The following is an 86,655-nucleotide window of genomic DNA, read 5'->3' as shown; positions in this document are numbered from 1 at the left end:
CGGTCAATCCGAGCCGACCAAGAGACCGATCCTCCCTCAATCAGATGGCCTTCATATATGAATAACTTTCCCCGGACAGTCCTGCGCAAGGGGGGAGATCGGCCGTCACCACGACTTTCGCAAATCTTTCAACGTTGCAAGAATGGCGGTTCGTCAAAGCTGCCAATCTCCCTCCTTGCGGGGGAGATGGCCGGCAGGCCAGAGGGGGGGTGCTGTCCCGCAGGCATCGAGTTTGCACCGCCGATCCCTCTGCGTTGGCCCATGGCCGGATCAGCATATTCCCTGCAAAATGGCCACCCTCAATCCTGCGAGGACACCATGCGAAAACTGATCTCCACCGGCTCGCCGTTCGAAAAGACCGCCGGCTATTCGCGCGCGGTGGTGCAGGGCGACTGGTGTTTCGTGTCGGGGACGACCGGTTACGACTATGCGACGATGACGATGCCGGAGACGGTGGAAGCGCAGACGCGCAATTGCCTGGCGACGATCGGCAAGGCTCTCCAGGACGGCGGCTTCGAGATGGCCGATGTGGTGCGGGCGCATTACTACATCACCGACCAGGCCTTCGTGGATGTCGTCTTCCCGATCCTCGGCGAGACGTTCGGCGACGTCAGGCCGGCGGCGACGATGATCGTCTGCCAGCTCAACAGACCGGAAATGAAGATCGAGATCGAGGTGACGGCGCTGCGGCGCACGGCGTGAAAGGCGGGCAGATGAAAGTCCGGCGTATCGTTGCCAACATTGAGACACCTGATATCGCTGCGGCACAGCGCTTCTACCAGGACGTGCTCGGCCTCGATGTGCTGATGGATCTTGGCTGGATCGCGACCTACGGTTCCGATCAAGAGATGCAGGTGCAGGTCAGTTTCATGGCGCAAGGCGGCTCCGGTACGCCGGTGCCGGATCTCTCGATCGAGGTCGACGATGTCGATGCGGCGCTCGATGCCATGAGTGCCGCCGGCTTCGCCATCGAATACGGGCCGGCCGACGAGCCTTGGGGCGTACGGCGCTTCTACGTGCGCGATCCGTTCGGCCGGCTGGTCAACATTCTCTCGCACAGGTGATGGTTAGCTCGGGTTTCCTCGCCCCCACGTGAGTGGGGGAGAGGTGGCTCGGCGAAGCCGAGACGGAGAGGGGGACTGGCGCTACGGTAGCCAGACCAGCGATTGCCGCGTGCTAAGCCAGCGCCCTACGAAAGCCCCCTCTCCGGCCGCTTCGCGGCCACCTCCCCCCCGCCTTTGGCGGGGGCGAGGAACCCAGGTTCTGAGAGGCCTGGCGCGGCGGCATAGCTGCACCTGTTCTGCACCGCAGTGTTCTTCCTCCCTTGCGCGCCAAGCGCTTGGCGTTTAGCAAGGCCGCAAATCGCAACGCATTCTTTCTGGGACGGTTCTCCATGGCAACGAAGCATCTTTTCCTGCTCGCCGGCGACGGCATCGGTCCAGAGGCCATGGCCGAGGTCAAGAAACTGATTGCTGTCATGAACGACAAGCTTGGCAGCGATTTTTCCACTGACGAAGGTCTGGTCGGCGGCTGCGCCTATGATGCGCATGGCGCGGCGATTTCCGATGCCGACATGGAAAAGGCGATGGCGGCGGATGCGGTGCTGTTCGGCGCCGTTGGCGGTCCGAAATGGGATGCAGTGCCCTATGAGGTGCGCCCCGAAGCCGGCCTGCTGCGCCTGCGCAAGGACATGGAGCTGTTCGCCAACCTGCGCCCGGCCATCTGCTACCCAGCACTTGCGGCGTCCTCCTCGCTCAAGCAGGAAGTGGTCGAAGGCCTCGACATCCTGATCGTGCGCGAGCTGACCGGCGGCGTCTACTTCGGCGAGCCGAAGCAGATCATCGATCTGGGCAATGGCCAGAAGCGTGGCATCGACACCCAGGTCTACGACACGTTCGAGATCGAGCGCATTTCTGGCGTCGCCTTCGAACTCGCACGCACGCGCAAGAACCATGTCACTTCGATGGAAAAGCGCAATGTGATGAAGTCGGGCGTGCTGTGGAACGAGGTCGTTACCCAAACGCACAAGGCGCGCTATTCAGACGTCAAGCTCGACCACATGCTGGCCGATGCCGGCGGCATGCAGCTGGTGCGCTGGCCAAAGCAGTTCGACGTCATCGTCACCGACAATCTGTTCGGCGACATGCTGTCCGACATCGCCGCCATGCTGACCGGCTCGATCGGCATGCTGCCGTCGGCCTCGCTCGGCGCGCCTGACGTGAAGACCAAGAAGCGCAAGGCGCTCTACGAGCCGGTTCACGGCTCGGCGCCGGATATTGCCGGCAAGGGTATTGCCAACCCGATCGCCATGATCGCCTCCTTCGCCATGTGCCTGCGCTATTCCTTCGGCATGGTTGCTGAAGCCGACCGTGTCGAAAGCGCGATCGCCGCCGTGCTCGACGCAGGCCTGCGGACAAAGGATATTATGTCCGATGGCATGACCGAGGTCGGCACCGTTGAGATGGGCGACGCGATCATCGCCAGGTTCCTCGGCTGATCTCCATGGCGGTCGATGTCCGCTGGGCGACGATCGAGGACGCGGCGGCACTGGCGGCCATACTGTGCGAGATGGCGGAGCATTACCGGCAGCCGCGCCTAGATGCCGACCGGGCCCTGTCTGCCGCACGCAAATGGCTTGGCGAGGAAAGTCCGGCCTATCCGCATTTCGCGCTCGCCTTCGTTGACGGCGAGGTCAGCGGCCTGGCGTCGGTGGCAATCGCGCATCCGGGTATCGATCTTGAGCGGCTGCTGTTCCTCAAGGACCTGTTCGTGCGCGACAACATCCGCAACGCCAGCGTCGGCGGGGCGCTGATCGGCTTTCTCGCCGATCATTGCCTTAGCCACGGCATCGGCCGCATCGACCTGACCTCCGAAGACTGGAACGAGGGCGCGCTGCGTTTCTACGCGAGGCTCGGCGCCGAACGCCACGGTCAGAAGGTCTTCCTCAGGATTTCAGGCGACGCCTTGAAGGCGGTTAAACCCTGACGCCTGCCGGCACCGGCCCCCACTGGTTTTCCCGTGCCTGCGTCGGGATCAGCGCGAAGACCAGGATGATCAGGCTGCCGATGGTCGGGATGAGCACCACCAGATAGAGCCAGCCCGACAGGCCGATGTCATGGATGCGGCGAACGGTCATGCCGAGGCTTGGCAGCAGGGTCGCTAGCACGAAGGTGACGCAAAGGCCAACGGTTACCGCCTCAGATACGCTGCTGTTGAAATTGCCCATTTCGTTGTCGGCGAAAAGGCCGATGCCGCCGATGATCAGCAGCGAGACTACCCAGAACAGGAAATAGCCCCAATATTCCTTGCGGCGGGCCCGGCCGGCGAAATTGAAATAGTTCTGCGTCACGCCGCGCCAGAAATAGTCCCATAGGCCGGTGCGCTCGACGGGCTCGGATGAGCGGCCGAAATGCTGGGCATGGACAGCGGAAGCTGCCGTTGCGTTGCCAGTTTCAATCGGTGAGATGTTGGTTCCGGCGTCAGCGTCCGGGGCCTCGATGGCGGTCTGGACACCAATCGAAAAGACGTCGCGTGCCTGACCGCCGCCCGGCTGGAACTCGACGACGGTGCCCCTGGGCATGGCGCTTTCTCGGCGCAGGTTCTCGCGGGTGAAGGTGTAACGATTGCCATCGGCTCCGGTCATGAAGCCAAAACCCTGGTCATCGTCATAATGAAGCACTTCGCCGCGCATAGGCCACCCCTCTCGCCACGTCCCGATCAAGATGTGGCACAGGGCCGAGCCGATGGGCAAGCGGCACCATGAAGTGCCTGCCGTCGCTGCCGGAAAATGAAGCTGCTTGCGATCTTATGAAGGCCGCTTCTTCGCCTTCTTGTGCTTGGGCGCGCCGGTGTTTTCGAACTTCGGCTTACCCGGCTTCTTCGCCCAAGGCTTTGTCTCGTGCGCGGCTGCCGGGCGCTGATCGGCTGAAGCCGGTGCGCGCTTCTCGAACTTGCGCTTCGGCGCGTTGGGATCGAACGGTGCCTTGCCGCGATGCGGTTTCTTGTCGGGGCTTGGCGCCTGGTAGCCGGCACGCGACAGGTCGGGCGTGCCGTCCAACCGCTTCACCATTATGTTGTTTTGCAGTTTGCGGTCGGGACCGATCGCCGCCAGGAAGCGGTCGGCCCAGTCCGCCGCGATCTGCACGAAGGTTTCATCCGGTTGCATCTTGATGGCGCCGATCTCGCGCTTGCTGATGCTGCCGGTGCGGCACAGCATCGGGATCAGCCAGCGCGGTTCGGCATTCTGCCGGCGCCCGATCGACAGCGAGAACCAGACGCTGGCACCGAAATCGTCGCGGCGGCTGGGTGCTTCGTCGCGACGTGCGAAACCTTCGCCCGCCTGTCTTTCACGCAATGGCGTGAACGGCGCGATTTCGATGAGGTCCTCGGGCGCCGATCGGCTGGCGCGGCACTGGCGCACGAAAGCGGCGGCCACCTGTTCGGCGCCATGTTTGGCGAGCAGCGCGTCGATGAAACCGCGCTCGTCCTCCTTCACCGGTTCATCGAAGACCGGATCGGCAATGATGCGTTCGTCGTCGCGCCGGATCACGTCGTCGGCCGAGGGTGGGCTCGCCCATGTCGCCTTGAGGCCGGCGTTCTGCAACAGCCGTTCGGTGCGCTTGCGGGCACTGTTGGGCACGATCAGCGCGCTGACGCCCTTGCGCCCGGCGCGGCCGGTGCGGCCGCTGCGGTGCAGCAGCGTTTCCGGATTGGTCGGCAGGTCGGCATGGACGACCAATTCGAGGTTGGGCAGGTCGATGCCGCGCGCCGCGACGTCGGTGGCGATGCAGACCTTGGCGCGGCCGTCGCGCATTGCCTGCAAGGCGTGGCTACGTTCGTTCTGGCTGAGCTCGCCCGACAGCGCCACGACCGAAAAATTGCGGTTGTTGAAGCGCGCGGTAAGATGGTTGACGGCGGCGCGCGTGTTGCAAAACACCAGCGCGTTCTTCGCCTCGTAGAAACGCAGCACGTTGATGATGGCGTTTTCCCGGTCGGGCTGGGCGACGCTCAGCGCCCGGTATTCGATGTCGAGATGCTGCTTTTCCTCACCGGCTGCTGAAATGCGCACGGCATCGCGCTGATATCCTTGCGCGAGCGTGGCAATGGAGCGCGGCACGGTGGCCGAGAACATCAGCGTGCGGCGCTCGGCCGGTGCGGCGTCGAGGATGAATTCGAGGTCCTCGCGAAACCCGAGATCGAGCATCTCGTCGGCCTCGTCGAGCACCACCGCCCTGAGCGCCGACATGTCGAGCGAGTGCCGCGTGATGTGGTCGCGCAGCCGGCCGGGCGTGCCGACGACGATATGGGCGCCGCGCTCCAGCACACGCCGCTCCGAGCGCATGTCCATGCCGCCGACGCAGGACGCCACCGTGGCGCCGGTCAGCTCGTAGAGCCACTCAAGCTCGCGCGTCACCTGCAGCGCCAGTTCGCGCGTCGGCGCCACGGCCAGCGCCAGCGGTGCCGCGGCGTGGCCAAAGCGCTCCGCGCCGTCAAGCAAGGTCGGCGCCAGGGCAAGGCCGAAGGCCACCGTCTTGCCGGAGCCGGTCTGCGCGGAAACCAGCGCATCGGCCTGGCCGAGTTCGGGGGCAACAACCGCCTTCTGTACCGGGGTCAGCTCGGAATAGCCGCGTTTTTCCAGCGCCCTGGCAAGCGCTGGGACAAGTGCTACGAAATTGGACATCTCACTCTTTCGGAATTTAGGGTCTGCGCTCATCATGGAGCACATGCCGGGGCCGACCAAGCGCCAGCCAAAACAATCTTGGCCGTTCGTACTTCGCGCAGCCGCGATTGTACAGGGCGCGCGCATAACCGGGTGTCGCTCGGCAATTGACTCTTGACGCAAACCGCGTAAAAGCCGGCACCGAACAGGACAGTTTCGATGCGCGGCCTTTTGATGGCGTTTCTTGCATTCGACCTCCCTGGCCGCAATGCACATCATTGGGCCGGGCGCGTCGGCGCGTCTTCCCGTTCTAGCAAAACTATGGCCAAAACCACCACCAAAACGGTGTGACTCCCTTGGCCTAACCACCCTCTCCCGGGTCCGGCCCGGGGGACGGAACCCGCATCGGCCAGCGGGTTTCTCCAAAAACCAAGCGGAGAGGGACAGGAGATTTCTAATGAGTTTCAAGGTAGCGATCGTCGGCGCCACGGGCAATGTGGGCCGGGAAATGCTCAACATACTGGAAGAGCGCGGCTTTCCGGTAAGCGAAGTCGTGGCGCTGGCCTCGCGGCGCAGCCAGGGCACCGAAGTGTCGTTCGGCGACCGCACGCTGAAGGTCAAGTCGCTCGACCAGTATGATTTTTCAGACACCGACATCTGCATCATGTCGGCCGGCGGCAACGTCTCCAAGGAATGGTCGCCGAAGATCGGCAAGCAGGGCTGCGTCGTCATCGATAATTCATCGGCCTTCCGCTACGATCAGGACGTGCCGCTCATCGTGCCGGAAGTGAACCCGGACGCGATCTCGCTGTTCACGCGCAAGAACATCATCGCCAACCCGAACTGCTCGACAGCGCAGCTCGTCGTGGCGCTGAAGCCGCTGCACGACTTCGCTATCATCAGGCGCGTTGTCGTCGCCACCTACCAGTCGGTGTCGGGCGCCGGCAAGGAAGGCATGGACGAGCTGTTCACGCAGACGCGCGCCGTGTTCGTCGCCGACACCGTCGACGTCAAGAAGTTCACCAAGCGCATCGCCTTCAACGTCATCCCGCATATCGACGTCTTCCTCGACGATGGTTTCACCAAGGAAGAGTGGAAGATGGTGGCCGAGACCAAGAAGATGCTCGACCCCAAGATCAAGCTGACAGCGACCTGCGTGCGCGTGCCGGTGTTCATCGGCCATTCGGAAGCGGTCAACATCGAGTTCGAAAAGCCGATCACCGCCGACGAGGCGCGGGATATTCTTCGAGAGGCCCCGGGCTGCCAGGTCTTGGACAAGCGCGAAGACGGCGGCTACATCACGCCGCTGGAATCGGCCGGCGAGGACGCCACCTTCATCTCGCGCATCCGCGAGGATTCGACCATCGACAACGGCCTGTCGATGTGGATCGTCTCCGACAATCTGCGTAAGGGTGCAGCGCTCAACGCCGTGCAGATTGCCGAGCTTTTGGTCGAGCGCGGCCTGATCCAGCCGAAGAAGAAGGCTGCCTGACGGTCATCAGTTTCGCTCACGGGCCGTATCGCCGCTGCCGCGGCGGGCCCTCCGCGGGGGCGCCGGACGACCGGCGGCCCGCGGTCGCGGGCTCGGCCTTTGGCCGTTAGCCACTTCTCTCCGTTCACGGGGAGAAGGTCCCGGCAGGGGGATGAGGGGCAGCACCGGCCTCAGATTCGATTTTCCCCCGCCAGCTCTACCAACAGCTCCAGCGCTTCCTCCGCCCGGTCGGCGGGGACGAACAGATGGTCGTGGTAGAAGGCTGAGACAGGATTGACGCCTATGCCGGCGGCGGCCAGGCGGGTGGTGACGGCGGCGAGGAAGCCGACGGCTTCCAGCGACGAATGGATGTTCAGTGTCATCATCCGGCAGCGGAACGAAGCGGTCAGGCCGGCTGCGCTGGCCGCCTCCTCGGTCACGATCAGCGTCGTTCCCTCGCGCTCGCGGAACACCATCACCGGGTCGAGGCCTCGCGGCTGCGCGACGCCGGGCGCGAGCGTGGCGAAGACATAGGTGCCGGCGAGCAGTTCCGGCGTCATCGATCCCAGCAGTGTCTTCAGATCGGTTTCGCCGGTCATTCTTTCCTCTCGATGGATACGGGCCGCGACGTCCCTCAATATCCCGCGAAGGGTGACGATAGCCGCTTCGAATCTGCGCGACCCCGGGGTGCGCGCTGATCCGGCTTAGCCGATAAGCGATATCCCGCATGGCGTCTACATTGGAAGGCTGGCCGCAATCGAAGCTCCGCTGCCTGCTGGAAAGCTAGCCCTTCGCCGGCAATCTCCTTTGGATCAAATCGGCCAGTTGCGAGTTAGGTATTTGCTCGGCGGAGGAGGCGGCTCCTACCTGGAGAGGAACGACAATGAAGAAAACGATGCTTTTGATGGCCTTGCTGGTGCCGCTCGCCGCTTGTTCACAAACGGAGAAAGGCGCGGCTGTCGGCGGATTGGGTGGTGCTGCCGTCGGTGCGGCGGTCGCCAACAATCCGGTTCAGGGCGCGGTGGTCGGCGGCGCTGTCGGCGCTGTTGCCGGTGCGTTGATCGGCCGGGCGAGCGAACGGGGCGAATGCCGCTACCGCGATCGTTATGGCCGCGTCTACATCGACCGCTGCCCACGCGGATATTGATAGGCCGCGTTCGCAAAGTGATGTCGACATAGCAAAACGGCGGGCCTGAGGCCCGCCGTTTTCCTGGATGCGATAGTAATGGCTATTCGGCGGTAGCGGCTTCGGCCTCGGCCGGTGCAGCAGTGGCGGCCGCGGCAGCGGCTGCCGCGTCTTCCTGCGCCTTCTTCAGAAGGGCAGCGCGTTCCTGCGCCTTCTTGCCCGGCTCGGCCTTCTTCGGATTGGCGCGGGCTTCGCGCTTGACGAGTCCGGCCTCGTCGAGGAAGCGCAGCACGCGATCGGTCGGCTGGGCGCCATGCGCCAGCCAATGCTTGACGCGTTCGGCGTCGACCTTGACGCGTTCGCCATCCTTGGGCAGCAGCGGGTTCCACGAGCCGATCGACTCGATGAACCGGCCGTCACGCGGCGAACGGGCGTCGGCGATGACGACATGGTAGTAAGGACGCTTCTTTGAGCCAGCGCGGGCCAGTCGGATCTTCAAGGGCATTTCTATTCTCCTAAAAATTCTCAGTTCGTTGATCGGGTTTCAGTTGGTTTTCGTCACGCCGTTGGCAGCGAGGTCTTTGTTTCGCCACCGTTCGAAGCGGCGATCTGTTCGTGGTGGCGGATCACTTCGCGGACGACGAAGTTGAGGAATTTTTCCGCGAAATCCGGGTCGAGATGGGCATCCTTCGCCAGCTGGCGAAGCCGGGCGATCTGCTGCTGCTCGCGCGCCGGGTCGGCCGGCGGCAGGCCATGCGTCGCCTTGAGTACGCCGACCGCCTTGGTGCAGCGGAAGCGCTCGGCCAGCATGTGGATGAGTGCCGCGTCGATGTTGTCGATCGAGGCGCGATAGTCGGCCAGGATGGTGCGTGCGTCGGCCATGTCCTTTTCTTCGTTCATGACGTCCTCACTTCTTCTTGCCCAGGCCAGGCAACCCGCCGCCCATTCCGGGCAGACCGGGAAGTTTCATGCCGCCGGGCAGCCCGGGCAGACCACCACCACCGGGAAGCCCTTTCATGCCGCCAAGACCGGATGCCTGCGCTTGCTTCTGCAAGGCCTCGAGCTGCTTGGGGTCCATCTTCGACAGGTCCGGCATGCCGCCGCCCATCATGCCGCCCATGCCGCCCGGCATCATGCCGCCGAGGCCCATTTTGGAGGCGAGGCCACCCATCATGCCGCGCATCAGGCCGCCGCCTTTGCCCTTGCCGCCCATCGCCTTCATCATGTCGGCCATGCCGCGGTGCATTTTGAGCAGCTTGTTGATTTCGGCCGCGTCGGTGCCGGAACCGGCGGCGATGCGCTTCTTGCGCGAATGCTTGAGCAAATCGGGGTTGGCGCGCTCGGCCTTGGTCATCGACGAGATGATGGCGAGCTGGCGGCCGAACATCTTGTCGTCGAGACCGGCGGCAGCCATCTGGTCCTTCATCTTGCCCATGCCGGGCATCATGCCCATGATGCCGCCCATGCCACCCATCTTCGACATCTGCTGAAGCTGGCTGGCGAGGTCGTTCAGGTCGAACTTGCCCGACTGCATCTTCTTGGCCATCGCCGCAGCCTGTTCGGCGTCGATGTTTTCGGCGGCCTTCTCGACGAGCGAGACAATGTCGCCCATGCCGAGAATGCGGTCGGCTATGCGCTTGGGGTGGAATTCCTCCAGCCCGTCCATCTTTTCGCCGGTGCCGATCAGCTTGATCGGCTTGCCGGTGACGGCGCGCATCGAAAGTGCCGCGCCGCCGCGACCGTCGCCATCCATGCGGGTCAGCACCAGGCCGGTAATGCCGACACGTTCGTCGAAGCTCTTGGCCAGATTGACGGCGTCCTGGCCGGTCAGCGAGTCGGCGACCAGCAGGATCTCGTGCGGGCTCGACACCTTCTTGATGTCGGCCATCTCGACCATCAGCGGCTCGTCGATATGGGTACGGCCGGCAGTGTCGAGGATGACGACGTCGTGGCCGCCGAGCTTGGCCGCCTGCACGGCGCGGCGCGCGATGTCGACCGGCGACTGGCCGTCGATGATCGGCAGCGTGGCGACCTTGACCTGTTCGCCGAGCTGGCGAAGCTGCTCCTGCGCGGCAGGACGCCGCGTGTCGAGCGAGGCCATCAGGACTTTCTTGTTCTGACGCTCGGAAAGGCGCTTGGCGATCTTGGCCGAAGTGGTCGTTTTGCCGGAACCCTGCAGGCCGACCATCATGATGACGACCGGTGCCGGTGCATTGAGATCGACGGCGACGCCCTCGGCGCCGAGCATGTCGACCAGCTCGTCATGGACGATCTTGACGACCATTTGGCCGGGCTTGATCGATTTGACAACGGCGGCGCCGACGGCCTTCTCGCGCACCTTGTCGGTGAACGAGCGCACCACTTCCAGCGCCACGTCTGCCTCGAGCAGCGCACGGCGCACTTCGCGCAGTGCTGCCGAGACATCCGCCTCGGACAGGGCACCGCGGCCGGTGAGGCCGTTCAGGATGGAGCCAAGACGCTCCTGAAGCGATTCAAACATTCTTTTTCCTTTTCCCAGGCAAGCCGTGCCCGAGAGGTAATGCGTTCGCGCCAAGTGTCCAAGTCTCGTGGCGAGCAAAAGCCAAAACCAAAACGCACCCGGGGGCGCTCAGCGCTGCCGGGTGTTGGCCTCCAGGATCGATTTACAGCACTTCACCTCGAAGAGGTTTCGGCGTCCTGGTCGGCTTGCTCGGAGGGATACTCGTCGCGGAATTCGGGGGTGTAGACAGGAAATCGGCGCCAGAGTCAAGACAAGCGCAGTTTCGCGTTGTACCCCGGGCTGCAATCAGGCCGAGCTTGCTCTATCCGGAAGCTCGGCGGCAACCCTGAGCGGCGAGCGCGGATGCAAAAGCAGCACGATCGTCAGCAGGCTGCAGCCGATTCCGATGAAGGCGATGAGCACTGCATCAGCTGTCGTCCAGCCCGGCCCTTCGAGCGGCTTGGCGTTGAACAGGGCGAAGGAATTGTAGCTCTCCTGATGCGAGATCAGCAGGAAGCCGGTCAGATTGTTGCCGAGATGAGCACCGAGGGCGGCGCCGAGATTGCCGGTGGCATAGACGACAACGGTCAGCAGCAGCGCGAAAGCGGCGATCGAGGCGAGAACGCAGGCGTTGATGGCGGCGGATGAGCTGGGGCTCCAATGCAGCGCGGTGAACAGCAGGGCCGGCAGCAGCGCCCAGATGTACGGGCTGCTGAACCGGTTGGCCAGGCCCCGCAGCAGATAGCCGCGGAACAGCATCTCTTCCGAAGATGTCTGCAGCCAGGTGAGCGCGACGATCGGCATTGCAAACAGCAGCCAGGATGACAGGCTGATCGGACCGCGCGCGATCTCGGGCTGCAAGAGATAGAGCAGGATCTCGGAGACAAGAGAGGTGATCAGCACCGCAATCAACCCCTTGAGAAAGTCCGATCGCGACACGCGGCGGCTGACGCCGAGCAGCGCCGAGAGCTTCTCGCGGTGGACCCAGCGCATGGCGATCCACAGGCCGATCCAGATGCCGGCAAACGACGCAAGCGCGGTGAGGATGCCGAGGGGCGAGGAGAGAAACCCATGCACGCCGGATGGCGTCGCCGCACCGGCCTGCCAGGCAAAGAACGCATAGATGCCGCCGAACAGCACGGCCATCGTCGTTGCGGCCCAGAACAGGATGATTATCGCGGTTCCCAGGAACAGGCGCGGCAAGGTCGTCCTGGTGTTGGGTGAGCGCCGATAGCGTTCGAAGGCGGCCGAATCGATCGTCACGCTGGTTCCTTGCCGAATTCATTGCCTGTTGATCTAGAGCATTTCACCGTTTCACGAAAACGGCGAACCGCTCTAACTCTATGTTTTGACGCAATTCCGGACGGAAAACCGCGTCACGCTTTTCCTTGAATTGCTCTAGCCGGGGGCCGAGAAAATCGGAATCGATTTCGCAAGGGAGCATTCGCGTCTAGGAGATCGCAACACGTCCATCGATGGCCCGCGTGGCAGCACGGCTCTGCCTGGCAGTCAGGCGGTCGCTGAGATTGCGGCCGCCTTATGCAATTCTCTGTCAGCGTACCACGTACATGATGCGCCGCGTCTGCGGGTCGATCAGCGCCCGCTGGCCGTTCACGTAGACATAGCGATAGTCGTAGTTCGGGATTTCGCGCAGCTCGACGGTGTCCGGCAAGATCGCGCCGGTCACCACCTCGCCGTCAAGATAGACTGGATCGAGGCGATGCGTGTCGACATAGGTCCGGACCTCAGCGGGAGGCGGGGGAAATTCATCCACGACCGGATCGCTGGTGATGATCGCGCCGGTGTAGTCGGTCGAATAGTCGCCAATGTCGTCCGGGGGCGAGACGACGGCAACGCTGGAACGGCGTTGCGTCAGCACCACCCGGCTGCCGCCGGAACTAGTCGTCACATAGTCGGAATAGACCCAGCCCTGGCCGCCCGCCTCGGCGATGGTGCACCATTTGCTGTTTTCGATGCAGCCATTGAGCGTCGCCGACTGGCCGGCGGCAAGCACGCCAATGACAGGATATTGCGGGCCGGGCCCGGCGCGGACGTTGAGATCGGTAACCGCGGAGACGGCGGTGTCGGCAAGCGCGGTGCCCGACATCACGGTCAGCATTCCGGCGACCGCCGGAAACAGTAGGGATTTCATGGCTTTTCTCCGTTTCATGGTCCTCGCCTGCGAAAACGGATCAGCGGCGCATGCGTTCCCGCTAAAAGGCCTGCGCCAACTCACGATTTGTTCCCTTTTCTTTCGGCAAACCGGTCAGAAGTTCGTGAACGAAGACCAGTTTCCGTGCCGTCATGTCCGAAATGACGAAGGGGTAGAGATCGGGCAGGCCCATGCAGCGGTTGATCGAATTGGAGGCTTCAGACAGCACCAGCCAGCGGGCAAGGATCTTTTCGAAAGGCTCGGGCGCGGTCGCCGGCTCCGAAGGTGCTGCCTGCAGTCCGCCGCCGGTATCGCCCCGCGGCAAGTCGTTGGCTTCCACCGTCTCCAGCCGGCCGAGCGGGAAGTTCAGCGCGTGGACCATCTCCAGCGTGTCGGTGATATGCAGATGGTGGGCCCATGTCTCGGCCCAATCCTCCCATGGGTGCGAGGTGGCATAGGCCGAGATATGGCCTTGCTGCCAGTCGGGCGAGGCACCATTGGCATAATACGACTTCAACGCCTGTTCGTAGTCGGGGCGCTCATCGCCAAACAGCGCACGGAACGCTTCCAGCCTCCGCGGATCGTCGCGGATCAGGCGGTCCCAGTAGTAATGGCCGAGTTCGTGACGGAAATGGCCGAGCAATGTGCGATAGTTCTCGCCCATCTCGACGCGCCGCTTCTCGCGCTCGGCTGAATCCGCCTCGGCGACGTTGAGCGTGATCAGGCCATTGTCGTGGCCTGTCAGGATGCGCTCGCCGCCGGGCCCGCCGCCGATCGGATCGGCGAGAAAGTCGAAGGCCAGCCCGACCTCGTCGGCAGGGCTCAGCTTGGGCGCAACCGGCAGTCCGAAGGCCAGCAGCGAATAAATGGCACGCTTCTTCGCCGCCTCGACGCGTATCCAGCGCCGGCGGTTGCCGTCGACGGAAAGATCAGGGATCAATTGGTTCAGTACGCAGGCGCGGCAAAACCCCTGTCCGGGCTCGGCCATCCAGTTGCAGGCGCATTCGTCGGCATTGGTGCACTGGAAGACGCCGTCGAGATCCGACAGCGCAAAACGGGCGTGCTCCGGATCGTAGAGCACGAGGCTCCTGCAGTTCAGGCACTGGGCGTTCTCGAAGTAGAGGCGGTGGCCGCAATGCGGACAGTCGAAGAGTTTCATGTCGGTCTCTAACCTTCAGAGCCAGCATATCCAGGGCGGCAGGTGCCCAACGCGGACCGCCCACCGGCGTTCCATATATCGAGGCTATTCGCCGCAAGATGCCCGCCGCCAGCAGGGCCCAGGCTGTGTTAATACCCACCGAGCCGGCGCCGATGATCACGATATCGACGCCTTCTTTTGGGGCCGCTTGCCACAATAATCACTTGATCGTAGGCAAATTCCACGGCATTCGCCAGCAATGCAGCGGCGACAGTGACAAGGGCGTGTTTCGCTGGCAAGTTCGCAATTGGGACGTGATTCAGGCAACCAGGAGAACAACATGGCATTTCTTGCCAAGGGAATGATGTTTGCAGCGGCCGTGGTGTCGGTGCTTGCGCTGGCGACGGGCGCGCAGGCGGGAGCCAGCTGCGGCAAGACCGGCGCCGGCTTCGAGGCTTGGAAGCCGGAGTTCGCTGCGCAGGCCAAGTCCGAAGGTGTGGGAGCCAGGGGTCTGGCCGCCCTGGCCGGCGCGACCTACGCAACAAAGACGATCTCAGTCGACCGGGGCATCCACAAGGCCTTCAGCGGCTCGGTGGACGATTTCATGAAACGCCGTGGCGGGTCCGCGATCATTTCCAAGGGCCGCGCACTGAAGAAGGCGAACGCGGCACTGTTCGACAAGATCGAGGCGAACTACGGCGTGTCGCCGGGTGTGTTGCTCGCCATTTGGGGCATGGAGACCGGCTTCGGCTCCGCCATGGGTAACCAGAATACGGTCTCGGCAATTTTGACGCTTGCCTATGATTGCCGCCGCCCGGAATTCTTTTACCCGCATGCCATTGCAGCCCTGAAGCTGGTTGATCGTGGGGCGTTGACAGCCTCGTCGGTCGGCGCTGCCCATGGCGAAATTGGCCACACGCAGTTCCTGCCTGGAAATGTCTTGAAGTACGGTGTCGGCGGCGGAAACCTGCGCGACAAGGCCACCGCGTTGGCGTCTACTGCCAACTTCCTCAAGGGTCATGGCTGGCGGGCCGGTGCCAGTGCGCAGTCGAATATCGGCGCGATCGCCGGCTGGAATTCCGCGAGCGTCTATCAGCAGGCCATCGCCCGCATCGCCACGGCGATCGACGGCGACTGAGAGCTGGCATCTTCGACAAGAGGCCCGGCCACCCGCCGGGCCAACTGAGGCAATCACTTCAGTTTGAACCCGTCGCTATACAGGAGAAGCGCGCGGCAAGGCGACGAGGGGCAGCGCCTTGCCGACAATCGGGCCCGGCAGGGACGCCGGGCTTGCTCGAGGCGGCAGGTTGAAGATCACCCCTTGCGGTTGCGCGCCGCGAGCGTCCTGAGCCGCAGCGCGTTGAGGCGGATGAAGCCGGCGGCGTCCTTCTGATCGTAGGCGCCACGGTCGTCCTCGAAGGTGACCAGCGCATCGGAATAGAGCGTCTTCCTGGACTTGCGGCCGGTGATCATGACGTTGCCCTTGTAGAGCTTCAGCCGCACGGTGCCTTCGACGTCTTCCTGGCTCTTGTCGATCATCGCCTGCAGCATCAGCCGCTCGGGTGCGAACCAGAAGCCGTTGTAGATCAGCTCGGCATAGCGCGGCATGAATTCGTCCTTGAGGTGGGCGGCACCGCGGTCGAGCGTGATCGATTCGATAGCGCGGTGCGCTGCTATCAGGATGGTGCCGCCGGGTGTCTCGTAGACGCCGCGCGACTTCATGCCGACGAAGCGGTTTTCGACGAGGTCGAGCCGGCCGATGCCGTTGTCGCGGCCGAGATCGTTGAGGGCTGCCAGCATGGTTGCCGGCGACAGCTTCTTGCCGTTGAGCGCGATCGGATCGCCCTTGAGGAACTCGATCTCAACCTCGGTGACCTTGTCCGGCGCATCCATCGGCGAAACGGTACGCTGGTGGACAAATTCCGGCGGTTCGGTCCATGGGTCTTCCAGCACCTTGCCCTCGGAAGAGGAATGCAGGAGGTTGGCGTCGACCGAGAACGGGGCGTCGCCCTTCTTGTCCTTGGGCACCGGGATCTGGTGCTGCTCGGCGAAATTGATCAGGTCGGTACGCGACTTGAACGACCAGTCGCGCCATGGCGCGATGACCTTGATGTCGGGGTTGAGCGCATAGGCCGAGAGTTCGAAGCGAACCTGGTCGTTGCCCTTGCCGGTGGCGCCGTGCGCAATCGCGTCGGCGCCCGTCTCCCTGGCGATCTCGACCAGATGCTTGGAGATCAGCGGCCGCGCGATCGAGGTGCCAAGCAGATAGGTGCCTTCATAGACGGTGTTGGCGCGGAACATCGGAAAGACGAAGTCCGAGACGAACTCCTCGCGCACGTCGACGACGCGGATGTCCTTGATGCCCATCATCTCGGCCTTGCGGCGGGCCGGCTCGAGTTCACCTCCCTGGCCAAGATCGGCGGTGAAGGTCACGACCTCGGCGCCGAGCTCCGTCTGCAGCCATTTCAGGATGATCGATGTGTCGAGGCCGCCGGAATAGGCGAGCACGACTTTCTTGACGTCTTTGGCTTTTGACATTTGGCGGTTCCGCGACTGAGTTCCTGGCGGGCGAGGTATCACGCCGTTTCCGGGCTGCGCAAGAGATGAAGGGCGTGCGGCGAAACAAGGTCGCATCAGGACAGCCGATTGAGAAGCGCTGGATCAGCCCTCGGCCGCCCAGTCGCTGGCTGTGAAGGACTGTATCCTCTATAGCTTGCGTGTTCTTCCCAGAGGGCCGCTCATGTCGTTCATTCCAGACACCGCCACGCTGATCCAGTTCGCCATCGCCACCGTGATCCTGGCGATCACGCCGGGGCCGGACATGACCTTGTTCGTCTCGCGTACGCTGAGCCAGGGCCGCGCCACCGGCTTCGCCTCGATGGCCGGTGCGCTGTGCGGCACGCTGATCCACACCACGCTGGTTGTGGTCGGCGTCTCGGCGCTGATCGTCGCCTCGCCGATGGCCTTCTTCGTGCTGAAGATCTTTGGCGCCGGCTATCTCGTCTTCCTGGCCTGGCAGGCGGTCACCAGGGGCTCGGCCTTTTCGCCGGAGAAGAAGACAGGCCCCGAGATTTCGCTGCTGCGCAGCTGGGCCGCGGGTCTTGGCGTCAATCTGCTCAACCCGAAGATCATCCTGTTCTTCATGACCTTCCTGCCGCAGTTCGTCTCCGCGCATGACCCGAACGCGCCGGGAAAGCTGTTTTTCCTGGGCACGATGTTCATCGTGCTGGCGATCCCGGTGACCGTGCCGATGGTGCTGGCGGCGGAAAAGTTCTCGGCGGCGATGAAAGCCAGCCCGCGCGTAACGCGGGTGGTCGATTATCTCTTCGCCGGCGTGTTCTCCGCCTTTGCGCTCAAGATCCTGACGGCCCAGGCGAAGTAGGGGCGTTCTCGCCGTTCCACCAGCTTCCGGCCCAGCGCCCGGCGCTGAGCCAGTAGAAGATGCCGCCGACCATGCCGCCGCCAATCACCGCCATGATGGCGCTGGTGTCCCTGACCGCGAAGGTGGCATCGCTGGGATGGTCGACGAAGCCGAGGAAGACGCCGGCAACCACGGCGCCCGCCAGCGCATAGAACAGCCAGTCGCGCCGGCCGAGGATTTCGGCGACCAGGATGACGACGCAAGCCGGCATCAGGGCGAAATAGGCGACGAACAGGGCGACGAAGGGAATTGAGAAATACAGCGAAGCCGTCGCCGTCGGCTGGGCGTGCTCCGGCGTATAGCCCAGCGATGCCAGGAACAGGACATTGAGGAAGGCGCTCGCCGCCAGCGAGGCGACGGCATAGCCGAACAGGATGACGGCGAAACGGAGGAGGTAGCCGACGAGACGGGTCATCCCAAATCCCGGCCCAAATCTCGCCCTAAATCCCGGGGCATGCCGGACTTGCGCCCGGCCAGAAGCCAGTAGACCGAGCCGGCGGCAATGCCGGCCGTGGCCAGAAAACCGAGAAAGCCCGGATTGAAAACAAAGCTGCCGGCCGAGCGCGGCATGGATACGCCAAAGGCGATCGACGTGATCGCACCCGTGGCGGCGAAGTAGAACCAGCCCCGAAGCGACAACCGTTCGGCAACGAAGAGCGCAGGGCCGACGATCAGCAACGCGCCGATCGTCACGGTCAGCACAGCGAGAGGGAAGGAGCCCAGCCAGTCGAAGGCGAAGATGATGAACCAGTTGCCGTCTTCGATGCCTTCCAGAAGAGCGATCAGCAGAACGGGGACCAGGATCGAGGTGAGCACAGCGGCGAAATAGCCGACGGCCATCGTGGCGAGGCGCTTCAGCCAGGCGAGGCGGCGGCTCACGCCTCGCCGTGCCCCGCGATCATCATGGCCTCCAGCGCCAGCCGGTCGACCTTGCGCATGCGCTCGGAGTCCGATTTGAGCTGGCCGCAGGCGGCCAGGATGTCGCGGCCGCGCGGCGTGCGGATCGGCGAGGCGTAGCCGGCATTGTTGATGTAGTCGGCGAATTTCTCGATCGTCTCCCAGTCCGAGCACTGGTAATTGGTGCCCGGCCACGGGTTGAACGGGATCAGGTTGATCTTGGCCGGAATGCCCTTGAGCAACTTGATCAGGCCTTTTGCGTCCTCGATGGAATCGTTGACGTCCTTCAGCATCACATATTCGAATGTGATGCGCTTGGCGTTGGACAGGCCGGGATAGGCGCGGCAGGCGGCGATCAGGTCCTTCAGCGGATACTTCTTGTTGATCGGCACCAGCAGGTCGCGCAGATCGTCAGTGGTGGCGTGCAGCGAGATCGCCAGCATGACGCCGATCTCGTCGCCGGTGCGGAAAATTTCCGGCACGACACCGGAAGTCGACAGCGTGATGCGCCGTTTGGACAGCGACAGGCCATCGCCGTCGGAGGCGATCAGCAGGGCCTTCTTCACCGCCTCGAAATTGTAGAGCGGCTCGCCCATGCCCATCATCACGACGTTGGAGACTTTGCGGCCCTCGGCCGGCACGATGGCGCCGTCGGGCGTGTCGCGGTCGGGAAAATCGCCGAGCCGGTCGCGCGCTGTGAGTAACTGCGCAAGGATTTCCTCAGCCGTCAGATTGCGCACCAGCTTCTGCGTGCCGGTATGGCAGAACGAGCAGGTCAGCGTGCAGCCGACCTGCGAGGAGATGCAGAGCGTGCCGCGGCCTTCCTCGGGAATATAGACGGTCTCGATCTCGACCGGCCGGCCGGCGCCGCGCGGCGGAAAGCGGAACAGCCATTTGCGCGTGCCGTCCGAAGAAATCTGTTCCTCGACGATCTCGGGCCTGGCGATGGTGAAGTGCTTGTCCAGTTCGGCGCGCAAATCCTTGGAGATGTTGAACATGCCGGCGAAGTCGGAGACACCGCGCACATACATCCAGTGCCAGAGCTGCTGGGCCCGCATCCTGGCCTGGCGCTCCGGCACGGCTCCCGAAGTGACAAGCGCCTCGCCGAGCTCAGTGCGCGTCAGGCCGATCAGCGACTGTTTTTCGGGCAGTGCCGCACGGGCACGCAACGCGTCACGGGCGCCTTCGGTGGTGAGATCGAATGAAAGGATCATGGTTGCACAGATATAAGCGGTTTGCGGCCGATTTCACTTATCGTGCCGGCATGAAGCGCGGCGCATAGCACAGGTTGGGGGCAGAGTCATGCGGTGGGAGTCCAAACCCATGGATGCAGGTCGAAGGCCCGCTGCGGCTATCTGGCAACCTTGCCCTGTCCTCCCGCTGCAAGGAAACGATCACATGATCGTGTTTGCGTAACGATTCCCATCGCGCCTTCGAAATCTGAATGGGGCAACTTTGCCTCTACAAAATGGGAGTACGCAGAATGAACTCTATCAAGCTAGCCCTCATTGCCGGCCTCGTCGGCCTTTCCGCCTCGCAGGCATTTGCCGAAGACGCGATGGGCACAATGACCATGATGAAGAGCGGAGAGGTGACGGCGATCATGCCGGATGGGCACATGGGCACCATGAAGCCGGATGCGAAGATGGCGGCCGAGATGATGAAGATGGCAAAGCCGATCAAGCACTGCATGATGATGATGACCGATGCCAAGGGCAAAGCGTATATGATCGATACGTCGACCAAAAAGGCTCAGGCCGAATGTGAAAAAATGGCCATGTAAGACTGAACCCGTCAAGATCGAGACCCGCCGGCACACGCCGGCGGGTCATTCCGATGCGGGGTCCAAATCCCCCGCCGGGCCTTTGATCTAAAGCGCTGATGTCCGGCCTCGGGGAGCCGGTCTTCGCTATTGCGCCATAGGCTATCGGGGTGGGCGCCAGCCTATTTGCACTTGGCGATCGACGTCAGCGCAGCCGAAATGCCCTTCAGCGAGAAGACATAGGAGGTCGGGTTGCCGCGGCCGGACTTCGCCGTCACCTTCATATCGGTGCCGGTCTTCATGGCGGCGATCAGCACCGGCTCCTCGGCGGCGTTCTCGACCCAGGCCGACTTGCCGCGCGTGAACATCGAGAACGACTTCTTGTCGATGGTGACGGTGGCCTTGGAGCCTTCCTGGAAATTGTAGCCGGCGATGAATTGCGGCTCGTAGGACACTTGCTGGCCGGGCCGCTGGCTGACGAAGAAGAACATGTCGCCATGGTCGAGCGTCGGCGGCTGCTTGTCGGTCGGCACGGTCAGGACATAGCAGACCTTGCCGCCCGATGCCTGGTAGCTGTAGGTGCCCCAGGCATTGTGCTGGCCGATCTTGGTCGCCGACTGAGCCAGTGCCGGCGCTGCCGCGGCGACCAGGACCAGGCTCGAAACTATAGCAATCAATCCGCGCATCGTTTTTCCCGTATTCCAAAGGTGCGGCGGCAGGCCGGCTCGGCGTCCTGCCCGTCGCTTCATTTTGATTTAATCTGGGTTACCAAACAGTGAATTTCCTTTGAGAAAGGAATCCCACCCCGAGGAAACCGCCGCCATTCCCGCGCCGCCGCCTTGCGAGCGAGTGGCGCGACGTCCCTTTGGCGACTTGGAGGCCACGAAAGCGGCAAGAGTTTGACTTTCATGCCGCCGCCGAAACCGGCCTAAATGGCGCTTTCGTGCGCCTGTTCAGCCCTTGTCGGCGATGGCGTCCTTGGCAGCCTGCCGGTGCGCAGGGGTGATGTGGGCGCTGACAGCGGTGATCGCGGCGGTGAGCACGGCGATGTCATCGGTGAAACCAAGCCCGAGGATGAAGTCGGGGATGACATCCACCGGCAGCACGAAATAGCCGAGCGCGGCCAGCAGAATGCCCTTGGCGCGCAGCGGCGTGTTCTTGTCCATGGCGCAGTAATAGGAGGCGACGACCTCTTCCATGAACGGGATCTGCCGCGCGGCCTTCTTGGCTGTCCGCCAGAATTTCTCGCGCACTTCATTCTCGTCGGCGAGCTTGCCGCCAAAGCCGAAGAAATCAAAACCGGATTGTCGCGCCATCAGTGTCTCCTAGCAGGACTCATGCGCAACCCGGCACATGTCGGCGAGGCGAAATGTGGTGAAAGGCGACCCCTACTGCAAGATACCGGCCCATTCCTCGACCCGAAAATCGGAATCGGCGTTTGCCGCGCGGACCAACGGTTCAGGGGGATGCCGGCCTACAAAGGCGCTCGTCAGGCTGGCAATCGCCTCTTTGGAGATTGGCGGAAACGCCCCTCCCGTCGTCATTCTAGGGTCTGCGCCGCGTCGCTTCGCTCGTTGCTTCGCCCGTGGATGACGAAGCTGGGGTTGCGCACGTTTGGACCTCCCTAACCGGCAAAGCGGTTCATCTTCTTGGCCAGATCGATATCGAGCGCGGTCACACCGCCGGCATCGTGGGTGTTGAGCGTCACGTCGACGGTCTTGTAGACATTCGACCAGTCGGGATGATGGTCCATCTTCTCGGCGGCGAGCGCAACGCGGGTCATGAAGGCGAAAGCCTCGGAGAAATTCGCGAAGGTGAACGTGCGCTTGATGGAGGCACCATCCGCAGCCGGTGCCCAGCCTTCGAGCCCGACCAACGCGGCGGCGATTGCGTCCTTGCCCAGTTTTTCTCTCGTCATGTCAGCTTCCCGTGTTATTTCGGCTGAAAGACTGTCTGGAACCCTGGCGAGTTTCGAAACCGTCTCTGGAGTCCCTACCATAGTGTCGGATCGATGAGCGCAAAGCCCATAAATTCCATTCTTTTCGTCTGCCTCGGCAACATCTGCCGGTCGCCACTGGCGAGGGCGTCTTTCGTGCCGTGCTGGCGGAGCGTGGGTTGGGCAGGAATATCCTGCTCGATTCAGCCGCCACCAGCAGCTGGGAAGCCGGCGCGGCGCCCGATCCACGCTCGATCGCGATTGCGGCGCGTCACGGTGTCGACATTTCCCGACAGAGGGCGCGCAAGGTTACGCCGGAGGATTTCTCCCACTTCGACCTGATTCTCGGCATGGACCGGTCGAATGTCGCCGACCTGAAAGCGTTGGCGCCAGCAGCCATGCGCGACCGGGTGCAACTGTTCCTTGAATTCGCAGACGGCAAGGCACGTGATGTGCCGGATCCCTATTATGACGGGGCGGAAGCTTTCGCTTCGGTCTACCGCATGATCCGCGAGGCATCGGAAGCGCTGGCGACAAGGCTGGAGGCGCGGGCATCTGTGCCCGACAGCGGCCAAGCTTCCTCGACGATGTAGGGGCCGCCCCCGACCGAATCGCGCGACGACATCAATACGAAGCGACCGATACGAAACGGCAGCGTCAAGAAATTGCCGCGCGCCGACAGATATTGGGCGACGTCCAGCGGGGTCGAATTGCGCAGCCTTGCAAGTGTGACATGCGGCATGAACTTGCGGGGGTCGGCTGGGATGCCGAGCCGCTGGCAGATGCGGTCGATTTCGCCCTGAAGGGCGGCAAGATCGGGCGAGGTGGAAACGCCGGCCCAAACGGCATGCGGCTTTTTCTGGCCGAAGGCACCAACGCCGGACAGGGCCAGCGAAAAGGAAGGGCGGTGGACGCGGTCGAGCGCGTTGGCGATCTCGTCGGCGACGTGACCAGGTACATCGCCGATGAAGCGCAGTGTCAGATGGTAGTTCTCGACATCGATCCAGCGGGCGCCGGGCAGGCCGCCCCGCAGCAGGGACAGCGAAAGGGCAGCGTCACGCGGTATTTCGAGGGCGGTGAAAAGACGCGGCATGAAGAGCCTCCCTTCCTCGAATCGAACTGTCACCTCTAGCGAATCATCGATAGTCAAACGGGGCAAGAGGTTTGTTGGTCACAGTCCCTGTTAAAAAGCTTCCCTAACGGAAAGAGCTCCAGTCCCACCTTATGAGCTGCCCGGCACCGCCGCGATGGCCTTCTCGACCGCCGGCAGGATACGTTCTACCATCTGGTCGACGCCTTGCGCGCTCGGATGCAGGCCGTCCTCGAGCTGCATGCCGGGCTGGCCGGCAACGCCGTCGAGAAAGAACGGGTAGAACGCAACGTCGTATTTGTCGGCTAGGCCCGGAAATATGGCATCGAAGGCGTTCTGGTAGTCCGCGCCGAGATTGGGCGCGGCGCGCATGCCGGCCAGAAGCACGGCGATCTTGCGTTCTTTCAGCCTGCCCAGCATCTCGTCCAGGTTCTTCCTGGTGATGTCGGGCGAAACGCCGCGCAGCATGTCGTTGGCGCCGAGTTCGAGGATGACCAATTGCGTGCCATCCGGCACCGACCAGTCGAGCCGCGCCAGGCCGCCGCTCGTCGTGTCGCCGGAGACGCCGGCATTGGCGACGGTCACATCATGGCCTTTGGCGCCAAGCGCTGCCTGCAGCCTGTCGGTAAAGCCCTGGCCTGGCCCAAGGCCGAAGCCCGCCATCAAGCTGTCACCGAAGCCGACGATCTTGAACGGCTCGGCACGCGCCGACGACATGGCGCCGCAAATGGCGAGGAAAACGACGAGGCCTGCGGCAATCCTGCGTTTGAAAGACATGCGGTAGGCCCCATATGAGCAAGGAATTTTTCCGGCGACGGCTTCCGGCAAGCAGAACCCTCATCCTCGCATATAGGACGCTTTCATTTTGACAGAAGCCGTCATTGGGCTAAAAAACGTATCGCTGACCCTTGGCGAGGGGGCCTCATTGGTCCATGTGCTGAAGGACGTCAGCCTCGACGTGGCGCCCGGCGAGGCGACCGGCATCGTCGGACCCTCGGGCTCCGGCAAGTCGACATTGCTGATGGTTCTGGCTGGCCTGGAAAGGGTCGATTCGGGTACGGTACGAATTGCCGGTGAGCTGCTCAACGGCAAAAGCGAGGACCAGATTGCTTCGTTTCGTGGCCGAAACATTGGCATCGTGTTCCAATCCTTTCATCTCATTCCCAACATGACGGCGCTCGAAAATGTCGCGGTGCCGCTGGAGCTGGCCGGCCATGCCGATCCGTTTTCGGTTGCGGCGCGCGAGCTGGCGGCGGTTGGCCTCAGCGAACGCGTCACCCACTATCCCGGCGAATTGTCGGGCGGCGAGCAGCAGCGCGTGGCGATAGCCCGCGCACTGGCGCCGTCGCCACGCATTCTCATTGCTGACGAGCCGACCGGCAACCTCGACCAGGCGACGGGGCGGCAAGTCGCCGATCTATTGTTTGCCAAGGCGGCCGAGCGCGGCATGACGCTGGTGCTGGTCACCCATGATCCGGCGCTTGCGGCGCGTTGTTCACGCCAGGTTTCGATGCGGTCGGGCAGGATCGAAGCGCCGGCGCTCGCCAAGGTGACAGCTTGATGCCGTTGTCGCAGACGCTGAGGCTCGCGGTTCGCTTCTCGCTGCGCGAGATGCGAGGCGGCCTGTCCGGCTTCCTCATCTTCCTCGCCTGCATCGCGCTCGGCGTCGCGGCCATCGGCGGCGTCAACTCGGTGGCGCGTTCGATCACCGCCGGTGTCGCCAATCAGGGCCAGACGCTGCTTGGCGGCGATCTCCGCTTCCAGATCAACCAGCGTGACGCCAGCAAGGCCGAACGCAATTTTCTTGACGGGCTGGGCGCGATTTCCAGAACCGCCAGCATGCGTTCGATGGCGCGTCTCGCCGACGGGTCCGACCAGGCGCTTGTCGAGGCCAAGGCTGTCGACGATGCCTACCCGCTCTACGGCGCGCTGGACATCGAACCGGAATTGTCGAAGCAGGAACTGTTCGGTGAAGAGTTCGGCGTCTTCGGCGCCGCGGCCCCTGACGTCTTGTTCGAGCGGCTGCATCTCAGGATCGGCGACCGGCTGAAGCTCGGCACCGCCACTTTCGAACTGCGTGCCAGGCTGGCCGCCGAACCGGATGCCGTCTCCGACGGCTTCGGCTTTGCGCCGCGGCTGATGATCTCGACCGAAGGGCTGGCGGCCACCGGTTTGATCCAGCCGGGCAGCCTGGTCGAAAATGCCTACAAGGTCCGCCTGCCGGCGGACGCCGACGAGGCGCGGCTCAGGGCCATCCAGGACCAGGCGGCCAGGGATTTTCCGGAGGCCGGCTGGTCGATCCGCACGCGCAGCAACGCCGCTCCCGCGCTGTCGTCCAACATCGAGCGCTTCTCGCAGTTCCTGACGCTGGTCGGGTTGACGGCGCTGGTGGTCGGTGGCGTCGGGGTCGCCAATGCGGTGCGCGCCTATCTCGACGGCAAGCGCGGCGTCATCGCCACCTTCAAGAGCCTGGGCGCTTCGGGTGGCTTTGTCTTTGCCGTCTATCTGGTGCAGATCCTGATTATCGCCGCGCTCGGCATCCTGCTTGGCCTGGTGCTTGGCGCGCTGATGCCGTTCGTGGCCGGCGCTGCTCTTCATCAGGCCATCCCGGTGCCGGCGGAGGGCGGCTTCTATCCCGGCGCGCTCGGCATGGCGGCACTGTTCGGTCTGCTGGTGACGCTGGCCTTCGCGTTGCTGCCGCTCGGCCGCGCCCGCGACGTGCCGGCCACCGCGCTGTTTCGTGAGATGGGGCTTGAAGGCCGTGGTTCTCCACGACCTGTCTATGTCGCGGCGGCACTCGGCATTGCGCTGCTGCTGGCGGCACTGGCAATTCTATCCTCGGACGATCAGCGTATCGCCTCGATCTTCGTCGGTGCCACCATCTTCGCTTTCCTGGTGCTGCGCCTTGTCGGCGCGCTGGTGCAATGGGCGGCCAGGAAGAGCCCGCGTGTGCGGTTCGTGGCGCTGCGGCTCGCCATCGGCAACATCCATCGGCCCGGCGCCTTGACGCCATCGGTTGTGCTGTCGCTGGGACTTGGGCTGACGCTGCTGGTGACGCTGGCACTGATCGACGGCAATCTCAGGCGGCAGATCTCCGGCAGTATGCCGGAACGGGCGCCGAATTTCTTCTTCGTCGACATCCAGGGCAGCGATGTCGCTTCCTTCTCGGCGCTGATCGGCAAGGAGGCGCCGCAGGGGACGCTGGCCAAGGTGCCGATGCTGCGCGGCCGGGTGATGGCGCTGAACGGCGTCGATGTCGACAAGGTGAAGGTGCCGGCGCAAGGCGCCTGGGTGCTGAAGGGAGATCGTGGCCTGACCTACGACGCCAGGCAGCCGCAAAACGCGACGCTGACCGAAGGCAGCTGGTGGCCGGACAATTATAGCGGCGAGCCGCTGGTCTCGTTTTCGGCGCAGGAAGGCAAGGAGATCGGGCTGAAGCTCGGCGACACCATCACCGTCAATGTGCTCGGCCGCAATGTCACGGCCAGGATCGCAAATTTCCGCGAGGTCGAGTGGGAAACGATGGGCATCAATTTCGTCATGGTGTTCTCGCCAAACACATTTGCGGGCGCGCCGCATGGCTGGATTGCGACGCTGACCGAAAAGAATGCCTCCCCGGCCGACGACGCTCGCATCCTCAATGCCGTCACCCGCGCCTTCCCGGCGGTGACGACGGTGCGGGTCAAGGATGCGCTCGATGTCGTCAACCGGCTGGTCGGGCAGCTCGGCACGGCGATCCGGGCGGCCGCCGGCGTGGCGCTGATCGCGTCGGTGCTGGTGCTGGCCGGCGCGCTTGCCGCCGGCAACCGGGCGCGCATCCATGACGCGGTGGTGCTGAAGACGCTTGGCGCGACACGCAGGACTCTGATATCGGCCTTCTCGCTCGAATACATGCTGATCGGGCTCGCCACCGCGATCTTCGCCTTGGCCGCGGGCAGTGCTGCGGCCTGGTTCGTCGTCGCGCGCATCATGACATTGCCGTCGCATTTCATGCCCGAGGTGGCGGTGGCAACCATTCTGTTCTCGCTGGTGATCACGGTCGGCATTGGTCTCGCCGGCACCTGGCGGGTGCTCGGCCACAAGGCAGCACCGGTGCTGCGCAACCTGTGATCTCGGGCACGGCGCGGCCATCCCGGATTAAATCTTGGTAAGAATTCCGTCTGGGAAGCCGGAAAATCGACGCTTCGTTGTCTCACGAACCGTTACATCCGGTTACGGTCTTGTTCTTGACGCGAATAACCATCATATTTCGCGACAGGCATGCTGGAGCCCTGCCAGCGGCGCCTGGGTCTGAAAGGACCTGACACCGGACGGGGCAGAAGCAATAGAGGACTTCAATGGCTGATCCCATTCGCAACTACCAGACGCGCGCCGTGCCCGGCGTCGGTGTCGGTGCTGACATCGATCAGGGCCTGCGCGCTTACATGATCAAGGTCTACAATCTGATGGGGCTTGGCCTCCTCATCACCGGTCTTGCCGCTGTCGGCACGATCATGTTGGCCACCACCACCGATCCGGCTTCGGCTGTCGCGACGCTGTCAAGCGGCGAAATGCTGACCTCCTTCGGCTATGCGATCTTCGGCTCGCCACTGAAATGGGTCGTGATCTTTGCCCCGCTCGCGGCGGTGATGTTCCTGTCGTTCCGCGTTCAGTCGATGAGCGTTTCGGCGGCGCAGACTACCTTCTGGGTCTATGCGGGCCTTGTCGGCCTGTCGCTGTCGTCGATCTTCCTGGTTTACACCACGGCCAGCATTTCGCAGACCTTCTTCGCCACGGCCGCGGCCTTCGGCGCGCTGTCGCTGTTCGGCTACACCACCAAGCGTGACCTGACGGCGATGGGTTCGTTCCTGATCATGGGCGTGTTCGGCATCATCATCGCGTCGGTGATCAACATCTTCCTGCACTCGTCGGCGCTGTCCTTCGCCGTGTCGGCGGCTGGCGTGCTGATCTTCGCCGGCCTCACCGCCTATGACACGCAAAACATCAAGGAGATGTATTTCGAGGGCGATGCTTCGGATGTCGCCGGCCGCAAAGCCATCATGGGCGCCTTGAGGCTCTATCTCGACTTCATCAACCTGTTCATGTTCCTGCTGCAGTTCATGGGCGACCGCCGCTAGGCTTTTTAAGCTGGACCGGATCTTTTCCGAAGATCGGTTTCAGCTTTTAGAGATCATGTTCTGACTGGACCATCGAGTTCCAAAGGGCGGCCCAACGGCCGCCCTTTTCTTTTATACCGGCCTTTGCTGTTATCGAAGGCAGACAAGGGCGCGGATAGAGAATGAGCAATGTCACGATACGGCTCGCGACAGCGGCCGACCTCGATCGGATCACGGAAATCTATGCCGACGCGGTGACTCAAGGCACGGCGAGCTATGAGCTGGAGGCGCCCAGCCGCGCGGAGATGGGCTTCCGATTCGACAGTTTGATGGCCGGCGGCTTTCCCTATCTGGTGGCGGAAAAGAACGGTACCGTGCTCGGCTATGCCTATGCCGGTGCCTTTCGGCCGCGCCCCGCCTACCGCTTCATCGTCGAGGACTCGGTTTATATCGCGCCGGAGGCCAAGGGCCAGGGCGTAGGGCTCAAGCTGATGCAAAGCCTGATCGAGGCGGTGGAAGCAGCAGGCTTTCGCCAGATCATCGCGGTGATCGGCGATGGCCATGCCGCCAGCGCCTCGGTACGACTGCACGAGAAGCTCGGGTTTCGCCATTCGGGACGCCTTGTAGGTTCCGGCTACAAGCACGGGCGCTGGCTGGACACGGTGTTCATGCAACTGTCGCTGAATGGCGGGGCATCGGCGCCGCCCGATCCCGAATCGCTGCCGGAGCGGAAGTTCCGCGAGGGGCTTGGAGGGAAATGAACTGAGGAAATGAACTGAGGAATTGAAGAATTGATGAACTGAAGAATAAGAGAAACAGCGGCTAATGAATCGCGCTGGGCTTCTCAGTTCATCAGTTCTTCAATTCTCCAGCTCATCAATTCCCCTGCCTCCAGTTCAGGCTTCGACCAGCTTCAGCTTGCTGTCGAATATCCCAAGCACGCGGCCGAGTTCCTGGCCGCGCTTCAAGATGCGGCCGCCGGCGGCGATGACGGCAAAGGCGCCCTGCTTGCGGGCCAGTTTCGGATCCTTGACGATCTGGAACAGCGGTACTTCGCTGGTGCGGCGAAATACGGAAAACACGGCACGGTCGGTGAGATGATCGATGGCGTAGTCGCGCCATTCGTTGGCGGCGACCATGCGTCCGTAGAGCCTGAGGATCTGGTCCAGCTCACGCCGGTCGAACCGCACCGGCTGATCGAGGCGCGCGTGTCGCGCCTCGTGCAGCGGGATCAATATTGCGGATGCGTCCCCATCCCCAGTCCCGCCGCTGTCATCGGTCATGCCTCGATCCTTCAAAATGAATCTTTGCCAACCAAAGTTGGCGTGTTCGCGGTTGAATTGCAAGGGCCGGCGAAGCAGGGCGGCACTGCGCTGTTTTCGCAACGTCCAGTCACTTTTATGAAACGCCTTGTTGGAATTGGTGATGCTTCGCCACATTTCTGCCTTTTTTTATCCGCGCTCATGCCCCAATGTCCGACGAATTTACCGGCGTTGCCTGAGACGGTTCGGTCCGGCACCGGCTCGTAAACCCCAAGCCCCCCGCCCACGGGTCTGCGTCGGATCGAACCAACCTCGGTTCTTCTTAGGAAGAACCGGGTGCGACGATCCCAAAACCTAAATGACCGACGTCAGAAGCAAGCTGGCGTCGGTTTTTTCATGTCTGGGGCAATTTCCTTCTCCCCTTGTGGGAGAAGGGAAGTGGCTTCTAAGGCTTGTGAATAAACGCAGCGCCGAGAATGGGACCGGGCAGGCCATCCTTGCCGACCGACTGCAGCAGCACGGCACAGCCGCCCTTCTTGGTGATCTCGCTCATCGGCAGTTCGTAGCGCTGCGCCTTGCCGTGCCACATGCCGGCGGTCTGGATGCCGGTGACCGCGTTCCAGTAGGTCATCTTGCGGCCGGTGTTCTCGCCCTCGCCGATCTTGATCGTCTGCGGCGGGTCGAAATAGACGATGACGACATGGGCATCGCTGGGACCGCTGCCGGCATCGCCGGTGTCGATCATGACGCGGTCGCTGGTGCGGCTGACCTTGATGACGACGCGCATGCCCTCGCCGCTCCTGGCCATGCGGGCGAGCGCGCCATCGACCTCGCCGCGGCTGCCGCCGTTGACGTGGACGCGGCCGTTGATGACGGCCTGCGGCGTATAGACGGAGCGGCTGCCGAAGGCGCGCATATATTCATATTGCCGCTCGGTGTTCTCCTTGCGGCTCAGCGTGTCCTGCCAGCCGAGATAGTCCCAGTAGTCGACGTGATAGGCGAGCGCGACGATGTCTTCCCGGGCGGCGAACTCGGCAAACAACACATCGGCCGGCGGGCAGGAAGTGCAGCCCTGGCTGGTGAACAGCTCGACCACGCCCAGTGGTCTTTCGATCTGGGGCCTTTCGGACTCGTCGGCACGCCCGGCGCCGGCAAACGCCGAGAAGGCCAGCGCAAGGGCTGCCAGCCACAATGATTTTCGCGAGGCCATGGCCATTCCGATTCCCGCCGGTGGTGCCGGCTTTATCTTGATTGCTAAAATATGTGGCAGAAGCGGAAGTCAACGGGAAGTCACGTTGCGGTGAAATTTTGCCGTTGCAGCCGACCGCGACGGCACAATAGGAGAAGCTCTGCGCTTCAGGATGGAAGCGATTCGGGCGGCAATCACGATGTGGCAAACTTTTTTGACGCCGGTCGATCTCTATTGCGAGCGGACCGGGCCGGAATTCTGGTCCGAGCCGATCAATGCGCTGACAAACCTCGCCTTCATCGCCGCAGGCCTGTGGGGCGTGCGCGAGGTACGAAGGCTGGGCACGGGGACCTTCGCCGAAGTGCTGGCCTGGTGGGTGGTGGCGATCGGCATCGGCTCGACGATCTTCCACACGTTTGCCACCAAGGGCACGGTCTGGGCCGACGTGCTGCCGATCGCCGGCTTCACGCTGGCCTATACGTGGTTCAACCTGCGCCGCTTCCTCGCCATGCGATGGGGCAAGGCCATCGCCATCTTCATTGCCTTCTACGTCATTGCCGGAGCGATAACCGTGGCCGTGCCGGACTGGCTGCGTCAGGCCTCCAACGGCACGACTGGCTATCTGCCGCCGTTCCTGGCGCTCGCCTTCTTCGGCGCGCTGGTGGCGGCGAGCGGCAATCGCGCCGGCTGGTACAATCTGGCTGGCTCGGCGATCTTCGTGGTGTCCGTCATCTGCCGGATGATCGATCCGCTGGTCTGCGGCAGGTTTCCGCTCGGCACGCACTTCCTCTGGCACATCCTCAACGGGCTGATGCTCGGCGTGCTTCTGGCAGCAGCGGCGCGTTTTGGGACGCCGAAGGCTAGGCAGTAGGCAGTAGGCAGTAGGCAGTAGGCAGTAGGCAGTAGGCAGTAGGCAGTAGGGGCCCATATTCCCTACTGCCTAGTCCCTATTCCCTAAGCAGCCAGATCGCGCAGCACGTATTGCAGGATGCCGCCGTTCTTGAAGTAGTCGAGCTCGTCCAGCGTATCGATGCGGCAGATGATCGGCACGTTCTTCACCGTGCCGTCGCCGTAAGTGACCTTGGCGATCATCGTCTGGCGCGGCTTGATGGTGCTCAAGCCATCGATCTCGACCAACTCGTCACCCCTGAGATTGAGCGAGGCCCACGAGGTGCCGTCCTCGAAGACGAAGGGGATGACGCCCATGCCGACCAGGTTCGAGCGATGGATACGCTCGAAGGACTGGGCGATGACCGCGCGGACACCAAGCAGATTGGTTCCCTTGGCCGCCCAGTCGCGCGACGAGCCGTTGCCGTATTCGACGCCGGCGAAGATGACCAGCGGCACGCCTTCCTTCTTGTATTCCATCGCCGCGTCGTAGATCGATTCTTCTTCCTTCGACGGGTAGTGGATGGTGTAGCCGCCCTCACGGCCGTTCTCGCCCAGCATGTGGTTGCGGATGCGGATGTTGGCGAAAGTGCCGCGCATCATCACCTCGTGATTGCCGCGCCTTGTGCCGTACTGGTTGAAGTCGGCGACGCCGACGCCGTGATCAGTCAGGTATTTGCCGGCCGGCGAGGCTGCCTTGATCGAACCCGCCGGCGAGATGTGGTCGGTGGTTATCTTGTCGCCGAACAGGCCGAGCACTCGAGCGCCCTTGATGTCGCCGATCTTGCCGAAACCTGATGTCATGCCGGCGAAGTAGGGTGGGTTCTGCACATAGGTAGAGTTGTCGTCCCAGGCATAGGTCTGGCCTTCCGGCGCCTTGACGTTTTGCCAATATTCATCGCCCTTGAAGACGTCGGCATATTTGCGGGCGAACAGCTCGCGGGTGACGTTCTTTTCGATGAATTCCTGGATCTCGGCCGAACTCGGCCAGATATCCTTGAGGTAGACCGGGTTGCCGTTCTTGTCCTCGCCGAGCGGCTCTGTCGTGAGGTCCTTGGTGACGGTTCCGGCCAGCGCGTGCGCGACGACCAGCGGCGGCGACGCCAGATAGTTCGCCTGCACGTCGGGCGAGACGCGGCCTTCGAAGTTGCGGTTGCCGGACAAGACCGCGGCGGCGATCAGGCCCTTGTCGTTGATGGTCTTGGAGATCGGCGCCGGCAACGGGCCGGAATTGCCGATGCAGGTGGTGCAGCCGAAGCCGACCAGGTTGAAGCCGATCTGGTCGAGCTCCTTCTGCAGGCCGGATTTCTCCAAATATTCGGCGACTACCTGGCTGCCGGGGGCCAGCGAGGTCTTCACCCATGGCTTCTGCTTCAGCCCGAGGCGGTTGGCGTTGCGGGCCAGGAGGCCAGCGCCGATCAGCACGCTTGGGTTCGAGGTGTTGGTGCAGGAGGTGATGGCGGCGATGACAACATCGCCATGGCCGAGATCATGATCGGTGCCTTCGACGGCATAGCGTTTCGATAGCTCGGCCGCCTTCCTGTATTCAGTCTCCATCGCCTTGGCGAAGCCTGCCGGGATGCTTTCCAGCGCAACGCGGCCTTCGGGCCGCTTGGGACCGGCCATCGACGGCACGACGGAGCCGAGCTCCAGTTCGAGCAGGTCGGTGAACACCGGATCGGTCGAGCCGGTCTCGCGCCACAGCCCTTGCGCCTTTGCATAGGCCTCGACCAACGCGATGCGGTCCTCGCTGCGGCCGGACATTGTGAGGTAGCGGATGGTTTCCGAATCGACCGGGAAGAAGCCGCAGGTGGCGCCGTATTCGGGGGCCATGTTGCCGATGGTGGCGCGGTCGGCCAGTGTCATGTTGGACAAGCCCGGGCCGAAGAACTCGACGAACTTGCCGACGACGCCCTTCTTGCGCAGCATCTGCGTGACGGTGAGCACGAGATCGGTGGCGGTGACGCCTTCCTTGAGCTTGCCGGTCAGACGGAAGCCGATGACTTCGGGCAAAAGCATGGAGACCGGCTGGCCGAGCATGGCCGCCTCGGCCTCGATGCCGCCGACGCCCCAGCCGAGCACGCCAAGGCCGTTGATCATGGTGGTGTGCGAATCGGTGCCGACGCAGGTGTCGGGATAGGCGGTGGTTTCGCCGTCCTCGGTGTTGGTCCACACCACCTGGCCGAGATATTCGAGGTTGACCTGGTGGCAGATGCCGGTGCCAGGCGGCACGACGCGGAAGTTGCGGAACGCCTGCTGGCCCCATTTCAGGAACTTGTAGCGTTCCTCGTTGCGTTCATATTCGAGCTCGACATTGCGGGCGAAGGCCAGCGGCGTGCCGAATTCGTCGACGATGACGGAATGGTCGATGACGAGGTCGACCGGCACCAGCGGGTTGATCTTCTGCGGATCGCCGCCGAGCGAGGCCATGGCGTCGCGCATGGCGGCAAGGTCGACCACAGCCGGAACGCCGGTGAAATCCTGCATCAGCACGCGGGCCGGGCGATAGGCGATCTCGACACCCGCAGTGCCTTTGTCGGTCAGCCAGCCGGCAACTGCCTGGATGCTCTCCTTGGTTACGGAGCGGCCGTCCTCGTTGCGCAGCAGGTTCTCCAGCAGCACCTTCATCGAATAGGGCAGCTGGGAGATGCCGGTGAGGCCGTTCTTCTCGGCCTCGATGAGGTCGAAATAGGCATATTCCGCGCCGCCCGCGGTCAACGTGCGGCGGCAATTGAAACTGTCGAGGGATTTTGACACGTGCGATCCGTCCTTGTCTGTTCAGCCTGAAAGGGAACGGACGCCGATGGCATGCAATCACGCGCAAAGGTGCGGGTACGGCCATTTCCGCTGTCCGTTCCCAAGCAACCCGAGCCGTTCAAGGCGGCGCGTGCGCTGGTTCGGCGCTAATTCTGTTCCCGCGCCGACCGCTGGCACGGATGCACCGCATATAGAGAATTTTCTGGAATAGTTCTAGACAGTTGGAGAGCAAATTTGTGCGATGCGGCAACTGTCGCGAGACATGGTTTTCAAGGCAGGCGACGAATGCGGCTGATCGCCGAAAATCTAGGCGGCGAACGCGGCGGCGACACGGTGTTTTCGCGCATCGGCTTTGCCTTGGAGGACGGCCAGGCGCTTGTCGTCACAGGGCCGAACGGATCGGGCAAATCGACCTTGCTGCGAGTCATCGCCGGGCTGCTTCCGGTGGCGGAGGGCAGCGTGAAGATCGAAGGTGTTACGAAGATCGAAGATGGGGGCGAGGCGTTTCCGTCCATCGCCTCGGCCTGCCATTACCTTAGCCACCAGAACGCAATGAAGCCGGCACTGAGCGTGGCGGAGAACCTGCGCTTCTGGCGCGATTTCAACGGCGATGGGCAACTGGACGTCGAAGAGGCGCTTGAATCGGTCGGGCTTGGTGGCATCGGCCATCTGCCGTTCGGCTATCTGTCGACCGGGCAGCGGCGCCGCGCGGCTATCGCCAAACTGTTGGTCAGTCATCGGCCGCTGTGGCTGCTGGATGAGCCGACGGCCGGGTTGGACAGGGCTTCGGAGGCGCGGTTTTCGGGGTTGATGATGAGGCATTGTAAAGAGGGCGGGATGATTGTTGCGGCCACGCATCTGCCGCTGGGGATCGAAGGCGCGGCGGAATTGGTGATGGGGGTAGCAGGGTGATGTCGGCGCTCTACGGCGCCCCCCTCTGCCCTGCCGGGCATCTCCCCCTCAAGGGGGGAGATCGGATGTCACCTCGGTTTTCGCTAGTCTCCAACGTCCGAAGGCTGGCGAGACGCATGAACTGCCAATCTCCCTCCTTGAGGGGGAGATGTCCGGCAGGACAGAGGGGGGTGCCTGGGCGAAGGCATCTCAAATCATGCTAGCGCTCTTCCTGCGCGACATCCGCCTCAACATCCGTGCCGGCGGCGGCGCGTTGACCGGCGTCATCTTCTTCCTCGCCGTCATCGCCACCATCCCGTTCGGGGTCGGACCGGATCTCAAGCTGCTTGCCCGCATCGGCCCGGCGATCCTGTGGATCGGCGCGCTGCTGTCTTGCCTGCTCGGCCTCGACCGGCTGTTTCAGGCCGACCGCGAGGACGGCTCGCTCGATCTGCTGGTGCTCGGCAATGATCGCAACATGCTGGCCTTGACGGTGCTGACCAAATGCCTGGCGCATTGGGCGGGCAGCGTCTTGCCGCTTGTCATCGCCGCTCCCTTGCTCGGCCTGTTCATGAACATGGAGCCGCTCGGCATCGGCGCCACGGCGCTGACCCTATTGGTCGGCACCCCGGCAATCACCTTTATCGGTGCCGCCGGTGCGGCGGTGGCGGTGGCGCTGCCGCGTGGCGGGCTACTGATCTCGGTACTGGTGCTGCCGCTGACCATTCCGGTGCTGATCTTCGGCGTTTCGGCGAGCTATGGCGCGACGGCCAATCCCGACCCGTTTCTGCAACCCTTCCTCATTCTTGCCGCGCTGACACTGTTTCTTGCAGTGCTGGGTCCAGTCTCGGCGGCGCTGGCGCTGCGCCACGGCACGGATTGAGTGACATCAGTCATGATTTGCGCGACATCAAGGGGTCGCGGCGCAGCGATCCTATAAGTTCGGAGGCGGCGGCGCGGCAGCCGATTGCGAAGCTGCCAGCACGCCGTTATGGGAAGGTATGATCGGGCGAGACGGAAGGATGCGGTTGCAAGGAAGGACGTCGTCGATGGAGCGGCAGTCATGAGCGCGCACGCACTTTATGTGACCGCAGCTTATGGCATCACCGCCGTGGTGCTGATCGGGCTGATCGGCTGGATCCTGCTCGACCAGCGGGCTCGAAAACGCGAGCTCGCCGAACTGGAGGCGGCCGGCGTGCGGCGCCGCTCCGACAAGGTGGCCAAATCATGAGCACAGAAACGGAAACGCCGACACCCCGTCGCCGCCTGTTCGTGCTCTTGCCGCTGCTGATTTTCCTCGGCCTGGCCGGACTGTTCCTGTCGCAACTGTTATCGGGGCGCGACGTTTCGGAGGTGCCGTCGGCGCTGATCGGCCTGCCGGCGCCGCAGACCAGCCTGCCGGCGCTCGAAGGCAGCAACCTGCCGGGGCTCGATTCGAAAGCCTTCGCCGGCAAGGTCACATTGGTCAATGTCTTTGCATCGTGGTGCGCGCCGTGCCGCGAAGAGCATCCGGTGCTTTTGGCGCTGTCGCAGGACAAGCGTTTTGTCCTGGCGGCGCTAAACTATAAGGACCAGCCGGAAAACGCCCGCCGGTTCCTCGGCGATCTCGGCAATCCGTTTCAGGCGATCGGGGTCGACGAAGCCGGCCGCGCGGCGATCGACTGGGGTGTCTACGGCGTGCCGGAAACCTTCGTCATCGGCAAGGACGGCAAGATCGCCTACAAGCATGTCGGTCCGCTGACGCCCGAGACGGCGAGGGATCTTTTGCTGCCACAGATTGAAAAGGCGCTGGCGGCACGTTGATATTCAGGTGATGCCGGCCTACGAACGGCGGCTTCCTGCGCTTCCTGTGCTCACGTACCCAAAAGTACGCTCCGCGCCGGGTCTCGGAACCCACCATTCTCGGCTCGGCCTGACCTGAATCTCAACGCGCCTTGGCGGCGCGTATCACGAGAGACCTGAGATCAGCCGTAGATCTGCTTGTGGATCTGGTAGAGCATTTCCGAGCGGTCGGCGCGCATGTCGGCCAGATCGCGGCTGGAAAAGCTGTCGATTTCGGCGACAAGGCGGTTGTAGTGTTTGCGCTTGGCAATGCTGTTGCGAGCGCGGGTCATGAGACTGTCGAGGATCATAGCAAGGTTCCTTATGGCGCCGCATTTGCGCGGCCGTTATTCCTCCCTTGATCGATACGAAGCATGACATAGTAATGGTGCATTGCAAAAAGAAGATGTTGCAATGCACCATTGCGTCCAGCGCATAGCCGGTTAAAGCCACATTTACCCGAGTTAAGCCGACTTAACCCAAGTTAACCGCGATCAACCCGCATTCCCTCAATCACGTCTGAAGGAGACCGCGGACGATTTCACGGATCGATCTTGCCATATCGATCGCCGGCTGGCTTGATCCGATCTCACGTGATGCCGGGAGGAAAAGTATGGCGGCCGCAGACTATTATGAAGTTCTCGATCCACGCTTCGCACGCCTGTTCAACGGCAACGCGCAGGTCGAGAAGCTGTTCACCGGATGCCAGTGGGCGGAAGGACCGGCCTGGTTCGCCGCCGGCCGCTATGTCGTCTGGTCCGACATCCCCAACAACCGCATGCTGCGCTATGACGAGACCGACGGCAATGTCAGCGTCTTCCGGCAACCATCCGGCAACTCCAACGGCAATACGGTCGACCGGCAGGGCCGGCTGGTGACTTGCGAGCATTCGGGCCGCCGCGTCAGCCGCACCGAGTTCGACGGCTCGGTCACCACCATCGCCGCCAAATGGAAGGGCAAGCGGCTGAACTCGCCCAACGACGCGGTGGTGAAGTCGGACGGCTCGATCTGGTTCACGGATCCGAGCTACGGCATCGACACCGACTATGAAGGCGACAAGGCCGACAGCGAAATCGGCGCCTGCCATGTCTACCGGGTCGATCCCGGCACCGGCGACGTCGAAGCCGTTATCACTGACATGGTCAGGCCCAACGGGCTGGCTTTCTCGCTTGACGAGAGCAAGCTCTATGTCGCCGACACCGGCCGCACGCATGGCGCGCAGAACCCGGCGCATTTGCGGGTGTTCAATGTCGGCAAGGGCGGCAAGAAGGTGTCGGGCGAAAAGATCTTCGCCGACTGCACCGCCGGCCTGTTCGACGGCTTCCGCCTCGACGAGGACGGACGCATCTGGACAAGTGCTGCCGACGGCATCCATTGCTACGATCCGGACGGCACGCTGATCGGCAAGATCAAGGTGCCGGAGGTGACCGCCAATTGCGTGTTCGGCGGCAACAAGCTGAATTGCCTCTACATCGCAGGCACGACCTCGCTCTACATGGTGCGGCTCATGGTCAACGGCGCCAAGACCTATTGAGACTGTTTGGAAATTCTACTCTGGCGGCCATCTGATGGCGTTTTCTGCGCTTCCCCGTTCTACTGCGTCAGCGCAGTAGAACTGAGCTCACGGACCCAAATGTCCGCTGCGCTCCGGTTCTCGAAACCACCACCATATGACTCGCCAGAGCGAATTTCGAAACAGTCTCATACCGACAGTCAACAAATCGAAGGGGAGGACGTCATGCCATTCGTCAACATCCGCATCGTCAAGGAAGTGATCGCCGCCGATCCGGCGGGCAAGAAGGCGGATATCGCCAAGAAGGTCACGGCGGCCATCATGGACGCCACGGGCCTTGGCAATGACGATATCTGGGTGGTCTTCGAGGAGGTCAATGCGCGTGACTGGTATGTCGGGAAGACGGATGTGGAGACATTGAGGGGGAAGAAGTAGTTCGAAGGCATGGCGGCCCAGCCCCACGCCTTCGTCATCCTAGGGTCTGCGCCGCGTCGCTGCGCTCCTTGCTCCGCCCTAGGATGATGAAGCGCGGTGATGGCCGCTCAGCATCAACGCGCGCGAATGAAATCCGCGAAAGCATTCAGCGCATCATGCATCGCCAGCCGTTTTTCCGGCTCGGCCAGAATGGCTTCCACCTCCGCCGGCTTCTTGCCGAGCAGGGCAATCTCCAGCACATCGTCGCAAAGCGCGAACGACATGGTGTGCATGATCTCGGCCAATGCGGCGCGGGCAAACAGCGAGCGTGGCGAGGCGTGCACCAGCATGGCGGGCTTGGCGACGGCGGCGTCGCGCGAGACCAGCCAGTCGAGGGCGTTCTTCAGTACGCCGGGCACGCCGTGGGCATATTCGGGACAGGAGATGATAACGCCGTCGGCACGGGTGACGGCGTCGATCAGTTCGGCGGCTTCGAGCGGCGTCCGCTCGCCCTCATCGTCGGGATTGAAGATCGGCAGACGGCCAAGCCCGTCATAGATGGCGATGCGACAGCCGGTCGGCGCATTGCACGCCAGTGCCGCGATCAGGGCCGAATTGGTGGAGGCCGCCCGCAGGCTGCCGGAGATGGCAAGGATGTTCAGCAAGGCAGGAAACCGGGCGGACGAATCGTCGTCCGAAAAACCTACCACATCGTCTGCTTATATTCCTCATCGAGCCAGCGGTCGGTCGCCTCGGCCGAATCGGCAACCGCCAACTGATCGCGCAGGATTTGGCCGAGCGTCGGCAGCGTCGCGCGGTCGTACCAGGTCTCCGGCTTCCACAAATCCGAGCGCATGAAGGCCTTGGCGCAATGCATGTAGGCGGCCTTGACGGTGACCACGACGACGCTTTGCGGTTCCTTGCCGTCGATGGCAAGCCGCTCGCGAAGGCCCCCGTCGACGGTGATGCGGGCCTCGCCGTTGACGCGCAGCGTCTCGTTCATGCCGGGAATGAGGAAGAGCAGTCCGACCGAGGATGGAGGAGGATGTTCTCCAGCGTGTCGAGCCGGTTGTTGCCGGGTCGGTCCGGAATGGCGATGGTGGTGTCGTCGAGCACGGCGGCAAAGCCCGGTTTGTCACCTTTCGGCGTCACGTCGGCATTGCCGGCGCCGTCGGATGAGCCGATCAGCACGAACGGGCTCTTGCCAATGAAGGAGCGGCAATGGCCGTCGAGCGCTTTCAATTCCTTACGGATCGAGCCGTCGGTCGGTCGCGGCGTCTTGTAGATCGTCCTCAGTTCGTCGCGCGTGGTGACGAATTCCACGGCCCTCTCCTATTTCCCGGTCTTGTCCTCAAGCGAATGGCGCAGGATCAGCGGCATCTGGCTAAAGGTGAACAGAAGCGTGATCGGCATGATGCCCCAGACCTTGAAGGTAACCCAGGCGTCGGTGGAAAAATTCCGCCACACCACCTCATTGGCAAGGGCCAGGAACAGGAAGAACAGGCCCCAGCGAAAGGTCAGCTTGCGCCAGCCTTCGGCATCGAGGCTGAAGGCCGAATCGAAGACATAGCCAAGCAGCGACTTGCCGAAGTAGAGGCCGCCAAGCAGCACGCCACCGAACAGCGTGTTGACGATGGTCGGCTTCATCTTGATGAAGATGTCGTCCTGCAGATAGAGCGTCAGCGCGCCGAAGATGAAGACGACGACGCCCGACACCATCGGCATGATCGGCAAGGTGCGCATCAGCAGCCATGAGGCGATCAGCGCGATTGCCGTGGCGGCCATGAACAGGCCGGTGGCGACGAAGATCGGGCCGCCGAACTCGGCCAGGACAGGGAATTTCTGCACTAGCCAGGCGCCGCGCGCATTGGTGAAGAAGAACACCATCAACGGCCCCAGCTCCAACACCAGCTTGAGCAGCGGATTGACGCCTTCCTTCTTTTGTTTTTGCGGATCGGACGGATCGCGTTCGAGAATGGGTGGGTTCATGGAAGCTCTTTCTTACGCAGGATCCGATCCAAAAAGGCTGCAACTTTTTGGGACATGCTTGTTAGGCAACTCCAGCGATCGCCCTGGCGAATTCGCTTGCCGAGAACGGTTCGAGGTCGTCGACCTGTTCGCCGACGCCGATGAAATAGACCGGCAATTTGTGCTTCGCCGCGATCGCCACCAGAATACCGCCGCGCGCCGTGCCGTCCAGCTTGGTCATCACAAGGCCGTTGACGCCGGCGACATTGCGGAAGATTTCGACTTGGTTGAGTGCATTCTGGCCGGTGGTGGCATCGACCGTTTGCAGCACGGTGTGCGGCGCTTCCGGATCGAGCTTGCCGAGCACGCGGACGATCTTTTCGAGCTCCGCCATCAACTCGGTCTTGTTTTGCAGGCGGCCGGCGGTGTCGATGATCAGCACGTCGGAGCCGGCGTCCTTGGCCTTCTCGAAGGCGTCATAAGCGAGGCCGGCGGCATCGGCGCCGAGCTTGGAGGCGATGACAGGCGATTTCGTCCGCTCGCCCCAGATCTTCAACTGCTCGATCGCGGCGGCGCGGAACGTGTCGCCGGCGGCGAGCATCACCGACAGGCCGCCATCGGTGAGCTTGGCGGCAAGCTTGCCGATGGTCGTGGTCTTGCCGGTGCCGTTGACGCCAACGACCAGGATGACATGCGGCTTGTGGGACAGGTCTAGCTCCAGCGGCATGGCGACGTGGGTCAGCACCTTCTCCACCTCGGCCGCCATGATGGCGCGAACCTCGGTGTCGGAGACATCCTTGCCGTAGCGGCTGGCGGCCAGCGCATCGGTGACGCGCAGCGCGGTCTCCATGCCGAGATCGGCACGGATCAGCACGTCCTCTAGATCCTGCAGCGTCTCCTCGTCCAGCTTGCGCTTGGTGAAGACCCCGGCAATGTTGCCGGTCAGTTCCTTGGACGAACGGGCAAGCCCGTCCTTCATGCGCTGGAACCATGAGCGCCTCGGCGCCGGCTCCGGTGCCTTCTGCGGCTCTGCCTTCTGCTCGACCTTCCTGGTGACGGTTACCTTGCCAGGAACGGATTTTGGCGCGGGGACGGCCTGCGGTTCGGGCGCGATCTCGGCCATGACCGGCTGCGATTCGATCGGCGCAGGCTGGCGAATGGGAGGTGCGATTTCGGCCGGCGGAGCTTCCGGTTCACTCGCTGCCACGCCTTGTGCAGGTTCGCGCTGCCGCTCACCCTTACCCTCTCCCCGTGAAGGACGGAGCGAGGCGGGCGTCAGCGTTGAGGCTTCTTCTTCGAAGTCTGATGGTGGCTGAGGGGCCGGCGCCGGCGTCGGCACCTCGATCGGAGTTGGTGTCTCTGCCGGTGGAACCTCGACCGGCGGCACCGGCACTTCGACCGGGGCCGGTTCCGGTTGCTTTTCCGGGCGTGACGGAACGATCTCCGGCTCGGCCGGCGCGGGTGGCGGTACCTCTTGCGGCTGAGGTTTGGGGGCAGGTTCCGGGACGGCGGGAGGTGTTGGTATTTCCTCGGGCGCCGGCGGCTCGGCAGGCGTCTCAGGCGCGGGTTCTTCTCCCGGTTCGGGCTTCGGCAGAGGTTCCGGCGCCGGCGGAACGGTAGGCTCCGGCGCTGGCGGGATCGAAGGTGCCGGTTCGGGCGCCGGCTCCTCGACAGGCGCCGGTTCCGTCGCAGGGATCACCTTCGGCTCAACCGTCGGCGTCGGCGCAGTCTCCGCCTCGGGCTCCAGCTCGTCGCGCTTCAAAAACTCCGGCACGACCTGCTCGGCCGCCGGCTTCAGCGCATCGAGTGCTTCCCACTTGATCGGCGGCAAAGGGGCGGTTTCGTCGACCCGCTCCTCGACCACCTCCTTCTTGCCGAACGAAAATATCTTCTTGAAAAAACCAGCCATGCTTTGCGTTTCTCAGGCCGCGCGGGCGGAAAGGGGCGTCGCGATCAGCCGGGCACCATCGTGGCCCGATATATCGGCCTCGATGATTTCGCCCGGTGCGCCCGTGCCGAGTGCGGCAAGCGTAAACCCTTCGGTTCGGCCAAGTCCGTCGCGCTCGATCAGGATCGACTGACGGGTTCCGGAAAGCGATGACAGATGCCTGACATAGGCAGCGTCACCCGCGGCGCGCAGCCGGGCGGCGCGCTGCTTGACCAATTCTCGGCGGAGCTGCGGCATGCGCGCGGCAGGCGTGCCGTCGCGCGGGCTGAAGGGGAAAACGTGGAGATGGGTCAGGCCACACTCCTCGACGATTTTTTCCGAGTTCTCGAACATTTCGTCGGTCTCGGTCGGGAAGCCGGCGATGATGTCGGCGCCGAAGACGATGCCGGAGCGCAGCTTGCGAACGTCCTCGCAGAAGCGGATCGACTGATCTCGATTGTGCCGGCGCTTCATGCGCTTCAGGATCATGTCGTCGCCCGACTGCAGCGACAGATGCAGATGCGGCATCAGCCTGGGCTCGGAGGCGATGGCGTCGAGCAGATCGTCGTCGGCCTCGATAGAATCGATCGAGGACAGCCGTAGGCGCTTCACATCGGGCACCTGCCTGAGGATGGTTTTTACCAGTCTGCCGAGCTTCGGCGCGCCCGGCAGGTCGGCGCCAAAACTGGTCATGTCGACACCGGTCAGCACGATCTCGGCATAGCCGTTTCCGGCGAGCCGCTTGACCTGATCGACCACGGCGCCCATCGGCACCGAGCGCGAATTGCCGCGGCCGTAAGGGATGATGCAGAAGGTGCAGCGGTGGTCGCAGCCGTTCTGCACCTGAACGAAGGCGCGCGCGCGGCCCTCGATGGCGTCGACCAGATGGCCGGCGGTTTCGCGCACCGAAAAGATGTCGTTGACACGCGCCTTCTCGGTGTCGTTGACGCCGAAATCCGGCAGTGCGCGATAGGAGTTCGCCTTCAGCTTCTCCTCGTTGCCGAGCACGAGATCGACCTCGTCCATGGCGGCGAATTTTTCAGGCTCGGTCTGCGCGGCGCAGCCGGTGACGATGATGCGGGCTTGCGGGTTGTCGCGGCGCGCCTTGCGGATCGCCTGTTTGGCCTGGCGCACGGCTTCGCCGGTGACGGCGCAGGTGTTGAAGATCACGGCGCCGCCTTCCAGCGCACCGAGGCCGGCACTTTCGGCCTCGCGCCGCATCACCTGCGATTCATAGGTGTTCAGCCGGCAGCCGAAGGTCACCACATCGATGCCCTTGGACACCGGGCTCTTGGACAGAGCGGACATCAGGCCGCGCTTTCGGTGTCGCGGGCCCATGTTCCAGCCGCCGGATCGAAGCTGCCGGAAAATTCCCATTCGGCGGCACCGGTGAGGATGACGTGGTCATCGCCGCGCCATTCGACATGCAGCGTGCCGCCCCCGGGCGTCAACAGGCTGACGCTGCGGCCGGTCCGGTTGGTGCGGGCGGCTGCGACCACTGCGGCGCAGGAGGCCGAGCCGCAGGCCTTGGTCAGGCCGGCGCCACGCTCCCATGTGCGGATGACCATGGTTTCGGGTGAGGTGACCTGAGCGATGGTGATGTTGGCCCGTTCGGGAAACATCGGATGGTTCTCGAGCAGCGGGCCGAAACGGTCGAGCTCGTAGGACCAGACGTCGCGATCGACCCAGAAGATGGCGTGCGGATTGCCCATCGAGACGACAGAGGGTGAATGCAGCACCGGCGCGTCGATCGGGCCGATCTGCAACTCGATCATGCGGGTGTCATGGAATTCCTCGGCCAGCGGAATGTCCTGCCAGCCGAAGCGCGGTATGCCCATATCGACGGAGATCGAGCCGTCGGCATGTTCGCGCGCGTTAAGAATGCCGGCCACGGTCTCGAAGGTGAAGGTCTTCTGGCCCGTCTCGGCGGCGAGCGCCTGGACAACGCAGCGCATGCCGTTGCCGCAGGCCTGCGCGCTGGTTCCGTCGGAATTCAATATGTCGATGAAAAAGGCGGTGCCCGGCGTCCTGGCGTCGTGGATCGCCATGATCTGGTCGAACCTTGTCGCGGCATCCGCGTTCAGCGCGATTGCCGCGGCCGCCGTCACCCGATCGGCACGGCTACGCATGTCGGCAACGATGATCTCGTTGCCGATGCCGTTCATCTTGGCGAATGGGGCGGTGCTGGCCATTGCTCCGAAAATTCCGTGTCCGATTGGCGCTATATGGCGGAAACGGGCAGGAATTACCAGTGCGGAGCCACTTTACGTCACCGCGAAAATGCCGAGTACCATCAACAGGAAGATGATCAGAACGATGCCGATGAGGATGCGCGCACCGGTTGCGGCAGCACCTGCCAGCGCCGGCATGCCGAGCAGGCTCGCCGCCGCGGCGATGATCAGCAAAATGACAATCCATTTGAGCATGGGAATGCCTCGCAAACCGATAGATTTTGAAACCGTATGAAAAACGCGGTTGCCGCGCTTGGGTTCCCGTCGGCTTGCGAGGCCGCTGCCCGTTGACCGACCTAGCCGGCGATCTCGATATCGGTGGTGAAGGGCGCCGTCTTGCTCGAATTCTCGTCATGCATGAGAAAGTCGCACCGGTATTTGCCGGGCGGCAAGCCGTCGAGGGAGAGGTCCAGCTTGAAGAACAGTTCGCGGTTGTGTGAGCGGGAGGCGACCTGGACACGGCCGACCTTCTCACTTGTCCCGAGGGTCTCGCCGGCCGCTGAAACGACGGTGATGTCGACGGAAAGTGCGATCATGCTGTTGCCAAGACCGTCCGTGCCATAGCCGTAGCCAACAGGCTCCATATAGAGCACGATCTTCTCGCCAGGTTTGTAGATGCGATTGGCACGCTCGCTGTAGATGCCGAAACCGCTTGCGGAATCGACCTGTTTGACATTCTGGACGGTCAGCGGCATCGCTTGCCAGAAGGCTTCCTCCGCGCCGCGGAATTTGTCCAGCGCGCCGGCGCCGTCACCCGACTGCAGCAGTTTTTCGGCCTCGGTGGCGCGGTCGCCGATTTCGCCTGCGAAAGCGGATGGCGTCGAAAACGCCAGCGCCATCAGAACTGCCACGATCGATTTCATCTGAATTCCCCTTTGCCCGTTAGGCTGACCATCTGCGAAAATGACCGGGGCGTAAATGGCCAATGCAGACGTCAGTCGCGCCCGATCTCGGGCACGCTCCAGACCTCGCCGGGCCGCAAGGCGCGAAAGCGCTCTCGTGGGACGCCTTGGTCATCAAGCGCCTCGGTCAGTTTTCGCGCCGGCTCGTCGATCGGTTCGTCGGTGAGCTGGAAAGTGCCCCAGTGGCAGCCGGCGGCGAAAGCGGCGTTGCACAATGTCATGCCTTGCACCGCCTCCTCCGGATTCTGGTGCTGCGGCGCCATGAACCAGCGCGGCTCATAGGCACCGATCGGCAGGATGGCGAAGCGGAAGCCGCCATGTTTCTCGGCCATCAGCCGATAGTTGATGCCGCCGTGGAAGCCGGTGTCGCCGGCGAAATAGAGTTTGCCGTTCGGCGTCCCGACGACGAAGCCGGCCCACAGCGCCATGCGCCGGTCGCGGGCGCCCCGCGCCGACCAGTGGTGCGCCGGCTCGACATGGACGACGACGCCATTGCCGACCTCGACCCTGTCGCCCCAATCGTGCGCCGACAGCCGCATGCCGGGAATCGCATCGCCAATCAGGGTATCGTTGCCGAGCGGAGTGAGCACCAGCGGGTCGTGGCCGGCCTTCAGCCGCTTCAGCGTGGCGAGGTCGAGATGGTCGTAATGATTGTGGCTGACCAGCACGAGGTCGATCGGCGGCAGGTCGGCGAAAGCGATGCCTGGCGGATTGATGCGCCGTGGACCGGCAAAGAAAAGCGGCGACGCGCGCTGCGACCAGACCGGGTCGGTCAGGATGTTCAGACCGGCCGTCTGGATCAGCAAGCTGGAATGGCCCACCATCGTCACATCAAGCGCGGCGCCTTCGACGCTCGCGGCCGGCTTTGCCTGCGGGAAGGGGCTTGGATTCGTCGCCGGCCATTTCGAGCGCTTGCCATTCAACTGCCATTTCAGCAGGTCGGCGAAACGGCCGGGCAGCTGGCCGTCGGGATTGAAGAACAAGGTGCCGTCGAAATGATCGCTGGGCGGGCCGCTATAGTAGCGATTGGCGGCTCTCTTTCTCGCGGCCAATTTTGCGGCTCCGGCAGGTTGCGTCTCCCTGACATAGGCGCTGTGCCTGCTTGCGCAAGCGTGTGACCGCCGAATGCCAGGGGGCGGCCAGTGTCAACCGGGACCTCAGGGCGACGCGCGACAGTGGCCCGTACCATCGCGATTGCGACAAATTTGCAACAAATCTTGCTGCAAACCGTATTTTAACCATATCGGGTTGAAATTTCGCCACCTTCTCCATCTTGGTGGAGGTGAGATTGTGCGGACGGCTTCCCCCCAGCCGGATCCGACGGAGGTTGGAATGACTTTTTCGAAAACCGGCCTGGTGGCCGTATCGCTGGCCGCGCTCGTTGCGAGCGGCTGTTCGACCTCACGTTTCTCGTCGATGGGCGATCAGCAGCCGGCACCGCTGGAGGCCGCGCCCGCCGGCAAGGTGACCGCGAACCAGCTACCGCCGCCGGCGTCGCCCGGCACCACGGACCCGTCGCAATTCCCGACCGCGCCGGCGAATACGCAGGTGGCCTCGCTGCCGCCGGACGGTACGGCGCCCGCCGGAGCCTCGGATCTCAATGCCGCCAGCGTCGCCGGCGTCTGGAATGCCAGCGTTTCGGGCCAGAGCTGCAAGGTGGCGACGCCGCAGACCAAGTTCGGTGCCGGCTTCCGCGCCGGGCCGCTGCATTGCCCGGCACCGATCGACGGCATCAAGTCGTGGAACGTCGCCGGCAAGCAACTGACGCTTTATGACGAGAATGGCGGTGCGCTGGCGCGGCTCTATTCCTCGGGCGGCTCGAAATTCGACGGCCAGACTTCGAACGGCCAGCCGATTTCGCTTACAAGATAGACATATTTTTCCTGGAAATTGCTCCGGAACGACATGACCGATGCATCTGCGTGACGGCCTCCAGATCCATGCGACCGTCAGGCAGCGTTACGACCATCTGGTGGAAACGGGGGCGATCGAACGCGATCCGCTACAGGAGCGGATCGCAGCTGCGCTTGACCGGCTGACCGATGAGATTTCGGCCAAGCGGCTGGCACAGAAGTCCAGCGCGCTGGGCTGGCTGTTTGCCCGCAAGCGCGGAACGCACGAGGCCGTCAAAGGGCTCTACATCCATGGCGGCGTCGGCCGCGGCAAGACCATGCTGATGGACATGTTCTTCGAGCTTGTGCCGGTACGGCGCAAACGCCGCGTCCACTTCAACGACTTCATGGCCGATGTCCAGGACCGCATCCAGAAGCACCGGCAGGCGCGCAAGAACGGTGACGTCAGGGAAGACGATCCGATCCCGCCCGTCGCCAAGGCGCTTGCCGAGCAGGCCTGGGTGCTGTGCTTCGACGAGTTCTCGGTCACCGACATTGCCGACGCGATGATCCTGTCGCGGCTGTTTTCGGCGCTGTTTGCCAACGGCGTGGTGCTGGTCGCCACCTCGAACGTGGCGCCGGAAGATCTTTATAGAGAAGGGCTGAACCGCCAGCTTTTCCTGCCCTTCATCGGCATTCTGGAGCGGCATGCACAGGTGCTGGCACTCGACGCCGACAAGGACTACCGGCTGGAAAAGTTCGCCCGCATGCCGGTCTATGTCACGCCGGCCGGTGCGGCGGCCGACCAGATACTCGACGAGGCCTGGCAAACCATGACGCGTGGCGTGCCGATTACGGAGACCTCGCTGACCCTCAAGGGCCGGCAAGTGGTCGTGCCGCGCGCAGCAGGCGATGCGGCGCGGTTTTCCTTCGCAGATCTCTGCGAAAGGCCGCTTGGGGCACGCGACTACCTGGCGATCGCCGGGCGCTTTTCGACCATCTTCGTCGACCATGTCCCGGTGCTCGGCGAAGGCAAGCGCAACGAGGCCAAGCGCTTCATCCTGTTGATCGACACGCTTTATGACCATCATGTGCGGCTGGTGATGAGTGCGGAGGCTCCACCGCCGCAGCTTTATCTCGCAAAGCGTGGCGTCGAGGTCTTCGAATTCGAGCGCACGGCATCGCGCCTGATCGAGATGCAGAGCCACGAATGGCTGGAGGATTGGGCGGAGCGGCAGAAGGTGAAGGCGGCGCCAGAAGCGCAGCAGGCGCAGGCGTAGGCTCAGAGACGTAGGTTCCCCTCTTGCATCGTTGACGGTTGGCGAAACCGGCGCGACGATCGATCTCCTTCCTTGAGGGGGAGATGGCCGGCAGGCCAGAGGGCGTTGGTTCGACTGGGCGCGGCACAGATGGCGCCAGCGCTCCACGCGTGACGACCCCCTTCGCCTTTGGCGACATCTCCCCTCGAGGGGAGAGATTTGGTGCCCGCATCACAAGGGCGTCATCTCCGGCATATATAGCCTTCTGATTTCCATGGCGATTGTGTAAATTCCCGCAAGTCGGCTTACAAACTTTGACGTTTACGTAAATCCCAATCACTCTAACCGATTGAAAATGCTCGCCTCAAAATAATCGTTTGAATTTATGCCGCTCCGAGGCTATTGGGTGCGGCGAAAATCTCGCGGGTCCTCACAGCATTCCAGCCTCTTCTTCGACGTGCCATCAAGTCGTTAAAAGATTTGAGACACCGTCACCGACAAAGGGAAAACATCCTGACATGGCACGCAACAAGATAGCGCTCATCGGCTCTGGCATGATCGGCGGCACGCTCGCCCATATGATCGGCCTCAAGGACCTCGGCGACGTGGTGCTGTTCGATATTGCCGAAGGTATCCCGCAAGGCAAGGGGCTCGATATCGCGCAGTCGTCGCCCGTCGATGGCTTCGACAGCCGCCTCACCGGCATCAACGACTATGCCGGTATCGAGGGTGCCGATGTCTGCATCGTCACCGCCGGCGTGCCGCGCAAGCCTGGCATGAGCCGAGACGACCTTCTGGGCATCAACCTCAAGGTCATGGAGCAGGTCGGCGCCGGACTGAAGAAGTACGCACCGAAGGCCTTCGTCATTTGCATCACCAATCCTCTCGACGCCATGGTCTGGGCGCTGCAGAAGTTCTCCGGCCTGCCCAAGAGCCATGTCGTCGGCATGGCCGGTGTGCTCGACAGTGCGCGCTTCCGCTATTTCCTGGCTGAGGAATTCAAGGTCTCGGTCGAGGACGTCACCGCCTTCGTGCTCGGCGGCCACGGCGATTCCATGGTGCCGATGATCCGCTATTCGACGGTGTCGGGCATTCCGCTGCCCGACCTCATCAAGATGGGCTGGACCTCGAAGGAAAAGCTCGACCAGATCGTACAGCGCACCCGCGACGGCGGCGCCGAGATCGTCGGCCTGCTCAAGACCGGCTCGGCCTATTACGCGCCGGCCGCCTCGGCGATCTCGATGGCCGAAGCCTACCTCAAGGACAAGAAGCGCGTGCTGCCGTGCGCCGCGTATCTTTCCGGCCAGTATGGCGTCAAGAACACCTATGTCGGCGTTCCCGTGGTGATCGGCGCCGGCGGCGTCGAGCGCATCATCGAGATCGACCTGAACAAGAGCGAGCAGAAGATGTTCGACAGTTCGGTGGCGACGGTGCAGGGCCTGACCGAGGCCTGCGTCAAGATCGCACCGCAGCTCGCCGCCAAGTAACCCGGAGAAAATCCAGATGAACATCCATGAGTATCAGGGCAAGGCGCTGCTGAAGTCGTTCGGCGCGCCGGTGGCCGAGGGCGTACCGGTGTTCAAGGCGAACGAAGCGGAAGCCGCCGCCAAGGCGCTCCCCGGTCCGCTTTATGTGGTGAAGAGCCAGATCCATGCCGGCGGCCGCGGCAAGGGCAAATTCAAGGAGCTCGGCCCGGATGCCAAGGGCGGTGTGCGGCTGGCGAAGTCGGTCGCCGACGTCGTCACCAACGCCAATGAGATGCTGGGCAATACGCTGGTGACCAAGCAAACCGGCCCGGCCGGCAAGCAGGTCAACCGCCTCTACATCGAGGACGGCGCCGACATCGAGCGCGAACTCTACCTGTCGATCCTCGTCGACCGCTCGGTCGGCCGCGTTGCTTTCGTCGTCTCGACCGAAGGCGGCATGGACATCGAAGCGGTCGCGCATGACACGCCGGAAAAGATCATCACCGTCGCCATCGATCCGGAAAAGGGCGTCACATCGGCCGATCTGAAGGCGCTCAACGGCGCGCTGAAGCTCGACGGCGACGCGGCCAAGGACGGCGATACGCTGTTCCCGATCCTCTACAAGGCCTTCGTCGAGAAGGACATGCGCCTGCTCGAGGTCAATCCGCTGATCGTCATGAAGAGCGGGCGGCTGCGCGTGCTCGACGCAAAAGTGTCGTTCGACAACAACGCGCTGTTCCGCCACCCGGACGTGCTCGAACTGCGCGACACCACCGAAGAGGACGAGAAGGAGATCGAGGCGTCGAAATACGACCTCGCCTACGTCGCGCTCGACGGCAATATTGGCTGCATGGTCAACGGCGCCGGCCTTGCCATGGCGACGATGGACATCATCAAGCTCTATGGCGCCGAACCGGCCAACTTCCTCGATGTCGGCGGCGGTGCGTCGAAGGAAAAAGTGACAGCGGCGTTCAAGATCATCACCAAGGATCCGGCGGTCAAGGGTATCCTGATCAACATCTTCGGCGGCATCATGAAGTGCGACATCATTGCCGAGGGCGTGATTGCTGCGGTCAAGGAAGTCGGGCTTGAAGTGCCGCTGGTGGTGCGCCTGGAAGGCACCAATGCCGAGCTCGGCAAGAAGATCATCAACGATAGCGGCCTCAACGTGGTGTCGGCCGATGATCTCGACGACGCGGCCAAGAAGATCGTTGCGGCGGTGAAGGGCTGAGCGGATGCCTCCGCGCAAGATAAATCTGGTCGAGGCGGCGGATGCGAAGATCAGCAAGGTCTTCGATCCGCACATTGCCGGCGACATCAATGACAGCCAGGCCAAGGTCGCCAAGTTCGGCGAATCCTTCGACTGGCACGCGCATGACAATGAGGACGAGGCCTTCCTCGTGCTGCGTGGGCGCATTGCCATCGATTTTCGCGACGGTCCGGTCGAGCTTGGCGAGGGCGATTTCATCGTCGTGCCGCGCGGCGTCGAGCACAGGCCGCGCTCGCTGACTTCGGAGCCCGTGGTGCTGATGTTCGAGCCGGCGACGACGCTCAACACCGGCAACGCCAAGAGCGACCTCACCGTCTCCGACCTGAAGCGGCTCTGACCCATGAACGCAGCCGCCTTCTCCTCGCTCTCGGCCGATCACCAGCGCCTGCAGGCGCTGGTTGGCGCGTGGCGTGGTGAGGAAGAGGTGGCGGCAACCCAATGGACCGATGCCGGCACAGCGACTTCCGAAGTGTTGGCTGAGGCACAGTTCGGCGGGCTGTTCGTGGTGCAGCGCTATCGCCAGCGTCGCGACGGCACGGTCTCGTTCGGCGCGCACAGCGTGTTTGGCTTCGACCAGCAAAACAGCATCGCCACCATGCATCAGTTCGACTCGATGGGCTTCGTGCCGGCGGCGCCGGCCACGGGCACGTGGAGCGGCAACGAACTCACTCTGGAGCGGTCGTCGCCGCGCGGCGTCGCGCGCGTGACGTATGTTTTCGACGGTGCCGACGCCTACCGCATGCGATTGCAATTCAAACCTGCCGGCAGCGATGCCTGGCAGGACATGGTGAGCGGCGTTTACCGGCGCGTCTCGCCTTCCGAGTTAGGGGAAGGCTGAGCGATGCAGATCGTGGGCATGGCGGTTGAAAAAATACACATAATCACACATATATTGGCTGTGTATTTATGTGGAGACAAGCGATGAAGAATGTCACCCTAGCCATGGACGAGGCTTTGCTCGAAAAGGCGCGAGGCCTTGCCGGACGTCGCAACACCACGCTCAATGCCCTCGTTCGTTCACTGCTTGCGCATGAAGTCGAGCAGGAAGACCGGATGGCCTGGGCCAAGGCGGGAATGCAGCGACTCATGGACGAGGCCGCGAGACGGGGCGACAGCGCCGACACCCCTTACAAGTGGGATCGAAGGGACGCCTATGCCGACCGGGAGGATCGATTGCTTTCTCGACACGAACGTCCTGATCTACGCGGCTTCGGAGAAGAATCGTGATCCACGCCGCGCGCCGATCGCCGCAGAACTGGTATCGAGCACCATCTTTGGCTTGTCGGGGCAAACTTTGGCCGAATTCGCCGCAGTGTCGCGAGCGAAATCCCTCCTGGGCGATGACCGGCTCGACCAGTGGCTGGTTCTCCTCGGGACCTGTCCTTTGGTGCCCGTCGACGAAAGCTACGTCCGTTCTGGGCTGGACCTCGCGCGCCGTTTCGGAATTCACTACTACGACGCCGCGCTTCTCGCCGCGGCCGTCTATCTCGGTGCGCCGATTTTCTACACCGAGGATCTCAACCACAACCAGGTTTATGGCTCGGTACGAGCCGTCAATCCTTTCTTGTAATCGCTGAATCCAGAGGCGTTATCACCCATGTCCATTCTCGTCGACAAGAACACCAAGGTGCTGGTGCAGGGCCTGACCGGCAAGACCGGCACGTTCCACACTGAACAGGCGCTGGCCTATCACGGCACCAAGATGATCGGCGGCATCCATCCCAAGAAGGGCGGCGAGACCTGGACCGGCTCGAAGGGCGAAAGCCTGCCGATCTTCGCCACCGTCGCCGAGGGCAAGGAGAAGACCGGCGCCAACGCTTCAGTCGTCTATGTGCCGCCGGCGGGCGCCGCCGAAGCCATCCTGGAGGCGATCGAGGCCGAGATCCCGCTGATCATCTGCATCACCGAAGGCATACCGGTGATGGACATGATCAGGGTCAAGGCGCGGCTCGACCGCTCGACCTCGAGGCTGATCGGCCCGAACTGCCCGGGCGTCTTGACGCCCAACGAATGCAAGATCGGCATCATGCCCGGAAACATCTTCCGCAAGGGTTCGGTCGGCGTTGTTTCGCGCTCGGGAACGCTTACCTATGAGGCAGTGTTCCAGACCACCAATGTCGGCCTCGGCCAGACCACCGCCGTCGGTATTGGCGGCGACCCCGTCAAGGGCACCGAGTTCATCGACGTGCTCGAGATGTTCCTCGCCGACGACGAGACCAGGTCGATCATCATGATCGGCGAGATCGGCGGTTCGGCCGAGGAAGATGCCGCGCAGTTCCTCAAGGACGAAGCCAAGCGTGGCCGCAAGAAGCCGATGGCCGGCTTCATCGCCGGGCGCACCGCGCCGGCCGGCCGCACCATGGGTCATGCGGGCGCGGTCATCTCCGGCGGCAAGGGCGGCGCCGAGGACAAGATCGCGGCAATGGAATCGGCCGGCATCAAGGTATCGCCCTCGCCGGCAAGGCTGGGCACAACCCTGGTCGAGGCGATCAAGAGTTAAAGCGAGTAGCGAGTAGTGAATAGCGAATAGGGAAAACAGAGTAGCGGTGCGACCACGGGGCAATCCCTACTCGCTATTCGCTACTCCCTATTCGCTCAAACAGGAGACGGAGCCGGGCTCCGCGGACAAAAAATGGCAAGACAAGATCAGGCCAACGACCAGTTTTCGCTCACCTCTTTCCTCTATGGCGGCAATGCCGATTACATCGACGCGCTCTACGCCGCCTATGAGGACGATCCAGCCTCGGTAAATGCCGAATGGCAGGAGTTCTTCGCCGGGCTGAAGGACGATGCTGGCGATGTGCGCAGGAACGCCAAGGGCGCCTCCTGGGCGAAGCCGTCCTGGCCGCTGCAGGCCAATGGCGAACTGGTCTCGGCGCTAGACGGCAATTGGGGCATCGTCGAGAAAACCATCGAAAAGAAGGTCAAGGACAAGGCGGTCACCAACGGTGTCGTGCTTTCCGATGCCGACGTACACCAGGCGACGCGCGATTCCGTGCGCGCCATCATGATGATCCGCGCCTACCGCATGCGCGGCCATCTGCATGCCAATCTCGACCCGCTCGGCATCGCCAAGCCGCTCGAGGACTACAACGAATTGTCGCCGGAAAATTACGGCTTCACCGAAGCCGATTACGACCGGCCGATCTTCCTCGACAATGTGCTCGGGCTTGAATTCGGCAGCATCCGGCAAATGCTGGAAATCCTCACCCGCACCTATTGCTCGACGCTGGGCGTCGAGTTCATGCATATTTCCGATCCTGAGGAAAAAGCCTGGATCCAGGCGCGCATCGAGGGCGCCGACAAGGAGATCTCCTTCACCGCCACCGGCAAGAAGGCGATCCTGCAGAAGCTGGTCGAATCCGAAGGTTTCGAACAGTTCATCGACGTCAAGTACAAGGGCACCAAGCGTTTCGGCCTCGATGGCAGTGAAGCGTTGATCCCGGCGCTGGAGCAGATCATCAAGCGCGGCGGCCAACTCGGCATGAAGGAGATCGTGCTCGGCATGGCGCATCGCGGCCGGCTGAACGTGCTGTCCCAGGTGATGGCCAAGCCGCACCGCGCCATCTTCCACGAATTCAAGGGCGGCTCGGCCGCGCCCGACGAAGTCGAGGGTTCGGGCGACGTCAAGTACCATCTCGGCGCCTCGTCGGACCGCGAGTTCGACGGCAACAAGGTGCATCTGTCCTTGACCGCCAACCCCTCGCATCTGGAAATCGTCGATCCGGTGGTGATGGGCAAGGCGCGCGCCAAGCAGGATTATCTGTTCGGCCGCAGCCGCGAGGAAATCGTGCCGCTGGAAGAGCGCGCCAAGGTGCTGCCGCTCTTGCTGCACGGCGACGCCGCCTTCGCCGGCCAGGGCGTGATCGCCGAAATCCTCGGCCTGTCCGGCCTGCGCGGCCACCGCGTCGCCGGCACGCTGCATTTCATCATCAACAACCAGATCGGCTTCACCACCAATCCGCGCTTCTCGCGCTCGTCGCCCTATCCGTCCGATGTGGCCAAGATGATCGAGGCGCCGATCTTCCACGTCAATGGCGACGACCCGGAAGCCGTGGTGCACGCCACCAAGGTGGCGATCGAATTCCGCATGAAGTTCCACAAGCCGGTAGTGGTCGACATGTTCTGCTACCGCCGCTTCGGCCACAATGAAGGCGACGAACCGGCCTTCACCCAGCCGATCATGTATCGCAACATCCGCACCCACAAGACCACGGTACAGATATACGCCGACCGCCTGATTGCCGAAGGCCACATCACCCAGGCCGAATTCGACCGGATGAGGGCCGATTGGCGCGCGCATCTGGAATCCGAATGGGAAGTCGGCCAGCATTACAAGCCCAACAAGGCCGATTGGCTCGACGGTGCCTGGTCGGGCCTGCGCACGGCCGACAACCAGGATGAACAGCGGCGCGGCAAGACCGCCGTGCCGGTCAAAACGCTGAAGGAAATCGGCAAGAAGCTGACCGAGGTGCCGAAGGATTTCGAGGCGCACAAGACGATCATCCGCTTCCTCGAAAACCGCCGCCAGGCGATCGAATCCGGCGAAGGCATCGACTGGTCGACGGCGGAGGCGCTGGCCTTCGGCGCCATCCTGCTCGACGGCAATCCGATCCGCCTGTCGGGGCAGGATTCCGAACGCGGCACCTTCTCGCAGCGCCATTCCGTGCTCTACGACCAGCGCGACGAAACCCGCTACATCCCGCTCAACAATCTGTCGGCCGCACAGGCCGGCTACGAAGTCATCAACTCGATGCTGTCGGAAGAGGCGGTGCTGGGCTTCGAATATGGCTACAGCCTGGCTGAGCCGAAGGCGCTGACGCTGTGGGAAGCCCAGTTCGGCGACTTCGCCAACGGCGCCCAGGTGGTGTTCGACCAGTTTATCTCGTCAGGAGAGCGCAAGTGGCTCCGAATGTCGGGCCTCGTGTGCCTGTTGCCCCATGGCTATGAAGGCCAGGGCCCGGAACACTCCTCGGCCCGGCTCGAGCGCTTCCTGCAGCTTTGCGCCGAAGACAATATGCAAGTCGCCAACTGCACGACGCCGGCCAACTACTTCCACATCCTGCGCCGGCAGCTGAAGCGCGACTTCCGCAAGCCGCTTATCCTGATGACGCCGAAGTCGCTGCTGCGCCACAAGCGGGCGGTGTCGACGCTGCCGGAAATGTCGGGCGAAAGCTCGTTCCACCGGCTGCTTTGGGACGATGCCCAGCTGCTGCCCAACCAGGCGATCAAGCTCACCAAGGATTCGAAAATCCGCCGCGTCGTGCTGTGCTCGGGCAAGGTCTATTACGATCTCTACGAGGAGCGCGAGAAGCGCGGCATCAACGACATCTATCTGCTGCGCGTCGAACAGCTCTATCCGTTCCCGGCCAAGGCGCTGATCACCGAACTGTCGCGCTTCCGCAATGCGGAGATGGTGTGGTGCCAGGAGGAGCCCAAGAACATGGGTGCCTGGTCGTTCATCGACCCGTATCTGGAATGGGTGCTGGCGCATATCGACGCCAAGCATCAGCGGGTGCGCTACACCGGCCGCCCGGCGGCTGCCTCGCCGGCGACCGGGTTGATGTCCAAGCACCTTGCCCAGCTCGCCGCCTTGCTCGAAGACGCGCTTGGTGAATAGAACAGAGCGCCCCAATAGAGCAGAATTGGGCTGACAAAACAGAACCGACCAGAAACGGACAGGCACAATGGCTACCGAAATCCGCGTTCCCACTCTCGGCGAATCCGTCACCGAAGCGACCATCGGCAAATGGTTCAAGAAGGTCGGCGATGCCATTGCCGCCGATGAGCCTTTGGTCGAGCTCGAAACTGACAAGGTGACGGTGGAAGTGCCCGCCGCCGCCGCCGGGACGCTGAGCGAAATCACCGTCAAGGAAGGCGAGACGGTCGGCGTCGGCGCACTGCTGGGTTCGATTTCGGCAGATGGCGCGGCCGCAGCGACTGCGACCAAGCCGCAGGCGGTGTCGCAGGCCTCGTCGCCGGATGCAGCATCGACTGGCAAGCAGGCGGCGGCCGAGACCGCCAAGATTGCCGGCGATGCCGGACCGGTCGAGCCGCGCAGCATGCCGCCGGCGCCGGCGGCGGCGAAACTGATCGCCGAACACAATCTCTCGGTCGACCAGCTCTCGGGTTCGGGCAAGCGCGGCCAGGTGCTGAAGGGCGACGTGCTCGACGCCATTTCCAAGGGTGCGCCATCGCAGCCGGCCGAGACACCCAAGGCCACACCGGCACCGGTTGCCATGCGCGCGCCGTCCTCTGGCGACGACGCATCGCGCGAGGAACGTGTGCGCATGACCAAGCTGCGCCAGACGATCGCGCGCCGTCTCAAGGAAGCGCAGTCGACCGCCGCCATGCTGACCACCTTCAACGAGGTCGACATGTCAGCGGTGATGGCACTCAGGGCCAAGTACAAGGACGTGTTCGAGAAGAAGCATGGCGTGAAGCTCGGCTTCATGGGCTTCTTCACCAAGGCCGTGACCCACGCCTTGAAGGAAATCCCTTCGGTCAATGCAGAGATCGACGGCACCGATATCATCTTCAAGAACTACGCCCATATCGGCGTCGCCGTCGGCACCGAAAAGGGCTTGGTCGTGCCGGTCGTGCGCAATGCCGACCAGATGTCGATCGCCGAGATCGAAAAGGACATCGGCCGGCTGGGCATCGCCGCGCGCGACGGCAAGCTGTCGGTCGCCGACATGCAAGGTGGCACGTTCACGATCTCCAATGGCGGCGTTTACGGGTCGCTGATGTCGACGCCGATCCTCAACGCGCCGCAGTCGGGCATCCTGGGCATGCACAAGATCCAGGACCGGCCTGTCGTGGTCGGCGGCCAGATCGTGATCCGGCCGATGATGTATCTGGCGCTCAGCTACGATCACCGCATCGTCGATGGCAAGGAAGCGGTGACCTTCCTCGTCCGCGTCAAGGAAAGCCTGGAGGATCCGGAACGGCTGGTGCTCGATCTCTAGGATTGGTGCCGATCCGGCTGTTAAACGGTAGGCAGGGGGAAGGGATCTGCGCAGCAGAATGACGATTTGTTCCCTTAGCCTTTCTAGGGTGCTTTCGTTCGTATCGATCGCGGGCGGCATGGCGTTGGCCGTCGCTGGCGCCCATGCCGCCTGTCCGATCGGGCTCGCTGTCTATGGCGATGCCCAAAGCGGCAGCGAGATCGATTTTACGCCAACCGGCACCTCGGCGACCGTCACCAACACGTTCCGCATGATCCTCGACAACAATGTCGTGCTGAACGGCATCGTCATGTGGAACGAGGGCGTGTCGCGGCCCAACGGCGCGCTCATGTACAAATGCCCGGACGGCGACGTTACCGGCGAGGAGCTTGCCGCCTGCACGGCCTGGCATGGCGTCATCTACGCATCGGATGACGAGGGCAGCATCGGGCTGCTGCCGTCTGAAAGCGTCGAGGCGCCTAAGACGCTGATACTGCCGGATCTCGGGCCGTCGCTGCGCCAATCCTCGGCCTATGGCGGCAGCGGGTTTTCGAAGGTGCCGTGGGATGTATTTGCCTTGAAGGGATGTCAGGAATGAGCGGGACGCAAAAGGTGTTGCTGGTCACCGGCGGCAGCCGCGGCATTGGCGCGGCGATCTGCCGGCTCGGCTCGAAGGCCGGCTACCGGCTGGGAATCAACTACGCTTCGAACCGGAATGCCGCCGACGCACTGGTCGCCGAGATCAAGGCCGGCGGCGGCGAGGCTTTTGCCGTCAAGGGCGATGTCGGCGCCGAGTCCGATATCGTGGCCATGTTCGGCGCTGTAGACCGCGCCTATGGCCGGCTCGATGCCTTCGTCAACAATGCCGGCATCGTCGACGTCAAGGCGCGCGTCGATGAAATGGATGTGGCGCGGCTCGAGCGCATGATGCGCATCAACGTCATCGGCTCGTTCCTCTGCGCGCGCGAGGCGGTCAAGCGCATGTCGACCCGCCACGGCGGCTCGGGCGGATCCATCGTCAACATCTCGTCGGCGGCAGCGACATTGGGCTCGCCGGGCGAATTTGTCGACTATGCCGCCTCCAAGGGTGCCATCGACACTTTTACCATCGGGCTTGCCCGTGAGGTCGCGCTGGAAGGCATCCGCGTCAATGCGGTGCGGCCGGGCCTCATCGACACCGAGATCCATGCCTCTGGCGGGCAGCCGGACAGGATAGAACGGTTCCGCGATATACTGCCGATGAAAAGAGCGGGCACCGCGAATGAAGTCGCGGGTGCGGTTCTCCATCTCCTATCCGATGCCGCGTCCTATACGACAGGCGCGATCCTGAATGTCAGCGGCGGCCGCTGAGCCCCAATCAAGAAGGACAGTATCATGGCTTATGACGTCGTTATCATCGGATCGGGACCAGGCGGCTATGTCTGCGCCATCAAGGCGGCGCAGCTCGGGCTGAAGGTCGCGGTGGTCGAGAAGAACGCGACCTTCGGCGGCACCTGTCTCAACATCGGTTGCATCCCGTCCAAGGCGCTGCTCCATGCCTCCGAGATGTTCGCCGAGGCCGGGCATTCCTTCGACACGCTGGGCGTCGAGATACCGGCGCCGAAGCTGAACCTGAAGAAGATGATGGCGCACAAGGACGCGACGGTGTCTTCGAACGTCAACGGCGTCGCCTTCCTGTTCAAGAAGAACAAGATCGACGCGTTTCGCGGCACCGGCAAGGTGATCGCGGCCGGCAAGGTCTCGGTGACCGGCGAGGACGGCAAGGTCGAGGAGATCGAGACGAAGAACATCGTCATCGCCACCGGCTCCGATGTCGCCGGCATTCCCGGCGTCAAGGTCGACATTGATGAGAATGTGATCGTGTCTTCGACCGGGGCGCTGTCGCTGGAGAAGGTGCCCGGCCATCTGGTGGTGGTCGGAGGCGGGGTTATCGGGCTCGAGCTCGGCTCGGTGTGGGCCCGGCTCGGCGCCAAGGTCACCGTGGTCGAGTTCCTCGACACGATCCTGGGCGGGATGGACGGCGAGGTCTCCAAGCAGTTCCAGCGGCTTTTGTCGAAGCAGGGTTTCGAGTTCAAGCTCGGCGCCAAGGTCACCGGCGTCGCCAAGGCCAAGAAGGGCGCGACCGTCACTTTTGAGCCGGTCACGGGCGGTGCCGCCGAGACCATCGAAGCCGACGCGGTGCTGATTTCGACGGGGCGCCGCGCCTATTCCGACAGCCTCGGGCTGAAGGAAGCCGGCGTCGAGGTCGACGAACGCGGCCGTGTCAAGATCGATGGCCATCTGCGGACCAACGTTCCCGGCATCTATGCTATCGGCGATGTCATCGCCGGACCGATGCTTGCGCACAAGGCCGAGGACGAGGGCGTGGCGGTGGCGGAAATCATTGCCGGCCAAGCCGGCCACGTGAACTATGACGTTATTCCGAGCGTCGTCTACACAAGCCCGGAAATCGCCTCGGTCGGCAAGACCGAGGAAGAGCTGAAGAAGGCAGGCATTGACTACAAGGTGGGAAAGTTTCCCTTCAGCGCCAATGGCCGGGCACGCGCCATGCTGCATACCGACGGTTTTGTGAAGATCCTCGCCGACAAGACGAGCGACCGCGTGCTCGGCGTGCATATCGTCGGCTTCGGCGCCGGCGAGCTGATCCACGAGGCGGCGGTGCTGATGGAGTTCGGCGGCTCGTCCGAGGATCTCGCCCGCACCTGCCACGCACATCCGACGATGTCGGAAGCGGTCAAGGAGGCGGCGTTGGCGACGTTCTTCAAGCCGCTCCACATTTAGCTAAGGCGATCAACGCTTCGTGGTCCCGGGGCGGAGCGGAGCCGCATTTCTCGGCTAACCTAGCGGCATGAATCCTTGGCTCAAGCCGGGGAGCGACCGGCGCTATAGCCCTAAACAAAACGGCCCACCTTTCAGTGGGCCGTTTGTATTTGGTGTCGGGCCGATTTATTGGGCCGGCGCTGGCGCAGGGGCCGGAGCAGGCGCGGGAGCAGGCGCGGGCGCGGGCGCTGGTGCCGGAGCAGGCGCTGGTGCCGGGGCTGGCGCAGGTTCGGCCGGCTTCATCGGTTCCGCCGGTGCGGGTGCAGGGGCCGGTGTGCTGGCCGCCGGCGGCTCGGCCGGTGCCGGGTGCTCACCACTTCTTCCGAAAACATAATACGCGACAACCGCCAGAATAACGACGACCAGTGCAATCAGCCAACCACTGCCGCCGCCGCCGCCACTTGGCCTCGGAGTGTTGGTGGATGGATTGAACGGGTCGTTTGGATTCGGTGCGTTCGCCATAAAACTGTCCTCCGTGGATGAAAAATATCAATCAACACCAATTAACGCGCAATCACCTAACTGGTTTCACGCTAGGGTTGGAAAACGCCAAAAACAAGGGCAATCCTGCCTCTCTAGAGGCTAAATGGCGTCGTTTCGCCACGCAGTGTGCCACGTTCGCGCCTGCTATGGTCGTTTCTGAGGATTTGCCATGATGAATCGCACAGTGCTGGTTGTTCCGAATCACTTCGATGCTCTTGCCGGAGCCCAATTCGCCGACCGCTATGTGCTGGTCACCGAAGGTCTTTCGTTGACCGCGCTCGGCGCGGCGGAACGGGCCCTGGGGCGAACGCCGCGATGGGTCGGCAGGCTCACGGCGTTGCGCAACCTTGCTGTCAGGCCGTTCGGGCTGAAGACAGGCCACGAGCCGGCGGTGTTGCCGGCTGGCCGGATCGGAATATTTCCGCTCATCAGCCAGTTTCCCGGCAAGGTCGTGCTTGGCCTCGACGACCGGCATCTCGATTTCCGCCTCCTGGTCGAAGTCAGGGATCTCGGCATGAATCGTCAGGAGGTGGCCGCAACGACGATCGTCAAGACGCACAATTGGCTCGGGCGCGCGTATCTGGCGATTGTCATGCCGTTTCACCGGATCATCGTTCCGGCGATGCTGGCTCAGGTTTTGACCAAATAGAGCTAGAATGCGACAGGTGTAACGCTGTAGCCGGCCTTGCGGAAATCCTCGACCAGGCCTTCGGGGCCGGGAAGGTGGAGCGCGCCGACCGCCATGAAGGCATTGCCCTTGGCAAGGATCGGCTCGGCATGTTCGACCATCACCTTGTTGCGGCTGGTGATCATGGTCTCCTCGAATGCCGCATAGCCCGCCGGGTCGTCCTGCCCTCCCGGCATGGCGGCGCGAAACAACGGCCAGAACATGCCGGTGTCGCCGCGCTGGTAGAGCACGATCATGGTTTCGTTGATATCGTTGACCTTGTCGCCGAGCTTCAGCGTGTCGACCAAGCCCTTCATGTGAAAGGCCAGCGGCAGCGAGGCCATGGCACGCAGCTGACTTTCGGCCGTCTCCAGCCCTTCCACCGGCTTTCCGGCAGCCTTTGCACCCTCCGCCAGCTTGACGTCGAGCACCGGTGCGCCGCCGGACTGGCGGGCGAGCTCGCAGGCCGGCAATGCCATCATGGCCGACAGCATCCACGGCTTCATCTTGGCAACGGTCGCCGGCGGGATGCCGCGCGCGTCGAGAGCGGTGTTCATGGCCGCGGCATCGTCGGGTGACAGCAGCGACGCCAGCGTCGTGCTATCGGTGAACATCATCAGGTCCGGCTCCTTGAGCACCGCGACCATCATCTTCTGCTTGTCGAGCACGTCGGTGGTTTCGATGACGATGGTGCCGGCGGCGTCATAGGCCTTCTGGGCGCTTGGCGGCAGAGCGGTGACGCGCGGGTCGGTCATGTGCATGGTGCCGAACAGGAACGATGGCTTTTCACCCGGCTTTTCCAGCTTCCACAACAGGCCCTTGCCGTTCGGCGTCGCCGCTGCTTCGGCCTCTATCTTGCGGTAGGTCGCCGGATCATTCTTCTGCAAGGCCGACAGCATGTCGGTGCCGCTGCAGGTCGGGATTTCCGCATGCGCCCTGCCGGCCGCGAAGAGCAAGACGGCGAGGAACGACAGAAAAAACAGGACGTTGAGCGCAACAAGCAGCTTCAGCGAGACGTGAGCTGCACGGTCGGCGATGGCGATGACGCGTTTCATGATCCTCTTCTAAGACCGAAAAGCGGCAAAACGGTTAACCTGCACGGCGAAATTGAAGGGTTTATGCCCTTGGATGGGCGGATTCGTAGATTTCGAGCAGTCTTGCGGTGTCGACGCCGGTGTAGATCTGCGTCGTCGACAGGCTGGCGTGGCCCAAGAGCTCCTGGATGGTCCGCAGGTCGCCGCCGCGCCCGAGCAAATGCGTGGCGAAGGAATGGCGCAGCGCATGCGGCGTCGCGGTGTCGGGCAGGTTGAGCGCCGAGCGCAGCTTGGCCATGTCGCGCTGGACTATCGCCGGGTTGAGCGGGCCGCCGCGCGCACCGCGAAACAGAAGGCCTTTGGGGTCGAGATGATAGGGGCAGAGCCGGCGGTATTCGGCGATTGCCCGCAGCGCCACAGGCAGCACCGGCACCAGCCGCGTCTTGCCGCCCTTGCCGGTGACGCGCAGGACAGTGTCGGCCGCGGACGCCAGGTCGGCGCCGGCCAGGCCAAGCGCCTCGGAAATGCGCAGGCCGGAACCGTAGAGCAGCGTCAGCACGGCGGCGTTGCGGGCAGCGATCCAGGGTTCTTCCGCCAATTGGCCTTCGACGGAAACGACATGCTTGGCATCGCTCGCCGTCAACGGCTTGGGCAGCGATTTGGGCTGGCGCGGTGCGCGCAACGCGGCAGCGCCAGCCGCGTTGGCAAGGCCGCGCCGTTCGAGGAAACGCAGCAACGAGCGGATGCCGGCGAGACCACGGCCAAGCGTTCGGGCCCCGGCTCCAGCGTTGCGCCGCGCGGCGAGAAAGCCGCGCAGATCGGCCGGGCGCAGGTTGGCGATGTCCGCAATTCCGGGCGAGCCGCCGCAATGGCCGGTCAGGAAATGCAGGAACTGCCTGACGTCACGCTCATAGGCTTCGACGGTTTCCGGCGACAGCCGACGTTCTCGCGCGAGCATCTTCAGCCAGCTTTCGCGTGCCGCCTGGAGGTCGGGCTTGGCTGGGATGAGGAATTCCTGCATGGCGGCATTTTCGGGTATTCGGGTTAGGAAGCGGTGAAGAGCCCGTCATTGAAATGACAGCCGCGTGGGGCTAGAGCAGGCCAAAGGATATTTCGCCATGAGCAAGCCCCAGAACCCTGTCCAGATGGCCGTGATCGGTGCCGCCCATGGCATCAAGGGCGAACTCAGGGTGAAGACCTTCACCGGCGAGCCGATGGCGCTGGCCGATTATGGCCCGCTCTATGCCAGGGACGGCCGTGCTTTCCAGATCATCGACATCAGGCCCGCCAACACCGTCGTCGTGGTGCGTTTCAAGGGTATCAGTGATCGCAACGCCGCCGAGGCGCTGGCCGGCACGGAGCTGTTCGTCGATCGCTCGATGCTGCCGGACGACGGCGAAGAAGACGAATTCTATCATGCCGACCTCGTCGGCCTGGAAGTCCGGGACGACACGGGTGCCGTGCTCGGCAAGGTCGTCGCCGTGCATAATTTCGGCGGCGGTGATATCCTCGATGTGACGCTGGGCGGGCGCAAGGGCGTGCTGATCCCGTTCACGCAGGCTGCGGTGCCACAAGTGTCGATTGCCGAAGGCTTCGTCCGGGTCGACCCGGCGGCGGCCGGGCTGGTCGACGACGCGGACGGCGATGGCCCGCGCGAAGAAGACTTCGACCCGAAGGGCAGGCCGCGCGGACCGAGCGACGCCGGGGGCAACCGGTGAGTTTTTTCGCCTCGGTGCTGACGCTCTATCCCGAAATGTTTCCGGGCGCGCTCGGCCTGTCGTTGGCCGGCCGTGCGCTCGAGGCCGGCACATGGTCGCTGGAGGCGATCCAGATCCGCGACTTCGCCACCGACCGCCACCGCACCGTCGACGATACACCGGCCGGCGGCGGCGCCGGTATGGTGATGCGTGCCGATGTGCTGGCGAAAGCGATAGACCATACCTCGCCGCCAAGTGATGCACGGCCACGGCTTTTGATGAGCCCGCGCGGCAGACCGCTGACCCAGGCCCGGGTGCGCGAACTGGCCGCGGGTCCTGGTGCCGTCATCGTCTGCGGCCGCTTCGAGGGGGTCGATCAACGGGTGATCGAAGCGCGGGAATTGGAGGAAGTCTCCATCGGCGATTTCATCCTCTCTGGCGGTGAGCCCGCCGCACTGGCGCTGCTCGATGCGGTGGTGCGGTTGTTGCCGGGCGTCATGGGCAATGCAGTATCGGGCGAGGAAGAAAGTTTCGAGAACGGCCTGCTCGAACACCCGCATTATACAAGACCGCAGGAATTCGAAGGCCGCGAGATTCCCGAGGTGCTGATTTCCGGCAACCACAAGAAGATCGCCGCATGGCGGCGGGCGGAGTCGGAAAAGCTGACCGCGGAGAGGCGTCCGGACCTGCTTGCTGCTGCTCAGCCCTTGGTGAAGTAGTAAAAGGCAAGAAACAGGCCGACGGCGACGACGAAGCCGCGCACCGCGTTCTGCGGCACGCGCTTGGCGATCCAGACGCCGGCATAGCCGCCCATCGCGCCGCCCGGGATCATGATGATCGCCTGAGGCCAGGCAACGACGCCGCCCGAGACGAAGACGGCGATCGCGACAGCGGCGATGACCACGGCCAGCATGTTCTTCAGTGCGTTCAGCCGATGGTAGTCGCCGGCTTGTGTGAGGTCGAGCGTTGCCAGCATCATCACGCCCATGCCGGCGCCGAAGAAGCCGCCATAGACGGCGGTGACGAACTGCGCCAGCGAGCCGGCGAGTGAGCCCACGGAAGCTTCATGGCCGGGTTTTGGCGCCGGCTTTAGCCACGGCCCTGCGGCGAACAGCGCCGTCGCGCCTAACAGCAGCCATGGCACCAAGGCGCGAAACGATGGGTTATCCAGCGCCAACAAGATCAGTGCGCCGGCCAGCGCGCCGGACGCCGAGATCAGGCACAGCACAAGCGCGCCGCGCCAGAAATGCCTGATGTCGGCAGAGTAGGCGAGCGTCGAGGTGATGTAGCCCGGAAATTGCGTGACCGAGGACGTGGCGTTGGCGACGATCGGCGGCAGGCCGACCAGCGTCATGGCGCCGAAGGTGATGAAGGTGCCACCGCCGGCGACCGCATTGGCGGCGCCTGACAGAAAGCCCGCCAGGAACAGCAGGATGGCATCGAATACAGACATGGAGGTGGCGCTCAAAAACTGTGGTATTGCAGGCTTAGGAGGCCTGAGGGCCCGGAGCAACCCGGCACGGCAAGATTACGATGGTGCCATCCGAGCAGAAAATGCGCGGCCAAGGCGTGACAAAGCTGCGAAATAGCTGTATGTGCCCGCCCGTACCGGCCAGAAAGAATCTGCCGGACCCGTCAACAATGACGGTGTAGTCGCCCCTGCCCGATGTTTCAAAGACAGATGTCTCGAACAAAGGGCATAGCCGAGCGGTCAATGGAACTGCAAGGCGAGTGTCGGACGCTCTGACTGTCGGAAGAACAAGAAGTGGATTTTTGAGATGGATATTCTCCGTCAGCTCGAGGCCGAGCAGGCCGCCAAGATCGAAGCCAAGCGCAAGCTTCCCGAATTCCAGCCCGGCGACACGGTGCGCGTCCAGGTCCGCGTGACCGAAGGCACCCGCACCCGCGTCCAGGCTTATGAGGGCGTCGTCATCGCCCGCGCCGGCGCCGGCTTCCAGGAGAACTTCACCGTCCGCAAGATTTCCTACGGCGAAGGCGTCGAGCGCGTGTTCCCGGTCTACTCGCCGATGGTGGAAGGCGTCGAGATCGTGCGCCGCGGCAAGGTGCGTCGCGCCAAGCTCTACTACCTGCGCGATCGTCGCGGCAAGTCGGCCCGTATTTCGGAAAACACCGGCGTGCGCGCCCGCAAGCTGAATGACGAGGAGCGCGATGCGCTGAACGCCGAGAAGGCTCGCATCGAGGCCGAGAAGGTGGCAGCCGCCGAGGCTCTGGCCGTCGAGAAGGCCGCCCAGGACGCCGCCGAGAAGAAGGCCGCCGCCGAGGCAGCTGAAGCCGCCAAGGCAGCGGAAGCAGCCACCGCCGAATAAGATTTTCGACGAGCATGTTCAAAAAGGCGGCTTCGGCCGCCTTTTTTCGTTTCCAGAGAACGGTTGGGTTTGGCAGGGAATTCGCGGTTGACTCAATTTATATCGTGTACTAAGCAATCGTGTACGATTTAAATGGAGAAGCGAAATGCCTGCACTGTATTCCACCCAAGCCCGCGCCGTCGGCGGCCGCGCCGGCCATGTCCAGAGCGATGATGGCTTGCTCAGCCTGGACCTTGCCTTGCCCAAGGAGCTGGGCGGCAAGGGCGGCGCCACCAATCCCGAGCAGCTTTTCGCCGCCGGCTATGCCGCCTGTTTCGAAAGCGCCATGCGCTTCATCGCCGGCAAGCAGAAACTGCCGCTGCAGGACGCCTCGGTGACGGCCAATGTCAGCCTGCACAGCAATGCGCAGGGCGGATTTGTGCTTGGCGTATCGCTCGCGGCGGAAACGAAAGGTCTTGATCAAACGGCGGCGGAAGCGCTTGTATCGGCGGCGCATCAGGTTTGCCCCTATTCCAACGCCATCAAGGGCAACATCGAAGTGACGCTTTCGGCAAAGGCGCTTCCGGCAAAGGCAGCATGACCGCGGAAACGACAACCACGTCCACACATGCCCCGGCGCAATTCTCCGGGGTGGCAAAACTCGATCAACAGCTCTGCTTCGCGCTCTATTCGGCAAGTGGGCTGATGACGCGGCTGTATCGTCCGTTGCTCGATCCGCTCGGCCTGACCTATCCGCAATATCTGGCGATGCTGGCGCTGTGGGAGCGCTCACCGAGCACAGTGGGCGAACTTGGCGAGGCGCTCGGGCTCGATTCTGCGACACTGACGCCGCTGCTCAAGCGGCTGGAGGCCGGCGGCCTGGTCACGCGCCGTCGCGACCCCGCCGACGAGCGCCGGGTTCTGGTGGAGCCGACGGCGAAGGGCCAGGCACTGCGCGAGCAAGCCAGAAGCGTACCGGCAGCGATGCTTTGCAATCTGCCGTTGGACGTCGACGAGTTGAAGTACCTGCACCACACCCTGACGCGGTTCGTCTCCGGCTTGCGCAAGGCGGATCCCGGCACCGCGAGTCCGAGCTGATCGCAGCCGCAGCACTGATCCTTCTCGAATTGCGGGATTGAAAGCATTGGAATCCGCTTTCGCGTGCACTGACGCAGCGGAGCGTCTTGCATGACGCCTGCGGAAAGCTAAAGTCGGCGCCGGATTTTCCTGCAAACCCGGCCATGCCCGGGTCATTCAATTCCCGGGGAGTGTGTCATGACCAAATCGAAACTGCTGCTGGCAGGCCTGCTTGCCTTCATCCTCGCGCCTGTTGCCACGTTCGCGCAGGCGCTGCCCGACCTTGGCGGCAAGAAAGTTGTGGTAGTGACCGAAAACGCCTATCCGCCGCTGCAGTTCATCGACGCCAAGACCGGCAAGCAGATCGGCTGGGAATATGATGCGATGAACGAGATCGCCAAGCGGCTCAATTTCACGGTCGAGTACCAGAACACCTCCTGGGACGCGATGATCCAGGCGGTTTCCGACAACCAGTACAACATCGGCATGACCGGCATCACCATCAAGGACGACCGCAAGGAGAAGGTGGATTTCTCCGACCCCTATATGCGTTCGGAACAGTTCATGCTGGTGCGCGGCGATGAAAGCCGCTTCACCGACGCCAAGACCTTCGGCGCCTTCAAGGACGGCTTGATCGGCGCGCAGGCCGGCACCACGCCCTTCTACACCGCGGTCTACAGCGTGCTCGACGGCAACGAGCAGAACCCGCGCATCAAGCTGTTCGAGACGTTTGGTGCGACGGTGCAGGCGCTGAAATCCGGGGACGTCGATGTCGTGCTGACCGACGGCACCGCCGGCAAAGGCTATGTCGACGCTTCCGAAGGCAAGCTGAAGTTGATCGGCGGACCGCTCGGCACCGAGGATTTTGGCTTTATCTTCCCGAAGGGTTCGGATTTGGTGAAGCCAGTCAACGCGGCCATCGCGGCGCTCAAGGCGGACGGGACGCTCGATGCGCTGAACAAGAAATGGTTTCTTGACTACAAGATGGGGCAGTAGGCCTCCTTGCCACGCGCATTACATGATGGTTATGCGCGACAATTCGCGCTGACTTTGCGCTTGGCCGGCATCGCCTGAATGTCGACGCCTGCATCTGCCTCCAAAGCCGACTTCCCCTGGTGGCTCGTCGTTGCTGTAATCGTCGCGATCGCGGTGGCCGTCTTCGTCGCCACCAGCAACCTCTACGCCCAGGTCTTCGCCACGGTTGCCAAGGGTATCGGCATCACCATCTTCGTCACCGTGATCGCCTTCGTGCTGGCCTCGGTCATTGGCCTCGGCATTGCGCTGATGGGAATGTCCGGCTCACGCTGGCTACGCCAGATGGCCCGCTTCTATGTCGAGATCATCCGCGGTGTGCCGATCCTGGTGCTGTTGTTCTGGATCGCCTTTGTCGGTGCACCGGCTTTCGTCACGGCCTGGAACGCGCTGACCGCGCCGCTGCAAAGCGCCGGCCTGCTGGGCGAGTTGCTGGTGCGCGACGTGTCACTCTTGTGGCGTGCCATCATGGCGCTGACCATCGGCTATTCGGCCTTCATCTCGGAGGTTTTCCGAGCCGGCATCCAGGCGGTGGAAAAGGGTCAGATCGAAGCGGCGAAGGCACTCGGGCTGAGCCGGGCGCAACGCTTTCGGCTGATCGTATTCCCGCAAGCGATCCGCACCATCCTGCCGCCGCTCGGCAATGACTTCGTCGCTCTGGTCAAGGATTCTTCGCTGGTCTCGGTGCTCGGGGTGGCCGACATCACGCAGATGGGCAAGGTCTATGCCGCCGGCTCGTTCCGCTTCTTCGAGACCTATTCGATCGTGGCCTATATCTATCTCATCTTGACGGTAGGCCTGTCCTTGGCCTTGCGCGCACTGGAACGGCGGCTGCATCGCCAGCACGAGCAATAGTTTTCGGGCCAAGACAGCGCTACGATCCCTCAGATTCTCGTTGAGGAGGTCCCATGATCGTCGACAAAGCCAATGCGGCGCTGGATTCGGTCTATACGGCCGACACGCCGAAGGCGCTTGAAGAGGCATATGCCGCATGGGCCGCGACCTATGACAGCGAGACCGCATCGCTCGGCTATCTCCTGCCTTTCCTGATCGCCGCTTGGGTGGCGCGCCATGTGCCGGCAGGCGACGGGCCATTGCTCGATGCCGGCTGCGGCACCGGCCTGTCGGGGCCGTCACTGAAGGCGCTCGGCTACCGCGCCATTGCCGGGCTCGACCTTTCCGGCGACATGCTGAAGATCGCCGGCAGCCGCAACGCCTATAGCGAGCTGAAGCAGGCGACGCTGGGCGGGACTCTGCCCTGGCCGGACGGCCACTTCCGCGCCTTCTTGTCCGCCGGGGTGTTCACCATCAGCCATGCGCCGGCGTCTGGCCTGAATGAACTGGTGCGCATCACCCGGAAGGGCGGACATGCGATCTTCACCGTGCGCGACCAGGTGTTCGAGAGCGGCGGCTTTCAGGCTGTGTTCGACCAACTGGAGCAGACGAAAAAATGGCGGGCGGTCGAGCAAAGCCCATGGTTCCGCTGCTATGCGATCACCGAGCCGGACGCGTTGGTGAAGACGTTTGTGTTCGAAATCCTGTAGCGGAATGAAGCTTGGTCCTGGGCATCCAAGCCCCCATCGGCCGGAACCATGTGCACGTCAGTGCGTTCCAAAACCCGTGGGGCTGCGCCTCACCGCTACTATGGCGCCGCCGCAGTATCTCGGCACAAGAGGAGAAGGCTGAATGGCGTCCGTCCGTTATATCGTTGCCGACATAGACAAGGCGGTAGAATTCTACCGAGACAATCTCGAATTCAAGGTCGAAATGCACAATCCTGGCAAGTTCGCAGCGCTGCTTCGCGACGATCTTACCTTGTATCTCAGCGCTCCAGGTGCGGGAAGCGGTGGTCAGGCCGGAGGTGAACCGGAGCCAGGCGGATGGAACAGGTTCATGGTCATAACCAGGGGGCTGGACACCCTGATCAGCCGGTTGCGCGCGGCCGACGCGACGTTCCGCGGGGACATCAGCGATGGCGGCGCTGGCCGGGCTATTCTGCTTGAAGATCCATCGGGCAATGTCATTGAGCTGTTCGAATTCAAGAAGGACAGACAGTGATCTCCCCATTTCGTGGGGCGGGCAACCAGGTTCCGCGAAGGCACGCAATTGCCGAAAAGCCAAAACATTGGTATGAGCCACGCCATGGAAGAGCTATTTGGCGATCCGGCCTATAAGGGGTTCGTGCTGCAGGACAGGAAACGCCTGCCGTCGCGCTTCTCCGCGCGCGTGTCCGGGGCGCTGACCAGCCGACTTTCCTAGGCCGGCCTGTCCAGGTCGTTTCGCCGGGCCGAAAGTCAGGCGTCTGCTCTTTCCCATTCTCATATCGACGGATTTACGCACATGAGCGCACCGCGCACCCTCTACGACAAGATTTTCGACGACCATGTCGTCGACCGCCAGGATGACGGCACCTGCCTGCTCTACATCGACCGCCACCTCGTCCATGAGGTGACCAGCCCGCAGGCCTTCGAGGGCCTGCGCATGACCGGCAGAAAAGTCCGGCATCCGGAAAAGACGCTGGCCGTGGTCGATCACAACGTCTCGACCTCGCCCGAGCGCAAATTCGGCATCAAGAACGAGGAAAGCCGCATCCAGGTCGAGGCGCTGGCCAAGAACGCCAAGGATTTCGGCGTCGAATATTATTCCGAGAACGATATCCGCCAAGGCATCGTCCACATCATCGGCCCAGAGCAGGGTTTCACCTTGCCCGGCATGACCATCGTCTGCGGCGACAGCCACACCTCGACGCATGGCGCCTTCGGCGCGCTTGCGCACGGCATCGGCACGTCCGAGGTCGAGCATGTGCTGGCGACGCAGACGCTGATCCAGCGCAAGGCCAAGAACATGCTGGTGCGGGTCGACGGCCAGTTGCCGGAAGGCGTCACCGCCAAGGACATCATTTTGGCCATCATCGGCGAGATCGGCACTGCCGGCGGCACCGGCTATGTCATCGAATATGCCGGCGAGGCGATCCGAGCGCTGTCGATGGAAGGCCGCATGACGATCTGCAACATGTCGATCGAAGGCGGTGCGCGCGCCGGCCTGATCGCCGCCGACGAGACCACCTTCGCCTATGTCAAGGACAAGCCGCGCGCCCCGAAGGGCGCGGCCTGGGATGCGGCACTCGAATACTGGAAGACGCTGCGGTCCGACGAGGGCGCGCATTTCGACAAGGTGATCGTGCTCGACGCGGCCAAGCTGCCGCCGATCGTCTCCTGGGGCTCGTCGCCCGAGGATGTCGTGTCGGTGCAAGGCATCGTGCCGAACCCGGAAGACATCACCGATGAAAACAAGCGCACCTCCAAGCAGCGCGCGCTCGACTATATGGGCCTGACGCCGGGCACCAAGATCACCGATATCTCGCTCGACCGCGTTTTCATCGGCTCCTGCACCAATGGCCGTATCGAGGATCTGCGCGCCGTCGCCAAGGTGGTCGAAGGCAAGACGGTCAGCCCGCATGTCGATGCGATGATCGTGCCGGGCTCCGGCCTGGTCAAGGAACAGGCGGAAGCCGAAGGCCTCGACAAGATCTTCGTTGCCGCCGGCTTCGACTGGCGCGAGCCGGGCTGCTCGATGTGCCTTGCCATGAATGACGACCGGCTGAAGCCGCACGAGCGCTGCGCCTCGACCTCGAACCGCAATTTCGAGGGCCGGCAAGGCTTCAAGGGCCGCACCCATCTGGTGTCGCCGGCGATGGCAGCGGCGGCGGCGATCGCCGGCCACTTCGTCGACATCCGCGAGTGGAAGTAATTCCGGAGCGCCCGGCTTGGAATACGTTCCAGGCCCCGGACCGCTTTGCGGCTCCGGGGCCTTTTTTATCCGGTCCGTTTACATATTCGCTTTCGCTTAACCGCTTGTTTGCGCTTGCGCTCTAAGTCTTTCCCCACGCAAGCGGGGAAATCACAGTCGTTTGGACACGGGTCTGCTCATAGCGCTGCTCAATCCGACGATAGCGTTGGCGCTCGGCGCTGCGTTCCTCGTGCTATGGTCCTATCAACGCCACCGCCCGTATCTCGCCGTGCTGGCGATCAGCTACAGTCTCTCGGCGGTCGGCTTCCTGCTGCAGTATTTCACCTTGCCGATCGGCATGCCGCTGACCAAGCTGGCGTCGAACATCTGCTTCACCATAGCCGGCTGCTGCCTGTCCAGCGCCGTCGTCCACCGCCATGGCCGCAAGGTGCCCTATGTTGGGATCGGCGTGCTGGCGGGTGGCGGCCTGGCGTCGTTGTGCTGGTTCCTGTTCATCGCGCCGGATCTCACCTGGCGTATCCTGGCGATGAATTTCGCTTTCGGCGGGATCAGCCTTCTGGTCGCCGCCGAACTGCGCCCGGTGCGCCGCAACGGTCCGACCGAAAACATCCTGTTCGTGCTGTCGCTGCTGTCGGGCGTCAACTTCTTCGTGCGCACGCTTATCGTCGTCGTCGCGCACGGGCCCTTCACCAGTTATGACGGGTTCTACGGCTCGTCCTACTGGACGACGGCGCTTCTGTCGCACGCTCTGCTGTCGCTGCTCATTGCGCTGTGCCTGTTTTGCGGCGCCGCACTCGACGTGATGAAGGCGCTGAAAACGGAGACGCATACCGATCCGCTGTCGGGCCTGTTCAACCGCCGCGGTTTCGAGGAGCGAGGCATGCTGCTCTTGCGGCACTGCGCCACCGCGCGGTTTCCGGTCGCGCTGGTGCTGGCCGACCTCGATCATTTCAAGGCGCTCAACGACGTGCATGGACATGCAGCGGGCGATCGGGTGATCGCTGATTTCGCCGCCAAGCTTCGCTCCGCGGCAGGCGCACGCGGTGTTGCCGGGCGTATCGGCGGCGAGGAATTCGCCGTGCTGCTGCCGCTCAGCGACCTCGGCGCCGCGCGGCTGTTCGCCGAGGCCGTGCGAACGCTTTATTCGGCTGGCCATGTCGACGGGCTTCCTGTCGGCACCAAGGTCACCGCCAGCTTCGGCGTGGCGGCCCGAAGCGGTGACGAGGCGCTTGAGCCGCTGATGCGCCGTGCCGACGACGCGCTCTACAAAGCCAAAAAGAATGGCCGCGACAGCGTGCGCCTGTCTTATGAGCGGCCGGAAACGGCGTTCGTCCCGGAGCCGCTCAAGCTGGGCTGATCTCGCACGGCCGGGCCGAAAAAACCGGAACCATTTTTGACGACATGCACTAGCATTAACGTCTTCTTCGCCCGTCGATGCTTAGCTGTCGGCGCGGGTGCGGGAAGATCATGAGCGGCGCCAACTTCATCCTTTTGATCAATTTGTCGGTTGCAGGCCTGCTGGCGGCGTCCTTCATGGCGATTGCCATCCATGATGTCGGCCGCGCTGCGGCGCGCTGGCTGGCTTTTGGCTATCTGCTGGGGATGGCCTATTCGGCGATCGAATTCAGCATTCCCGCCTTCACCGACGCGCGGCTCCCGGTCGTTGCCGCCTTCGCGGTTTTCCTTGGCGCCACAATTGCGTTCAATGGCGGGCTTGCCCGCAAATATGGCGTGGAGCCGCCCTGGCTGCCGATGCTGTTGTTCCTGGTCGCCACGACCATGGCCGTGTATTTCGTGCAGGACCTGCCACGCCAGTCGCTGGTCCGCATGATGGCCTACCAGCTTCCCTATGCGGTCATGCAGTTCGTCGGGCTGGCAATCGTCTGGTCATCGAGGCAAGGGCCCGCCCATCTCGATCGCATATTGATGGCCGTTCTGGCAGCGAGCGGCCTGCAGTTTGCCTCAAAGCCGTTCATTGCGCATGCGCTCGGCGGCTGGGGCGCCAATCCGCAAGCCTATCTGCAAAGCAGCTACGCGCTGGTGTCGCAATCGCTCGGCACGGTCTTTGCGTTGGCGCTGGCGCTGCTGATGCTGGCCATCCTGGTTCGCGACGTGCTTGCCGAAGTGGCCTCGAAATCGGAGACGGACACGCTTTCGCGCCTGCTCAACCGCGGCGGCTTCACCCGCCATGCGGAGTTGGCGGTGCTTGGCGCGATGCGGCAAGGCGTGCCGGTCGCCCTGGTTATCGCCGACCTCGATCACTTCAAGAGCGTCAACGACAGTTTCGGCCATGCGTCCGGCGACCGGGTGATCGAGACTTTTGCAGGTTTCCTGCGTGAGGCCGCCGCCGGCCATCATGTCGCCGGCCGCATCGGCGGTGAGGAGTTCGCCATCATGCTGCCGGGAACCAATCTTGCCGCCGCCCGGCTGTTTGCCGAGGGCACCCGCAGTGCTTTCGGTGCGCTTCCCATAAACGGGCTGCCGGCGGACAATCGCTGCACAGCGAGTTTCGGCGTCGCCGAACTTCATCCGAGCGAAGATTTTACCGATCTGATGCGGCGCGCCGACCAGGCGCTCTATCAGGCGAAGAATGCCGGGCGCGATTGCGTGCGCATCTCGGCCGGGCCAGCCGACAACTGGTCGCCAGCCGGAATGGACGGCAGAGCAATTCCAGGAGAAATGTGAGACGTTTCCCCGAGAAAGGCGCGGTGCGCTTTCCCTTGGAAATTGCGTCCAAACACGAGTCTAGCGGCAGGGGCTGAGTTCCGGCATCTCACCGTCGGAAAGTCCGTACATATAGGAACGGCCCTTCACCAGCACCGGTGGCCGGTAGCAATCGCTGTAGCCTGATAGATCGTCGGCTTCGTTCTCGTAGATCACCTTGGGCTGGCCGGCGCTGGTGTAGTCGGACAGTTGCTTGGCCAGCCTGCCTTCGCCGACGAGGATGCGCTTATAGCCGGCGGCGCTGTCGATGACGAGATTGCCGAAGGAATCGGCGTAGACGCGATCCTGATGCCGCGCACCGGCGACTGCTGGCGCCACGAGGCCGACGACCGAGGCCGCCACTGTGAGCGCCGCAAGGCGCGATCTGCCCGAATTCGAACGCATGGCGTCCTCCATGTCTTGAGGAAAGCCTCCTCGAATCGGAAATTAACGCTTTCTTAACCTTTGTTAAGAGGCTGACGCGCTTCGCGGCGATGTCTCGGTGAACATGGTTAATATCCGTTAATATCCGACTGGATGGAAAACCCGACGGCCATCATTCGGCCATGCTTGGCCGCACCATCGCGCCGGCGTTCGTCTCTGCGTCGGGATGACCTAAATCTTGGCAAAGCATTCGCGGCTGATTTGCCGCGCGGGAGGACGGCAAATGGCGGTACGCCGAATGGTTTGGGTGTCCGTTTTCCCGTTGCTCGTTACCGTTGCTGCCTGTGTGCCGCAGGATGGCGCGCCGAAGGCGGTCAATTCGTCTGCGCCGGCTCAGCCGTCCATCGCAGCCGCGGCGCCCCCGGCAGCTGCAACCAAGATCACCACCGACCTTACTGCGCCGCGGTCCGGGATAGGCACGGCCACCTACAGATGCGGCAATAACGGCATGATTGCCATCCAGAATCTCGGCACGTCATTGCGTGTGGTCGGGTCTGATGGTGCGACCGAGGAGTTTGCGGCGTCGCCTGCCAACCAGAGCAGCCGCTACCAGGCGGCCACACATGACGCAATCGTGATCGACGGAAGCGAAGCGCTGGTGATGAAGAAGGGGTCGACGCCGCAGACCTGCAAACGCTAGCGCCAATCTCGATATCACTGGGCCCCGGTGACAGACATGCTGCACTGCAGCGATATCGAGCCGGCTTCGGGCCCCAGCGCTAATCGATTGAAGCCGGGAGCCTGCCGTTTAGTCAGACTAAATTACGTTTTCGAAACGGTTTTCTGGCTTTGACGCGGTGCAAAAAGAGCATTAGAAACCGGCTGTCCGAAGTCGCAACCGGAAGCGGCAATGCCGCATTTCCACATGAGGCAGGAGACGCCGAACTGGGGGAGCCATGAGCAAATCACCAGCCACCCGCGAATTTGCCAGACGTGAACGGCCGCTTTCGCCACATCTGAGCGTGTACCGGCGGCCGATCACGATGACGATGTCGATCATCCATCGCATCACGGGCGGGGCGCTGTATTTCGGCACGCTGCTGGTCGCGCTGTGGCTGATGGCTGCGGCAAGCTCGCAGGCGACGTTCGACTGGGTCAACTGGGCCTTCGGCACCTGGCTCGGCCGGTTGATCCTGTTCGGCTATACCTGGGCGCTGATGCACCACATGCTGGGTGGCGTGCGCCATCTGGTCTGGGACACCGGCAACGGTCTGGAGAAGCACACGGCCTCGAAGATCGCCTGGGCGACGCTGGCCGGCTCCATCCTGCTCACGCTGCTGATCTGGATCGCCGGCTATATGGCGCGGGGAGCCTGATCATGAGCGACAACAACTCCGATATGCGCACGCCGCTGGCGAAGGTCCGCGGCCTCGGGTCCGCCCGCGAGGGTACCGGACATTTCTGGCGCCAGCGCCTGACCGCGATCGCCAACATCCCGCTGATGCTGTTCTTCGTCGGTTTCCTGATTGCACTCAACGGCGTCGACTACGAGCATGTGCGGGCAGCCCTCGCCAATCCGTTCGTGGCGATGGTGATGGCCCTGGTGCTGGTCTCCGGGCTCACCCATATGCGCCTCGGCATGCAGGCGATCATCGAGGATTACGTGCACGGCGAGGGCATGAAGCTGGCGCTGATCGCGCTCAACACATTTTTCCCCATAGCGGTCGGCGTCGCCTCGATCTTCGCCCTGCTCAAGCTGACATTCGGAGGCTGAGTTGGCCAAGGACGCAAAACGAGCCAACAGCGCTGGCTACACTTATGTCGACCACAAGTTCGACGTCGTTGTCGTCGGCGCCGGCGGTGCCGGGCTGCGCGCCACGCTCGGCATGGCCGAACAGGGCCTGCGCACCGCCTGCATCACAAAGGTGTTCCCGACCCGCTCGCACACGGTGGCGGCGCAGGGCGGCATCGCCGCTTCACTTGCGAATATGGGACCCGACAATTGGCAATGGCACCTTTTCGATACCGTCAAGGGATCGGATTGGCTGGGCGACATCGATGCGCAGGAGTACATGGTCCAGCAGGCGCCCGCCGCCGTCTACGAACTCGAACATTACGGAGTGCCGTTCTCGCGCACCGAGGAGGGCAAGATCTATCAGCGGCCCTTCGGCGGCATGATGATGAATTTCGGCGAAGGCCCGCCGGTGCAGCGCACATGCGCCGCCGCCGACCGGACCGGCCACGCCATGCTGCATACGCTCTATGGCCAGTCGCTGAAGAACAATGCCCAGTTCTTCATCGAGTATTTCGCACTCGACCTGATCATGGAGCCGGACGGCACTTGTACCGGCGTCGTCGCATGGAACCTCGACGACGGCACCATCCACCGCTTCTCGGCCAAGATGGTGGTGCTGGCGACAGGCGGCTATGGCCGCACCTATTTCTCGGCCACCTCGGCGCACACCTGCACCGGCGATGGCGGCGGCATGGCCGCGCGGGCGGGGTTCGCCCTTCAGGACATGGAGTTCGTGCAGTTCCACCCGACCGGAATCTACGGCGCCGGCTGCCTGATCACCGAGGGCGCGCGCGGCGAGGGCGGCTATCTCGTCAACTCCGAGGGCGAGCGTTTCATGGAGCGTTACGCGCCATCGGCCAAGGACCTTGCCTCGCGCGATGTCGTCTCGCGCTGCATGACGCTTGAAATCCGCGAAGGCCGCGGCGTCGGCCCGAAGAAGGACCACATCTTCCTGCACCTCGACCATCTCGATCCCGCCGTGCTGCACGAGCGGCTGCCGGGCATTTCGGAATCGGCCAAGATCTTTGCCGGCGTCGACCTGACCAAGGAGCCGATCCCGGTGCTGCCGACGGTGCACTACAATATGGGCGGCGTGCCGACCAACTATTGGGGCGAGGTGCTCAACCCGACGGCACTCAATCCGGACCAGGTGTCGCCGGGGCTGATGGCGGTCGGAGAGGCCGGCTGCGCCTCGGTGCATGGCGCCAACCGACTCGGTTCGAACTCGCTGATCGATCTGGTGGTGTTCGGCCGCGCGGCGGCGATCAGGGCGGGCCAGGTCATCGACCGCAATTCGGCGATCCCTTCGCCCAACGAGGCCTCGGTCGAGAAGATCATGGACCGCTTCGATCGCCTTCGCCACGCCAACGGCTCGACGCCGACGGCGGTACTGCGCGAGAAGATGCAGAAGGCGATGCAGGAAGACGCGGCGGTGTTCCGTACCCAAGAATCGCTGGACAGCGGCTGCGAACGCATTTCGCAGATCTGGGGCGAGCTCAGGGATGTCAAGGTGTTCGATCGCTCGATGATCTGGAATTCCGATTTGGTCGAGACGCTGGAACTGGAAAACCTGATGGCCAACGCCATCACCACGGTCTACGGCGCCGCGGCGCGCAAGGAGAGCCGTGGCGCGCATGCGCGCGAGGACTTTTCAGCCCGAGATGATGTCAACTGGCGCAAGCACACGCTGGCCAGGCTCAGCGAAGACGGCAAGGTGACGCTCAGCTACCGGCCGGTGCACACCGAGCCGCAACTGGCTGAAAAGGATGGCGGCATCAGCCTCGCCAAGATCGCGCCGAAGGCCAGGGTGTATTGACGATGGCGCTGGCGGCCTCGGGATATTCCGGAACGCCCCTTCCGGCCAAGCTTGGCCTGAAGGACGGCATGACCGCCGCCTTCATCGCGCTCCCCGATGATCTCAGCGCTCTCGCCGAATCCGTCGACTTCGCTCAAGTCGACCGGCTGGCCGACTGGTCGCGGATTTCGGGAGTGACGTTGAAATACGACGCCGTCCATGCCTTCACCCGGCAGCGTGCCGAAATTGAGGATCGCCTCGGCGATGTCGAGGCGGCGATCAAGCGCGACGGCATGGTCTGGGTGTCCTGGCCGAAAAAGGCTTCGAAAGTGGCCACTGACGTCACCGAGGGTGTTGTTCGCGCCGCGGCGCTGAAGGGCGATCTGGTCGACGTAAAGGTGGCCGCCGTCAATGAAATCTGGTCCGGGCTGAAGCTCGTCATCCGAAAGGACCTGAGGTAATGGTCGAACTGACACTCCCCAAGAATTCGCAGATCAAGGCGGGGAAGACCTGGCCGAAGCCGGAGAGCGCAACCAATCTGCGCGAGTACCGCATCTACCGCTGGTCGCCGGACGATGACGAGAACCCGCGCATCGACACCTATTTCGTCGACATGGACGATTGCGGGCCGATGGTGCTCGACGCGCTGCTCTGGATCAAGAACAAGATCGATCCGACGCTGACCTTGCGCCGCTCCTGCCGCGAGGGCATTTGCGGCTCCTGCGCCATGAACATCGACGGCTCCAACACGCTGGCCTGCACCAAGGGCTGCGACGACATTTCCGGCGCCGTCAAGGTCTATCCGCTGCCGCATATGCAGGTGGTCAAGGATTTGGTGCCGGACCTCACCAATTTCTACGCCCAGCATGCCTCGATCCAGCCATGGCTGAAGACGGTGTCGCCTGAGCCGGCCAAGGAATGGCTGCAGAGCCATGAGGACCGCGAGAAGCTCGACGGGCTCTACGAGTGCATCCTGTGCGCCTGCTGCTCGACCTCGTGCCCGAGCTACTGGTGGAACGGGGATCGCTATCTCGGCCCGGCAACGCTTTTGCAGGCCTATCGCTGGCTGATCGATAGCCGCGACGAGGCCAAGGGCGAGCGGCTCGACGATCTCGAAGATCCGTTCCGGCTCTATCGCTGCCACACCATCATGAACTGCGCGCAAACATGCCCCAAGGGCCTCAACCCGGCCAAGGCGATCGCCGAGATCAAGAAAATGATGGTGGAGAGAAGGGTATAGTTCCGGCGCAGGACATGCCGCTGCCAACCAGAAGGACGGCGCGCGAGCCGATCATGGTGGAAAAGCACGACGGTATCAGCCTTGCCGAGATCGCACCCAAGGCCAAGGTGTATTGGTGGCATGACCGCGCCACCTTCGTCGCACTTTTCGATGAACTCTGCGACATGGCTGGCGCTGTCGACTTTGCATAGGTCGACCGGCTGGCCGGCAGATCGGGAATTTAGGCACTCGCCTGAAACACCCGGCCATCCGCCTCTACCAACAATGCGCTGAATCAAGGATCGCTTCAGCGCCATCGAAGCCGCGATCACGCGCGACGGCATAATCTGGACGCGTGGCGCGTCCATCATTGCTTTCTTGCATGTTGCTCGCCCAAAACCGAGATGACTTTTGGGGCGGCATGTATTAGCGATCTCTCAAATAGTTAGTCGTCATATAAATACTATTACCGCGCTTTACTTAGTATATCTTAAGAGATTCTCGATATTCACTTCGGACATCGTCGTTCGAGTGTAAGGCATGCGCGGATTTCCTGCGGTTTCTTCTTGGCCAATTGGACCATTCGTTAGCGCCGCGACGGTGGGTTCGCTCACGTGGCTCGTATCGCTCGTCAATCTCTCAGAGAAAAGGCTGCTTGTCGTCCTCGGGCTTTGTGCCCTGTGCGCGCTTCTCTTGCTGGATCGCCTCCAGGAGACCTGGACAACTCCAAGAAGCAGGTGGTTCAAGGTCTACCTATCGCTGGTTCCCTGCTTTCTCTTCCTTGTCTATGTCTACCTCGAAAGCGTTTTCGGCTATTTCGATTGGGCCGCTATGTTCATGCATGTCGATGCCGGAGTTCTCACGCCCAGTGTCGTTGTTGAATATTTGATCAATACCGGAAGCACGATACTGGTCATTGCAGTCGTTCTTTTCGGTCTTGGCGCACTGAAGGCGCGCGGCACTCTGACAAGAGGGCTGGACGTTGCCTTGATGGCGTTTTTCCTGGCGGCAAACCCGATGCTGACACGTCCGATCGCGGCAGCGATCCATCCCAACCCGCTGCATGATTTCCTGTCCAAGCAGTTCGTCGATATCGCCTCTTTGACGAAGCCAGCTGAAACAGCGTCCGCACCCGTCGCGCCAAAGAACCTCATTCATATTTTCATCGAGAGCGCCGAGCGCACCTATATGAACGAGGCGGAGTTCGGCGACGTCATGGGCCCGCTGCTCGAATTCGACAGGCGCGGCGTTTCGGCGACCAACATGGTGCAACTTGCCTACACCAACAACTCCATCTCAGGGATGGTCGCTGCAAACTGCGGAACGCCGCTGCTGATATCGTTCTTCACAACGCGGCAGTATCTGGAGGAGAATTCGCAGTTCCTGCCAGGCCTGACCTGCCTGGGCGATGTTCTGAAGGCGCGGGGCTATCAGCAGAACTTTATTACCGGTTGGCCGCTCAGCTTCACCGGCCAGGGGACATTCTATTCCACCCACGGCTACTCATCGCTCTTTGGGGGATCCGAAGTGATGGCCGCCGTCGCCGGGCGCGGTAACACTTTTGGCGCCGACGACGCCGAAGTTCTGGATATGAGCTTCGACGCTCTGCGGCGCGCGCAGCGGGACGGCAAGCCGTTCTCGCTGACGATCGCCGTCAGTGGCGGGCACGCGATGGATGGCTACCTGACCGACAAATGTATCGGCAAAACGGGACTTTCTCCGCAGACCCCCAATATTCTCCACGCCGTGAAATGCACGAACATGCTCATCGCAGACTTCATTCACAAAGCCGAGGCCGAAGGTCTGATGAGGAACACTGTCCTGGCGTTGCAAAGCGACCACCTCAGCGCACCGAGCACGGTCACAGATCGCTTAAACAATTTTGAACGACGCAATTTTTTCTCGCTGTCGGGCGATGGCATTCCTGCCAAAAAATATACCGGACTTTCGGGCACGATTGACATATTTCCCACCATTCTTGAGGCGCTGGGCGTGCCGCTCTCGAATGAACAGGCTGCCCTTGGCGTTTCGCTGCTTGGGGATCGACCGACGCTGGGCCAGGCCCTGGGACAGGACCAGTTCGATGCCACCATCTATGCTGAGGATGTGCTCGTCAGATCATTCTGGCAGTTGAAACCGGTACGGACTGCCGCGGTGTCCGAGGCCGGGCCGCGTTAATGCGCCCGTGTAAGTGCTCGATGCCAGATAGCGCTGTCCCGCTGAGATCAAGAGTTCTGCTCTGTCGCATCGCTCGGATGTCTGTCAAAATCATGCTGTTGAATAATCGGTAGAAAACAACCAATCCAATGAGCGATGATCTTCCAATTCTTTCCCCCGTCGAGGCGCGCATCCTCGGCTGCCTGATCGAGAAGAAGGAGCTGACGCCGGATGTCTATCCTCTGACGCTCAACGCAGCACTGGCCGCCGCCAATCAGAAGACCGCGCGCGAGCCGGTGATGGCGCTGGAACAGGTCGAGGTGCACCGGGGGCTGAAGCTGCTCGAACAAAAGGGGCTGGTCCGGCAGATGTTCGGTTCGCGCGTCGAGCGCTACGAGCACCAGATGGCGCAGCGCTTCTCGCTGACCACGCCGCAGACCGCCTTGATCGGCCTGCTGTTGCTGCGTGGGCCGCAGACGGCACATGAATTGCTGGCGCGGAGCGAGCGCATGGGGCGGTTCTCATCGATCGAGGATCTGCGCGCGGAGCTCGACATGCTGATCGGCCGCCGACCGCCACTCATCCAGGAAATCCCGCGCGGACCGGGCCAGCGTGAGGACCGGTACGTTCATCTCCTCAGCGGCCCGGTGGACGTTGCAGCCCTTTCGGCGGCGCGGAGCGCTTCGGGGCTACCTGCTTCCGACCTGGAGGCGCGTTTGGAGGCGCTGGAGCAGGAGGTCGCCGCACTTCGCGCCCGGCTAAACGCGCTGGGCGCCTAAACCCGGCGCGCCTGTGCGTTCGCGCCGGGTCTTCACGCCGGATCCAGCGTGCTCAGCCGAGCCGAGCGTCAAGCGATACATTTATGGCGCCGAGCGCTTTCGAGACCGGGCATCCAGCCTTGGCCTTTTCGGCCAGCTCCCCAAACTTCGCCGCGTCGATGCCTGGCACCTTGCCGACGACGGTGAGGGCGCTGCCGGTGATCCCCGTGCCGGGAACCAGCGTCACCACCGCCTTGGCGTCGAGTTCGGTGGCGGGCGTGCCGTTCTCGGCCAGGAAATGCGAGAACTGCATGGCAAAGCAGCCGGCGTGCGCCGCCGCGATCAGCTCTTCCGGATTGGTGCCGGATTTGCCGCTTTCGTCCTCGAAGCGTGCCTTGAACGAATAGGGCGTGCCCTTCAGGGTTCCGCTCTGGGTGTCGAGCGTGCCCGTGCCCCCCTTCAGATCGCCTTTCCAGACGGCGTTTGCGGTGCGGTCCATGAATTCCTCCTTGGTTGTCGTGGCTGGGGTTGCCGCGGCTGGTTGCCTGGGGGAGCCCCGGCGTCCGGTCAACTATAGCGCGCGCGAAGGCGAAGGCCACTGCGCTCTTTGAACCACTGCGCAGTTGGTGGCCAAATTCTTTTCGAAAAAGTGCATGTGCAAAAATGTCGGCTTTGATCTCCCGCGCCCGTCCTGCGGGCGGCCATGAGGTTGTGGCCGGATGGAGGTTCGCATGGACAATCTGTTTTTCGCACTGTGGAAAGGCGCAGGCCGCAATGCCTGCCGACCGGAAGACTTCTGGTTGCACCCGCCGGCGTCCGGCTTTGGCCGGCTTCTGGTCGCGGTTGCCATCATCGGCATCGCGGCGTGCCTTCTCGACCACGAAGCGGCGGTCAGGGGCAACGCTGACACGCTCGTCACCGCGTCCTATGGTTCGACTGGTTCGACGCAGCAAGGGAGCTGGAAATGAAATATGTCTGTCTGGTCTATGGTGAGGAAAAGGACCTGCATGCCATGACGCCGGAGCGTCTGGCCAAGCTCGATGCCGATTCGATGGCTCATGACCGCTCGTTGGATCAGCGTGGGATACTGATCATCGCCCAGGCGCTGCAATCGGTGAAAACGTCGAAGACCCTTCGCAGGCGCCGGGGCAAGAGCCTGATCACCGACGGCCCGTTCGCCGAAACCAAGGAGCAACTGCTCGGCTTCGTCATGATCGAGGCCGACAATCTTGACCAGGCGCTGGAGATCGCCGCCGAGATTCCGCTGGCCGAAATCGGCACTATCGAGGTGCGCGCGATCTACGATGTGCCGGGATCGTAGAGGCGCTTCCTTCGTCGCCCGTCGTCTCGAGCGGCAGCTTTCTCTGAAGCGCCTGACGGGGCCGAGGTTCTTCGCCCGGCGCAACTCTTGCATGTTGAAGCACCGCAAGAGTTCTCCTATCGTTGACCGGATTTTGGGGGGTGTCGGCATGCCGTTCTTGATTGCTGTCCTTGGCGTGCTGGGCGCCGCGGCGTTCTGGTGGTACCGGATGAAGGCCATGAACGAGGCCGCGCGCGACGTTGCCGATGTCATCGGCCGGGTCCAGGGTTCGGTACGCCGCAAGAAGCTGCGCAAGCAGGCAGCCCTGTCGCCACTGACCGCGATCGACGATCCGGTGGTGGCCGCCGCTACGCTGATCACCGCAATCGTCTCCGAGGAAGGGCCGGTCCTGCCGCGACGCGAGGCTGTCATTCGCCAGGTGATCTCCGAGATCGCCGACAAGAAGAAGACGGACGAAGCGGTGATCTACGCCAAATGGGCGGCAGCACAGATCGACGATACCACTGTTGTCATCGACAAGCTGGCGCCGTTCCTGCGCGAACGCCTCGATGTCGCCGAGCGCAACGACCTGCTGCAGATGGTCAACCGCGCCGCCCAAGGCGGCGAGAAACGCCTCCAGATATCCGACCAGAGGATCTTGCGGCTGCGGCAGAAGCTGGGTTTCGAGGTGAACTGAGTACGCTGTAGCGAGGACTTGACAGGTGGCCTGCGTTGACGGACCGCCCGCCTCGGCGATTGACGCAAACGCCCATCGCTTCGTCATCCACGGGCGAAGCAAGGAGCATAGCGATGCAGCGCAGACCCGAGGATCCTGTGTGTTGTTGCCATGCTATGGTTGAGGTGGGAAGGAGACCGAGAGGATCCTGGTCGTCCTTTCGAGGACAGGCCGTGGC

The 86,655-nt window shown here is 63.0% G+C and carries 94 protein-coding genes and 2 pseudogenes; 60 read left to right on the top strand and 36 right to left on the bottom strand.

Features of this window, described 5'->3' with window-relative positions; all coding sequences use genetic code 11:
• The first annotated feature begins 318 nt into the window (after positions 1–318).
• The 4 genes from NKJ89_RS23910 (at position 319) to NKJ89_RS23895 (ending at position 2,985) form a co-directional block, all read left to right on the top strand.
• Complete coding sequence (locus tag NKJ89_RS23910; RefSeq protein WP_352606114.1) at positions 319–702, top strand: RidA family protein; 384 nt, start codon at positions 319–321, stop codon at positions 700–702.
• Between the two features lie 11 nt (positions 703–713).
• Positions 714–1,064, top strand: coding sequence for a VOC family protein (locus NKJ89_RS23905; RefSeq protein WP_352606112.1), 351 nt, complete (start codon positions 714–716; stop codon positions 1,062–1,064).
• Positions 1,065–1,393: 329 nt separating this feature from the next.
• Complete coding sequence (leuB, locus tag NKJ89_RS23900; protein ID WP_352606110.1) at positions 1,394–2,497, top strand: 3-isopropylmalate dehydrogenase; 1,104 nt, start codon at positions 1,394–1,396, stop codon at positions 2,495–2,497.
• Between the two features lie 5 nt (positions 2,498–2,502).
• Entirely contained in the window at positions 2,503–2,985 is a 483-nt protein-coding gene (locus tag NKJ89_RS23895) for a GNAT family N-acetyltransferase (protein WP_352606108.1), read from the top strand.
• Here the strand turns inward: NKJ89_RS23895 and NKJ89_RS23890 are convergent.
• Both NKJ89_RS23890 and NKJ89_RS23885 read right to left on the bottom strand, forming a co-directional pair.
• Positions 2,975–3,691 carry a DUF805 domain-containing protein gene (locus NKJ89_RS23890; RefSeq protein WP_352606106.1) on the bottom strand — a complete coding sequence of 239 codons (717 nt, stop codon included), beginning with the start codon at positions 3,689–3,691 and terminating at the stop codon, positions 2,975–2,977. The two genes, NKJ89_RS23895 and NKJ89_RS23890, sit on opposite strands and share 11 nt — an antisense overlap.
• A 114-nt stretch (positions 3,692–3,805) precedes the next feature.
• Complete coding sequence (locus NKJ89_RS23885; protein ID WP_352606104.1) at positions 3,806–5,680, bottom strand: DEAD/DEAH box helicase; 1,875 nt, start codon at positions 5,678–5,680, stop codon at positions 3,806–3,808.
• Between the two features lie 436 nt (positions 5,681–6,116).
• On the opposite strand from NKJ89_RS23885, the gene NKJ89_RS23880 reads away from it, so the two are divergent.
• Complete coding sequence (locus NKJ89_RS23880) at positions 6,117–7,151, top strand: aspartate-semialdehyde dehydrogenase (protein ID WP_352606102.1); 1,035 nt, start codon at positions 6,117–6,119, stop codon at positions 7,149–7,151.
• Between the two features lie 170 nt (positions 7,152–7,321).
• Here NKJ89_RS23880 and NKJ89_RS23875 read toward each other — a convergent pair whose 3' ends face one another.
• Positions 7,322–7,729 carry an ACT domain-containing protein gene (locus NKJ89_RS23875; protein WP_352606100.1) on the bottom strand — a complete coding sequence of 136 codons (408 nt, stop codon included), beginning with the start codon at positions 7,727–7,729 and terminating at the stop codon, positions 7,322–7,324.
• 284 nt (positions 7,730–8,013) lie between these two features.
• On the opposite strand from NKJ89_RS23875, the gene NKJ89_RS23870 reads away from it, so the two are divergent.
• On the top strand, positions 8,014–8,277 hold the full coding sequence (locus NKJ89_RS23870; RefSeq protein WP_023758952.1) for a YMGG-like glycine zipper-containing protein: 264 nt from the start codon (positions 8,014–8,016) through the stop codon (positions 8,275–8,277).
• Between the two features lie 82 nt (positions 8,278–8,359).
• Here the strand turns inward: NKJ89_RS23870 and rpsP are convergent, their stop codons facing one another.
• The 6 genes from rpsP to NKJ89_RS23840 form a co-directional block, all read right to left on the bottom strand.
• Positions 8,360–8,761: a 30S ribosomal protein S16 gene (rpsP, locus tag NKJ89_RS23865; protein WP_352486144.1), complete on the bottom strand. Its 402-nt coding sequence runs from the start codon at positions 8,759–8,761 to the stop codon at positions 8,360–8,362.
• Between the two features lie 53 nt (positions 8,762–8,814).
• On the bottom strand, positions 8,815–9,156 hold the full coding sequence (locus NKJ89_RS23860) for a chorismate mutase (RefSeq protein ID WP_023758950.1): 342 nt from the start codon (positions 9,154–9,156) through the stop codon (positions 8,815–8,817).
• 7 nt (positions 9,157–9,163) lie between these two features.
• Positions 9,164–10,756: a signal recognition particle protein gene (ffh, locus tag NKJ89_RS23855; protein WP_352606098.1), complete on the bottom strand. Its 1,593-nt coding sequence runs from the start codon at positions 10,754–10,756 to the stop codon at positions 9,164–9,166.
• A gap of 285 nt (positions 10,757–11,041) precedes the next feature.
• Positions 11,042–11,998, bottom strand: a complete 957-nt coding sequence (locus NKJ89_RS23850; protein WP_023758948.1) for a CPBP family intramembrane glutamic endopeptidase — start codon at positions 11,996–11,998, stop codon at positions 11,042–11,044.
• A gap of 289 nt (positions 11,999–12,287) precedes the next feature.
• Entirely contained in the window at positions 12,288–12,887 is a 600-nt protein-coding gene (locus NKJ89_RS23845; protein WP_352606096.1) for a DUF1236 domain-containing protein, read from the bottom strand.
• A 61-nt stretch (positions 12,888–12,948) separates the two neighbouring features.
• Complete coding sequence (locus NKJ89_RS23840) at positions 12,949–14,046, bottom strand: zinc-binding metallopeptidase family protein (RefSeq protein WP_352606094.1); 1,098 nt, start codon at positions 14,044–14,046, stop codon at positions 12,949–12,951.
• A 319-nt stretch (positions 14,047–14,365) separates the two neighbouring features.
• Between NKJ89_RS23840 and NKJ89_RS23835 the strand changes: the two genes are divergently transcribed.
• Complete coding sequence (locus NKJ89_RS23835) at positions 14,366–15,163, top strand: lytic murein transglycosylase (protein WP_352606092.1); 798 nt, start codon at positions 14,366–14,368, stop codon at positions 15,161–15,163.
• Between the two features lie 176 nt (positions 15,164–15,339).
• Here NKJ89_RS23835 and NKJ89_RS23830 read toward each other — a convergent pair whose 3' ends face one another.
• Positions 15,340–16,563, bottom strand: coding sequence for an argininosuccinate synthase (locus NKJ89_RS23830; protein WP_352606090.1), 1,224 nt, complete (start codon positions 16,561–16,563; stop codon positions 15,340–15,342).
• 202 nt (positions 16,564–16,765) lie between these two features.
• Here NKJ89_RS23830 and NKJ89_RS23825 point away from each other — a divergent pair, with 202 nt between their 5' ends.
• The gene (locus NKJ89_RS23825; protein ID WP_023758943.1) at positions 16,766–17,407 is read left to right on the top strand and encodes a LysE family translocator; all 642 of its coding nucleotides are present in this window, start codon (positions 16,766–16,768) and stop codon (positions 17,405–17,407) included.
• On the opposite strand, the gene NKJ89_RS23820 is transcribed toward NKJ89_RS23825, so the two are convergent.
• From NKJ89_RS23820 to rlmN, 3 genes are read right to left on the bottom strand one after another with little or no spacing between them, the layout of a single operon-like run.
• Positions 17,379–17,861: a hypothetical protein gene (locus NKJ89_RS23820; RefSeq protein ID WP_352606088.1), complete on the bottom strand. Its 483-nt coding sequence runs from the start codon at positions 17,859–17,861 to the stop codon at positions 17,379–17,381. The genes NKJ89_RS23825 and NKJ89_RS23820 overlap by 29 nt on opposite strands.
• Positions 17,858–18,286 (bottom strand): hypothetical protein, encoded by a 429-nt coding sequence (locus NKJ89_RS23815; RefSeq protein WP_352606086.1) that lies wholly within the window; start codon positions 18,284–18,286, stop codon positions 17,858–17,860. Before NKJ89_RS23815 ends, NKJ89_RS23820 begins: the two co-directional genes overlap by 4 nt.
• A 35-nt stretch (positions 18,287–18,321) precedes the next feature.
• On the bottom strand, positions 18,322–19,557 hold the full coding sequence (rlmN, locus tag NKJ89_RS23810; protein WP_352606084.1) for a dual-specificity RNA methyltransferase RlmN: 1,236 nt from the start codon (positions 19,555–19,557) through the stop codon (positions 18,322–18,324).
• A 269-nt stretch (positions 19,558–19,826) separates the two neighbouring features.
• On the opposite strand from rlmN, the gene NKJ89_RS23805 reads away from it, so the two are divergent.
• Positions 19,827–20,126, top strand: coding sequence for a hypothetical protein (locus tag NKJ89_RS23805; RefSeq protein ID WP_023758939.1), 300 nt, complete (start codon positions 19,827–19,829; stop codon positions 20,124–20,126).
• A 161-nt stretch (positions 20,127–20,287) separates the two neighbouring features.
• Here the strand turns inward: NKJ89_RS23805 and NKJ89_RS23800 are convergent, their stop codons facing one another.
• The 3 genes from NKJ89_RS23800 to NKJ89_RS23790 form a co-directional block, all read right to left on the bottom strand.
• Positions 20,288–20,791, bottom strand: a complete 504-nt coding sequence (locus NKJ89_RS23800; protein WP_023758938.1) for an invasion associated locus B family protein — start codon at positions 20,789–20,791, stop codon at positions 20,288–20,290.
• Between the two features lie 267 nt (positions 20,792–21,058).
• Complete coding sequence (locus NKJ89_RS23795) at positions 21,059–21,421, bottom strand: YkvA family protein (RefSeq protein ID WP_023758937.1); 363 nt, start codon at positions 21,419–21,421, stop codon at positions 21,059–21,061.
• Positions 21,422–21,729: 308 nt separating this feature from the next.
• Complete coding sequence (locus NKJ89_RS23790) at positions 21,730–22,023, bottom strand: 4a-hydroxytetrahydrobiopterin dehydratase (protein WP_023758936.1); 294 nt, start codon at positions 22,021–22,023, stop codon at positions 21,730–21,732.
• 174 nt (positions 22,024–22,197) lie between these two features.
• Here NKJ89_RS23790 and NKJ89_RS23785 point away from each other — a divergent pair.
• Positions 22,198–22,634 (top strand): annotated as a pseudogene (locus NKJ89_RS23785) (low molecular weight protein-tyrosine-phosphatase).
• Here NKJ89_RS23785 and thpR read toward each other — a convergent pair.
• Positions 22,538–23,134, bottom strand: coding sequence for an RNA 2',3'-cyclic phosphodiesterase (gene thpR / locus NKJ89_RS23780; RefSeq protein WP_352606082.1), 597 nt, complete (start codon positions 23,132–23,134; stop codon positions 22,538–22,540). The pseudogene NKJ89_RS23785 and the gene thpR sit on opposite strands and share 97 nt — an antisense overlap.
• Positions 23,135–23,263: 129 nt before the next feature.
• A complete protein-coding gene (locus tag NKJ89_RS23775) occupies positions 23,264–23,908 on the bottom strand; it encodes an arylesterase (RefSeq protein ID WP_352606080.1) in 645 nt (214 codons plus the stop codon).
• An 88-nt stretch (positions 23,909–23,996) separates the two neighbouring features.
• Here NKJ89_RS23775 and NKJ89_RS23770 point away from each other — a divergent pair, with 88 nt between their 5' ends.
• The 4 genes from NKJ89_RS23770 (at position 23,997) to NKJ89_RS23755 (ending at position 28,988) form a co-directional block, all read left to right on the top strand.
• Positions 23,997–24,692, top strand: a complete 696-nt coding sequence (locus NKJ89_RS23770; protein ID WP_352606078.1) for an ABC transporter ATP-binding protein — start codon at positions 23,997–23,999, stop codon at positions 24,690–24,692.
• A complete protein-coding gene (locus tag NKJ89_RS23765) occupies positions 24,692–27,241 on the top strand; it encodes an ABC transporter permease (RefSeq protein WP_352606076.1) in 2,550 nt (849 codons plus the stop codon). Before NKJ89_RS23770 ends, NKJ89_RS23765 begins: the two co-directional genes overlap by 1 nt.
• Before the next feature lie 227 nt (positions 27,242–27,468).
• The gene (locus NKJ89_RS23760; protein ID WP_023758930.1) at positions 27,469–28,248 is read left to right on the top strand and encodes a Bax inhibitor-1/YccA family protein; all 780 of its coding nucleotides are present in this window, start codon (positions 27,469–27,471) and stop codon (positions 28,246–28,248) included.
• Positions 28,249–28,409: 161 nt separating this feature from the next.
• Positions 28,410–28,988: a GNAT family N-acetyltransferase gene (locus NKJ89_RS23755; protein ID WP_352606074.1), complete on the top strand. Its 579-nt coding sequence runs from the start codon at positions 28,410–28,412 to the stop codon at positions 28,986–28,988.
• Positions 28,989–29,123: 135 nt separating this feature from the next.
• Here NKJ89_RS23755 and NKJ89_RS23750 read toward each other — a convergent pair whose 3' ends face one another.
• Together NKJ89_RS23750 and NKJ89_RS23745 are read right to left on the bottom strand one after the other, a co-directional pair.
• Positions 29,124–29,510, bottom strand: a complete 387-nt coding sequence (locus NKJ89_RS23750) for a DUF2794 domain-containing protein (protein WP_023758928.1) — start codon at positions 29,508–29,510, stop codon at positions 29,124–29,126.
• 424 nt (positions 29,511–29,934) lie between these two features.
• Positions 29,935–30,705: a DUF1223 domain-containing protein gene (locus NKJ89_RS23745; RefSeq protein WP_352606072.1), complete on the bottom strand. Its 771-nt coding sequence runs from the start codon at positions 30,703–30,705 to the stop codon at positions 29,935–29,937.
• 172 nt (positions 30,706–30,877) lie between these two features.
• On the opposite strand from NKJ89_RS23745, the gene NKJ89_RS23740 reads away from it, so the two are divergent.
• Complete coding sequence (locus NKJ89_RS23740) at positions 30,878–31,549, top strand: ceramidase domain-containing protein (protein ID WP_352606070.1); 672 nt, start codon at positions 30,878–30,880, stop codon at positions 31,547–31,549.
• 83 nt (positions 31,550–31,632) lie between these two features.
• Here NKJ89_RS23740 and acnA read toward each other — a convergent pair whose 3' ends face one another.
• Positions 31,633–34,323, bottom strand: a complete 2,691-nt coding sequence (gene acnA, locus NKJ89_RS23735) for an aconitate hydratase AcnA (protein ID WP_352606068.1) — start codon at positions 34,321–34,323, stop codon at positions 31,633–31,635.
• A 285-nt stretch (positions 34,324–34,608) separates the two neighbouring features.
• Here acnA and ccmA point away from each other — a divergent pair, with 285 nt between their 5' ends.
• The 4 genes from ccmA (at position 34,609) to NKJ89_RS23715 (ending at position 37,017) form a co-directional block, all read left to right on the top strand.
• Entirely contained in the window at positions 34,609–35,235 is a 627-nt protein-coding gene (ccmA, locus tag NKJ89_RS23730; protein WP_352606066.1) for a heme ABC exporter ATP-binding protein CcmA, read from the top strand.
• 196 nt (positions 35,236–35,431) lie between these two features.
• The gene (gene ccmB / locus NKJ89_RS23725; protein ID WP_023758923.1) at positions 35,432–36,097 is read left to right on the top strand and encodes a heme exporter protein CcmB; all 666 of its coding nucleotides are present in this window, start codon (positions 35,432–35,434) and stop codon (positions 36,095–36,097) included.
• Between the two features lie 180 nt (positions 36,098–36,277).
• A complete protein-coding gene (ccmD, locus tag NKJ89_RS23720; protein ID WP_023758922.1) occupies positions 36,278–36,445 on the top strand; it encodes a heme exporter protein CcmD in 168 nt (55 codons plus the stop codon).
• Positions 36,442–37,017: a DsbE family thiol:disulfide interchange protein gene (locus NKJ89_RS23715; protein WP_023758921.1), complete on the top strand. Its 576-nt coding sequence runs from the start codon at positions 36,442–36,444 to the stop codon at positions 37,015–37,017. Before ccmD ends, NKJ89_RS23715 begins: the two co-directional genes overlap by 4 nt.
• 161 nt (positions 37,018–37,178) lie before the next feature.
• Here NKJ89_RS23715 and NKJ89_RS23710 read toward each other — a convergent pair whose 3' ends face one another.
• A complete protein-coding gene (locus tag NKJ89_RS23710; RefSeq protein ID WP_013528833.1) occupies positions 37,179–37,346 on the bottom strand; it encodes a hypothetical protein in 168 nt (55 codons plus the stop codon).
• A 302-nt stretch (positions 37,347–37,648) separates the two neighbouring features.
• Here NKJ89_RS23710 and NKJ89_RS23705 point away from each other — a divergent pair, with 302 nt between their 5' ends.
• On the top strand, positions 37,649–38,569 hold the full coding sequence (locus NKJ89_RS23705; protein WP_352606064.1) for an SMP-30/gluconolactonase/LRE family protein: 921 nt from the start codon (positions 37,649–37,651) through the stop codon (positions 38,567–38,569).
• A 204-nt stretch (positions 38,570–38,773) separates the two neighbouring features.
• The gene (locus tag NKJ89_RS23700) at positions 38,774–38,983 is read left to right on the top strand and encodes a tautomerase family protein (protein ID WP_352606062.1); all 210 of its coding nucleotides are present in this window, start codon (positions 38,774–38,776) and stop codon (positions 38,981–38,983) included.
• Positions 38,984–39,096: 113 nt separating this feature from the next.
• On the opposite strand, the gene NKJ89_RS23695 is transcribed toward NKJ89_RS23700, so the two are convergent.
• From NKJ89_RS23695 to NKJ89_RS23655, 9 genes and pseudogenes are all read right to left on the bottom strand, one after another.
• Positions 39,097–39,627 carry an NADPH-dependent FMN reductase gene (locus NKJ89_RS23695; protein ID WP_352606060.1) on the bottom strand — a complete coding sequence of 177 codons (531 nt, stop codon included), beginning with the start codon at positions 39,625–39,627 and terminating at the stop codon, positions 39,097–39,099.
• Between the two features lie 38 nt (positions 39,628–39,665).
• A pseudogene (locus NKJ89_RS23690) lies at positions 39,666–40,285 on the bottom strand (pyridoxamine 5'-phosphate oxidase family protein).
• 9 nt (positions 40,286–40,294) lie between these two features.
• Complete coding sequence (locus NKJ89_RS23685; protein WP_352606058.1) at positions 40,295–40,951, bottom strand: septation protein A; 657 nt, start codon at positions 40,949–40,951, stop codon at positions 40,295–40,297.
• 61 nt (positions 40,952–41,012) lie between these two features.
• The gene (ftsY, locus tag NKJ89_RS23680) at positions 41,013–42,839 is read right to left on the bottom strand and encodes a signal recognition particle-docking protein FtsY (RefSeq protein ID WP_352606057.1); all 1,827 of its coding nucleotides are present in this window, start codon (positions 42,837–42,839) and stop codon (positions 41,013–41,015) included.
• A 12-nt stretch (positions 42,840–42,851) separates the two neighbouring features.
• A complete protein-coding gene (gene mtaB, locus NKJ89_RS23675) occupies positions 42,852–44,165 on the bottom strand; it encodes a tRNA (N(6)-L-threonylcarbamoyladenosine(37)-C(2))-methylthiotransferase MtaB (protein ID WP_352606055.1) in 1,314 nt (437 codons plus the stop codon).
• Positions 44,165–45,049, bottom strand: coding sequence for a diaminopimelate epimerase (gene dapF, locus NKJ89_RS23670; RefSeq protein ID WP_352606053.1), 885 nt, complete (start codon positions 45,047–45,049; stop codon positions 44,165–44,167). The genes mtaB and dapF overlap by 1 nt, the downstream gene beginning before the upstream one ends.
• A gap of 72 nt (positions 45,050–45,121) precedes the next feature.
• The gene (locus NKJ89_RS23665) at positions 45,122–45,283 is read right to left on the bottom strand and encodes a DUF1328 family protein (protein WP_023758912.1); all 162 of its coding nucleotides are present in this window, start codon (positions 45,281–45,283) and stop codon (positions 45,122–45,124) included.
• A gap of 101 nt (positions 45,284–45,384) precedes the next feature.
• Positions 45,385–45,951, bottom strand: a complete 567-nt coding sequence (locus NKJ89_RS23660) for a hypothetical protein (protein WP_352606051.1) — start codon at positions 45,949–45,951, stop codon at positions 45,385–45,387.
• 71 nt (positions 45,952–46,022) lie between these two features.
• On the bottom strand, positions 46,023–47,042 hold the full coding sequence (locus tag NKJ89_RS23655) for an MBL fold metallo-hydrolase (protein WP_352606049.1): 1,020 nt from the start codon (positions 47,040–47,042) through the stop codon (positions 46,023–46,025).
• Positions 47,043–47,322: 280 nt separating this feature from the next.
• Here NKJ89_RS23655 and NKJ89_RS23650 point away from each other — a divergent pair, with 280 nt between their 5' ends.
• The 15 genes from NKJ89_RS23650 to NKJ89_RS23580 all read left to right on the top strand — a co-directional run bounded on the left by NKJ89_RS23650 (position 47,323) and on the right by NKJ89_RS23580 (position 62,716).
• Entirely contained in the window at positions 47,323–47,862 is a 540-nt protein-coding gene (locus NKJ89_RS23650) for a protease inhibitor Inh/omp19 family protein (RefSeq protein WP_023758909.1), read from the top strand.
• 40 nt (positions 47,863–47,902) lie between these two features.
• Positions 47,903–49,102: a cell division protein ZapE gene (gene zapE / locus NKJ89_RS23645; protein WP_352606047.1), complete on the top strand. Its 1,200-nt coding sequence runs from the start codon at positions 47,903–47,905 to the stop codon at positions 49,100–49,102.
• Between the two features lie 497 nt (positions 49,103–49,599).
• Positions 49,600–50,568 (top strand): malate dehydrogenase, encoded by a 969-nt coding sequence (mdh, locus tag NKJ89_RS23640; RefSeq protein ID WP_352606045.1) that lies wholly within the window; start codon positions 49,600–49,602, stop codon positions 50,566–50,568.
• Between the two features lie 16 nt (positions 50,569–50,584).
• Positions 50,585–51,778, top strand: a complete 1,194-nt coding sequence (gene sucC, locus NKJ89_RS23635; protein ID WP_352606043.1) for an ADP-forming succinate--CoA ligase subunit beta — start codon at positions 50,585–50,587, stop codon at positions 51,776–51,778.
• Between the two features lie 4 nt (positions 51,779–51,782).
• Positions 51,783–52,154: a cupin domain-containing protein gene (locus NKJ89_RS23630; protein WP_023758905.1), complete on the top strand. Its 372-nt coding sequence runs from the start codon at positions 51,783–51,785 to the stop codon at positions 52,152–52,154.
• A gap of 3 nt (positions 52,155–52,157) precedes the next feature.
• Entirely contained in the window at positions 52,158–52,655 is a 498-nt protein-coding gene (locus NKJ89_RS23625) for a DUF1579 family protein (protein ID WP_352606041.1), read from the top strand.
• Positions 52,656–52,738: 83 nt separating this feature from the next.
• Positions 52,739–53,044 carry a hypothetical protein gene (locus NKJ89_RS23620; protein WP_352606039.1) on the top strand — a complete coding sequence of 102 codons (306 nt, stop codon included), beginning with the start codon at positions 52,739–52,741 and terminating at the stop codon, positions 53,042–53,044.
• Complete coding sequence (locus NKJ89_RS23615) at positions 52,971–53,387, top strand: PIN domain-containing protein (RefSeq protein WP_352606037.1); 417 nt, start codon at positions 52,971–52,973, stop codon at positions 53,385–53,387. Before NKJ89_RS23620 ends, NKJ89_RS23615 begins: the two co-directional genes overlap by 74 nt.
• Positions 53,388–53,414: 27 nt before the next feature.
• A complete protein-coding gene (gene sucD, locus NKJ89_RS23610; RefSeq protein ID WP_352606035.1) occupies positions 53,415–54,317 on the top strand; it encodes a succinate--CoA ligase subunit alpha in 903 nt (300 codons plus the stop codon).
• Between the two features lie 132 nt (positions 54,318–54,449).
• Positions 54,450–57,437 carry a 2-oxoglutarate dehydrogenase E1 component gene (locus tag NKJ89_RS23605; RefSeq protein WP_352606033.1) on the top strand — a complete coding sequence of 996 codons (2,988 nt, stop codon included), beginning with the start codon at positions 54,450–54,452 and terminating at the stop codon, positions 57,435–57,437.
• A 67-nt stretch (positions 57,438–57,504) separates the two neighbouring features.
• Complete coding sequence (gene odhB / locus NKJ89_RS23600) at positions 57,505–58,785, top strand: 2-oxoglutarate dehydrogenase complex dihydrolipoyllysine-residue succinyltransferase (protein WP_023758899.1); 1,281 nt, start codon at positions 57,505–57,507, stop codon at positions 58,783–58,785.
• A 118-nt stretch (positions 58,786–58,903) separates the two neighbouring features.
• Positions 58,904–59,362 (top strand): hypothetical protein, encoded by a 459-nt coding sequence (locus tag NKJ89_RS23595; protein ID WP_352486150.1) that lies wholly within the window; start codon positions 58,904–58,906, stop codon positions 59,360–59,362.
• The gene (locus NKJ89_RS23590; RefSeq protein WP_352606031.1) at positions 59,359–60,114 is read left to right on the top strand and encodes an SDR family oxidoreductase; all 756 of its coding nucleotides are present in this window, start codon (positions 59,359–59,361) and stop codon (positions 60,112–60,114) included. The genes NKJ89_RS23595 and NKJ89_RS23590 overlap by 4 nt, the downstream gene beginning before the upstream one ends.
• A 24-nt stretch (positions 60,115–60,138) precedes the next feature.
• The gene (lpdA, locus tag NKJ89_RS23585) at positions 60,139–61,545 is read left to right on the top strand and encodes a dihydrolipoyl dehydrogenase (protein WP_352606029.1); all 1,407 of its coding nucleotides are present in this window, start codon (positions 60,139–60,141) and stop codon (positions 61,543–61,545) included.
• A 691-nt stretch (positions 61,546–62,236) separates the two neighbouring features.
• A complete protein-coding gene (locus NKJ89_RS23580) occupies positions 62,237–62,716 on the top strand; it encodes a DUF2867 domain-containing protein (RefSeq protein WP_502904149.1) in 480 nt (159 codons plus the stop codon).
• A gap of 2 nt (positions 62,717–62,718) precedes the next feature.
• On the opposite strand, the gene NKJ89_RS23575 is transcribed toward NKJ89_RS23580, so the two are convergent.
• Positions 62,719–63,789, bottom strand: coding sequence for a TraB/GumN family protein (locus NKJ89_RS23575; RefSeq protein ID WP_352606027.1), 1,071 nt, complete (start codon positions 63,787–63,789; stop codon positions 62,719–62,721).
• A 61-nt stretch (positions 63,790–63,850) separates the two neighbouring features.
• A complete protein-coding gene (locus NKJ89_RS23570; protein WP_352606025.1) occupies positions 63,851–64,789 on the bottom strand; it encodes a tyrosine recombinase XerC in 939 nt (312 codons plus the stop codon).
• Between the two features lie 97 nt (positions 64,790–64,886).
• Between NKJ89_RS23570 and rimM the strand changes: the two genes are divergently transcribed.
• Both rimM and trmD read left to right on the top strand, forming a co-directional pair.
• On the top strand, positions 64,887–65,486 hold the full coding sequence (rimM, locus tag NKJ89_RS23565) for a ribosome maturation factor RimM (protein ID WP_023760970.1): 600 nt from the start codon (positions 64,887–64,889) through the stop codon (positions 65,484–65,486).
• A complete protein-coding gene (trmD, locus tag NKJ89_RS23560) occupies positions 65,483–66,184 on the top strand; it encodes a tRNA (guanosine(37)-N1)-methyltransferase TrmD (protein WP_023760969.1) in 702 nt (233 codons plus the stop codon). The genes rimM and trmD overlap by 4 nt, the downstream gene beginning before the upstream one ends.
• On the opposite strand, the gene NKJ89_RS23555 is transcribed toward trmD, so the two are convergent.
• Complete coding sequence (locus NKJ89_RS23555; RefSeq protein ID WP_352606023.1) at positions 66,166–66,918, bottom strand: sulfite exporter TauE/SafE family protein; 753 nt, start codon at positions 66,916–66,918, stop codon at positions 66,166–66,168. The two genes, trmD and NKJ89_RS23555, sit on opposite strands and share 19 nt — an antisense overlap.
• A 325-nt stretch (positions 66,919–67,243) precedes the next feature.
• Here NKJ89_RS23555 and rplS point away from each other — a divergent pair, with 325 nt between their 5' ends.
• The 10 genes from rplS to NKJ89_RS23505 all read left to right on the top strand — a co-directional run bounded on the left by rplS (position 67,244) and on the right by NKJ89_RS23505 (position 76,315).
• Positions 67,244–67,792: a 50S ribosomal protein L19 gene (rplS, locus tag NKJ89_RS23550; RefSeq protein ID WP_023811269.1), complete on the top strand. Its 549-nt coding sequence runs from the start codon at positions 67,244–67,246 to the stop codon at positions 67,790–67,792.
• Between the two features lie 145 nt (positions 67,793–67,937).
• Positions 67,938–68,372 carry an organic hydroperoxide resistance protein gene (locus NKJ89_RS23545; RefSeq protein ID WP_352606021.1) on the top strand — a complete coding sequence of 145 codons (435 nt, stop codon included), beginning with the start codon at positions 67,938–67,940 and terminating at the stop codon, positions 68,370–68,372.
• A complete protein-coding gene (locus NKJ89_RS23540) occupies positions 68,369–68,869 on the top strand; it encodes a MarR family winged helix-turn-helix transcriptional regulator (RefSeq protein ID WP_023760966.1) in 501 nt (166 codons plus the stop codon). Before NKJ89_RS23545 ends, NKJ89_RS23540 begins: the two co-directional genes overlap by 4 nt.
• 177 nt (positions 68,870–69,046) lie before the next feature.
• Positions 69,047–69,844, top strand: a complete 798-nt coding sequence (locus tag NKJ89_RS23535) for a transporter substrate-binding domain-containing protein (RefSeq protein WP_352606019.1) — start codon at positions 69,047–69,049, stop codon at positions 69,842–69,844.
• 78 nt (positions 69,845–69,922) lie between these two features.
• Complete coding sequence (locus tag NKJ89_RS23530; protein WP_352606017.1) at positions 69,923–70,735, top strand: amino acid ABC transporter permease; 813 nt, start codon at positions 69,923–69,925, stop codon at positions 70,733–70,735.
• Between the two features lie 53 nt (positions 70,736–70,788).
• The gene (locus NKJ89_RS23525; RefSeq protein WP_352606015.1) at positions 70,789–71,424 is read left to right on the top strand and encodes a class I SAM-dependent DNA methyltransferase; all 636 of its coding nucleotides are present in this window, start codon (positions 70,789–70,791) and stop codon (positions 71,422–71,424) included.
• A 142-nt stretch (positions 71,425–71,566) separates the two neighbouring features.
• On the top strand, positions 71,567–71,938 hold the full coding sequence (locus NKJ89_RS23520) for a VOC family protein (protein ID WP_352606013.1): 372 nt from the start codon (positions 71,567–71,569) through the stop codon (positions 71,936–71,938).
• A gap of 282 nt (positions 71,939–72,220) precedes the next feature.
• The gene (leuC, locus tag NKJ89_RS23515; protein ID WP_352486154.1) at positions 72,221–73,630 is read left to right on the top strand and encodes a 3-isopropylmalate dehydratase large subunit; all 1,410 of its coding nucleotides are present in this window, start codon (positions 72,221–72,223) and stop codon (positions 73,628–73,630) included.
• Between the two features lie 160 nt (positions 73,631–73,790).
• Positions 73,791–74,987 carry a GGDEF domain-containing protein gene (locus tag NKJ89_RS23510; protein ID WP_352606011.1) on the top strand — a complete coding sequence of 399 codons (1,197 nt, stop codon included), beginning with the start codon at positions 73,791–73,793 and terminating at the stop codon, positions 74,985–74,987.
• Positions 74,988–75,097: 110 nt separating this feature from the next.
• A complete protein-coding gene (locus NKJ89_RS23505; RefSeq protein ID WP_352606009.1) occupies positions 75,098–76,315 on the top strand; it encodes a GGDEF domain-containing protein in 1,218 nt (405 codons plus the stop codon).
• 60 nt (positions 76,316–76,375) lie between these two features.
• Here the strand turns inward: NKJ89_RS23505 and NKJ89_RS23500 are convergent, their stop codons facing one another.
• Positions 76,376–76,738, bottom strand: a complete 363-nt coding sequence (locus NKJ89_RS23500) for a hypothetical protein (RefSeq protein WP_023760958.1) — start codon at positions 76,736–76,738, stop codon at positions 76,376–76,378.
• Between the two features lie 262 nt (positions 76,739–77,000).
• On the opposite strand from NKJ89_RS23500, the gene NKJ89_RS23495 reads away from it, so the two are divergent.
• From NKJ89_RS23495 to NKJ89_RS23455, 9 genes are all read left to right on the top strand, one after another.
• On the top strand, positions 77,001–77,417 hold the full coding sequence (locus NKJ89_RS23495; RefSeq protein WP_352606116.1) for a hypothetical protein: 417 nt from the start codon (positions 77,001–77,003) through the stop codon (positions 77,415–77,417).
• A gap of 256 nt (positions 77,418–77,673) precedes the next feature.
• A complete protein-coding gene (gene sdhC / locus NKJ89_RS23490; protein WP_352606007.1) occupies positions 77,674–78,093 on the top strand; it encodes a succinate dehydrogenase, cytochrome b556 subunit in 420 nt (139 codons plus the stop codon).
• 2 nt (positions 78,094–78,095) lie between these two features.
• The gene (gene sdhD, locus NKJ89_RS23485) at positions 78,096–78,491 is read left to right on the top strand and encodes a succinate dehydrogenase, hydrophobic membrane anchor protein (protein WP_352606005.1); all 396 of its coding nucleotides are present in this window, start codon (positions 78,096–78,098) and stop codon (positions 78,489–78,491) included.
• 1 nt (position 78,492) lies between these two features.
• Positions 78,493–80,328 carry a succinate dehydrogenase flavoprotein subunit gene (gene sdhA / locus NKJ89_RS23480; protein ID WP_352606003.1) on the top strand — a complete coding sequence of 612 codons (1,836 nt, stop codon included), beginning with the start codon at positions 78,493–78,495 and terminating at the stop codon, positions 80,326–80,328.
• A gap of 2 nt (positions 80,329–80,330) precedes the next feature.
• Positions 80,331–80,768 (top strand): DUF3052 family protein, encoded by a 438-nt coding sequence (locus tag NKJ89_RS23475; protein ID WP_352606002.1) that lies wholly within the window; start codon positions 80,331–80,333, stop codon positions 80,766–80,768.
• Entirely contained in the window at positions 80,768–81,547 is a 780-nt protein-coding gene (locus NKJ89_RS23470; RefSeq protein WP_352606000.1) for a succinate dehydrogenase iron-sulfur subunit, read from the top strand. Before NKJ89_RS23475 ends, NKJ89_RS23470 begins: the two co-directional genes overlap by 1 nt.
• A gap of 14 nt (positions 81,548–81,561) precedes the next feature.
• Positions 81,562–81,738, top strand: a complete 177-nt coding sequence (locus NKJ89_RS23465; protein ID WP_352605998.1) for a hypothetical protein — start codon at positions 81,562–81,564, stop codon at positions 81,736–81,738.
• A gap of 328 nt (positions 81,739–82,066) precedes the next feature.
• Positions 82,067–83,704 carry a sulfatase-like hydrolase/transferase gene (locus NKJ89_RS23460; RefSeq protein WP_352605996.1) on the top strand — a complete coding sequence of 546 codons (1,638 nt, stop codon included), beginning with the start codon at positions 82,067–82,069 and terminating at the stop codon, positions 83,702–83,704.
• A gap of 128 nt (positions 83,705–83,832) precedes the next feature.
• Positions 83,833–84,462 carry a YceH family protein gene (locus tag NKJ89_RS23455; RefSeq protein ID WP_352605994.1) on the top strand — a complete coding sequence of 210 codons (630 nt, stop codon included), beginning with the start codon at positions 83,833–83,835 and terminating at the stop codon, positions 84,460–84,462.
• Between the two features lie 52 nt (positions 84,463–84,514).
• Here NKJ89_RS23455 and NKJ89_RS23450 read toward each other — a convergent pair whose 3' ends face one another.
• Entirely contained in the window at positions 84,515–84,940 is a 426-nt protein-coding gene (locus tag NKJ89_RS23450; protein WP_023760950.1) for an OsmC family protein, read from the bottom strand.
• A gap of 232 nt (positions 84,941–85,172) precedes the next feature.
• Between NKJ89_RS23450 and NKJ89_RS23445 the strand changes: the two genes are divergently transcribed.
• The 3 genes from NKJ89_RS23445 (at position 85,173) to NKJ89_RS23435 (ending at position 86,438) form a co-directional block, all read left to right on the top strand.
• Positions 85,173–85,409 (top strand): hypothetical protein, encoded by a 237-nt coding sequence (locus NKJ89_RS23445; RefSeq protein ID WP_352605992.1) that lies wholly within the window; start codon positions 85,173–85,175, stop codon positions 85,407–85,409.
• Positions 85,406–85,762, top strand: coding sequence for a YciI family protein (locus tag NKJ89_RS23440; RefSeq protein ID WP_352605989.1), 357 nt, complete (start codon positions 85,406–85,408; stop codon positions 85,760–85,762). Before NKJ89_RS23445 ends, NKJ89_RS23440 begins: the two co-directional genes overlap by 4 nt.
• Before the next feature lie 148 nt (positions 85,763–85,910).
• A complete protein-coding gene (locus tag NKJ89_RS23435) occupies positions 85,911–86,438 on the top strand; it encodes a hypothetical protein (protein WP_352605987.1) in 528 nt (175 codons plus the stop codon).
• Positions 86,439–86,655: the final 217 nt, after the last annotated feature.

Source organism: Mesorhizobium sp. M0047 (genome assembly GCF_040323315.1).
In the GTDB taxonomy this organism is placed as follows: domain Bacteria; phylum Pseudomonadota; class Alphaproteobacteria; order Rhizobiales; family Rhizobiaceae; genus Mesorhizobium.
Note: the sequence above shows the minus strand (reverse complement) of the source record. Positions and strands in the feature narration are given on the sequence as shown.

What these genes read in the sequence shown, in the direction of transcription:
- NKJ89_RS23870 (WP_023758952.1), top strand. Translation starts at nt 8,014, where the DNA reads ATGAAGAAAACGATGCTTTTGATGGCCTTGCTGGTGCCGCTCGCCGCT.
- NKJ89_RS23765 (WP_352606076.1), top strand. Translation starts at nt 24,692, where the DNA reads ATGCCGTTGTCGCAGACGCTGAGGCTCGCGGTTCGCTTCTCGCTGCGC.
- NKJ89_RS23615 (WP_352606037.1), top strand. Translation starts at nt 52,971, where the DNA reads ATGCCGACCGGGAGGATCGATTGCTTTCTCGACACGAACGTCCTGATC.
- NKJ89_RS23590 (WP_352606031.1), top strand. Translation starts at nt 59,359, where the DNA reads ATGAGCGGGACGCAAAAGGTGTTGCTGGTCACCGGCGGCAGCCGCGGC.
- NKJ89_RS23525 (WP_352606015.1), top strand. Translation starts at nt 70,789, where the DNA reads ATGATCGTCGACAAAGCCAATGCGGCGCTGGATTCGGTCTATACGGCC.
- NKJ89_RS23830 (WP_352606090.1), bottom strand. Translation starts at nt 16,563, where the DNA reads ATGTCAAAAGCCAAAGACGTCAAGAAAGTCGTGCTCGCCTATTCCGGC.
- dapF (WP_352606053.1), bottom strand. Translation starts at nt 45,049, where the DNA reads ATGGCCAGCACCGCCCCATTCGCCAAGATGAACGGCATCGGCAACGAG.
- NKJ89_RS23860 (WP_023758950.1), bottom strand. Translation starts at nt 9,156, where the DNA reads ATGAACGAAGAAAAGGACATGGCCGACGCACGCACCATCCTGGCCGAC.
- NKJ89_RS23555 (WP_352606023.1), bottom strand. Translation starts at nt 66,918, where the DNA reads ATGTCTGTATTCGATGCCATCCTGCTGTTCCTGGCGGGCTTTCTGTCA.
- ccmB (WP_023758923.1), top strand. Translation starts at nt 35,432, where the DNA reads ATGCTAGCGCTCTTCCTGCGCGACATCCGCCTCAACATCCGTGCCGGC.
- mdh (WP_352606045.1), top strand. Translation starts at nt 49,600, where the DNA reads ATGGCACGCAACAAGATAGCGCTCATCGGCTCTGGCATGATCGGCGGC.
- NKJ89_RS23800 (WP_023758938.1), bottom strand. Translation starts at nt 20,791, where the DNA reads ATGCGCGGATTGATTGCTATAGTTTCGAGCCTGGTCCTGGTCGCCGCG.
- NKJ89_RS23580 (WP_502904149.1), top strand. Translation starts at nt 62,237, where the DNA reads ATGATGAATCGCACAGTGCTGGTTGTTCCGAATCACTTCGATGCTCTT.
- NKJ89_RS23805 (WP_023758939.1), top strand. Translation starts at nt 19,827, where the DNA reads ATGAACTCTATCAAGCTAGCCCTCATTGCCGGCCTCGTCGGCCTTTCC.
- NKJ89_RS23530 (WP_352606017.1), top strand. Translation starts at nt 69,923, where the DNA reads ATGTCGACGCCTGCATCTGCCTCCAAAGCCGACTTCCCCTGGTGGCTC.
- rpsP (WP_352486144.1), bottom strand. Translation starts at nt 8,761, where the DNA reads ATGCCCTTGAAGATCCGACTGGCCCGCGCTGGCTCAAAGAAGCGTCCT.
- NKJ89_RS23750 (WP_023758928.1), bottom strand. Translation starts at nt 29,510, where the DNA reads ATGACCGATGACAGCGGCGGGACTGGGGATGGGGACGCATCCGCAATA.
- NKJ89_RS23450 (WP_023760950.1), bottom strand. Translation starts at nt 84,940, where the DNA reads ATGGACCGCACCGCAAACGCCGTCTGGAAAGGCGATCTGAAGGGGGGC.
- NKJ89_RS23905 (WP_352606112.1), top strand. Translation starts at nt 714, where the DNA reads ATGAAAGTCCGGCGTATCGTTGCCAACATTGAGACACCTGATATCGCT.
- NKJ89_RS23745 (WP_352606072.1), bottom strand. Translation starts at nt 30,705, where the DNA reads ATGGCCATGGCCTCGCGAAAATCATTGTGGCTGGCAGCCCTTGCGCTG.
- odhB (WP_023758899.1), top strand. Translation starts at nt 57,505, where the DNA reads ATGGCTACCGAAATCCGCGTTCCCACTCTCGGCGAATCCGTCACCGAA.
- NKJ89_RS23650 (WP_023758909.1), top strand. Translation starts at nt 47,323, where the DNA reads ATGACTTTTTCGAAAACCGGCCTGGTGGCCGTATCGCTGGCCGCGCTC.
- rlmN (WP_352606084.1), bottom strand. Translation starts at nt 19,557, where the DNA reads ATGATCCTTTCATTCGATCTCACCACCGAAGGCGCCCGTGACGCGTTG.
- NKJ89_RS23755 (WP_352606074.1), top strand. Translation starts at nt 28,410, where the DNA reads ATGAGCAATGTCACGATACGGCTCGCGACAGCGGCCGACCTCGATCGG.
- NKJ89_RS23880 (WP_352606102.1), top strand. Translation starts at nt 6,117, where the DNA reads ATGAGTTTCAAGGTAGCGATCGTCGGCGCCACGGGCAATGTGGGCCGG.
- NKJ89_RS23435 (WP_352605987.1), top strand. Translation starts at nt 85,911, where the DNA reads ATGCCGTTCTTGATTGCTGTCCTTGGCGTGCTGGGCGCCGCGGCGTTC.
- NKJ89_RS23740 (WP_352606070.1), top strand. Translation starts at nt 30,878, where the DNA reads ATGTGGCAAACTTTTTTGACGCCGGTCGATCTCTATTGCGAGCGGACC.
- sdhD (WP_352606005.1), top strand. Translation starts at nt 78,096, where the DNA reads ATGAGCGACAACAACTCCGATATGCGCACGCCGCTGGCGAAGGTCCGC.
- NKJ89_RS23630 (WP_023758905.1), top strand. Translation starts at nt 51,783, where the DNA reads ATGCCTCCGCGCAAGATAAATCTGGTCGAGGCGGCGGATGCGAAGATC.
- NKJ89_RS23715 (WP_023758921.1), top strand. Translation starts at nt 36,442, where the DNA reads ATGAGCACAGAAACGGAAACGCCGACACCCCGTCGCCGCCTGTTCGTG.
- NKJ89_RS23605 (WP_352606033.1), top strand. Translation starts at nt 54,450, where the DNA reads ATGGCAAGACAAGATCAGGCCAACGACCAGTTTTCGCTCACCTCTTTC.
- NKJ89_RS23505 (WP_352606009.1), top strand. Translation starts at nt 75,098, where the DNA reads ATGAGCGGCGCCAACTTCATCCTTTTGATCAATTTGTCGGTTGCAGGC.
- leuC (WP_352486154.1), top strand. Translation starts at nt 72,221, where the DNA reads ATGAGCGCACCGCGCACCCTCTACGACAAGATTTTCGACGACCATGTC.
- NKJ89_RS23840 (WP_352606094.1), bottom strand. Translation starts at nt 14,046, where the DNA reads ATGAAACTCTTCGACTGTCCGCATTGCGGCCACCGCCTCTACTTCGAG.
- NKJ89_RS23835 (WP_352606092.1), top strand. Translation starts at nt 14,366, where the DNA reads ATGGCATTTCTTGCCAAGGGAATGATGTTTGCAGCGGCCGTGGTGTCG.
- NKJ89_RS23890 (WP_352606106.1), bottom strand. Translation starts at nt 3,691, where the DNA reads ATGCGCGGCGAAGTGCTTCATTATGACGATGACCAGGGTTTTGGCTTC.
- NKJ89_RS23895 (WP_352606108.1), top strand. Translation starts at nt 2,503, where the DNA reads ATGGCGGTCGATGTCCGCTGGGCGACGATCGAGGACGCGGCGGCACTG.
- NKJ89_RS23885 (WP_352606104.1), bottom strand. Translation starts at nt 5,680, where the DNA reads ATGTCCAATTTCGTAGCACTTGTCCCAGCGCTTGCCAGGGCGCTGGAA.
- sucC (WP_352606043.1), top strand. Translation starts at nt 50,585, where the DNA reads ATGAACATCCATGAGTATCAGGGCAAGGCGCTGCTGAAGTCGTTCGGC.
- NKJ89_RS23570 (WP_352606025.1), bottom strand. Translation starts at nt 64,789, where the DNA reads ATGCAGGAATTCCTCATCCCAGCCAAGCCCGACCTCCAGGCGGCACGC.
- NKJ89_RS23620 (WP_352606039.1), top strand. Translation starts at nt 52,739, where the DNA reads ATGAAGAATGTCACCCTAGCCATGGACGAGGCTTTGCTCGAAAAGGCG.
- zapE (WP_352606047.1), top strand. Translation starts at nt 47,903, where the DNA reads ATGCATCTGCGTGACGGCCTCCAGATCCATGCGACCGTCAGGCAGCGT.
- lpdA (WP_352606029.1), top strand. Translation starts at nt 60,139, where the DNA reads ATGGCTTATGACGTCGTTATCATCGGATCGGGACCAGGCGGCTATGTC.
- NKJ89_RS23460 (WP_352605996.1), top strand. Translation starts at nt 82,067, where the DNA reads ATGCGCGGATTTCCTGCGGTTTCTTCTTGGCCAATTGGACCATTCGTT.
- ftsY (WP_352606057.1), bottom strand. Translation starts at nt 42,839, where the DNA reads ATGGCTGGTTTTTTCAAGAAGATATTTTCGTTCGGCAAGAAGGAGGTG.
- rplS (WP_023811269.1), top strand. Translation starts at nt 67,244, where the DNA reads ATGGATATTCTCCGTCAGCTCGAGGCCGAGCAGGCCGCCAAGATCGAA.
- NKJ89_RS23820 (WP_352606088.1), bottom strand. Translation starts at nt 17,861, where the DNA reads ATGACCCGTCTCGTCGGCTACCTCCTCCGTTTCGCCGTCATCCTGTTC.
- NKJ89_RS23455 (WP_352605994.1), top strand. Translation starts at nt 83,833, where the DNA reads ATGAGCGATGATCTTCCAATTCTTTCCCCCGTCGAGGCGCGCATCCTC.
- ccmA (WP_352606066.1), top strand. Translation starts at nt 34,609, where the DNA reads ATGCGGCTGATCGCCGAAAATCTAGGCGGCGAACGCGGCGGCGACACG.
- NKJ89_RS23845 (WP_352606096.1), bottom strand. Translation starts at nt 12,887, where the DNA reads ATGAAATCCCTACTGTTTCCGGCGGTCGCCGGAATGCTGACCGTGATG.
- sdhC (WP_352606007.1), top strand. Translation starts at nt 77,674, where the DNA reads ATGAGCAAATCACCAGCCACCCGCGAATTTGCCAGACGTGAACGGCCG.
- NKJ89_RS23545 (WP_352606021.1), top strand. Translation starts at nt 67,938, where the DNA reads ATGCCTGCACTGTATTCCACCCAAGCCCGCGCCGTCGGCGGCCGCGCC.
- NKJ89_RS23475 (WP_352606002.1), top strand. Translation starts at nt 80,331, where the DNA reads ATGGCGCTGGCGGCCTCGGGATATTCCGGAACGCCCCTTCCGGCCAAG.
- ccmD (WP_023758922.1), top strand. Translation starts at nt 36,278, where the DNA reads ATGAGCGCGCACGCACTTTATGTGACCGCAGCTTATGGCATCACCGCC.
- NKJ89_RS23825 (WP_023758943.1), top strand. Translation starts at nt 16,766, where the DNA reads ATGTCGTTCATTCCAGACACCGCCACGCTGATCCAGTTCGCCATCGCC.
- NKJ89_RS23575 (WP_352606027.1), bottom strand. Translation starts at nt 63,789, where the DNA reads ATGAAACGCGTCATCGCCATCGCCGACCGTGCAGCTCACGTCTCGCTG.
- thpR (WP_352606082.1), bottom strand. Translation starts at nt 23,134, where the DNA reads ATGCCGCGTCTTTTCACCGCCCTCGAAATACCGCGTGACGCTGCCCTT.
- NKJ89_RS23760 (WP_023758930.1), top strand. Translation starts at nt 27,469, where the DNA reads ATGGCTGATCCCATTCGCAACTACCAGACGCGCGCCGTGCCCGGCGTC.
- NKJ89_RS23595 (WP_352486150.1), top strand. Translation starts at nt 58,904, where the DNA reads ATGGCGTTGGCCGTCGCTGGCGCCCATGCCGCCTGTCCGATCGGGCTC.
- rimM (WP_023760970.1), top strand. Translation starts at nt 64,887, where the DNA reads ATGAGCAAGCCCCAGAACCCTGTCCAGATGGCCGTGATCGGTGCCGCC.
- NKJ89_RS23540 (WP_023760966.1), top strand. Translation starts at nt 68,369, where the DNA reads ATGACCGCGGAAACGACAACCACGTCCACACATGCCCCGGCGCAATTC.
- NKJ89_RS23665 (WP_023758912.1), bottom strand. Translation starts at nt 45,283, where the DNA reads ATGCTCAAATGGATTGTCATTTTGCTGATCATCGCCGCGGCGGCGAGC.
- ffh (WP_352606098.1), bottom strand. Translation starts at nt 10,756, where the DNA reads ATGTTTGAATCGCTTCAGGAGCGTCTTGGCTCCATCCTGAACGGCCTC.
- NKJ89_RS23445 (WP_352605992.1), top strand. Translation starts at nt 85,173, where the DNA reads ATGGACAATCTGTTTTTCGCACTGTGGAAAGGCGCAGGCCGCAATGCC.
- NKJ89_RS23910 (WP_352606114.1), top strand. Translation starts at nt 319, where the DNA reads ATGCGAAAACTGATCTCCACCGGCTCGCCGTTCGAAAAGACCGCCGGC.
- leuB (WP_352606110.1), top strand. Translation starts at nt 1,394, where the DNA reads ATGGCAACGAAGCATCTTTTCCTGCTCGCCGGCGACGGCATCGGTCCA.
- NKJ89_RS23815 (WP_352606086.1), bottom strand. Translation starts at nt 18,286, where the DNA reads ATGGCCGTCGGCTATTTCGCCGCTGTGCTCACCTCGATCCTGGTCCCC.
- NKJ89_RS23660 (WP_352606051.1), bottom strand. Translation starts at nt 45,951, where the DNA reads ATGAAATCGATCGTGGCAGTTCTGATGGCGCTGGCGTTTTCGACGCCA.
- mtaB (WP_352606055.1), bottom strand. Translation starts at nt 44,165, where the DNA reads ATGTCCGCTCTGTCCAAGAGCCCGGTGTCCAAGGGCATCGATGTGGTG.
- NKJ89_RS23790 (WP_023758936.1), bottom strand. Translation starts at nt 22,023, where the DNA reads ATGACGAGAGAAAAACTGGGCAAGGACGCAATCGCCGCCGCGTTGGTC.
- NKJ89_RS23520 (WP_352606013.1), top strand. Translation starts at nt 71,567, where the DNA reads ATGGCGTCCGTCCGTTATATCGTTGCCGACATAGACAAGGCGGTAGAA.
- NKJ89_RS23625 (WP_352606041.1), top strand. Translation starts at nt 52,158, where the DNA reads ATGAACGCAGCCGCCTTCTCCTCGCTCTCGGCCGATCACCAGCGCCTG.
- NKJ89_RS23470 (WP_352606000.1), top strand. Translation starts at nt 80,768, where the DNA reads ATGGTCGAACTGACACTCCCCAAGAATTCGCAGATCAAGGCGGGGAAG.
- NKJ89_RS23685 (WP_352606058.1), bottom strand. Translation starts at nt 40,951, where the DNA reads ATGAACCCACCCATTCTCGAACGCGATCCGTCCGATCCGCAAAAACAA.
- NKJ89_RS23535 (WP_352606019.1), top strand. Translation starts at nt 69,047, where the DNA reads ATGACCAAATCGAAACTGCTGCTGGCAGGCCTGCTTGCCTTCATCCTC.
- NKJ89_RS23465 (WP_352605998.1), top strand. Translation starts at nt 81,562, where the DNA reads ATGCCGCTGCCAACCAGAAGGACGGCGCGCGAGCCGATCATGGTGGAA.
- NKJ89_RS23775 (WP_352606080.1), bottom strand. Translation starts at nt 23,908, where the DNA reads ATGTCTTTCAAACGCAGGATTGCCGCAGGCCTCGTCGTTTTCCTCGCC.
- NKJ89_RS23700 (WP_352606062.1), top strand. Translation starts at nt 38,774, where the DNA reads ATGCCATTCGTCAACATCCGCATCGTCAAGGAAGTGATCGCCGCCGAT.
- sucD (WP_352606035.1), top strand. Translation starts at nt 53,415, where the DNA reads ATGTCCATTCTCGTCGACAAGAACACCAAGGTGCTGGTGCAGGGCCTG.
- NKJ89_RS23500 (WP_023760958.1), bottom strand. Translation starts at nt 76,738, where the DNA reads ATGCGTTCGAATTCGGGCAGATCGCGCCTTGCGGCGCTCACAGTGGCG.
- NKJ89_RS23705 (WP_352606064.1), top strand. Translation starts at nt 37,649, where the DNA reads ATGGCGGCCGCAGACTATTATGAAGTTCTCGATCCACGCTTCGCACGC.
- NKJ89_RS23495 (WP_352606116.1), top strand. Translation starts at nt 77,001, where the DNA reads ATGGCGGTACGCCGAATGGTTTGGGTGTCCGTTTTCCCGTTGCTCGTT.
- NKJ89_RS23875 (WP_352606100.1), bottom strand. Translation starts at nt 7,729, where the DNA reads ATGACCGGCGAAACCGATCTGAAGACACTGCTGGGATCGATGACGCCG.
- NKJ89_RS23440 (WP_352605989.1), top strand. Translation starts at nt 85,406, where the DNA reads ATGAAATATGTCTGTCTGGTCTATGGTGAGGAAAAGGACCTGCATGCC.
- NKJ89_RS23795 (WP_023758937.1), bottom strand. Translation starts at nt 21,421, where the DNA reads ATGGCGCGACAATCCGGTTTTGATTTCTTCGGCTTTGGCGGCAAGCTC.
- NKJ89_RS23710 (WP_013528833.1), bottom strand. Translation starts at nt 37,346, where the DNA reads ATGATCCTCGACAGTCTCATGACCCGCGCTCGCAACAGCATTGCCAAG.